Source organism: Halorientalis sp. LT38 (genome assembly GCF_037031225.1).
Classification (GTDB): Archaea; Halobacteriota; Halobacteria; order Halobacteriales; family Haloarculaceae; genus Halorientalis; species Halorientalis halophila.
Genome location: NZ_JAYEZN010000001.1, coordinates 493904 through 604624, shown reverse-complemented (window position 1 = coordinate 604624; position 110721 = coordinate 493904). Strand labels below are relative to the sequence as shown.

General features: G+C 66.7%; 115 protein-coding genes, 1 tRNA gene and 1 pseudogene (2 of these 117 only partly in view). 52 read left to right on the top strand and 65 right to left on the bottom strand.

The features are described from left to right. On the top strand, positions 1 to 457 hold the end of the coding sequence (locus U5918_RS03215; RefSeq protein WP_335999402.1) for a DHH family phosphoesterase. Its footprint begins 1448 nt before the window's first position; the window shows 457 of its 1905 coding nt (coding positions 1449–1905); the start codon falls outside the window, past its left edge; its stop codon occupies positions 455 to 457. 162 nt (positions 458 to 619) lie between these two features. Further along, complete coding sequence (locus tag U5918_RS03210; RefSeq protein WP_335999401.1) at positions 620 to 1690, top strand: hypothetical protein; 1071 nt, start codon at positions 620 to 622, stop codon at positions 1688 to 1690. A 47-nt stretch (positions 1691 to 1737) separates the two neighbouring features. Here the strand turns inward: U5918_RS03210 and U5918_RS03205 are convergent, their stop codons facing one another. From U5918_RS03205 to U5918_RS03195, 3 genes are all read right to left on the bottom strand, one after another. Next, positions 1738 to 3405 (bottom strand): phospholipase D-like domain-containing protein, encoded by a 1668-nt coding sequence (locus U5918_RS03205; RefSeq protein ID WP_335999400.1) that lies wholly within the window; start codon positions 3403 to 3405, stop codon positions 1738 to 1740. A 120-nt stretch (positions 3406 to 3525) separates the two neighbouring features. After that, positions 3526 to 3867: a hypothetical protein gene (locus U5918_RS03200; protein ID WP_335999398.1), complete on the bottom strand. Its 342-nt coding sequence runs from the start codon at positions 3865 to 3867 to the stop codon at positions 3526 to 3528. 60 nt (positions 3868 to 3927) lie between these two features. Beyond that, entirely contained in the window at positions 3928 to 4446 is a 519-nt protein-coding gene (locus U5918_RS03195; RefSeq protein WP_335999397.1) for a DUF21 domain-containing protein, read from the bottom strand. Positions 4447 to 4554: 108 nt separating this feature from the next. Between U5918_RS03195 and U5918_RS03190 the strand changes: the two genes are divergently transcribed. Then, positions 4555 to 6108 (top strand): YegP family protein, encoded by a 1554-nt coding sequence (locus U5918_RS03190; RefSeq protein WP_335999396.1) that lies wholly within the window; start codon positions 4555 to 4557, stop codon positions 6106 to 6108. A 98-nt stretch (positions 6109 to 6206) separates the two neighbouring features. On the opposite strand, the gene U5918_RS03185 is transcribed toward U5918_RS03190, so the two are convergent. From U5918_RS03185 to U5918_RS03175, 3 genes are read right to left on the bottom strand one after another with little or no spacing between them, the layout of a single operon-like run. Beyond that, positions 6207 to 6815 (bottom strand): DUF2238 domain-containing protein, encoded by a 609-nt coding sequence (locus U5918_RS03185; RefSeq protein ID WP_336003283.1) that lies wholly within the window; start codon positions 6813 to 6815, stop codon positions 6207 to 6209. Positions 6816 to 6835: 20 nt separating this feature from the next. Next, positions 6836 to 7474 (bottom strand): hypothetical protein, encoded by a 639-nt coding sequence (locus tag U5918_RS03180; RefSeq protein WP_335999395.1) that lies wholly within the window; start codon positions 7472 to 7474, stop codon positions 6836 to 6838. 53 nt (positions 7475 to 7527) lie between these two features. Then, positions 7528 to 7764 (bottom strand): hypothetical protein, encoded by a 237-nt coding sequence (locus U5918_RS03175; RefSeq protein WP_335999394.1) that lies wholly within the window; start codon positions 7762 to 7764, stop codon positions 7528 to 7530. Between the two features lie 173 nt (positions 7765 to 7937). Here U5918_RS03175 and U5918_RS03170 point away from each other — a divergent pair, with 173 nt between their 5' ends. Continuing rightward, on the top strand, positions 7938 to 8900 hold the full coding sequence (locus U5918_RS03170; protein ID WP_335999393.1) for a patatin-like phospholipase family protein: 963 nt from the start codon (positions 7938 to 7940) through the stop codon (positions 8898 to 8900). Between the two features lie 6 nt (positions 8901 to 8906). Here U5918_RS03170 and U5918_RS03165 read toward each other — a convergent pair whose 3' ends face one another. From U5918_RS03165 to U5918_RS03145, 5 genes are read right to left on the bottom strand one after another with little or no spacing between them, the layout of a single operon-like run. Beyond that, positions 8907 to 10334, bottom strand: a complete 1428-nt coding sequence (locus tag U5918_RS03165) for a TIGR00366 family protein (protein ID WP_335999392.1) — start codon at positions 10332 to 10334, stop codon at positions 8907 to 8909. A gap of 52 nt (positions 10335 to 10386) precedes the next feature. Next, positions 10387 to 13440 (bottom strand): FAD-binding and (Fe-S)-binding domain-containing protein, encoded by a 3054-nt coding sequence (locus U5918_RS03160; protein ID WP_335999391.1) that lies wholly within the window; start codon positions 13438 to 13440, stop codon positions 10387 to 10389. Between the two features lie 37 nt (positions 13441 to 13477). Continuing rightward, a complete protein-coding gene (locus U5918_RS03155; protein ID WP_335999389.1) occupies positions 13478 to 14815 on the bottom strand; it encodes a HEAT repeat domain-containing protein in 1338 nt (445 codons plus the stop codon). A gap of 35 nt (positions 14816 to 14850) precedes the next feature. After that, positions 14851 to 15606: a protein sorting system archaetidylserine synthase gene (locus U5918_RS03150; protein ID WP_335999388.1), complete on the bottom strand. Its 756-nt coding sequence runs from the start codon at positions 15604 to 15606 to the stop codon at positions 14851 to 14853. 48 nt (positions 15607 to 15654) lie between these two features. Continuing rightward, positions 15655 to 15924, bottom strand: coding sequence for a hypothetical protein (locus tag U5918_RS03145; protein ID WP_335999387.1), 270 nt, complete (start codon positions 15922 to 15924; stop codon positions 15655 to 15657). 113 nt (positions 15925 to 16037) lie between these two features. Here U5918_RS03145 and U5918_RS03140 point away from each other — a divergent pair. Continuing rightward, positions 16038 to 16457: pseudogene (locus U5918_RS03140) on the top strand (plastocyanin/azurin family copper-binding protein); the annotation flags it as partial. 179 nt (positions 16458 to 16636) lie between these two features. Here U5918_RS03140 and U5918_RS03135 read toward each other — a convergent pair. Genes U5918_RS03135 through U5918_RS03120 form a run of 4 tightly spaced genes read right to left on the bottom strand, consistent with a single transcriptional unit; the run spans position 16637 to position 19109 of the window. Then, positions 16637 to 17287, bottom strand: coding sequence for a 30S ribosomal protein S3ae (locus U5918_RS03135; protein ID WP_335999386.1), 651 nt, complete (start codon positions 17285 to 17287; stop codon positions 16637 to 16639). Then, entirely contained in the window at positions 17284 to 17505 is a 222-nt protein-coding gene (locus tag U5918_RS03130) for a KEOPS complex subunit Pcc1 (RefSeq protein WP_335999385.1), read from the bottom strand. Before U5918_RS03130 ends, U5918_RS03135 begins: the two co-directional genes overlap by 4 nt. Then, positions 17502 to 18644 carry a hypothetical protein gene (locus U5918_RS03125; protein WP_335999383.1) on the bottom strand — a complete coding sequence of 381 codons (1143 nt, stop codon included), beginning with the start codon at positions 18642 to 18644 and terminating at the stop codon, positions 17502 to 17504. The genes U5918_RS03130 and U5918_RS03125 overlap by 4 nt, the downstream gene beginning before the upstream one ends. Continuing rightward, complete coding sequence (locus tag U5918_RS03120; protein ID WP_335999382.1) at positions 18645 to 19109, bottom strand: 30S ribosomal protein S15; 465 nt, start codon at positions 19107 to 19109, stop codon at positions 18645 to 18647. It abuts the gene before it with no gap. Between the two features lie 323 nt (positions 19110 to 19432). On the opposite strand from U5918_RS03120, the gene U5918_RS03115 reads away from it, so the two are divergent. Next, complete coding sequence (locus U5918_RS03115) at positions 19433 to 21010, top strand: DUF7289 family protein (protein ID WP_335999381.1); 1578 nt, start codon at positions 19433 to 19435, stop codon at positions 21008 to 21010. Positions 21011 to 21043: 33 nt separating this feature from the next. Here U5918_RS03115 and U5918_RS03110 read toward each other — a convergent pair whose 3' ends face one another. From U5918_RS03110 to U5918_RS03090, 5 genes are read right to left on the bottom strand one after another with little or no spacing between them, the layout of a single operon-like run. After that, positions 21044 to 21796, bottom strand: coding sequence for a DUF7289 family protein (locus U5918_RS03110; RefSeq protein WP_335999380.1), 753 nt, complete (start codon positions 21794 to 21796; stop codon positions 21044 to 21046). Further along, positions 21796 to 22242, bottom strand: coding sequence for a DUF7266 family protein (locus U5918_RS03105; protein ID WP_335999379.1), 447 nt, complete (start codon positions 22240 to 22242; stop codon positions 21796 to 21798). The genes U5918_RS03110 and U5918_RS03105 overlap by 1 nt, the downstream gene beginning before the upstream one ends. Continuing rightward, entirely contained in the window at positions 22235 to 23191 is a 957-nt protein-coding gene (locus U5918_RS03100; protein ID WP_335999377.1) for a DUF7261 family protein, read from the bottom strand. Before U5918_RS03100 ends, U5918_RS03105 begins: the two co-directional genes overlap by 8 nt. Continuing rightward, the gene (locus U5918_RS03095) at positions 23179 to 23760 is read right to left on the bottom strand and encodes a DUF7288 family protein (RefSeq protein ID WP_335999376.1); all 582 of its coding nucleotides are present in this window, start codon (positions 23758 to 23760) and stop codon (positions 23179 to 23181) included. The genes U5918_RS03100 and U5918_RS03095 overlap by 13 nt, the downstream gene beginning before the upstream one ends. Beyond that, the gene (locus U5918_RS03090; protein WP_335999375.1) at positions 23754 to 24431 is read right to left on the bottom strand and encodes a DUF7287 family protein; all 678 of its coding nucleotides are present in this window, start codon (positions 24429 to 24431) and stop codon (positions 23754 to 23756) included. Before U5918_RS03090 ends, U5918_RS03095 begins: the two co-directional genes overlap by 7 nt. Before the next feature lie 284 nt (positions 24432 to 24715). On the opposite strand from U5918_RS03090, the gene U5918_RS03085 reads away from it, so the two are divergent. The 7 genes from U5918_RS03085 (at position 24716) to U5918_RS03055 (ending at position 29382) form a co-directional block, all read left to right on the top strand. Continuing rightward, positions 24716 to 24787, top strand: a tRNA-Ala gene (locus U5918_RS03085). A 398-nt stretch (positions 24788 to 25185) separates the two neighbouring features. Further along, on the top strand, positions 25186 to 25350 hold the full coding sequence (locus U5918_RS03080) for a hypothetical protein (RefSeq protein ID WP_335999374.1): 165 nt from the start codon (positions 25186 to 25188) through the stop codon (positions 25348 to 25350). Then, on the top strand, positions 25347 to 26045 hold the full coding sequence (locus U5918_RS03075; RefSeq protein ID WP_335999373.1) for a DNA cytosine methyltransferase: 699 nt from the start codon (positions 25347 to 25349) through the stop codon (positions 26043 to 26045). The genes U5918_RS03080 and U5918_RS03075 overlap by 4 nt, the downstream gene beginning before the upstream one ends. Further along, positions 26042 to 26275: an RNA polymerase sigma factor gene (locus U5918_RS03070; RefSeq protein ID WP_335999372.1), complete on the top strand. Its 234-nt coding sequence runs from the start codon at positions 26042 to 26044 to the stop codon at positions 26273 to 26275. The genes U5918_RS03075 and U5918_RS03070 overlap by 4 nt, the downstream gene beginning before the upstream one ends. A gap of 112 nt (positions 26276 to 26387) precedes the next feature. Continuing rightward, the gene (locus U5918_RS03065) at positions 26388 to 28037 is read left to right on the top strand and encodes a DUF7845 domain-containing protein (protein WP_335999371.1); all 1650 of its coding nucleotides are present in this window, start codon (positions 26388 to 26390) and stop codon (positions 28035 to 28037) included. Between the two features lie 292 nt (positions 28038 to 28329). Further along, a complete protein-coding gene (locus tag U5918_RS03060) occupies positions 28330 to 28527 on the top strand; it encodes a hypothetical protein (protein WP_335999370.1) in 198 nt (65 codons plus the stop codon). A gap of 6 nt (positions 28528 to 28533) precedes the next feature. Then, positions 28534 to 29382: a hypothetical protein gene (locus tag U5918_RS03055; RefSeq protein WP_335999369.1), complete on the top strand. Its 849-nt coding sequence runs from the start codon at positions 28534 to 28536 to the stop codon at positions 29380 to 29382. A gap of 103 nt (positions 29383 to 29485) precedes the next feature. On the opposite strand, the gene U5918_RS03050 is transcribed toward U5918_RS03055, so the two are convergent. The 7 genes from U5918_RS03050 to U5918_RS03020 form a co-directional block, all read right to left on the bottom strand. Beyond that, a complete protein-coding gene (locus U5918_RS03050; RefSeq protein ID WP_335999368.1) occupies positions 29486 to 30577 on the bottom strand; it encodes a hypothetical protein in 1092 nt (363 codons plus the stop codon). Next, positions 30570 to 31355, bottom strand: coding sequence for a DUF8125 domain-containing protein (locus tag U5918_RS03045; protein WP_335999367.1), 786 nt, complete (start codon positions 31353 to 31355; stop codon positions 30570 to 30572). The genes U5918_RS03050 and U5918_RS03045 overlap by 8 nt, the downstream gene beginning before the upstream one ends. Beyond that, positions 31352 to 31939 carry a DUF8063 family protein gene (locus U5918_RS03040; RefSeq protein ID WP_335999366.1) on the bottom strand — a complete coding sequence of 196 codons (588 nt, stop codon included), beginning with the start codon at positions 31937 to 31939 and terminating at the stop codon, positions 31352 to 31354. Before U5918_RS03040 ends, U5918_RS03045 begins: the two co-directional genes overlap by 4 nt. A 20-nt stretch (positions 31940 to 31959) precedes the next feature. Next, positions 31960 to 33534, bottom strand: a complete 1575-nt coding sequence (locus tag U5918_RS03035; RefSeq protein ID WP_335999365.1) for an Env/VP5 family phage fusion protein — start codon at positions 33532 to 33534, stop codon at positions 31960 to 31962. Continuing rightward, positions 33531 to 34088, bottom strand: coding sequence for a hypothetical protein (locus U5918_RS03030; protein WP_335999364.1), 558 nt, complete (start codon positions 34086 to 34088; stop codon positions 33531 to 33533). Before U5918_RS03030 ends, U5918_RS03035 begins: the two co-directional genes overlap by 4 nt. 2 nt (positions 34089 to 34090) lie before the next feature. Continuing rightward, a complete protein-coding gene (locus U5918_RS03025; RefSeq protein ID WP_335999363.1) occupies positions 34091 to 34480 on the bottom strand; it encodes a DUF8023 family protein in 390 nt (129 codons plus the stop codon). Positions 34481 to 34586: 106 nt separating this feature from the next. Beyond that, the gene (locus tag U5918_RS03020) at positions 34587 to 36038 is read right to left on the bottom strand and encodes an ApeA N-terminal domain 1-containing protein (protein ID WP_335999362.1); all 1452 of its coding nucleotides are present in this window, start codon (positions 36036 to 36038) and stop codon (positions 34587 to 34589) included. A 289-nt stretch (positions 36039 to 36327) separates the two neighbouring features. On the opposite strand from U5918_RS03020, the gene U5918_RS03015 reads away from it, so the two are divergent. After that, positions 36328 to 36582, top strand: coding sequence for a DUF7692 domain-containing protein (locus tag U5918_RS03015; RefSeq protein ID WP_335999361.1), 255 nt, complete (start codon positions 36328 to 36330; stop codon positions 36580 to 36582). A 12-nt stretch (positions 36583 to 36594) separates the two neighbouring features. On the opposite strand, the gene U5918_RS03010 is transcribed toward U5918_RS03015, so the two are convergent. From U5918_RS03010 to U5918_RS02995, 4 genes are all read right to left on the bottom strand, one after another. Beyond that, entirely contained in the window at positions 36595 to 36759 is a 165-nt protein-coding gene (locus tag U5918_RS03010) for a hypothetical protein (protein ID WP_335999360.1), read from the bottom strand. Continuing rightward, complete coding sequence (locus U5918_RS03005; RefSeq protein WP_335999359.1) at positions 36756 to 37175, bottom strand: hypothetical protein; 420 nt, start codon at positions 37173 to 37175, stop codon at positions 36756 to 36758. Before U5918_RS03005 ends, U5918_RS03010 begins: the two co-directional genes overlap by 4 nt. 6 nt (positions 37176 to 37181) lie before the next feature. Next, positions 37182 to 38015: a DUF4747 family protein gene (locus U5918_RS03000; protein ID WP_335999358.1), complete on the bottom strand. Its 834-nt coding sequence runs from the start codon at positions 38013 to 38015 to the stop codon at positions 37182 to 37184. Positions 38016 to 38099: 84 nt separating this feature from the next. Then, entirely contained in the window at positions 38100 to 38360 is a 261-nt protein-coding gene (locus tag U5918_RS02995) for an ArsR family transcriptional regulator (protein WP_335999357.1), read from the bottom strand. 581 nt (positions 38361 to 38941) lie between these two features. On the opposite strand from U5918_RS02995, the gene U5918_RS02990 reads away from it, so the two are divergent. From U5918_RS02990 to U5918_RS02965, 6 genes are all read left to right on the top strand, one after another. Then, positions 38942 to 39214 carry a hypothetical protein gene (locus tag U5918_RS02990; protein WP_335999356.1) on the top strand — a complete coding sequence of 91 codons (273 nt, stop codon included), beginning with the start codon at positions 38942 to 38944 and terminating at the stop codon, positions 39212 to 39214. Beyond that, positions 39207 to 40214: a tyrosine-type recombinase/integrase gene (locus U5918_RS02985; RefSeq protein ID WP_335999355.1), complete on the top strand. Its 1008-nt coding sequence runs from the start codon at positions 39207 to 39209 to the stop codon at positions 40212 to 40214. Before U5918_RS02990 ends, U5918_RS02985 begins: the two co-directional genes overlap by 8 nt. Positions 40215 to 40724: 510 nt before the next feature. Then, positions 40725 to 41318: a helix-turn-helix transcriptional regulator gene (locus U5918_RS02980; protein ID WP_335999354.1), complete on the top strand. Its 594-nt coding sequence runs from the start codon at positions 40725 to 40727 to the stop codon at positions 41316 to 41318. Between the two features lie 240 nt (positions 41319 to 41558). After that, on the top strand, positions 41559 to 41855 hold the full coding sequence (locus tag U5918_RS02975; RefSeq protein ID WP_335999353.1) for a hypothetical protein: 297 nt from the start codon (positions 41559 to 41561) through the stop codon (positions 41853 to 41855). Positions 41856 to 41910: 55 nt separating this feature from the next. Beyond that, the gene (locus tag U5918_RS02970) at positions 41911 to 42264 is read left to right on the top strand and encodes an SHOCT domain-containing protein (RefSeq protein WP_335999352.1); all 354 of its coding nucleotides are present in this window, start codon (positions 41911 to 41913) and stop codon (positions 42262 to 42264) included. 95 nt (positions 42265 to 42359) lie between these two features. Then, positions 42360 to 42776 (top strand): DUF302 domain-containing protein, encoded by a 417-nt coding sequence (locus U5918_RS02965; RefSeq protein ID WP_335999351.1) that lies wholly within the window; start codon positions 42360 to 42362, stop codon positions 42774 to 42776. A gap of 466 nt (positions 42777 to 43242) precedes the next feature. Here the strand turns inward: U5918_RS02965 and menE are convergent, their stop codons facing one another. The 4 genes from menE to U5918_RS02945 all read right to left on the bottom strand — a co-directional run bounded on the left by menE (position 43243) and on the right by U5918_RS02945 (position 47351). Continuing rightward, positions 43243 to 44733 carry an o-succinylbenzoate--CoA ligase gene (gene menE, locus U5918_RS02960; protein ID WP_335999350.1) on the bottom strand — a complete coding sequence of 497 codons (1491 nt, stop codon included), beginning with the start codon at positions 44731 to 44733 and terminating at the stop codon, positions 43243 to 43245. Further along, positions 44733 to 45764, bottom strand: coding sequence for an o-succinylbenzoate synthase (menC, locus tag U5918_RS02955; protein ID WP_336003281.1), 1032 nt, complete (start codon positions 45762 to 45764; stop codon positions 44733 to 44735). Before menC ends, menE begins: the two co-directional genes overlap by 1 nt. Beyond that, positions 45764 to 46714, bottom strand: coding sequence for a 1,4-dihydroxy-2-naphthoate polyprenyltransferase (locus U5918_RS02950; protein WP_335999349.1), 951 nt, complete (start codon positions 46712 to 46714; stop codon positions 45764 to 45766). Before U5918_RS02950 ends, menC begins: the two co-directional genes overlap by 1 nt. A gap of 103 nt (positions 46715 to 46817) precedes the next feature. Then, complete coding sequence (locus tag U5918_RS02945; protein WP_335999348.1) at positions 46818 to 47351, bottom strand: hypothetical protein; 534 nt, start codon at positions 47349 to 47351, stop codon at positions 46818 to 46820. Between the two features lie 173 nt (positions 47352 to 47524). Here U5918_RS02945 and U5918_RS02940 point away from each other — a divergent pair, with 173 nt between their 5' ends. Continuing rightward, positions 47525 to 48943: a cation:proton antiporter gene (locus U5918_RS02940; RefSeq protein WP_335999347.1), complete on the top strand. Its 1419-nt coding sequence runs from the start codon at positions 47525 to 47527 to the stop codon at positions 48941 to 48943. Positions 48944 to 48951: 8 nt separating this feature from the next. Here the strand turns inward: U5918_RS02940 and U5918_RS02935 are convergent, their stop codons facing one another. Both U5918_RS02935 and U5918_RS02930 read right to left on the bottom strand, forming a co-directional pair. Continuing rightward, entirely contained in the window at positions 48952 to 50430 is a 1479-nt protein-coding gene (locus U5918_RS02935) for an MATE family efflux transporter (protein ID WP_335999346.1), read from the bottom strand. A gap of 60 nt (positions 50431 to 50490) precedes the next feature. Further along, positions 50491 to 51366: a 1,4-dihydroxy-2-naphthoyl-CoA synthase gene (locus tag U5918_RS02930; RefSeq protein WP_335999345.1), complete on the bottom strand. Its 876-nt coding sequence runs from the start codon at positions 51364 to 51366 to the stop codon at positions 50491 to 50493. A gap of 162 nt (positions 51367 to 51528) precedes the next feature. On the opposite strand from U5918_RS02930, the gene U5918_RS02925 reads away from it, so the two are divergent. Continuing rightward, on the top strand, positions 51529 to 52380 hold the full coding sequence (locus U5918_RS02925; RefSeq protein WP_335999344.1) for a J domain-containing protein: 852 nt from the start codon (positions 51529 to 51531) through the stop codon (positions 52378 to 52380). A 46-nt stretch (positions 52381 to 52426) separates the two neighbouring features. On the opposite strand, the gene U5918_RS02920 is transcribed toward U5918_RS02925, so the two are convergent. The 4 genes from U5918_RS02920 to U5918_RS02905 all read right to left on the bottom strand — a co-directional run bounded on the left by U5918_RS02920 (position 52427) and on the right by U5918_RS02905 (position 56876). Next, positions 52427 to 52831: a carboxymuconolactone decarboxylase family protein gene (locus U5918_RS02920; protein ID WP_335999343.1), complete on the bottom strand. Its 405-nt coding sequence runs from the start codon at positions 52829 to 52831 to the stop codon at positions 52427 to 52429. A gap of 227 nt (positions 52832 to 53058) precedes the next feature. Next, entirely contained in the window at positions 53059 to 54834 is a 1776-nt protein-coding gene (gene menD, locus U5918_RS02915; protein ID WP_335999342.1) for a 2-succinyl-5-enolpyruvyl-6-hydroxy-3-cyclohexene-1-carboxylic-acid synthase, read from the bottom strand. A gap of 1 nt (position 54835) precedes the next feature. After that, complete coding sequence (locus U5918_RS02910; RefSeq protein ID WP_335999341.1) at positions 54836 to 56176, bottom strand: isochorismate synthase; 1341 nt, start codon at positions 56174 to 56176, stop codon at positions 54836 to 54838. Between the two features lie 103 nt (positions 56177 to 56279). Next, entirely contained in the window at positions 56280 to 56876 is a 597-nt protein-coding gene (locus U5918_RS02905; protein WP_335999340.1) for a sulfite oxidase-like oxidoreductase, read from the bottom strand. A 220-nt stretch (positions 56877 to 57096) separates the two neighbouring features. Here U5918_RS02905 and U5918_RS02900 point away from each other — a divergent pair, with 220 nt between their 5' ends. The 6 genes from U5918_RS02900 (at position 57097) to U5918_RS02875 (ending at position 61720) form a co-directional block, all read left to right on the top strand. Beyond that, a complete protein-coding gene (locus U5918_RS02900; RefSeq protein ID WP_092659232.1) occupies positions 57097 to 57312 on the top strand; it encodes a ribbon-helix-helix domain-containing protein in 216 nt (71 codons plus the stop codon). A gap of 183 nt (positions 57313 to 57495) precedes the next feature. Beyond that, on the top strand, positions 57496 to 57774 hold the full coding sequence (locus tag U5918_RS02895) for a UPF0058 family protein (RefSeq protein ID WP_335999338.1): 279 nt from the start codon (positions 57496 to 57498) through the stop codon (positions 57772 to 57774). Positions 57775 to 57901: 127 nt separating this feature from the next. Further along, entirely contained in the window at positions 57902 to 58627 is a 726-nt protein-coding gene (locus tag U5918_RS02890) for a hypothetical protein (RefSeq protein ID WP_335999336.1), read from the top strand. Positions 58628 to 58835: 208 nt separating this feature from the next. Continuing rightward, positions 58836 to 60794 (top strand): 3-hydroxyacyl-CoA dehydrogenase/enoyl-CoA hydratase family protein, encoded by a 1959-nt coding sequence (locus U5918_RS02885; protein WP_335999335.1) that lies wholly within the window; start codon positions 58836 to 58838, stop codon positions 60792 to 60794. Then, entirely contained in the window at positions 60795 to 61277 is a 483-nt protein-coding gene (locus U5918_RS02880; RefSeq protein WP_335999334.1) for a PaaI family thioesterase, read from the top strand. Next, a complete protein-coding gene (locus U5918_RS02875; protein ID WP_335999332.1) occupies positions 61274 to 61720 on the top strand; it encodes a MaoC family dehydratase in 447 nt (148 codons plus the stop codon). Before U5918_RS02880 ends, U5918_RS02875 begins: the two co-directional genes overlap by 4 nt. A 34-nt stretch (positions 61721 to 61754) precedes the next feature. Here the strand turns inward: U5918_RS02875 and U5918_RS02870 are convergent, their stop codons facing one another. Genes U5918_RS02870 through U5918_RS02860 form a run of 3 tightly spaced genes read right to left on the bottom strand, consistent with a single transcriptional unit; the run spans position 61755 to position 64339 of the window. Then, a complete protein-coding gene (locus tag U5918_RS02870; protein WP_335999330.1) occupies positions 61755 to 62276 on the bottom strand; it encodes an Lrp/AsnC family transcriptional regulator in 522 nt (173 codons plus the stop codon). 51 nt (positions 62277 to 62327) lie between these two features. Beyond that, entirely contained in the window at positions 62328 to 63203 is an 876-nt protein-coding gene (locus U5918_RS02865; protein WP_335999329.1) for an alpha/beta fold hydrolase, read from the bottom strand. A 2-nt stretch (positions 63204 to 63205) separates the two neighbouring features. Further along, positions 63206 to 64339 (bottom strand): acyl-CoA dehydrogenase family protein, encoded by a 1134-nt coding sequence (locus U5918_RS02860; RefSeq protein WP_335999327.1) that lies wholly within the window; start codon positions 64337 to 64339, stop codon positions 63206 to 63208. Between the two features lie 175 nt (positions 64340 to 64514). On the opposite strand from U5918_RS02860, the gene U5918_RS02855 reads away from it, so the two are divergent. The 8 genes from U5918_RS02855 (at position 64515) to U5918_RS02820 (ending at position 71147) form a co-directional block, all read left to right on the top strand. After that, positions 64515 to 65495 carry an MBL fold metallo-hydrolase gene (locus tag U5918_RS02855; protein ID WP_335999326.1) on the top strand — a complete coding sequence of 327 codons (981 nt, stop codon included), beginning with the start codon at positions 64515 to 64517 and terminating at the stop codon, positions 65493 to 65495. 168 nt (positions 65496 to 65663) lie between these two features. Next, positions 65664 to 66338, top strand: a complete 675-nt coding sequence (fer, locus tag U5918_RS02850) for a ferredoxin Fer (RefSeq protein ID WP_335999325.1) — start codon at positions 65664 to 65666, stop codon at positions 66336 to 66338. Positions 66339 to 66384: 46 nt separating this feature from the next. Continuing rightward, positions 66385 to 67125, top strand: a complete 741-nt coding sequence (locus U5918_RS02845; protein ID WP_335999324.1) for an NRDE family protein — start codon at positions 66385 to 66387, stop codon at positions 67123 to 67125. Positions 67126 to 67150: 25 nt separating this feature from the next. Continuing rightward, positions 67151 to 67495 (top strand): helix-turn-helix transcriptional regulator, encoded by a 345-nt coding sequence (locus U5918_RS02840; RefSeq protein WP_335999322.1) that lies wholly within the window; start codon positions 67151 to 67153, stop codon positions 67493 to 67495. A gap of 40 nt (positions 67496 to 67535) precedes the next feature. After that, positions 67536 to 68219: a DUF8127 domain-containing protein gene (locus U5918_RS02835; RefSeq protein ID WP_335999321.1), complete on the top strand. Its 684-nt coding sequence runs from the start codon at positions 67536 to 67538 to the stop codon at positions 68217 to 68219. Between the two features lie 95 nt (positions 68220 to 68314). Then, positions 68315 to 69268 carry an MBL fold metallo-hydrolase gene (locus U5918_RS02830; RefSeq protein ID WP_335999320.1) on the top strand — a complete coding sequence of 318 codons (954 nt, stop codon included), beginning with the start codon at positions 68315 to 68317 and terminating at the stop codon, positions 69266 to 69268. A gap of 151 nt (positions 69269 to 69419) precedes the next feature. After that, entirely contained in the window at positions 69420 to 69665 is a 246-nt protein-coding gene (locus U5918_RS02825; RefSeq protein ID WP_335999319.1) for a hypothetical protein, read from the top strand. Positions 69666 to 69848: 183 nt separating this feature from the next. Beyond that, the gene (locus U5918_RS02820; protein ID WP_335999317.1) at positions 69849 to 71147 is read left to right on the top strand and encodes a cation:proton antiporter; all 1299 of its coding nucleotides are present in this window, start codon (positions 69849 to 69851) and stop codon (positions 71145 to 71147) included. A gap of 17 nt (positions 71148 to 71164) precedes the next feature. Here U5918_RS02820 and U5918_RS02815 read toward each other — a convergent pair whose 3' ends face one another. The 3 genes from U5918_RS02815 to gatC form a co-directional block, all read right to left on the bottom strand. After that, positions 71165 to 71683: a hypothetical protein gene (locus U5918_RS02815; protein WP_335999315.1), complete on the bottom strand. Its 519-nt coding sequence runs from the start codon at positions 71681 to 71683 to the stop codon at positions 71165 to 71167. Between the two features lie 298 nt (positions 71684 to 71981). Then, entirely contained in the window at positions 71982 to 73262 is a 1281-nt protein-coding gene (gene gatA, locus U5918_RS02810; protein WP_418771145.1) for an Asp-tRNA(Asn)/Glu-tRNA(Gln) amidotransferase subunit GatA, read from the bottom strand. Beyond that, positions 73262 to 73540 carry an Asp-tRNA(Asn)/Glu-tRNA(Gln) amidotransferase subunit GatC gene (gene gatC / locus U5918_RS02805; protein ID WP_336003277.1) on the bottom strand — a complete coding sequence of 93 codons (279 nt, stop codon included), beginning with the start codon at positions 73538 to 73540 and terminating at the stop codon, positions 73262 to 73264. The genes gatA and gatC overlap by 1 nt, the downstream gene beginning before the upstream one ends. A 224-nt stretch (positions 73541 to 73764) precedes the next feature. Here gatC and U5918_RS02800 point away from each other — a divergent pair, with 224 nt between their 5' ends. Further along, positions 73765 to 74760: a transcription initiation factor IIB gene (locus tag U5918_RS02800; RefSeq protein ID WP_335999313.1), complete on the top strand. Its 996-nt coding sequence runs from the start codon at positions 73765 to 73767 to the stop codon at positions 74758 to 74760. 43 nt (positions 74761 to 74803) lie between these two features. Here the strand turns inward: U5918_RS02800 and U5918_RS02795 are convergent, their stop codons facing one another. Further along, a complete protein-coding gene (locus tag U5918_RS02795) occupies positions 74804 to 75922 on the bottom strand; it encodes an asparagine synthase C-terminal domain-containing protein (RefSeq protein ID WP_418771358.1) in 1119 nt (372 codons plus the stop codon). Then, positions 75922 to 76605 (bottom strand): PHP domain-containing protein, encoded by a 684-nt coding sequence (locus U5918_RS02790; RefSeq protein WP_335999310.1) that lies wholly within the window; start codon positions 76603 to 76605, stop codon positions 75922 to 75924. The genes U5918_RS02795 and U5918_RS02790 overlap by 1 nt, the downstream gene beginning before the upstream one ends. A 224-nt stretch (positions 76606 to 76829) precedes the next feature. Between U5918_RS02790 and U5918_RS02785 the strand changes: the two genes are divergently transcribed. Continuing rightward, positions 76830 to 77207 (top strand): helix-turn-helix domain-containing protein, encoded by a 378-nt coding sequence (locus U5918_RS02785; RefSeq protein WP_335999309.1) that lies wholly within the window; start codon positions 76830 to 76832, stop codon positions 77205 to 77207. After that, positions 77204 to 77497 carry a DUF7521 family protein gene (locus tag U5918_RS02780; RefSeq protein ID WP_335999308.1) on the top strand — a complete coding sequence of 98 codons (294 nt, stop codon included), beginning with the start codon at positions 77204 to 77206 and terminating at the stop codon, positions 77495 to 77497. The genes U5918_RS02785 and U5918_RS02780 overlap by 4 nt, the downstream gene beginning before the upstream one ends. Positions 77498 to 77515: 18 nt before the next feature. On the opposite strand, the gene U5918_RS02775 is transcribed toward U5918_RS02780, so the two are convergent. Further along, on the bottom strand, positions 77516 to 78316 hold the full coding sequence (locus tag U5918_RS02775) for an SCO family protein (protein WP_335999306.1): 801 nt from the start codon (positions 78314 to 78316) through the stop codon (positions 77516 to 77518). Positions 78317 to 78433: 117 nt separating this feature from the next. Here U5918_RS02775 and U5918_RS02770 point away from each other — a divergent pair, with 117 nt between their 5' ends. From U5918_RS02770 to U5918_RS02755, 4 genes are all read left to right on the top strand, one after another. Beyond that, positions 78434 to 78871 carry a universal stress protein gene (locus U5918_RS02770; protein ID WP_335999305.1) on the top strand — a complete coding sequence of 146 codons (438 nt, stop codon included), beginning with the start codon at positions 78434 to 78436 and terminating at the stop codon, positions 78869 to 78871. Positions 78872 to 78969: 98 nt separating this feature from the next. Beyond that, entirely contained in the window at positions 78970 to 79659 is a 690-nt protein-coding gene (locus U5918_RS02765; RefSeq protein WP_335999304.1) for a halocyanin domain-containing protein, read from the top strand. A gap of 55 nt (positions 79660 to 79714) precedes the next feature. Next, entirely contained in the window at positions 79715 to 82063 is a 2349-nt protein-coding gene (locus U5918_RS02760) for a DEAD/DEAH box helicase (protein WP_335999303.1), read from the top strand. Positions 82064 to 82125: 62 nt separating this feature from the next. Then, positions 82126 to 83157 carry an NAD(P)/FAD-dependent oxidoreductase gene (locus tag U5918_RS02755; protein ID WP_335999302.1) on the top strand — a complete coding sequence of 344 codons (1032 nt, stop codon included), beginning with the start codon at positions 82126 to 82128 and terminating at the stop codon, positions 83155 to 83157. Positions 83158 to 83160: 3 nt separating this feature from the next. On the opposite strand, the gene U5918_RS02750 is transcribed toward U5918_RS02755, so the two are convergent. Beyond that, a complete protein-coding gene (locus U5918_RS02750; RefSeq protein ID WP_336003275.1) occupies positions 83161 to 84381 on the bottom strand; it encodes a TIGR04347 family pseudo-SAM/SPASM protein in 1221 nt (406 codons plus the stop codon). 155 nt (positions 84382 to 84536) lie between these two features. On the opposite strand from U5918_RS02750, the gene U5918_RS02745 reads away from it, so the two are divergent. Both U5918_RS02745 and U5918_RS02740 read left to right on the top strand, forming a co-directional pair. Next, positions 84537 to 85019 (top strand): halocyanin domain-containing protein, encoded by a 483-nt coding sequence (locus U5918_RS02745; RefSeq protein WP_335999300.1) that lies wholly within the window; start codon positions 84537 to 84539, stop codon positions 85017 to 85019. A gap of 193 nt (positions 85020 to 85212) precedes the next feature. Then, entirely contained in the window at positions 85213 to 85485 is a 273-nt protein-coding gene (locus U5918_RS02740) for a DUF7520 family protein (protein ID WP_335999299.1), read from the top strand. A 28-nt stretch (positions 85486 to 85513) separates the two neighbouring features. Here the strand turns inward: U5918_RS02740 and U5918_RS02735 are convergent, their stop codons facing one another. The 8 genes from U5918_RS02735 to U5918_RS02700 all read right to left on the bottom strand — a co-directional run bounded on the left by U5918_RS02735 (position 85514) and on the right by U5918_RS02700 (position 97423). Beyond that, positions 85514 to 87133 (bottom strand): long-chain-fatty-acid--CoA ligase, encoded by a 1620-nt coding sequence (locus U5918_RS02735; RefSeq protein ID WP_335999297.1) that lies wholly within the window; start codon positions 87131 to 87133, stop codon positions 85514 to 85516. A gap of 71 nt (positions 87134 to 87204) precedes the next feature. Further along, on the bottom strand, positions 87205 to 89577 hold the full coding sequence (locus U5918_RS02730; protein ID WP_335999295.1) for an ATP-binding protein: 2373 nt from the start codon (positions 89575 to 89577) through the stop codon (positions 87205 to 87207). A gap of 155 nt (positions 89578 to 89732) precedes the next feature. Further along, positions 89733 to 91433 carry an acyl-CoA mutase large subunit family protein gene (locus tag U5918_RS02725; RefSeq protein WP_335999293.1) on the bottom strand — a complete coding sequence of 567 codons (1701 nt, stop codon included), beginning with the start codon at positions 91431 to 91433 and terminating at the stop codon, positions 89733 to 89735. Positions 91434 to 91481: 48 nt separating this feature from the next. Continuing rightward, complete coding sequence (locus tag U5918_RS02720; protein WP_335999291.1) at positions 91482 to 92288, bottom strand: CBS pair associated ParBc domain-containing protein; 807 nt, start codon at positions 92286 to 92288, stop codon at positions 91482 to 91484. Positions 92289 to 92352: 64 nt separating this feature from the next. Further along, complete coding sequence (locus U5918_RS02715) at positions 92353 to 93951, bottom strand: DHH family phosphoesterase (protein ID WP_335999289.1); 1599 nt, start codon at positions 93949 to 93951, stop codon at positions 92353 to 92355. Between the two features lie 69 nt (positions 93952 to 94020). Then, positions 94021 to 94449, bottom strand: coding sequence for an HTH-type transcriptional regulator LrpA1 (gene lrpA1 / locus U5918_RS02710; RefSeq protein WP_335999287.1), 429 nt, complete (start codon positions 94447 to 94449; stop codon positions 94021 to 94023). A gap of 130 nt (positions 94450 to 94579) precedes the next feature. Continuing rightward, positions 94580 to 95515: a thiamine pyrophosphate-dependent enzyme gene (locus U5918_RS02705; protein ID WP_335999286.1), complete on the bottom strand. Its 936-nt coding sequence runs from the start codon at positions 95513 to 95515 to the stop codon at positions 94580 to 94582. 3 nt (positions 95516 to 95518) lie between these two features. Further along, positions 95519 to 97423, bottom strand: a complete 1905-nt coding sequence (locus U5918_RS02700; protein ID WP_335999284.1) for a 2-oxoacid:acceptor oxidoreductase subunit alpha — start codon at positions 97421 to 97423, stop codon at positions 95519 to 95521. A gap of 214 nt (positions 97424 to 97637) precedes the next feature. Between U5918_RS02700 and U5918_RS02695 the strand changes: the two genes are divergently transcribed. The 4 genes from U5918_RS02695 (at position 97638) to U5918_RS02680 (ending at position 100880) form a co-directional block, all read left to right on the top strand. Further along, complete coding sequence (locus U5918_RS02695; RefSeq protein ID WP_335999282.1) at positions 97638 to 98399, top strand: DICT sensory domain-containing protein; 762 nt, start codon at positions 97638 to 97640, stop codon at positions 98397 to 98399. 152 nt (positions 98400 to 98551) lie between these two features. Then, the gene (locus U5918_RS02690) at positions 98552 to 99487 is read left to right on the top strand and encodes an ABC transporter ATP-binding protein (RefSeq protein WP_335999280.1); all 936 of its coding nucleotides are present in this window, start codon (positions 98552 to 98554) and stop codon (positions 99485 to 99487) included. Further along, positions 99484 to 100332 carry an ABC transporter permease subunit gene (locus U5918_RS02685; protein WP_335999279.1) on the top strand — a complete coding sequence of 283 codons (849 nt, stop codon included), beginning with the start codon at positions 99484 to 99486 and terminating at the stop codon, positions 100330 to 100332. Before U5918_RS02690 ends, U5918_RS02685 begins: the two co-directional genes overlap by 4 nt. After that, on the top strand, positions 100329 to 100880 hold the full coding sequence (locus tag U5918_RS02680; protein WP_335999278.1) for a hypothetical protein: 552 nt from the start codon (positions 100329 to 100331) through the stop codon (positions 100878 to 100880). Before U5918_RS02685 ends, U5918_RS02680 begins: the two co-directional genes overlap by 4 nt. Positions 100881 to 100884: 4 nt before the next feature. Here the strand turns inward: U5918_RS02680 and U5918_RS02675 are convergent, their stop codons facing one another. Next, on the bottom strand, positions 100885 to 102033 hold the full coding sequence (locus tag U5918_RS02675; protein WP_335999277.1) for an acyl-CoA dehydrogenase family protein: 1149 nt from the start codon (positions 102031 to 102033) through the stop codon (positions 100885 to 100887). Between the two features lie 161 nt (positions 102034 to 102194). Here U5918_RS02675 and U5918_RS02670 point away from each other — a divergent pair, with 161 nt between their 5' ends. Further along, positions 102195 to 103058 carry an SDR family oxidoreductase gene (locus U5918_RS02670; protein WP_335999276.1) on the top strand — a complete coding sequence of 288 codons (864 nt, stop codon included), beginning with the start codon at positions 102195 to 102197 and terminating at the stop codon, positions 103056 to 103058. Positions 103059 to 103091: 33 nt separating this feature from the next. Here the strand turns inward: U5918_RS02670 and U5918_RS02665 are convergent, their stop codons facing one another. Further along, entirely contained in the window at positions 103092 to 104105 is a 1014-nt protein-coding gene (locus U5918_RS02665) for an alcohol dehydrogenase catalytic domain-containing protein (protein WP_335999275.1), read from the bottom strand. Between the two features lie 226 nt (positions 104106 to 104331). On the opposite strand from U5918_RS02665, the gene U5918_RS02660 reads away from it, so the two are divergent. Next, complete coding sequence (locus U5918_RS02660; RefSeq protein WP_335999274.1) at positions 104332 to 106083, top strand: PAS domain-containing protein; 1752 nt, start codon at positions 104332 to 104334, stop codon at positions 106081 to 106083. A 39-nt stretch (positions 106084 to 106122) separates the two neighbouring features. Beyond that, the gene (locus U5918_RS02655; RefSeq protein ID WP_335999273.1) at positions 106123 to 107151 is read left to right on the top strand and encodes a PAS domain-containing sensor histidine kinase; all 1029 of its coding nucleotides are present in this window, start codon (positions 106123 to 106125) and stop codon (positions 107149 to 107151) included. A gap of 135 nt (positions 107152 to 107286) precedes the next feature. On the opposite strand, the gene U5918_RS02650 is transcribed toward U5918_RS02655, so the two are convergent. The 4 genes from U5918_RS02650 to U5918_RS02635 form a co-directional block, all read right to left on the bottom strand. After that, positions 107287 to 108945, bottom strand: a complete 1659-nt coding sequence (locus U5918_RS02650) for a long-chain fatty acid--CoA ligase (RefSeq protein WP_335999271.1) — start codon at positions 108943 to 108945, stop codon at positions 107287 to 107289. A gap of 67 nt (positions 108946 to 109012) precedes the next feature. After that, complete coding sequence (locus U5918_RS02645; RefSeq protein ID WP_336003273.1) at positions 109013 to 109606, bottom strand: chemotaxis protein CheC; 594 nt, start codon at positions 109604 to 109606, stop codon at positions 109013 to 109015. An 89-nt stretch (positions 109607 to 109695) separates the two neighbouring features. Beyond that, positions 109696 to 110367: an O-methyltransferase gene (locus U5918_RS02640; protein ID WP_335999270.1), complete on the bottom strand. Its 672-nt coding sequence runs from the start codon at positions 110365 to 110367 to the stop codon at positions 109696 to 109698. A gap of 66 nt (positions 110368 to 110433) precedes the next feature. Then, a protein-coding gene (locus U5918_RS02635) for a mechanosensitive ion channel family protein (RefSeq protein WP_335999269.1) crosses the window boundary here: on the bottom strand, positions 110434 to 110721 show its 3' end. The gene runs 660 nt beyond the window's last position; only the last 288 of its 948 coding nucleotides appear in the window; its start codon lies off the right edge, out of view; the stop codon is at positions 110434 to 110436.

Here is a 110721-nt window from a genome sequence, read left to right as displayed (position 1 = left end):
CGACTTCCTGGCCTCCCGGGCCGAACGCGACGTAGACAAACAGCTCGACGCAGCGATGTCCCACGTCGAACACGAGCGCCTGGAAAACGACGCGCACCTCTACCGCATCGACGTCGAGAACCACGCGCACCGCTTCACCTACCCCGCGCCGGGGAAGACGACCGGCGAGATCCACGACCGCAAGGTCGAGGAGACGGGCGATCCGGTCATCACGATCGGCTACGGGCCGGACTTCGCCGTCCTCCGCTCCGACGGCGTCCGCCTGGACATCCCGGAGATGGTCGAAGAGCTCGTCGACGAGATCGACGGCGGCGGCGTCTCCGGCGGCGGGCACCTCGTCGTCGGCTCGATCAAGTTCGTCGAGGGGATGCGCGAGGAAGTCATCGAGGCGCTGGTCGAGAAGATGGCCGACGCCGAACTCGACGCGGACCTCGCCGCGACGTTGCCCGACGAGTAATCCCGGCACCCTCGAAGACTCCTTCTCGGCGACCGATTGGGCCCGGCTTACTCCGACCCGTCACTGTTCGATCCGAATGAGCCCGGCGTTACTTCGCGTTCAGATCGGCTTATGCGGGCTACGCGATTCATAACGAAAGCCCGGCGGCCGGAACTGCTCCGCATGAGCGATCGCGAGGAGTCCGACCTGGAGGCGGACCTATCGAAGAAAGAGCGGCTGATCAACGCGTGGATCGCCGTCGGTCCGGAGGGGAAGACCACCGACGTGAGTGACCTCACCGGATCCTCGCGAGGGTACGCCTCCGACATCCGGCGCGCGATCGGTGGCGAACACGACGACGAGGAGGACGACCTCCCGTTCGAGGACGTCCTCGACGCCTACGAACCGACGCTGGTCGAGACCTACCGCTCGGAACTGGACGAGGAGGCCATCGACGGCGAGTGGCCCTTCACCGAGCGGCTCCCGGCAGGCGAGTCCGGGGAGTCCGACGCCGAGCAACTGGGACCGCCGGGCCCGGCCAGCGGCGAACCGGTCCCCCGATCTCGCGCGGGCGCCAGCGAACCCGGCGCGACCGAGCAGGAAGCGCAGCCGGGACGTCCCTCGCCACCCGAGAGACAGGGTCGGGAGCGCCAGCCCCAGCCCCCGGGGCGAGAACCCTCCCAACCGCCCGGCGGGGCACAGCCCCAGCCGTCACAGCCACAGGGAACAGCGCAGCAGCCGTCACAGCCCCAGGGACCGCCCCCGGGTGCGTCCGCGAGTCAACAGCCCGGTGCCGCAGAGCGGCCCAGCGGCTGGGAGCCATACTCGGGGTCGCAGGCACCGGGCGGTCCGTCACAGCAGCCGGGCGGGCAGCCCCAGTCCGGCCAGCCGCCCCAACAGACGGGCGGCCGAACCCGGCAGCCAGGCGGCGGGGGCCAGCCCCAGCAACCGGGACAGGGCGGGCAGCCCCAGTCTCAGGCAGGTGGGGCGGCCCAACGCCAGCCCCAGCAGGCTCGGTCACAGGCCCAGCCCCAGTCACAGTCCCCACAGCAGGCGCCGGCCGGTGGCGGGTTCCGCGAGCGCCTCGCCGACCTGGACAACCACCTCGAGGCCCACCAGCAGCAGGCCAACGCAGAGTTGTCCTCGGTACCCCAACAGTCCCAGGCGTACGCCATCGCCGTCTCGAAGTACAACCTCGTCGTCGAGGTCCGCCAGTCCCTGCGCGACCTCGCCCAGTTCGCGCCCGGTCCCTGATTTGCTATACCGGTTACCGGTTTATGGGCGGTCTGCAGCGAACCACTTCAGCCTTCGAACTCGAACCGGCGAGCGACGACGAGAGCCCCCAGCGCTCCCAGAACCACGGCGACGAGCACGCTGACCGGCAGCCGCCAGTCGCCGCCGCGCCAGTCGGCCCGGAATACTTCGCCGAAGTACTCGCCCACTCCCTCCCCTTCGAGCAGCAGGGCGACTTCCCGGTTCTCGCGGGCGGAGTGGTTGTTCCAGTTCATCGAGCCGAGCAGGACCTGCTCGCCGTCGACGATCACGCCTTTCGCGTGGATCTTCTTGAAGCGGCCGTTCGGGTCGGCGATCCGGGCCTCGAGGGGGACGTCTTCGCGCGTGGCGAGTTCGTCGAGCCAGTCGATCAACTCACGGTTCTCCTCGCGTGCGTACCAGGCCCCGCTGAGCAGAATCTTCACCTCGACGCCCCGGCGAGCCGCGTCGATGGCCGCTCGAAGGAACGGCTGGTTTCGACTCCCGATCGAGACCTGCTCGATCCTGATCGAATCGTCGGCGTTCCGGAGCAGCGTCAAGAGTCGCCCTTCGGCGTTGTCCGGGGCCCGGAGTAACTCGACGCGCTCCGGGCTGAACCGTTCCGGGTTGACGCGCTTCGGAAAGCTCCCGTTCGCGGGTGGCGTCTCGGCCGGGTCGAACTCCTCGCCCGACCGGAACCGGCGCCAGGGTTGGGCGTCGAGGCCCCGGGTGTCGGCCCGGAAGGTCGCGGCCAGCGCCGAGACGATCCGGTCGGACTCGACGACGGCGCCCCAGCCACGGCTGGACCGACCGCCCGTTCCGGCGGCCTTCCAGTTCTCCGTCGTGACCAGAGCGCGGTCGTCGACGACGGCGTACTTGGCGTGGTGGAACTCGTAGCGACCCGGGTCGCCCGACAGCGTCGTGACGTTCACGCCGCTCGCGACGAGGGCGTCGAGCGTCTCGGCCGACCGCCGGGTCAGACCGCCGACTGGACTGCCGTCCACGAGGACCTGGACTGTGACCCCGCGACGATTGGCGGCGAGCAACTCCTCTCGGACTCGCTCCGAGGTGAGCGTGTATCCCGCCAGCAGGATCCGCTCGTCCGCGCTCGCGAGCGTCTCGACCGGGACCGATCGGTCGTCGGGGAGGACGAACGCTTCGACCCCCCTATTCGAGGCGTTCACGACCGGGAACGACGTGGCACCGACCGGACGCCAGGTGACGCCGTCGCTCGACGGGGTCGCGACTTCACCCTCGGGTGCGTCTGCGTACGCCACCGTCTCCACGGGGTCCCCCTCGCGAAGGAGCGTGACCCGATCGCCGCCGTTGGCGAGCGCGAGCCCCCGGTTCAGGCGGAGAATCCGGGCGTCCGTTCGGTTCCGCGTCAGGTTGGGGGCCGTCGCGAGTGCGACTCGTCCGTCGACGGTGTGGTTCGGAAGCTCGATCACGTCTTCTCCGTCCGTGATGGAGTAGTTCCCGAGAGCAGTCGGACTCGCGGCCTCGAGGACGACGAACTCCCCGGCGTCGCCCTCGGGGACTGGATTCGGATAGATCGACGCCACCCGAACCGGTGCGGAGTCGTTCGCTAATCCTTCGCTCGTTCCGTCAGCGGAAATCGTCGCGGTGGTCGCGGTAGCCGCCGCTGCGAACGCCGGAGTGCCGGCCAAGAGGGCCACGAGGGTCACGAGCGCGACCGTCGCGGCGTTGTCTGGGGACACGGGAGCCTGTGGTCCCGGTATCGGGCATAAACCTTCGCTCGCGATATCGAATACGGGCTGGGCCAGCGAAGATGGCTGGCGCTCGGTGGGTAGAACCGCTTCCGTCGACGCTGGTCCGGGTTAGTCCAGCTGCGCGCCACACCGGGGGCAGAACCGCGCCGACGACAGGACCGGGTGGAGGAACTTGATCTCGAACGTCCGGCCGCAGCCGGGGCAGGTTCGGGCGGGCGGTTCGCGGATCCATATCGTTCGATCCGGCTCCGGCGTCTTCTTCCGGATCTGTTCTTCGTCCGCCAGCGCGTCGAGCAGCTGACGAACCAGTCGCCGCGGGGCGTCCAGCACACGGGCGAGTTCGCCCGTCGTGTACGGTTCGAGCGGGGCCATGGCGTCCTGCACCTCGTCCCGAGTGGGATCGGCTGCAGGGCTCGCATCGTCGCTCGGCTCGTCGGGTCGATCGGTCACCGTTCGTTCCGTCGGGTCCGGAGGATTGTAACTGTACGCGCTTCGACCGGGACTCGCCTGTCAGTCGTCCAGATACGGTTTCTCGATGTCCGTCTCGCCGCCGATGGCGGCGTTCATGCGGCGAGTGATCACGTCGAAGACCAGCACGAGCGGGTAGAGAACCTTGCCGACGACGGCGATCGGTCGCGCGACCCGCAGGCCCCACTCCTCGGCGTGCCCGAGGCCGTAGGACTTGGGAACGATCTCGCCGAACACGAGGACGACGAAGCTGGTGACGACCGTCGCCACGGTGACGGCGCTCCCGGCGGGCAGGAACTCGATCATGACGACGGTGGTGATGCTCGCGATGGCGACGTTGACGACGTTGTTCCCCACGAGGATCGTCACGAGGAGACGGTGTGGATCGTCCCGGAGTCCCTGGAGGACCGTCCATCGCGCGTCGCCGTCGGTGGTTCGCTCCGCGAGCCACTCGTCGGACAGCGTGAAGATGGCGATCTCGCTGCTCGAGAAGAAGGCGCTCAACAGGACGAGAACCGCGACCAGACCGATCGACAGACCGACCGGCAGGGGTGATGCCATACGGGACCCGCGGGCGCCCGGGGGAAAGGCGCACCGACTCGAACCTGTAAGAAAACGGAAGTGTAGTCAAACTATTTATATTGCCTGCGTGAGAGAAGACAGTGAATCATGGCAATGGAATCCGGCAGCGGCGTCCTGTACGGCATCTACCGCGACAGGATCGGCGAACCGACGACGCACGACGAGGTCCGTGGATACTGGGTGTTCCTGATCGGGCTTGTTCTCGGGACCCTCGGGGTGTTGCTGTTCCTCCCCAGTACGTCCGCAGTGGGAAGCTCCGGGCTCACGCTCCGTGAACTGAGCATCTTCGTGGCCGCGGTCGGACTCGCGATGCTCGTCGCAGGGCCGGTCATCAGACTCCCGGTCCAGTCCTGGGCGAATTACGCGGCCTATAGCGGCCAGGCCGTCTGCTTCGCCGCGGCGGTCTGGTTCCTGCTCGTGTTCCCGGCCAACTGGAACGTCCAGACCGGGAGCCAGCCGGTCATCGTCCTCTACGGGATCGGACTGGTGATCATCACGTTCGGCGGACTCATCGCCCCCCTGATCGCGGGGGTCACCGAGGAGGACCTGGCGGCAAGCGAGGGGCGAGCCGCGGAACTGGAGTCGGAACTCGCGGCCGTGCGCGAGGAGCGCGACCAGCTCGAGGAGAGTCTCGACCAGTCGCGCGACGAGTCCACGGCGAGCGCGGCGTCGGCCGCTGACCTGCAGGCGCAACTCGACGCGGCACACGCCAGCCAGGCCCGCTTCGAGCTGTACGAGGACAAAGGCGACGAATGGCGCTGGCGGCTCCGCCACCGGAACGGGAACCTGATCGCTAACGGCGGCGAGGGCTACACCCGCAAACACAACGCCCAGAAGGGGATGGCGAGCGTCCGCCGGAACGCGCTGGGCGCGACCACCCTCCTCATCGAGCGCGAGGAGGACCTGCCGGAAGAGACCGCCGAGTTCGAACCGGTCGAGGAAGTCGAGAGCCAGGCCACCTTCGAGGTGTACGTGGACAACGCCGGCGAACACCGCTTCCGACTCCGACACGACAACGGGAACGTCCTCGGTGACGGCGGCGAGGGCTACGCCTCGAAGAGCAACGCGAAGCGAGCGATCGACCGCGTGCGCGACTACGTCGGCCCGGCCGATTACCTCTGGTTCGATCCGACCGGCTTCGAGGTCTACCTCGACGCCGGCGGCGAGTGGCGCTGGCGGCTCGTCCACCGCAACGGCGAGATCCTGGCCGACGGCGGCGAGGGCTACTCGCGCCGCAACGACGCCAACCGCGCCGTCGACCGGATCCGAGAGCGCGTCGACCAGCTCGACTTCGAGATCTACGAGGATTCGGCCGGCGAGTACCGCTGGCGAATGCGCGGCGGGAACGACGAGATCCTCGGTGACAGCGGCGAGGGCTACGGCTCCCGCGACGGTGCCGAGGACGCCGTGGAGTCGGTCCGCGAGTACGCGCCCGACGCCGACGTGCTCGACATCGGGCGCGCGGCGTTCGAGATCTACGAGGACAGGGGCGGCGACCACCGCTGGCGGCTGCGCCACCGCAACGGGAACATCCTGCTGGACAGCGGCGAGGGGTACGCCGACCGGAGCGGCGCCCACGACGGTATCGAGAGCGTCAAGCGAAACGGTGCGACGGCCGAACTCGAGGAGACCGAGTCCTAGCTGGCGTCGGAAGGTCGGCCGACGGATGTCATTTTTTCGCGGGCGGGCGGTGCGAGTAATCCTACCGGAGAATCGGGTTCACGACCGGCCGGGCCGGTTCAGGACTCCGCGGAGAAGAGTCGGTCCCGGACGTCCTCGGCGACGCCGGCCAGGTGGACCTGGCCGAAGACGGCGACGATGAGCGCGCCGACGGAGTTGAACATCGTGTCCTTGACGGTGTCGTCGAGGCCGTGCTGGGCCAGCGGCATCGTCAGGCCGGTCTCCGTGGCGATGATGTCGAGGCCGAACTCGAACAGTTCCCAGATGACGCCGAAGGAGAGCACGATGACGAAGATGTAGACGAACACGAGTCGCTGGGGGACGTGGATCTCGTCGCTGTGCAGTTCGATCGCCCGCGCGACGGTGTAGCCCGCCGCCGCGACGAGCGAGGCCGACATGGCGTGGGTGATGTTGTCCCAGAAGAAGATGAGGGTGTAGAGGCCGGCCGAGCCCAGCGTGTGGAGGAACACGGCGGTCGTGATCCAGAGGGCGAGCCAGGGGTCGAGCGGCAGGTCGTAGTTGCGTTCGAGTATCGCGGGGATGAAGGTGATCAGCAGGGCGATGCCGCCGTTGGTGATCGCCTTCGGCTGGCCGAAGACGAAGCCGGCGGCTACCAGCGAGAGCAAGACGAGTTGCATCCCGCGGGTGAGCCGCCGCTGGTTGCGCATTGAGGGCCGGGGGAGCAGCGTCATCGTCGGACCACCTTCCGGATCGCCCGCCAGAGGCGGCGGTCGCGTCGCCGGAAGTAGCCGTCGAAGAGGATTCCCGCGGCGAAGCCGGCGAGGGTGACGTACAACCACTCGATCATCAGCGCCTCGTTGTCGACGAGGTAGGAGGTGCCGAGAAAGCGGTCCGCGTTCCACCGGAAGACGGTCCACGCGCCGACGGCGGCCATCGTGGTCATGACGACGATGGCGACGGCGAACCAGTGGGTGACGTCCAGGGTGGTGAACATGTGGAGCTCGACGACGACGAGCAGGGCCAGCGCCGCGAGCGAGAAGTACGTCGCGAAGGTGCCGACCGACCCACCCATCAGCCCGCGGACGAGCAGGGGAAAGAGCGCGAGCACGAGCAGTTCCCAGGGGAGCATCGCTCGCCAGTCGCGGTAGACGACCGGCGGGAGCGAGACGACGAAGCCGACGAAGCCGACGAACAGGATCCACTGGAGGTCGAGGTCGAGGAGGCTCTCGACGAACACCGACGCGAGCACGCCGACCAGCAACCACGCGAGCACTGCGTTCGTCCGACCGTCGCGGAACAGTCGTTCGAGTACGTCTTCGACCTCGACCAGCGGAGACTCACCCGGGTCACCGACGCTGTCGCTCATATCCTGTACGGAATACGCTGACGAGGCATAAGCCCGGCGACGTGTTCGTGCCGTTACTCCTGCGGGTTTGCCAGTCCCGTCATCGGGGACGCGCCCGCGACGATGGCGCCCGTCGCCAGGATCGCCGCCGACAGGACGACGAAGTCGCTGCCCGGCGAGATACCCGCCAGTCCAGCCCCCATCTGGACGATGAACACGGTGACGAAGAAACTCAGGATCGCGAAGACCAGCATGACGATCGCTGCGATGATGCTACTGACGAGCGCGCCGAACGAATCGAGTACTCCCATTGGTGTGTCCTCGTACCGTAAACTGTCGCCCGACGGATAAATACTGGCACTGAAAATGGCGGCATCGGTGCTCCCGACGCAGCGAGTCGGGACGATTCGCGTCCGAGCGGCCGCATCGGACGCGGGGAGCCCGAGGCGGAGTACTTAACCACGCCCCGTGACCAGTCGCGTTCATGACCGAAGACGGGACGGACGTCGCAATCGCCTGTCAGGGCGGCGGCAGTCACACCGCCTTCACGGCCGGCGTCCTCCGCGAGTTGCTCGGGGACCTGCCTCCCGACGTCAACCTGATCGGTTTCAGTGGGACCTCGGGTGGGGCCGCCTGCGCGACGCTCGCCTGGTACGGCCACGTCCATCCCGAGGAGGACCCGGGCGAACTGCTGACGGGCTTCTGGACCGACCTCGCGGCGTCGTCGCCGCTCCATCGCGCCGCGAACGGGCTGCTTCGGTGGGGGATTCAACTCCAGCGGATGGGCGTGCCGCTCCCAGCGATCAGTCCGGCCGACTCGCCGGGCGCGAAGTGGGGCGAAGACGAGTTCCGCGAGCTGCTCGAATCGTACGTCGACTTCGCGGCGATTCCGGACCTGCTCGACGGGAGCGAACCCGGCCTCTTCCTCAGCGCCATCGAGGTCTGCGACGGGACCTTCGAGATCTTCCGCGAGGACGACCTCTCGAGCGGCGCCGTCCTCGCCTCGGCCGCGGAACCCCACATCTTCGAGGCGATCGAGCTGAACGGCAAGCACTACTGGGACGGCCTGTTCTCGAAGAACCCGCCGCTGAACGACTTCATGGACGCGAGCGACGTCCCCGACCCCGACGAGATCTGGCTCGTCAAGATCAACCCCCAGGAGCGGCCGGAGCCGCCGACCACGATGGAGGGGATTCACAACCGCCGGAACGAACTGTCTGGAAACCTCTCGATGAACGCCGAGATCCGGTTCATCGAGCGCGTCAACGACTGGATCGAGAAGGGCTATCTCCCCGAGCGCTACACGCACACGGACGTGGCGCGCATCCGGTTCCCGAAGAGCCGCAACCTCGACTGGCGGACGAAACTGGATCGGGACCCCGACTTTCTCGAGGGGCTCGTCCGCGACGGCGAGAAGCAGGCCAGAGCATTCCTCGACGCCAGATAGGGCGACTCAGAGGACGACCAGGAAGAGGGTGAGCCAGCCACAGACCACGACGAGGCCGACGAGCATCGCGACCGTCGTGTAGCCGATGATGTCACGGGCGCGCAGGTTCGCGATGGCCAGCAGGGGGATGGCCCAGAACGGCTGGATCATGTTCGACAGCTGATCGCCGAGCATCTCGATCAGGACGGCGTCGCGCGCGCTCATCCCCATCTGCTGGGTGAGTTCGAGCATGATCGGCCCCATCGCCACCCACTGGCCCCCGCCGGAGGGAATGAAGACGTTCACGAAGGCGGCGACGAGGACGCCGACGACGGGCCAGGTCGTCGGCGTCGCGAACCCGCCGACGAACTCGACGATCAACGTCGCCAGCCCCGTCCCCGTGAGGATCCCGGCGATCCCGGCGTAGAACGGGAACTGGAAGATGACACCGGAGATGTTGCTCACGCTCTGTTTCATCTGGTCGACCAGGGCCATGGGCCGCACCCACAGCAGGACGGCGACGGTGACGAACAGCGCGTTGATACTGTTGAGCGTCAGGTTCGAGATGCCGCCGGGGGTCAGCACCCACGCGTTCAGCACGAAGTACGCCGGGAAGAGCGCGATGGACAGCCCGATCAGCCGGGAGTCGTTCAGCCGGTCGGCCACCCGTACCCGGCCGCCGTCGGTCGTGGCCTCCGGGTCCGGCCCCGCACCCGGAGCAGTCGGCGATTCGCTCGCGGAGGCCGCGACGATGGCGTCGATCTCCCGGTAGTCGGGTCGGGGCAACTCGCTGATACCCTCTTTCGGGTGGAGCAGGGCCATGAGGACGGGGATCACTGCGAGGAGCGTGCCGGTCGTGACGATATTCGGTAGCGAACCGACGGTCTCCGAGAGGGGGATCGTCGCCCGGTACTGGGCCGCCCACGACGCCGGAATGAGCGACGCGTCGGCCATCATCAGCCCGACCGAGGAGGTGAGCCCGCCGTGGTAGATCATCAGACTGGTGTACCCCGCCGCGGCCAGCAGCGGGTAGTGGACGGCGATCCCCTTCTCCCGGCACTCGTAGGCGACGCGTTTGGCCATGATCGCGCCGACGATGAGGCCGATGGCCCAGGAGACGAGCGCGGCGGCCATCGCCGCGAACCCGACGAACCAGACGGCCGTGAACTGCGAGTTCGGTACTCGCGCCAGTTTCTCCAGTTGCGCGGTGAACTTCGGCGATTTCGCGATGGCGTCGCCGGCCATCAGGAGGACGGCGATGGAGGCCATGAAGGGCAGCAGCGTCCAGACGCCGCCGTTCCACGCGCCCATGATCTCTCTCGGCCCGGCGCCCGTGGCGATCGCGGCGGCCGCGGCGACGAACGTCAGGAGGATGGCGATGACGTACGGGTCCGGGATGTACTCCTCGGAGAGGTCCGAACACCGTTCCCCGAGCCGACGGAGGATCGCGAGCATGTGGGCGGACCCACAGCCCCCGGCCCAAAATACTGTCTGAAGTCCGACGGGCTCAGTCGGCCAGCGCGTCGGCGACCTTCTCGATCGGGTGTGGCGGTTCGTCGTCGGCGCCGGGGCGGTCGCCCAGTTGCGTCCGGCAGGAGGCGCCGGGGGCGACGACTTGCTCGCCGCCGCTCTCTTCGACCTGGTCGAAGAGGACCTCGCCGATGGCGCGGCTCATCGAGTAGTGTTCGGCCTCGTAGCCGAAGGAGCCGGCCATGCCGCAACAGCCCGAATCGAGGGGGTCGACGCGGTAGCCGGCCCGGCGGAGGACGCCGACGGCGTGGTGGTCCTTGGCCGTGGCCTTCTGGTGGCAGTGACCGTGGTAGGTCAGGTCCTCGTCGGGGATCTCGAAGTCGACGGCGTCGTCCAGCCCGTGGGCGTCGAGGTACTCGAGGACGCCGTACGCGCTGCTCGCGACGGTCTCGGCGGCCGCCGCGTCCTCGCTGTCCCCCAGCAGGTCGAGGTAGTCCGACTGGTACATCACGGCATCGGACGGCTCGATCACGACCACGTCCCAGTCGTCGTCGACGCGGGGAGCCAGTTCGGTCACGTTCTTCCGCGCGGTCTCGCGGGCCTGGTCGAGAAAGCCCTTCGAGAAGGCCGCCCGGCCGCTGTCGGTCAGCTCGCCCGGTACCTCGACGTGGATCCCGGCCGCTTCGAGCACGCGGACGGCGGCCTTCCCCGCCTCCGGCCGACTGTAGTTGGTGTAGGTGTCCGGGAGGAGGACCACGCGCCGGTCGGCGCCCGCGACGGGCACGCCGGGACCGCGTTTCCGGAACCACTTCACGAAGGTCCCCCGCTCGAACGTCGGGAGGGTGCGCTCACGGGCGATGCCGAGCGCCTTCTCGGTCACGATTCGGGAACCGGGCACCTTGGTGGCGAGGTTCGAGAGTGGCGCCAGCGCGCTGCCGATCGCCGAGAGCCGGTCGACGTTCGCGAACAGCCGGTCGCGCAGGCTCGCTCCCTCGCGCTTGTGGTGTTCGTGGGTCACCTCGGCCTTCAGCTTCGCCATGTCGACCTCGCTCGGGCAGTCCTTCTTGCAGCCCTTGCAGCCGATACAGAGGTCCATCACCTCGGCCAGGAACTCCTCGGAGTCCCCCTCGACGTCGGGCAGGTCGCCGGACATGGTCTGCCGGAGGGCGTTGGCCCGGCCGCGCGTGGACAGCGACTCCTCCTCCGCGGCGCGGTAGGTCGGACACATCACGCCGCCGGTCGTGTCCTGGTGGCCGCGACAGCCGCCGCAGCCGTGACAGAGTTCGGCCATCCCCTGGAAGCCGTTCTCGTTGTCCCACTCGAGGGTCGGCTCGAACCCGGCGTCGAACTCGTACTCGGGGTCGAACCGGAGGTTCTCGGTCAAGTCGGTCGGGTCGTCGGCCCGGAAGACGACCTGGCCCGGATTCAGGAGCCAGTCGGGGTCGAACGCGGTCTTGAGGTCCTGGAAGGTCTCCCAGATCTCGTCGCCGTACAGCTTCTTGTTCCACTGGGTCCGGGCGCGGCCGTCGCCGTGCTCGCCGGAGACGGAGCCGCCGTACTCGACGACGAAGTCGGTCACCTCGTCGGCGATGGACTCCATCTTGGCGACGCCCTCGCCGGTCTTGGTGTTCACCAGGGGCCGGACGTGCAGGACGCCCGGACCGGCGTGGGCGTAGAAACTCGCGTACGTGTCGTGGTCGTCCAGCACCGCCTGGAAGTCGGCCACGAACTCCGGGAGGTTCTCCGGCGGGACGGCGGTGTCCTCGACGAAGGCGACGTGCTTCGCGTCGCTCGTCCGGCCCAGCAGGATCGGCAGCCCGGACTTCCGAAGCTTCCAGAACTGCTCACGTTCTGCGTCGTCGTGGGCCTCGGCGGCCGAGTCGGCCCGGACCGGCGCGTCGGTCTCGACGCCGTCGCCGGTGGGGTCCGCGAGCGTCTCGCTCACGGGCGCGCGGTCGGCCAGCAGGTCGGCGACCCGTTCACGGCCCTCGGCGTCGCTGTCGGCGTAGAACTCCACGAGCAGGACGGCGCCCGTGCCGGCGGGCACCATCTCGTCGACGAGCGCGCCGAACTCGGCGGTGTCCCGGGCCAGGTCGAGCAGCACGTCGTCGAGCACCTCGAGGGCGGCCGGATCGTGTTCGAGGATGGGCTCGACGTCCTCCATGGCGTCGAGGAGGTCGTCGTACCGGAGCAGGGCCAGCCCCTTCGTCTCCGGGACCGGTTCCAGCGAAACCTCGGCCTCGGTCACCACGGCGAGGGTTCCCTCGCTGCCCGCGAGCAGTCCGGGCAGGTCGGCGACGCCGTCCTCGCGAGCGCGGTCGATCACGTAGTCGAGGTTGTACCCGGAGACGTTGCGCTTGAGGTCGGGGTAGGCGTCGGCGATCGTCTCGTCGTCCAGCACGTCTCGGACGGCGGCGTAGATCCGGCCCTCGAGGTCGCCGTTTGGGTCGGCCAGGTCGTCCAGGTCCTCGACCGGGACCGGTTCGAAGGTCGTCACGGTGCCGTCGGCGAGGACGACCTCGCAGGACTCGACGTAGGCGTCGGTCTTGCCGTACTGTAGCGAGTGTGCGCCGGTGGAGTTGTTGCCGATGGCCCCGCCCAGCACCGATTTGTCGCCCCACGCCGGGTCGGGGGCGAACTTCAGCCCGGCGTCGGCGAGTTCGGCGTTCAGATGGCCGAGCGTGATTCCCGGTTGGGCCCGAGCGCGGCGCTCGTCGGCGTCGAACTCGACGAAGTCGTCCATGTAGCGCGAGAGGTCGAGGACGACCGCCCGATTGACGGTCTGGCCGGCGAGGCTCGTCCCCCCGCCGCGGGGGAGGACGGGGATGCCCCGCTCGGCGCAGTACTCGACGACGGCAGACACGTCTTCGGTGTCCGTCGGGAAGACGACGCCGACGGGCGTCACGTCGTAGATGCTCGCGTCCGTGGCGTACAGTTCGCGCGTGAACTCGTCGAAGCGGACGTCGCCGTCGACCAGCGTCCGGAGGTCCGAGACCAGTCCCGGCCGCTGCACCTCGCCGCCGGCGTAATCGTAGTTCGCCCGGTCGTCGCCGCTGGGGTCTGGACCTTCGACCCCGGACTCGGCAGTCATGCCGCGATATAGCGACCGGAGAAAGAAACGCTTGGCGTTACGCCGAGGATTGTTCCGCCTTCTCGGCCTCGACCTGCACGATGTAGGAGCGGTCGTCGGCGTAGTCGGCGGCGGCCTCGCGCGCCCCCTCGGTCCCGATCCGGTTGAGCGCCCACGCGGCGCTTGCCCGGACCTCGTCCGCGTCGTCGTCTTCGAGCACGTCCGCGAGCGGGTCGATCGCACGGGTGTCGCCGATCAGGCCCAGCGCTCGGGCGGCCGTCGAGCGGACCTCGGGGTTGTCGTCGACGAGCTGGTCGGCCACCAGTTGCGTCGAGCGCTCGGCCCCGATGGCGCCGATAGCGCGCAGCGTCGTCTTCCGCAGCGCCACGTCGCCGCCGTCGACGAACTCCTCGATGGTGTCGAGGGCCTCCTCGGTCCCGATCCGGCCGAGGATGCGGATGGCCTGCTGGTCACGCTTCTCCGCCAGCGCCACGAGGTCGTCGGTGGCCTCCGGCGGGGCGATCCGTTCGAGCGAGTCGAGGACGTTCTCCTCCATGAAGTCGGACTCGAACTTCTCCAGCCCGAGGAGGACCATCTCGACGGCCTCGTCGTCGCCGTCCTTGTAGGCCTTCTCGTGGAGCTTGATCGCGTTCCACTCCGCGGGGAAGTCCTTGCGGTTCTCGGGGTCGAGCGGGTCGTAGAAGCCCTGCGCGGCGAGCTGTTCGCGCACCAGCAGGTCGTCCCACTCCTCGGCGTCCTCGAGGTCGTCCTGCAGGTCCTCCACGGCCGCGAGCAGCGTCTCGATGGTGTCTTCGTCCTCGTCGGGATCGAGATCGGTGTCCGCGAGGACCTCGCTCACGCGCCGTAGTTCCGCGGCCAGGTCCTCGGGGTCGTCGCTGTCGGGCTCGAAGGTCTCGACCAGCTGACTGCCGGCGGTGTCGAGGAACTCCTCGACGGCCGGGATGACGTCCAGTTCGCCGTCCTCGGTCCACTCGGCGGACTCGACGGTCTCGGCCGCGGCCTCGATTCTCTCGGTGACGTCCTCGGCGTAGGGGCCGCGCCGGTCCGCGAGTTCCTCCCGGAGCGATTCGAGTTGGTCGCGCAGGTCCGCGACCTCGTCGCTCTCTTCTGCTTCCTCGTCCTCCTCGTCGCCCGCGTCGTCCGGGGCGAGCCCGTCGATCGCCGTCTCGATCCCGTCGAGGTCAGACTCGACGGCGTCGAGGTCGGCCTCGGTCTCGGCCGCCTCGAGCGACTCCGCGACCGAATCCAGCCGATCCGCGACCGCGTCCGGGTCGGCCGCGGGTACGTCGGCTCCCGCGTCGCCGTTCTCGGGTGACGCGTCGGGCGTCTCGGCCTCGGCCTCGTCCGCGCCGTCCTCGCCGTCGCCGTTGCTCATACAGACTGCGTGGACTGTCCGCACAAAAGGCGTTTCTATTCGGTGTCCAGGGTGTCCGCCTGCTCGGGCGCGGGATCGGTCCCCTCGACCGACCCGTCCACCAGGTAGCGCCGGTAGAACCACGGGCCGATCAGGTAGAGGACTGCACCCACGAGCAACGCCCGCGGAAACACGCGACCGTAGGCCGTCGGCGCGACGATCGCGCCCGCCTGGACCACGCCCATCCCCAGCGCGTGCGAGGCGCGCAACTCGGGGTAGGTGATCGTCGTGACCATCAGGTAGGTGAACAGGACCGTGAGGACGAGCATGGGGGCCGCGCCCTGGACGCCGGCGAGGTAGACCACCGCGAGGATGGTCGCCGCCAGCGTCGTCTGGACGCCCTCGGTCGCCTCGGTCCCGATGTCGTAGGCCGTGTACATCCCGAGGCGGACGACGCCCGAGCCGACGAACAGCGCTGGGACGACGAGGGCGGCGGCCAACAGTTCCGGCGGGTCCGCGCCGGTGAGGGTCAGTCCCCACTCGGCGCTGACGACGGCGAAGACGAAGACCGCGGGGGCGACGCAGAAGGAGGCCACGTCGGCCAGCGAGTCGATGAACTCCCCGACGGGCGTGCTGCCGACTGCCCGGGCGAGGACGCCGTCGAGTCCGTCGGCGACGGCCGCCAACAGGATCAGTCGCGCGCCCAGCGCGGGGTCGACGGTGGCGGCCACGGCCGCGCCGAAGCCCAGGCCTGCGTTGGCCACCGTCACGAGGTCTGCGAGTCCCAGCCGGCCGACGAACCGCGGCTGCATACCACCGCTTCCGAGCAGCGCCGCCTTAGTCCGTTCGGTACCGACCGCTCACTCGATCGCGTGCATCAGTCCGGTGACGAGCAGGCCGAAGGCCGCGACCGACCCGAACACGACCAGGACGCCGACCAGCCGGTTCTCTCCCTCGGGGTCGAACCCGTAGCCGAGCACGCTCGCCAGCCCGAGCAGCGCCACGACCGCGCCCGCGCCGACGCCGACACCCGTCAGCCGCGGGATCTTCGTGCCGAACTCGAAGAGGGCGACCGCGACCGTCGCGAGGCCGACCGCGAGCAGGCCGGATCCGAACGTCGTTCTCTCCATACCCGCCCCTGGGATGGCGGGGGCAAAAAGGCCGCTACTCGCGCCGTCGGCCCTCCCCGCCGCGCTCGTCTCGAACCGCGCGACATATCACGCTCCGGTCCCGAGACTCGGATATGCGCAGACGGGCCTACCTCGCGACGCTCGGGGCCGGCACCGCCGCCCTCGCCGGCTGTCTCGGTTCCGGCGGAGCCGAGAGTTCAGAAGACGAGTACGACATCGGGATGTCCACCTCCGCCTTCCGCCCCGTGGAGTTCGCGGTCGCACCTGGCACGACCGTCGTCTGGAAGAACACGAGCAAGAGCACCCACACCGTCACCGCCTACGAGAGCGCGATCCCCGACGAGGCCGAGTTCTTCGCCTCCGGCGGGTTCGAGAGCACGCAGGCCGCGCGCGACGGCTGGTTCGAGAACAGCGGCGGCGGCTTCAGCAGCGGCGAGACCTACGAACACACCTTCACCGTCCCCGGAACGTACGAGTACTTCTGCATCCCCCACGAGAAGACGGGCATGGTGGGCACCATCGAGGTGACCGAGGACGCGACCCGGACGCCGGAAGGCGGGCGCGTCACGGCGACCGACTCCGGGACGAGCACGGGCACCGACGAGTCAGGGACCGACGCGACGACCGAGTGAGCCGACGGCGCTACTGATCGCGGACGAGTTTTCTGGCGCCGCCGCTCCGTGGTCGGTGAAAAATCGAAAATGGTCGTCGCTCAGTCGTCGCTTTCCTCGACGTCGACGTCCTCCTCGTCGACGTCGACGCTGGTCTCCTCTTCGGCGGCGACCTCGGCGGGTCGGGCCTCGAGGGTCGCCTTCTGGATCTCGACCCGGCGCACCGGGTAGATCAGCTTCGCCTCGTTGTAGATGGCCGAGGAGAGCCGGCCCTCGACGACGCTGTCGACCAGGTCGGTGTAGGTGCGGTCGCTCGCGGCGTCCTCGACGAGGTCGATCATCTTTCGGCGGATGGCCTTCTCCTGGCTGTGGTCCGCGGACTTCGTCGTGTAGGCGACGGGCTGGATCTGCAGCCGGTAGTCGTCAGTCGTCAGCACCGTGACGAAGGCCTCGATCTTCGAGGAGCCACGGCGGACGAGGCTGCGCTTGTAGTCCCGGGTCAGCTCGAAGGTGTCGAACTCGGTGTAGGCCGAGTCGCCGGCCACCTCGTCGACCTGGAAGGTGAGTTTCTTGTTGTTCTCGCTGGCGTCGCTTTTCAGGTCGCCCAGCGTCGTTTCGATGGTCCGTCCGAGGACCTGGTCCGATTCCACTGCGGGCGTCTCACCGAGTTCCTCGCGCTCGAACTGCTCGGGCGAGAACACGGTGTACCACTGCTTGCCCTGCTTCTGTCGTGAGACCGATCGTTCACTCATGATTGTGTCTTGGTTAGTCTGTCCGCAACTGCGCAGTTGACCACGTAGTCGTCGACGGTGGCGTGCAGGCCGCCCGTCGACTCGCGGTCGATCTCCGTCCGTACCGTCCGTCCGTCAACCGTCGTCGCCATCTCCTCGGTGTTGTCCGGGACGAGCGCGGCCGCGACCTGCGCGGCCCGCTCGGGATCGCCGTGGGTCGTCTCGATAACGGCTCTCATAGCGCACCTCTGAACGCTTCGATGAACGCTGCGGTGTCCGTCTCGAACGACGCCTGCGCGCGCCGGCCCGTTCCGGCCGCGCGGCCACCGGTCGAGGCGACCGCCGCTTCCATCGACGCGGCGAGGTCGCGGTCCTCGACGGCCGCCGCGGCCGCGAGCCCGTCCGTGACGAACAGCGCGACCGGCTCCGGCGACCGGAAGTCCCGGAGCAGGCGCGCGACCGTCCCGACCGGGACGTCGCCCTGTGACTCCCCGCGTGCCACGAACAGGCCGTCGTACCGGCCGGTCGTCGCAGACGTGATCGCCTCGTGAGCGCGTTCGCCGTGGGTCTGCCAGGCCGAGAGCGCCGCGTCGCGGGAGTCGTGACCCAGCGCCAGCGCGACGCCGGTGCCGGGCGCCTCCCGGGCGGCCGCGTCGAGCACGTCGCCGTACCCTTCGACCGTGCCGAAGGGGCCGCCGGCGTGGGGTCGCAACGCGTCCTCGACGGACTCGGCTGCGCGCTCGGTGGCGTCCGCGTCGCCGACGGTGCGGAGCGCGACCATCGACGCCAGTCGGCGCCGGTCGTCGTCGTCCATCGCGTCGGCGTCCTCGGCCGCCAGCATGAGGTTGCAGTCGGCCAGTGCGGCCCGCACGGTCTCGGGATCGCCCGAGAACGGCGCGTGCAGCCGCGTGCCGAATGCAAGCCCTTCCGACAGGTTCGACGTCGGCGTCGCGACGCCCGGTCGGCGCTCGACGCCCGCCGCTTCGCGAAGCGTGGCGCTCGGCGTCGTCGGGGCGACGGACGCCCCGGCGAGCGCGAGCACGGCGTCGGCGTGGCCGAGTTCCTCGGCGGCCCGGAAGGCCACCTCGCTGACTGGGTCCGGAGCGCTCGGGATCGACGCGTCGGCGGCCGCATCGGCACGGCCGAGCGTGATCGTCGCGTCGGCCTCGGTGGCCCGCTCGGGATCGGCGGTCGGGGCGACGACGCTGGCCTGGAACGGCCGGTCGGTCGCCGCGAGCGCCCGGGCGAGGACGCCCGTGGCCGCGAGCGAATCACCGTCGGCTGCGGCGACGAGCCGGACGAACCCGGCGTCGCGGCAGACGGCGGCGACGTCGCTGGCCGCGGAGGCTTTCTCCCTGGGACGGTCGGCGGTGGACATCTACTCGAGGAGTTCCGCTGCTTCGTCGTAGGAGTACGTGAAGGTCGCGTCGAGTTCGTCGCCGCGGTAGTAATCGACCAGGCGGCGGATCTTCGATTCGGTGTTCTGGAGCGCGCGCTTGTTCTGATGGTCGTTGGGGTTTTCCTCCATGTGCTCGCGCAGGCCGACGGCCCGCTCCATCAGGTTGCGCAGGTCCTCGGGCAGGTCGGGCGCGGCGTCGTTCTCGTCGAGGATCTCGGTGACCTTCTTGTCCGTCACGAGGCTGACGTCGGGGACCGGCGTCCCCTGGACGCCCTCGTCACGGAGCTTCAGCCCGATCTCGCTGGGACTGTGCCCCTGTTCTGCCAGTTCGACGACGCGTTCTTCGACGGCGTCCGCGTCGACGTCGCTCCACTCCGGCGGTTCGTCTGCCACCGGCTTGTCCGAGTCGGACGAGCCACGGCGGCGTGTGTGCATTCGTGCCATTGGTAGCTGGTTGGAACCGCTACGACCGCTGTCCGGCGTGTCGGGGGCGGGGCTGGCCTGTGGAGCCAGCCCTGCCGGCCGACGGGTCGCCGAAACACTACCGCAATCCCAAGCCGCGCAAGTGAATATCTGCGGCGGAGTCGGATTTGCGGTCGTGCTGTTCCCACCGGACAGTTCCCGTTCGCACACTTTACGGTTTCTACTCGCGACCGCCCGTCGCGGCCGATACCCGCGGACCGACCCCCCTACTCGACGCTCCAGTTATCAAATTTCGATACGACGGCCGGAGTGCTTTTGCTACTCGGTCCGAAACCCCCGAGAACATGGACGCAGGGACGGGTGGTTCGGGCGAGCGCGCGCAATCGGGACCGATCGGCTACGTGCTCGTGTTCGCCGTCGTCATGGCCGGGATGGCGATCGTCGTCCTCATCGGGGCCGGCGGGCTCTCCAGTACGCAGACCCATTCGGAACTCCAGCGCGCCGAACACTCGATGACGCTGTTCGACTCGCGCGCGGCGATGGTCGCGCTCGGCGATTCGGACGGCCAGAGCATCTCCTTCGGCCAGGACAGCGGCACCTTCGCCGTCGACGAGGACTCGGGGTGGATGCGGATCGTCCACAACAACTACACGGCCAACGCCGGCCTCCAGCGGGAGGTGGTCTACAACGAGTCGATGGGCCAACTGGTCTACGAGAACGGCGACCAGTCGCTGGCCTACCAGGGCGGCGGCGTCTGGCAGCGCGGCCGCGACGGGGACGCGCAGATGATCTCCCCGCCGGAGTTTCACTACCGCGGCGCGACGCTGACGCTGCCGATCGTCCGGACGCTCGGCGGCGGGAACGCCGCCGGAAGCACCCAGGTCACCGTCCGGCCACGGACGCAGGCGAAGCTGATCTTCCCGAACCGGACCGCGCCCGACGATAGGGTCGACGAGGTGGGCGCGCCGTACAACGACACCGAGCGAGACTACACGAACCCCGTGCGGAACGGGACGGTCAACGTCACCGTCCGCAGCGACTACTTCGAGGGCTGGGCGACCTACTTCCGCGAGCGGACGACCGGCGAGGTCACCGTCTGGGAGTCGAACGAGACCGTCCGGCTCCAGCTGAAGAGCCTCGGCGGGCCGCCGGGGCAGTTCACGATCCCCGAAGAGGGCGAGAGCGTCCCCGCGGGCGGCATCGACGAGGGACACCCGCTCACGGATTTCGACCTGAACATCGTCTACACCAACGGCAACAACGACCACTTCTCGCTGTACGACGAGCAGAACAACCGGGAGTACGAGTTACACGTCGTCCCGACGGGCAGTAACTACCACAACGCCTGTCCCTCGACCCCCACCTCGCCCGTGTACGTCGCCCTGTACTACTACGAGGGCGACGGCTCCGGGGAGTACGAGTACTGGGAGCAGGAGATCGACCCGACCGCCCATCCCTCGAGCGACATCGAGTGGACCTGCACCAGCGACGGGCCGAAACTGTCCCTCAACCTGCTCACCTCGTACGACGGGATGAACTACGTGCAGAACGCCCCCGGCATCAACTGCGGCGGCGGGCCGGGCGGCGGCAACAAGTGGCGCTTCGGCGAGCACATCAAGTGCGACTACACCCACGGCGACGCCGTCCTCGACCAGCACGCGGCGAACGTCTCCTGGGAACCGACCGGGACGTACTCGCCCGGCGACACCTCGACGGGTCGGTCGCTGGACGACATCGTCAACCACTACACGTCGCTGATGGGCCCCGACGTCGACTTCACGTCCCAGATGGGGCCCGGCAACAGCCGCGCCATCCAGCAGGACGTCTCCGAGGGGACGCTCACCTACCGGACCCGGAGCGGCGCCCAGTTCATCACCTACCTCCACGTCACCGAAAACGAGATCGACGTGGACTTCGACTGAGAAACTCTCTCCGCGCTCCCCGTTCTCCCCTCGCTACGTCTCGAACTCGTAGTTGATGAGCGACCGGGTCACCGACAGTTGCGTGGGATCGTCGATCGAACACTCGACGGTCTCCGGCCGGGTCACTTCGCAGTCGGCGTCGGCGTCCCGTTCGAGGTAGCGCTGCCAGAGGTCGTATCGCGGCGACGTGACGTTGATGATCACCGCGTCGTAGTCGGTCTGGCGCTGGAGGAAGTCCCGGATGGGCGACCGGACCGCGCCCTCGCCCCGGATACGCACCGTCCCGCCGCTGACACTCGTCGCGTTCCCCTTGTTCTGGGTCTGGATGATCGGGACGACGATCCGTCCGTCGTCGAACCGGAACGGCGGGTCCTCGACCACGACGCCCCCGTCGGGCGAGTCGCGGAAGACCGCGCCGCCCTCGTAGACGATCGACGTCCCGCTGTTGCCCGCGTACATGATCGGTTCGGAGTAGTAGGAGACGTTGGGGTTGTCCCCGCCGGGATCGACGCCCGTGACGTTGATCTCGACGGGCTCGCGCACCTCCAGGCGCGCGCCGTCGAGTTTGATCTCCGTGGAGCGACTCGGGGCTCCCTCCTGGTGGATGTCGGCCATGTTGTCCGCGAGGACGTCGAACGCTCGTTCGGCGTTGTTCACCTGCTCGTCGTCGCGCGCGTCCTGGAGGATCCCGAGCCCGGTCACGGAGACGATGGCGACCGTCGTCGCGACCAGCGAGAACACGATCACGAACCCCAGGACGTCGCTCACGGCACGCTCGTCGTCCATCAGCGGCTCCCCTCCAGTTTCAGTTCACCGGCGGCGGTGTAGTTGACGACGACGCTCCCGCCCGAGGCGGTCGACCGCGCCACGGGGACGGTCGTCCGTACCGGCACCGTGACGTTGATCTTCGGATCGATCGTCCGGACGACGATGCGGGGATCCGAGCCGCCTTCGATCCTGACCTGATAGGTGTTCCCGGCCACTCGCGGCGGGAGTTCGCGACCGACCCTGACCGTCTCGTTGTCCGTCGTGGTCTGGGCCAGCCGGTCGGCCGTCTGGACGTCGCTGCTGACCTGCTCGCCGACCACCGCGAGTTCCGTGCGGATGCTCTCGTCGCGCTGGGTCTCGACGAACGTCCCGCCCGCGATGAGGAGCCCCGTGATCAACACGAGCGCGATCGCCAGGCCGAGCACGTAGTTGAGCGTCGTCGCGACGCCGCGTGTCTCAGTCATCGCTCTCACCCGGTTGCACCCGACCGTCGGTCTCGTAGGCGAGCGCCGAGGTCTGATACTCGACGTGGATCGTCCCCGCGTACACCGCCGGCGTCAGGAAGGGCGTCCCCGGCGCGTCCGCGTAGTTGTCGTATTCGAGGTCCGTCCCGTCTATCGTTTCGTTCACGACGAACGAATAGGTCCCCTCGAACTCCTGGCCGTTCCGGACCGAGAGGGTGTACGCCGGCGAGACACCCTCGCCGAACTTCAGCGCCGAGCACCGGTCGCCGTCGAAGGTGCCCGCCGTCAGCCCGAGGGTCGGATCCGAACCGCCGGAACAGATCTGGGTGGGGCCCGAAGGCGGGTCGACCTCGATCGCCGTGTCGGTCCCGGCACTGTCGTTCTTGAACAGCCGCAGTCGCCAGGTCGAGCCGTCACTGACCCGGAGCGTGAGGGGGCTGCCGCCCTCGTAGGCCAGCGTCGACGAGTCGGTCACGTTCAGCCGCGCCGATCGCGTCTCCTCGACGCCGGTGGCCATCGTCCAGTCACCGGAGACGGGGCCGGTGGTCCGTGCCGTCGAGTTGGTGAAGTCGCCCGTCGTGTCGTTCTGTGTGATTCGCGTGCCCCAGTCGACGGCGACGAGCGTCCCGTTGACGCCCGTCCCCTGCAACACCTGGTGTAAGGAGCTCCGGCGAGTCAGCGACTCGACGCTGCGGGTGAGGTCCGTGCGGATCTTCGACCGGGTCGTGCCGTTGCGGTTCGCCGCCTCGACCAGCGGTTCGGCGCCCTCGAGGACGTCGTTCCGGAAACTGATCGCGTCACCGCCGCGGGCGTCCTGCCCCCGGGTCGCCAGGTTCTCGGTGTAGATGACCGCGTTCAACACCAGCGTCAGTGCGACGAACGACGCCGCGAGGACGAACCCGGCGACCAGAAGGACCTGCGCCCGGTCGTCGTCCATCAGATCCGCCATACGACCACCTCCACGCGGAGCACGTCGAAGAGGGCGCCGTCGCCGTTCTCGTCGGCGTAGAAGTTCGAGTCGTTGATCCGGGGCCCCCGACTCATGTCGGCCTCGTAGAGGCGCGACTCGTTGGTCAGGACGACCATCTTGCTCGACGCCACCGCGTTGTCGCTCGGGACCCCGCGGTAGAGGATCGGTGTCCGCTGGAGCCGCCCGGACTTGTAGTAGGTGACGTAGACGTTGTACGCGATGCCCCGGTCGCCGAACGTCCGTTCGAGCGCCCGCCCGAAGTCCGTCGGTAACCGGCGCGTATAGAAACCGCTGGCCGACGCCCCGTGGAACCGGCCCTCCGTGCTGTTCCAGTAGAGCACCGTCCGTTCGAGCGAGTCGTTCCGCGCCGCCATCGCCAGCACGCCCGCCGCGCTCTCCTGTTGCTGGTTCTCGATGTGCTGGCTCGACGTACTCGCAGACAGCGGCGTCACCGCCGTCATCTGGAGCGCGAAGACGATGCTCGACGTCAGCAAGAGCCCGGCCACGATGGCCTCGAGGGTGTGTACCTGGCCGCGATCACCTACCATAGTTTCACCACCACCGAGACGTCCCGTCCGTGCAGCGACACCGCCCGCCGCGCCGTCACCGAGGACCCCGTCGCCGTCGCCGCGTTGTTCCCCGTCGTCAGCGGCGTTGGACCGCTCGACCCGCAGTTCGCGTTCGATTGCGCGACCAGTTCCCCCGCCGAGTCGTCCCAGCAGAGCAGTTCGTTCGGCGATCCCGACCCGCTCACGTTCCCGCGGACCGATACGTTGACGAAGGCCGTCTGGCCGATGCCCAATTGCTCGACCAGCGGCTCGTCGTCGAACCGACAGTCCGAGGGAGGTGTCCCGCCCTCGAAGAACTCGACCGTACACGTCCGATTCAGCGCGTAGGGTTCGTTCGGGTGGCCGAGCGAGTCCTGCACCAGTCCGTCGGCGACCCTGTTGACCGCGACGATGTCCTCCTGGTCGCCCTGCGTGAACGGCTGGACCGTCCCCGAGACGAACGTGAAGATGGCGATCAGGACGAACACGAACAGGACGACGCCGGTCGTGAAATCCATCGTCGTCTGCCCGCGCGCGCTCGCGACCATGGATCGGATCGGGGTCGTCGACCGACGGCTCTCGGCCGCGGTGCTCTCGCCCGGGCCTCGGTTCGGCCCCGGCCCGGAACCACCCGCGGCTTCGGTCCCGTCGGACGCATTTCCCTTCTCCATGCGAATCACTCGTCCGTCCGGTCCGGACGCCTCCCTGTCGGAATCCACCAGTCGTCCCGCTGCCTCCCGGTTGTCACACGCAACTACCCCTACTGGCAGAACTGCGCGTAAAGCCGTTACGGCCGGCTATACTTTTTGATAACTGAATGGCTGAAGCCAACTCGTTGAAAGTTTTCGCTCCCGTCGCCGTCCGATTCGTCGAGGTGATCGGGACCGACTTCCGGGACGGGACCGGATTCGCTTCGATGGGTTTAAGAAAACACGTCGGTTAGCGACAATCGCGCGGGCTCGTAGATCAGCGGTAGATCATCCCCCTGGCACGGGGAAGGCCCGGGGTTCAAATCCCCGCGAGTCCACTTCCTTTCCTTCGCTGTGGTCACTTCACACGAAGTTACTTCTCTGGCGGCTGTTCTGCTCCGAATCGGCAGAATCGACCTTCCGGAAAGTTCCATCTTCGGGGAGAGTTCACCGGGGATCCTGTAACGCGCCCCTGCCGTCTGGCGGGGTCGAGAGGGTACAGGGGTGTTCTGCGTGAGCAAAGCCGCCGCGTCCGAGCCGGAGGTGCCGGAGCAAACGGTCCGAAATCGGTCCCAGTACGCTGATACGTTACATCGAATCGACCCCGATAGTGACGACTCGCATCCGGCCTGCTGGGAACAGAACCGAGACGGCGAGTTCACCACTGTACCGACGGCTGCGTACCGGCCCCACTACGCGCTCTGTGGAAACCCGGAGTGTTTCGGGGGTGAGCGCCATGTCTGACCGGCCGAAAGCGCTCATCGAGGCCCAGAACCGGGCGCTCAGGAAGGAGAACGAACGGCTCCAGCGCTACGCCGAGCGGTACTTCGAACTGCTTCTTCGGTATCCAGAGGTCGTTCGAGAGGCCCAAGGCGTCGGTGAGGACGGTGGTGAGGCATGAGCCGGCCGCTGGTGATCGACCTGTACAGCGGGCCGGGCGGTGTCGGGCTGGCCTTGGACGGGCTCGACGTCGAGCACGTCGGGGTCGATATCCAGGATTACAGCGACACCTACCCAGGGGAGTTCGTCCAGGCCGACGCCTCGTACGTCGCGTTCATGGCCTGCTTCCCGTCGCCCGACCTGTTGTGGCTCTCGCCGCGGTGCCAGGCGTATTCGCGGCTATCCTACGCGAACGCTGGTCGCTACGACTGGGACCAGACCCCGAAAGAGCGCTACCCGACGTTCGCAGATCTGAACGTGCGTGCTGTCATCGACGCCATAGACCCCGAGCACTACATCATCGAGAACGTCGCGACCTGTGACGACCTACGGGAACCATGCCGACTGAATGGGCTGGCGTTCGGACTCCCGATCAACAACCAGCGCCACTTCGAGACGAGCTTCCCGGTCCCCGACGCTTGCGAACCTGGGTCGGGTGAAATCACGCTCGGGAAGGGCTACATCCGGCACGAACTCGCTGCGGCGAAAGGCGTTCCTGCCGAGTGGTCCGAAGCGGAGATCAACTCCGCGATTCCGCGTGAGTTCGTCGAATATCTGCTACACTACTGTTCGAGCACCCCCGACGTTCCGCTTCCCGACGAACTGAGACAGCGGCCGCTCGCCGAGTTCTCGGTGCAGGACGGTGGTCAAGCATGACCGGGCGGCAGCCGACGCTCTTCGAGTTCGAGCGTCCGGAACCTGGCCTCCAGCGGTGGGACGAGGACCTGGATACACTCACCGACGCCGAGCGCGAAGTCTTCCAGGCGGTCGAACTTGGGGCCTACGGCGCGCGAGAATACGCCCGGCACACCGACCGCTCTCCGGGGACGGTGAGCAACCTGCTACGCCGAGCCCGCGGCCGGCTTGAGGACGGTGGTCAGACGTGAGTCCCGACGACGTGCCCTGGCCGGTGGAGTTCGTCCGGGCGTCGGAACTCCGCGACGGCGCGACAGACGCCGAGGTACGGCACGCAGTCGTGACCGCCGAGGACGACTGAGGATGCGCGCGGTCGACCCGGCTCCCCACGAGTTCGCGGCGAATTTCCTCTTCGCGGAGGACGGGCTGGCCCCGTTCTTCGCTGCTGACTCACAAGTGAAGGCTGGCGGCGGGAGTCAGCGCGGGACGTTCGTCGACGACGGGGAAGAGTGGGTCGCGAAGCTCTACTACCAAGACAGCGGTATCGTTCACCCTGGATCGAAGACACCGACTGGGACCGACTGGCGTCTCGACGAGATGCGCGAGTTCCGGCTTTCTGTACAGCGGCACCCACGCGAAGACTCGGTGGGTGAGCAAGATTTCAACGCGCACTTGGCCCCGCGCTGGCAGGGGATGGAGGTGGAGAAGAACGGCGGGGACACCTTCGAGTTGGACGTACCGGAAGGCATCGAGGAGGCGGTGAACGTCCGGATCAACGGCAGCAACATCGAGTTCACCCGCTACCGACGACTCTTGAAGAAAGCGGCCCTCTCGGTGGGAATCAACGGCCGGTATTTCGACGAGGCGCACGAGTACAGCAACGTGCAGGACGCCGAGATGTACGTCCGGGTCCACAAAGACGCGAGTGGCCCAGTACACGCCCGCGACGGCCCGATAGCCTCGATGGGTCACCTGCTGGAGAACGACCGTCGAGGCTACCGGAAGGTGGTCCAGAACGACGACAACGACCACGGCCAGAACCTACCGGGCTACTACCATACGGCGACCCTGGATCGGCGGCGGATTCGAGAAGCGTTCCCCGACCACCGGCTTCCAAAGGAAATCAAGCACTACTACGCCCGAGAAGCCCTTTCGTTCCCCGAGGACCACCCGCTCCGGCATCCGAAAGTCGGGGCCAGCTATCAGGCGAGTTTGATGCCCGACGGGGAGCACATTCCGGTCGACGAGGAGAGTCTGGAGGAGCTGACCGACGAGTTGAACCAGACCGTTCATAGCGTACTGGTTGACGCCGGCCTGGACGTTGCGCCGGAACACGGCGACGGGCCCTTCGTTTCGGATGCGTACTTCGAGGTAGAGACCAGCGACGAGCATCGCGACGCGGTCGGCCTGGATCTCGCGCACATCAGGCACGAACAGGAATCGGTCGTCGTGAAGCACCTGGCGGACGGCCTGAGCCCGGTGCAGTGGGAATCGTTGGACACACTGGTTTCAGACGGTGGTCAGGTCTCGCCGGCCGATATCGCGGGCGAGCACGGCCGGCACGTCGACAGCGTGCGGCGGGCCCTTCGAGAGATCGAGGACTTGGTAGAGCGCGAGTATGGGTCCGTGTCGCTCCGGAGTACGTACGTCGCGGAGTTGGTTCACGACGCCGTGCAGGAAGCGCGTGACACCGTGCAGAAGGCCGCCGAGGCGGGTGCGCGTGCCCTGGAGGCCGCCGAGCGCGGCCTGGACGAACGCACGAGCGCGTTCTTGGCTTGGGCCTCGAAATACGGGGTCGACGTTGACGACTGTCGCGATGCCCGCATGAAGCTCCGGCTGGGTGACCTGGATCCAGACGCCGACCCGAGTCCCGAGTACTTGGTCGGGCAGGCGTTCAAGCGGTGGCGTGCCATGAACCGGGACGAAGAGCAGTTCCGGACCGGCGTGGTCGAGGTCAACGGCGGACGCTACGACGCCTGGCGACTGATTCCGGAGAAGACCGGTTCAGTGTGAGGACCGCCGTGAGTGGCAACACTCCCGGCCACCCCTGATTTTCCAACCGAAGTTGGGCTGGACAGCTGATAGAGCGCAATGTAGGTTGTAGTGATCGGTGAGATCGAGACCGGCAAGCGGTCGCGCTGGCCGGGCTGGCCCGACCACCGACGGGGAATCGCGACCGCGAGGGTCGCGTTCCCCGTTAGGGGTGTGGCTAAGGCCACTTCATCAAAATACACCGCACTCCTGCAAGACAATTCTGGGGGCAATCCCCCCAAATCGACTTTTACTTCGAGGATAACGTCTTCACATGACCTACCCAGCACAGGCCGTTACTGGGCTATTTTCCTTAGTAGTAGCTATTTTAGTTCTAATATTGACTATTGGAACACTGTGGGACTGGAATGTGAATTATATTGCCCAAGTTGCATCCCAATTTGCGGTGCCCTTCGTCTTGGCGCTTGTTTCACTGTACCTTTTTCTGGAGATCCGGGAGATGGCAGATTGATAAAGTATGAGTGAAGATAATCATCTACAAATAATCGCCGCTGATGATGGGGAAGCACGGCATATCCTATCCTGGCAACAATCGAAATACCAGCACATACAATCCCTCTCTCAAGGGATTCTAACCGCTCAGATAACGATCCTGGCAGTAGCCGCTACGATTCTGGCAGCTACCTATCAACTGATTCCATCCATCCCACTTGATTCAAGCCAATATGTTTCCTCAGCCAGTTCATCGATTCTTCCAATAGGTGGTAGTGCTGCCCTTTTGATCGTATTGGTCAACTGGATATTATTCTACGTACTGGTGTTCATGTCCATAATATTCCTTCTTCTATCTTTATACAAATTATTTGATGTTGCGACCAGCCAGCGACTACCCCCGAGATTGCCCCATAACAGTGTTCTTCTTCAATCAGATATTTCGGAGAAGTTTGAATCAGAAGGCTGGTCTATGGAAGTCCGTAGGGCAATTATGGATAATAATAGAATAATTAAGGATTCATATATTGACTACGTTTCGGGTTCCCTCAGGATACCGGCCTCCTTATCAGTAATATTCGTTGCTATATATTTATATTATATCTGCACTGAAATACGGGTGATAACCATTCTCTCCATGGATCTCACACTGCTCATATCTGCACCACTCGTAAATATGGTCTCGGAGAAATTTGTTCAGCATGAATCCTCGAACGATACTCAGAACTCTTTAGCGGAGGAAATGATCCTGCTCGGTGAAGGCTCTAGATGGGAATTAGTTGAATTGACTATGCCAGAAAAGATTCTGACCTACCTTGTCTCATTGATATCTCTTATTGCCCTGTTGGCTGCGATAGTCTCAATGATCTTCTGAATAATCCACTATATACTATAGAAATATACCCGCCTGCTGACGTTGACAAAGATGGACGCGTTCGCCCTCTCCCGGTTTTCAATGCCGCGTTGTCAGGTGGTCGTCAGCCCTCATTCCTTTCAGTGTTATCGGATACCCATGTCCGACTCATCTCGACTACTTCCGCGATTTCGCGAGTTGTATGGCCATTATCTCTAAGCCGTTGGGCCTGACGCTTCTTTTCGTCTTTCCTAGCGTCTTCGGGATTCTCTTTTTCGTCGGCGTTAAGCGCACCGCTCATGTCGAAGGACGGGCCCTCCGTCGTGTCGAATTGGAAGCGAGTCGGTGGGACACCGACAATCGTCCGTTCTGGTTTGGCGTCGGAAAGTTCTGAGCCAATGAGATCATCCCCATAGACTTCGACGCGTTTCTTCGATGGCTTGTGGAAGAACCGACCGGTCTGGGCGACGAGCCGACGGAGGTCGCGTGATGCATCCCGGACGGTCTGCCCAATGAGAACGATCACGCGCTTGGTGCCCGCGGGCGCGTCGCCCTTACGTACAAGCTTGAGCGTTTTCGCAAGAGCACGGGCCTGCTGGGCGTCCGAACCGTACCCGGAAAGGCCCTGCCCTGTCTCGTCGAGAATCATCATCACGTCATCGCGGGTTTCTCCGAAGAACGCTTCGAGGGCATCGTAGCTGTTGATGTAGGAGAGGGGCCGGTTCTGTTCGGCGGCACTCTCGATGTTGGTGGCGAGTTGGCCGCGAGTCGCCATGTGGAACTCGTCGGCGAGTTCGAGTGCCCAGTCGGATTTTCCCGCGCCCATGCCGCCGGTGACGAAGAACACGCCGGCTTCGGTGGCTAACTGCCGTCGAAGCCACGTCCGCGTACTCTCGTCTTGAGCCTCTTTGTCGTGATTGACCATGCCGACAGCATACTGCATCTGACTGACGTTCCCGGCTTCCACTGCATCGGTGAGTGCGTCGGTAGCTTCGTTCCGGAGAATCGTCTGATACAACTCGGAGTCTTCCACCGAATCGAGTCCTGGATGCGCGGCCGGGTCGAACGCGGTGGCGAGTGTGTTCAGTAGTTCGCGCGGTTCCGCGTCCGGGGCCATGCCGGCGTGCGGATGCGATTCATCGACAGTGCCCTCAGTCACGCGCTTGCGGAGTTGTGCGGCCGAGTAGGTGACCTGTTCGGAGGCTTCTTTACTCATCTACGTCACCTCCGACGGTGGCTGCCGGTTGTTGGCCCGCGTTTGGCGACTCGCCGGGTTTCGGGTCGGGGCCGAACTCGTCTCCGTCTTGGTGTTCCGTCCGGCGTTGCTCGTCACGTTCGCGTTCTTCGAGGTCCTGGATATCGTGGTCGGTGAGCGCGTCTTGGACGGCTTCCTCGATGCGTTCGCCCTTGTGGACGGCAGTCCCCTCGTACTGTCCAACGAGGTCGTTCACGATACCGCGGACGGCCGTGCGCACGATACTCCCCATCCGCGTCCGGATGGAGAGCCCTTCCTGAGCCTGCTGTTCGAGGGTGGTCCGGATCTCGTCGATGCGCTCGCGTTCCTCCAGCAGTTCGAGGTCCGACGCCGACCCGCGCCAGGTGCCGAGCGCCACGTCGTAGTCGGGCCAGTACTGCCGGCAGGCGTAGGCGTCGGCGCTGGTCTTGAGCCGGTAGAGTTCCCCCTTCTCGATCTCCAGGCGTTCCCACTTCTCCGGGCTCAGCCGGTAGAGGGCGAACCCGTTATCCCGGGCGTCGATATCGACGAGATAGGTCCCATCGGGGGAGTAGAGGTAGTCGACGATCTTCATGGCCGGCGCGTAACCGATTGCAACGGCCGCGAGTGCGCCCACGGCGAACAGTCGGGGCTCGCGCGGGATGCTCGGCAGGTCCGGCAGGCCGAACCAGACGGCCAGACCCACGGCAACGACGGACGCCGAACCGATCCACCAGCGATATGCTTTCAGCAGTTCGACGGCGGCTTCACGTCGGTTCATAGGACGCGCTCCACCTCTCCTTTGTCCGAAGTGACCCGACGCCAGGCCACGGCGGTAATCACCAAGAGCCCGCCGAGGAAGCCGGAAAGGCCGGCGATTTGGGTGTCCTGCCACGTTGGTCGCCCGGTGAACAGCGTACTGTCCGGTTCGACTTGGTGGGGAACCGAGTAGCGGGTGCCGCCGGAGACGACGGTCACCCCGACGTACTCGCTCCCCTCCGGGCGGGTGACCGGCATTTCGACGGTAACGGTCCCTTCTATCACCTGCGTCCGGCTCGGCAGCTGGCCGCCGGTCATGAACGCGCCTGCGTCGTAGAGGGTGACCGCCTGGGGGCCGTCCGCGCGGAAGGTGAGCGAGAGGGTCCCGTTCCCGCGCTCGTCGGCTTCGTAGCTCTTGGAGACGAGGGTCAGGCTGTCAGTAATCACCTCCCCGCCGGTCTGGTTACTCTGGTCGGTCGTCGGTGCCTCTGTCGTCGTCGTTTGCCCGGCTGCCGCCGCCGAGGCCGTCAGCAGGATCAATCCAGACCCGCCGAGAACCGTCAGCGAGAGCAACAGCGCGAGCGTCAGGTGGCGTTTTACAGTCATGGTACTGAAAAAGGGTAGACTCAGGACCGCGGAACAAGCAGGAGCGCGATGAACGCGACGAGGGCGACCGCGACGCCCCAGCCGCCGAATGGGAGGTCGTCGGCGTTGAACAGGCCGCCAGCGCCACTCGTGGCGTTGGCCTCAATGGCCTGCTCGCGGGCTTCGAGGTCGGCGCGGATCTGCATGATCTGCTCGCTCATGTTCTTGTATGCCGCGAGGTCGGCGGTCTGGTAGTCCGGGCGGTCGTACCGGATCACCTCGCCAGACCCGTAGGCGTCGCCGTCGATCCGGTCCGCCGACTCAATCGTAAACTCGCCTTCGAGCTTGTGCGGGCCGTCGTTCGTCGCGACGAAAACGTGGCCCGAAATGTTGCGGGCGTCGTAGGTTTTCCCGATCGCGTAGCCGTCCGCGCCTGGTGGGTCGGCCTGCGCCATCAACGTCCCTTCGACGGTGACGCCCTTATCAGCGTCAGCAATCTCCATCCGGTCGAGGTTAGAGACGTTCTGCGGGGGAGTGACGCCCATTGCGGTGAGCGTCCGCATCTGCCAGGTCGCTCCCGTTTCGTTCGGGTCGTACTCTCGCGCGCCGAGGTACGGGTCAACGAGGTCTTCGGTGGTGATTGCGCCGGCTTCCCACTCCGAATACGTCGAGTTAGCGAAGTTCTCGACGTTATTCGCCTGCGCGACGCCCTCGGTGTCGATCTCCGTCCACGTGCCCATGAAGTGGTCCCCTTTGAGCATCGGGACGGGTTCCGCACCGCCGTCCGCCTCGGCGTCGGGAGCATGGACGGTCATGTTGTCGTAGGTCGGACTTCCTGACCAGCCGCCGGGAAGGACATTCGACCGGGACGCGGACGGTTCGAGGCCGTCAATCTCGTAATCGCCGGTCGTACCCTTATCGAGGACACCGTTCAGCGCGAGCGTGTCGACGGTCGTTCCGTTCACCAGTTCGACGGTTACGTTTGCCGTTGACACCGAGTGCATGGGGCTACTGCGACCTACTCCGGTATCGCGGGTGTAGTTCACAGCCAGCACGTCGCCAATGGAGAGGTTCGCCTCGCTATCGGCGGAACTGGCGATGCGCTCCACCGACCGGACTTTCCCTTCCCACGACTGGAGAAGGGTTTTCTGCCGACCCGCGTAGTAGTCGAGCGTTTCCGTACGAGACTCAGCGACAGCCTGAGACTCTGAGGAACCGTTTTCGAGGGATCTGATGAAGGCGTTTTTACCCTCCATCTTCCCGATGGTCGCCGCGTCGGTCAGGTAGTTCGAATACGTCGCGTTCAGCGTCTCGGACTGTTCTGCTTGACCGAGAGCCTGCGAGTAAAGCTCGCTCTGTACCTGTTGGGCCTCTTCATAATCCGCAGGATCAACGTCGTCTGCGGAGCCGCCCCACAGGCAGGAAGCGCCTTCTTTGATGACCGCGTAGTAATTCGGCATCGGGCCGAAGTTACTGTCAACGCCCGCCTCAAGCGCGTCTTGTGCGCAATTCGAGCCGTCTGCGGCCGCCGCCGTCCCGACCGGGGAAACCCCGGCCGACGAGACGAGCGCGACGGCCAACAGCGCCGCCACGACTCGCCTAAAGCCGTCTCTCATGCGTCCATCTGCCTCCATCCGAGGACGGCCGCCCCGACGACCAGGAGCAACCCGCCGACGTAGATCGGCAGGTCACCGCTCCCGGCCCCGCCGGGGAGCAGCCCCCCGCCGCTCATGGCCTGGAGCTTTTCGATCTCGACCGTCTCGGCGCCCGCCCCCTGCGTCTCGGCGGAGACGTTCACGCGATACTGCACGTCCGTCTCCGAGTCGGGAATCTGGTAGGCGAAGATGTCCGAGTCGCCCGATACGGCCGACGTGTTGAGCGTTCCCGACGAAACGAGGGTTTCCGTCCCGTTCTCGTCGACGGTGTAGACCGAGACGTTCAACGTCCCGCTCGTGTTGATAGCGACGGCGCGGACGCTCTCGGTGTCGTTATCCACAGAAAACGTCTCTTCCTGTGGAATCTCGGCGCTCTCGTCATCGGTCGGTTCCTCCGTCGTCGTCGAGTCCGTCGTCGTTGTTTGTGCCGCTGCGATACCTCCGAACGATCCGGCCAGGACGACCGTCAAGACGGTCAACAGGGCCAGCAGCAGCGATTTGAGTTTGTGATTCATTGTTATCCGGTGTAGCTGAGGGAGTAGAACCCGCCGGCCTGGATCACGACCGCGACGAGTCCGGCGAGCTTGTTCGTGAGCAATCCATCGAGAACGGGCATGAACGGCGGCGCGATGACCAGGCCGATGGTGGCGAACAAAATCCACCGCTCGACGTTGGTCATCTGCGAGAGATCCTTCCGATTGCTAGCGTAGGCGGCCAGCAGCGCCAGCACCGAGATGATGCTGGCGTAGGAAATCGTAGTCTTGTAGCCGTCACTCGTGAACTGCAGCGCGGTACTGGCGAAGTCGAAGCCCAGCAGCGTGAAGCTGATGAGTCCCGTCGCGATTGCGGAGGACAGCACGAACAGCGGGCTGACCACCACGTCGTCTAAGTCGAATTTTCCTTGCATCGTGCGACTGCCGCCGCAAAGCGGCTACGTCGCCCGACTAGCCGATTCGGTAAAAGACAGGGTTGAAGTCATCTAATGGTATAGATTCGTAGCCTAGCAAACAAAATCAGGAACTAACCCACCGATTCTTATACTTAGTTTGCAATCTCTGTTGAATCAGATCTAATGGTATTCCAATCTCTACTAATAGGCACGTCTCAATTAATTGTTGTAGCCCCCATATTAGTGTCTGAGTTTCAGACCTTGAGGCTGCTTTTTTCGCCAGCTCATCTGTATAGTGGGAATAATAGTTTCGAGTGTCAACCACTAATCCAATTTTCCCGGTGATAGAGTAGGGTAGGTCTTGTAGAACCGGCCTATAAAAATCGACAATTTCATCCAATCTTCGTCTAAGAGACTTTTCATTTGCATATTTCAGTGTGCCGTACTTCATTGAAGAGATTAATGCGTCTGGTATGTCGTGCTTCTGCCGTATATTGTCTGTACCTTTGGGTAAATCGGAGAACACGTCTTCTGGATTCCCGAGTATGACCGAGATCATGTCCTGATAAAAATCATCATAGTCCGAATCAAGCATATAGTTGTTTTCAAGCCTCATACGATGATACGATTCTAACCCATGGCACAAGCTCAGGAATTGGTTTTGAGTATACATTTTCTCCTGAAAGAGGGTACCAAAGTACAACTCAAAAATATCTGATAGTTCATCAGATCTCTCATACCAACTTTGCATGATGCCAGTAAAGTCCGATCTTATGTCGGTTCCATTAAATAGCATTTTATAAGGGTGCTGTTGAGGGTCTCGGTTAATTTCTCCCTGTATGGGGTAATATATACTTGTGTCAGAGTACGTATTATCAGGATGACGTACTGTTCCTGTGACCCTGTTAGGATGGACTGGCTCACCGATTCCAAAAGCTACAAAATTATTTAATTTATTTATGTGGTTTAGATACTCCTCAAAGGGAACCTGGGTTCTTCGAGGATCTATCTTAAATTCATGCCTTACTTCAAGTTCACCTGCTTGAAACTTTTCTATATTCATCCTTGGGCGGATTCTCAGCGAGATCTCGTACTCATAATCTTTCACCCAAGCTGAGTCCGGCTTTGGAACGTTGATTTCTAATGGGAACCTCTCCTGATTATAGATATCTTTGAACGCGTCATCATCCACCTGCGGCGTGGGTGATGATTTCATTGCCCAATTGTCCATTCCATAAAAACTAACCGACATACTATGAAATGAGGGACGTTGACGTTCAAATCTGTGGCCGTTGATATAATAACTAGATATATATTCAGACGTTATCGGTCCTGATCCGCCCCGATTCTGCTTGTCACGTCGGCATTTGAGGAGTGTTACGTCATCACCTCCTGCGCTTACTCCTAGTATCTTACTATAATATGTGTTATCACCCGAAGAAATATACGAACTTGAAAAATCGCCTAAGAGGTATAATCTAACAAAATCATTTGGTGAGTATATCAACTTTCCAGGTATCTTCTCATCCGGCTCTTTTTCCAACCACCAATAGCCTCGGATTTCATCTTCCTCCATATGACATTCTGGAATAGTTGTTTTATATACTTGTGGATAAAATCAGATTAGTCAATATGTACGAATTCTTTTTCTCTCCTCCCCCCAGGGGTCGCACGTCGAGATCTTACCGATCCGCGATATGCACACGAGCCGGCGCTGGGTGTGTGCATACTCGACCGGATTTGACCGACTGTCTGCGGAGATCGAGACGGTTGGCCCGGGGAATCGGCTGGGGTTTATGAATGAGAGGAGTTTCAGTAACCCGCTCTGACCGTGTTTTACGGCGTCGTGTTCACGAGCGGTGGGTATGCGAATCCGCGAAGATGGGAAACACGCGCACCGAACCGAGACTATTGAGCAGGCCACCGAGTTTTGGGGCTGTAACAAAACTACAGCGCTGATGAAGTCGGCGGAATTTTCATGCCGGATATATGAGAGAATAGAGGAAGTGCTGGAACGGGAAGACCTATCGATTCAACAAAAGAAGGAAATTTCTGAGACACTCTCTAATGCTCCCCACCTTGATATAGATGTGTCATGCGAAATTGAGTTTGAGAGTTGAAACATTTGTGCTTCATTTATCCTCTCTATCCCCATCATTTGTACTTTCACTATCATCACCTTCCTCATCCATCTCGGGGTGCTTTTCTGTAACTTTCTCGGTCAGGTCTTCAGGGAGATCTCCAACCAAAGCTAATTGAGCTATTTTGTCACCATAGGTGATTAAACGGGATATCACTGTAGCTGCTGCAAGTACTGTATAGGAAAAAAGAACAAGAAAATGTAAAATCTAGCCGGTCCTATACCAATTGTTTGTAATACTATTCCTACAATCGAGGTGAGAATAGCCAATATTGCCGTAAATTCGAAGGTGAATAAGAATTTTTCATATAATAGGTCTTCTTTGAGCTTCCTGATTGCTGCAGTATTGGATAATGATACCAGAATTGAAACGCTGGTTATGGTTATTATAATTAAAGTAGTGGCCAACGGCATTCCTTGGCGGACAAATATCAACATCTCTTCAGATGAGATCTGGTTTCTTGAGATCGGGTATATGATAACAACAATGAGGAGGGAAATCAACAAATCCAGTCCATAGAGGACTCTATCAAAGGAGGAAGTGAGTCTATTTATGAACCCCTCCTCAAACATACTATATCACAGGAAGGTGGATGCAAAGTCCACCAAGTCTCTTGAAATCTCTCGCAGCCCCCCGATTCCTTCTGGTTCTTCACGTCGTCTGATTATTGGCTCCCCTTCACCCGAAGTAATCTTTTTGACATACCCATCCTCATCATAGTATACTTCAAACTCTCCGTACTCACTCTGCGACATAGACGTTACCTCTGCAAGAAATTCATCGTCAAAATTCAGTCCTGACCCTTCCATTGCTTCAACATCAACACCCAGTTTCTCAGCCAACATTTCCTGAATGTGTTCGTCAAGGGACTCCCATTCCGGTTCAGAGCTAGGGTTTGAGGGTTCTAATTCAAAGTTCGCATTTCTAACCCTACGTTCAGATATTACTGTTTCGAGATCAGCAGTATTCTTCATGAACTCTGTTGTCATCGTTCCACTATTCCTCTCATTATAACCGTCTGCGAAGTTTCTCCTAAATTGCTGATATCCGACTCTGTTCCTTGTATTATAGATCAACAACCGTTTTGGAAAATTCAGCGCAAACATAGAGTACGATGCGTCTATTCCCTCTCCTGCCTCATCAATAAAGTCCCCCCGAGACTCGTCGTAAGCTGCTGACTCGTCAGTATATTCCTTGCCAAATTTACCGTAAAGCATATCACCGCGATCATCTATCGCGCCAAAATACCACTTACCTGTCGCAGATTCGGTTACTGCTTCATTTGATCGAACATACTCAAGAATTGTATCCCTCACAAGATCATCTCGAGAGGCACTGGGGTCAAAATCCGTAACGTCCGTGGTGATGCCGTCTATCTGGAATCTCGTAAACCAAAACGTCGTTTCAGCCATACCTGACAACCTAGTTACGACATGGGTTCTTATATTTGATGCAGACCTTCTGTGTTGAATCAGAAGTAAGGCTACGCAGACTGCTCAAGAACTATCTTCTATCTCAAGTTCCTCTGAGTCAATTGTTCCGTGCAAGTACTTTTTCCCATTCTCTGATATTTGGTATATTCCCCGATCTTCATTGTAATACTCGACCAAACCTGCTTTATCGAGCTTTCTAAGGCGGCTTCTGACGTGCGAAATCTGATAGCTGATGTTCGCCTGGATAACCGCTGGGGTTGCATTCAGGGGCTCATTCCCTTCGTTTTGCAAAAATTCAAGAATAGCGTCGTCTGCTCTTGTCATCCAGTCCACCCGGGGCCGTCGCATCTTATTCTTTGGTCACTCATCACAGTGAAAGGTGAATTGGTACTGGCTTAATATTGGTTTGAACAATACACTATAGCGTATTGTTCCATGCACTAAAACTAAGTACTCCGGATATACACTGAGTGTATGGAACGATACACTCGGATGGCCGACCTGACGACTTCGGAAAAGGAGTCTGTCGGGCCGGCTTCGGCCCGAGGGTGTCGTTCTGAGGTGACGACATGATAGATGCGCACCCCTCACGGCAAAAGACAGGTCCCCAGCGGGGACTTCTGGAAAGTTTTCCGGAAATCGAAAATCGAGCGCGAGCAAGTCGCTCACGGCAGAATAGCAAGACAGTGGGGTTTTCTGGAAATTCCGGAAACACCCCTGCACGGCCTAAGTGCCAGACGGCCCTCGGATCGGGTATGTGGTGCTTGCAAACGGCAAGTGACGACCCAGAGGTGAGTAGTTGAGATGCCACAGCGCTGCCCTGACTGTGGGAATCCCGAGATCGTCCCCGAAGGCGGCTGCCCCTTCTGCCACCGGTGCGGCTGGAGCAAGTGCGGAGGTGGCCGATGACGGAGAACCTGCCGAAGCCCCACCCGCGCCCGGACTTCGACGTGTTCGGGCTGCCCCGCGAGGAGCAGTTGGGCTTGTGCGGCGCGCGAGCGACGGGCCGGGTCATCAGCTACGGGGAGACGCCCCGCGAAGCCGCCCGGAACGTCGCGCCGCTCGGTGCCGACGAGGCGTTCATCGAGGAGGTCGCGGAGTCGACGCACCCGGTCGTGGTGCAGACGCTCCGAGGCATGGCGAAGGAACTCGCCGCGTGGAGGGCCGTCGATGAGTGATCTTGAGCCGATCTCGCCCGGCGAGGCGGTTCGGATGTACCTGAACCACCGCGAGCCGGAGCTATCGGAGAAGAGCCACCAGAACCACCGCTACCGGCTGGATTCGTTCGTCGAGTTCTGCGCTGAGGAGCAGATCGACAACCTGAACGACCTAACCGGGCGCGACCTGCACCGGTTCCGAGTCTGGCGGCTCGACGATGGGGTCAGCAAGGTGACGCTCCGCGGGCAGTTGGCGACGCTCCGTGTCTTCCTGGAGTTCGCGGCAGCTATCGATGCCGTCGAGCCGGGGATGCGCGAGCGCGTCATGATGCCGGACCTTGAGAACGCCGAGGAAGCGCGCGACGAACAGCTCGACGAGTCGCGCGCCGAGGCGATTCTGGAGTACCTGGACCGATTCGAGTACGCCAGCCGGAACCACGTCATCATGGGAATCCTCTGGCACACGGGTATTCGCCTGGGAAGCCTCCGTGCGTTCGACGTGGACGACTTCGACACCGACGCTCGGTGTCTCGATCTCCGGCACCGGCCGGATACCGGGACGCCGTTGAAGAACGGCGAGGCCGCCGAGCGCTCGATTGCTATCGGCGATTACTACATGGAGGTGATTCAGGATTACATTCGGCATCACCGCCGCGACGTGACGGACAACTACGGCCGCGACCCGCTCATCACGAGCCGGGAGGGCCGATACAGTGACACGAGCGTTCGGGAGTCGGTCTATCGACTCACGCGCCCGTGTATGATTACGGAGTGCCCCCACGACCGCGACCCGGAGACGTGCGAGGCGATGAGCTACAAGAAGGCCAGCGAGTGCCCGAGTAGCCGTTCTCCACACGCGCTCCGCCGCGGGAGTATCACGAAGCACCTGCGCGGGGGCATCCCGGAGGAGATCGTCAGCGACCGGATGAACGTGTCGGGTGACGTACTCGACAAGCACTACGACCAGCGAACCGACCGCGAGAAGATGCAGATTCGCCGTGAGTTCTTGGAGGAAGCATGATTCGAACCATGAAACCGACAGAGGGCACCGGGATTCGTCAGAATCCCACCGTCATCGAGAACAGTATTCCGAGCAAATCGCAGGACAGCGACGGGACGAGTCGTTCGTACCCCCGCGAGTCCACTCACTCCTTCCGTCGCTTCGCTCGGTCAGTCGTTCGTTCCCTCGCGAGGTCTCACTCGCTTCGCTCGCGAGACCCCCGCGAGTCCACTCGTTTTCCGACGCACTACCCGGCGAGCACCGCGTCGCGTGAGCTCGCCACCTGTGCGTCGGAACCAGTGTCTGTTCGAGTTGGGATTCGAACCCTGGTAGTCGCAGGGTCGTCCGGAGGGAGACGACGTCGCCGGCAACACCGTCAAGAGCCGTGAGCATCGCTGAACGCCGCATCGCGAAATCGAGTTTCGTGGCCAGGCAGCCCAGTGTATTGCGCCTGCCAATCAAAACTGCTACAGCGACGTGTCGCAAACGCTGCTGCATGAGCGAGTATCTCGGCGGATCGGGGTGGAGGAGATGAATCGACGGCGAGCCGATACCGTCGTCGGTGGCCTGGTCGCGACCATCGTCGTCGTCGGCGGAGCGCTCAGCTGGGACGCGTACCAGCAACAGCAGGCCTTCGAGCGGATGGGCTCGATGATGGGCACGTCGATGGGGTCCGTCCACGGGCCGAATCCGCTCTGGTACGTTCTCGGGACCGTCCTCGCCTCGGCCGTCATCGGTGGGGGATATCTCGTGGTCCGGGACGAGGTCACGAGCACGGAGGGACGCGACCGCTCACGGAACGAAGCGGCGAATCCGCCCGATCCTGAGAGTGCCGAATCGACGGCGGAAGCCACACAATCGGCGGGGGATATCGATCCAGAGGCTCAGCCACGGGCTCGCGTATTGGACCTCTTGCCGGACGACGAGCGCCGGATTCTCGAACCGGTCCTCTCCTCGCCCGGCATCACACAGATCGAACTCAGGGATCGGTCGGACTTCTCGAAGAGCAAGGTGAGTCAGACGGTAACCGCGCTCGAAAAGCGCGGGCTCCTGTATCGCGAGCGCCAGGGCCGGACGTATCGCATCTATCCGAGCGACGACTTACAGCAGAACCAGTCGAACTAGCGGACCGGTCGCACGATCCAGATCCGTCGAAAACTGCACCATCACGGCCACTTCTTCCATATCGGTCCCGTCCCAGGTGAAGGGTGCGTGCCACCCCGGCGAATTCGGGCCGGATGAACGGTCTGATTCCTGAAAGACGATTAGATCGTCCGATACACGTTCTCGAACGTTCTCCGATTTGCGTTCACACCCATCGAGATAACCCTCGAGCGGTCCTACGAGTAACCGAGGGGAAAGACAGTGACCAACTTCAAACTCGGCCGCTGGCTGCTCGTGGCGCTCGCGATCGTCGCACTCGCGTTCGCCGTCCCCGTGGCCAGCGCACACGGCACCGACACGACCGCGGACGACGCGCACCCGTCCGACGGGACCGCCGACGAATGGGCGGCCTGGATGGAGGCACAGATGACCGAGCACATGGGCCCCGGGAGCGTCGAGTGGATGGAGTCGCACATGGGTGTGACCGTCGACGAGATGGCCCAGGACATGGCTGACGACGACCACGACGGCCGGACGTACGCGCAGGGCCACTGCTGACGGCCCTGCTCGTTTCGATCGCTTCGATAGAACACCAGTTCACCAACCCAAGACTATGACCCAACCCACACCTCACATCGGACGCAGTGCTCGGCGACTCGCGATCCTCGCCGTCCCGCTGCTGGTCGCGACGACTGGAACGGCTGCTGCTCACGGTGGCGGGAGCTACGGCGGTGGAATGATGGGCGGCGGCTGGGGCCTCTTCGGCGGAGCGATGGGGCTCTGGGGACTCCTCTGGATGGGGCTCCTCGTCGCCGTCCCGCTCTACCTCGTCTATGCGCTCTTCAACCGGGGATCTGACGGGAACGAAGAACAGCCGCTGTCGGTTCTCCGCGAGCGCTATGCCCGCGGTGAACTGTCGGACGACGAATTCGATCGACGACGGGAACAGCTCGAACGGTCCGGATGACCGGACGAGTTGCCGTTCCAGCCGATCCGTCACACCACCGACGCCCACCCTTGCGGCACCCAACGGTTAACCCCGTGGACGGGGTATACTATTTCGTGGAATACACAATACAGACATCTGTCACTGGTGAGTTCGACGACGTCGTCGACGTGACGACTGCTGCTCTCGAAGACGAGGGATTCGGCGTCCTCTGTGACATCGACATTCAGGCGACGCTCGAGGAGAAACTCGACGAAGAATTCCGCCAGTACCGAATCCTCGGAGCCTGCAATCCGCCGCTGGCACACGAGGGACTGACCGAGGAGATCGAACTCGGCGCACTCCTCCCGTGTAACGTCGTCGTCTACGAATCCGATGACAGCGATATCGTCGTGAGTGCCGTCGATCCGGGGCAGTTGGTCGGCATCGCAGACAACGACGCGCTCGATTCCATCGCGACCGAGGTCACCGACCGGTTCGAGCGCGTTCTCTCGGCCGTCTCCGACGAACTGGGATCCAAGTCGGCGGCCTGAGCACGACGTTTTCACCAATTAGGTTCGACAGCACGTCGAGCACCTGAACTTGGGGGGATCGACGTCGTCCCCGTATACGACGGACACCCATCGGCGTCCTCGGAGCCCGTAGCACTGTTGCCGTACGAGATGGTTGCGCTCCACGAGAAACCCGGAAATCGAGAGCCGGCTGCGAGAGAGCCACTCTCGATACGTCGGGCCAGATAGCGACAGAACCGGAATTTCCGGAAACGCCCCTCCTAGACCTTACTATCGGCGGGCCATCGCGTGGGGTATGTGGTGCTCGCAACCCACGACTGACGGCGGAGAGGTGAGCGATTGAGATGCCCGAGTGTTGTCCCGACTGCGGGAATCCGGACGTCGTCCCCGAAGGCGGGTGTCCCTTCTGCCATCACTGTGGCTGGAGCAAGTGCGGCGGCCGTTGATCGCGACGAGCCGGTCCGCACCGCTACCGACGACGGAGCCGTCACGCCTCGCGCAACAGCGCCCGGACTGCCTCTCGATCGACGGTCCCGGACGCCGTCCGGGGTAGTTCCTCGGCGAAGGTCACGGTCCTGGGGAGTTTGAACCCGGCCAGTCGCTCCCGGCAGTGGGATTCGATCGCCTCGACGGTCGGCGCCGCTCCCTCGCTCGGCACGACCAGCGCGGCCACGCGCTCGCCCCACTCTGGATCGTCGAGGCCGACCACTGCCGCATCCCGAACGGCGTCGTGGTCCCGCAGCACGGCTACCACCTCGCCGGGGTCGACGTTCTCGCCCCCGGTGACGATCCGGTCGTCTTTGCGGTTGTGGACCCAGAGCCGGCCGTCGGCGTCGCGCGTTCCCACGTCGCCGGTGTGCAGGCCGTACTCGCCGACGGCCGCCTCGGTCACCTCCGGGTCCAGATAGCCCGCGGTCACCGTCGGTCCGTCGACGACGATCTCGCCGGACTCGCCCGGACCGACCGGTTCGCCGTCCTCGTCGACGACCGTTACCGTCGTGTTGACGAGCGGCTGGCCGACCGTGCCCTCATGGGCAGCGGTCTGGGCGGGCGTCGCCGTGGCGATCTGGGAGGCCGTCTCGGTCATCCCGTAGGTCGGGTAGGCGGGGACGTCGAACTCGCGACAGCGGTCGAGCAACGCGTCAGTCGCGGGCGCACCGCCCAGCAGGACGAACCGGAGGTGCTCGGGCGGGGTCCAGCCCGCGTCGAGCATCCGTGAGAGCATCGTCGGAACGAGCGAGATTCCGGTGACATCCCGCGCCGCGACCACGTTCGCGGTCGCCTCGGGATCGAACGTCCGCTGGATCACGACCGTCGAGCCGTAGAGCGCCGACCGAAGGATGGGTGCGAGCCCGCCCATGTGGTAGGCAGGGAGACAGCAGCACCACCGATCGTCGGGCGAGACGCCCAGCCGGTACGCCGACGCGGTGGCGCTGGCCACCAGGTTCCCGACGGTCAACCGGACGCCCTTCGGCCGGCCGGTCGTTCCGGAGGTAAAGAGAATCAGCTGCTCGGTCTCGGGAGAGAGCGTCGCCGGCTCGACGAACTCCCGGTCCATTTCGGCGAGCTCTCTGACCCCCGCTCGCTCGCTCTCGTCGACAGAGGCGACCGGGCCGTCGAAGACCTCGGTGGCCGTCGCTTCGGTCTCGGACTCGCAGACGAGCGCGTCCGGGTCGGTCCGCTCGACCTGCGCTGTCAGTTCCGACGCCGTGAGCCGGACGTTCAGCGGGACGACGGTCGTGCCGAGTCGCATCGCGGCGAAGAACAGCTCTGCGAACGCGGGGCGCGTGTCGAGCAGGAGGGCGATCCGGTCGGGCGTCCCGTCGGCCAGGGCGGCGAGTTCGCCGGCCCGGTCGCCGACGGCGGCGTCGTACTCGCGATAGGCCACTTTCTCACCGGTATCGGCGTCGAATATGCCTGTGCGGTCGGGCGTCGCGGCGGCGCGGGCGGCGACGAGGTCGCGGGTCGGCCAGTCCATCACTCGTCACCGAGGTCGACGCCCAGCCCCTTGGATTGGGGGACTTCGATCTGTCCGTCCGCGACCGGCGCGGGGTCGGGCCCCAGGTCCTCGGCGAGCCAGTCGGCCGTGGCCAGCCCGCAGGCCGGTATCTCGGGGATGGCCGCGGCGACGTGGACGGCGGCGGTCCGGGCGACGACCCCGTCGATCGTGGTCGAGATCACGGGCGTCACGCCCGCCTGTCTGGCCTGCCGGGCGATCCCTCGCGCCCGGTCGGGGCCGCCCAGCGCCATCGGCTTCAGGACGAGGTAGTCGGCGGCCTCGGCGGCCAGCAGGTCCGCGACGGGGCGACTGGCGAGCGACTCGTCGAGTGCGATAGGGACCTCGTTGCCGCCGTTCCGGAGGCCGGCGTGGGCGGCCACTTCGTCCGCGTCCATCGGCTGTTCGAGGTACTCGAGGTCCAGGGGGTCGAATGCGTCCATGGCCTGTTCGGCTTCGTCCCGGTCCCAGGCCGCGTTCGCGTCGGCCCTGAGGACGACGTCGTCGCCGACCACTTCCCTGACCCGACGCAGGCGGGCGGCGTCCTCGTCGACGCTCCGTGCGCCGACCTTGACCTTCACGCAGTCGAACCCCTGGTCCACGGCCTCGGCGACTCGTCGGGCGGTCTCCTGCGGCGGGCCGTCGCCGACGGTGGCGTTGACCGGCACCCGGCGGACGAGGCGCTCGTTGCCGAGGTAGCGGTAGAGCGGCGTGTTGTCGGACTTCGCCCGCGCGTCGGAGAGCGCGAGCGACAGGGCGTGTCGCGCCGCCGGCGCGGAGGTTTCGCCGAGTGCGACGCCCCAGTCCTCGTCGGTGGCGAGGTCCGGTGCCCACTCCAGGGCCTCCCGGCAGGCGTCGAGGGACTCGGTCCAGCCGGGTAGCGGCGCGGCCTCGCCCAGCCCCGACCGATCGGCGTACCGGATCCTGACGAGGAAGCCCTCGCGCTCGGCGATAGTGCCGCGGGCGGTCTCCAGCGGGCGTGCCAGATCCAGGTGGTACGGTCGGATGTCGATCATGTGAGTGCCAGGCCGATCGCGAACAGCGCCGAGTGGATCGCCAGTAGCTGTCCCGTCCGCTCTAGCGCCGGGTTCAGTGCCTCCCCGTCGGTCCGGGAGAACACGATCATGGTCAGGACGAGGGCGAGCGGGAGCGTCACCAGCGGCAGCAGCGCCGACAGCCCGAACGCCGGGTCCAGGGCGAACAGGACTGGGACGACGTATGCCATCCCGACCATCGCCAGCCACTCGACGCGGCTGAACCCGTAGCCGAACATAACGGCGAGCGTTCGCTTGCCCGCCGCCGCGTCCTCCTCGCGGTCCCGCACGTTGTTCACGATCAAGATTGCGGTCGAGAGGCCGGCGACGGGCAGACTGGCGGTCAGCGCCGCCGCGGTCACCGTCCCCTCGGGGATCCCGAGGGCGAGCGGGTCGACCGACGCGAGCGCCGAGGCCGCCTGGACGTAGTAGGTCCCGACGACGGCGATCACGCCGAAGTAGAGGAAGACGAACAGGTCGCCCAGCCCGCGGTAGCCGTAGGGGTAGGGGCCGCCCGTGTAGGCGATGCCGGCCGCGATGCTCGAGAGGCCGACGACGAGGATCGGGAGCCCGCCGACGTAGACGAGGTACAGTCCCACGACGACCGCGAGCGCGTAGGTGGCGGCCATCGCCTGCTTGACGCGCGCCGGCTCGATCAGCCCGCCGGCGGTGACGCGGGTGAACCCCTCCCGGTCGGCCGAGTCGGTCCCCTTGACCGCGTCGTAGTAGTCGTTCGCGAAGTTGGTGCCGACCTGCAGGAGGAGCGCGCCCAGCAGCGCCGCTACCGCGGCCGCGGGTGCGAACACCCCGTCGTGGAGGGCCAGCCCGGTCCCGACGACGACCGGCGCGGCCCCCGCGGGCAGGGTCTGGGGGCGTGCGGCCATCAGCCACGCCCTCGTGCGCGATACCTCCGCGTCTGCCGTTGCCATCGTGGGACTGTTGGATGCCCAGCCGTGTGAAGGTTAGCCCTCGGGACGAGACGGCGTGCCACGTCCGTCGGACGGGAGTCTGACGCACGACGGCACCCGGTCCTCAGAGTGGCAGGTGGATCCGTCGGGCGTCCGGGTCGCGCAGCCGCTGGACGGCGTGGCTGACCTTCCGGCGAACCAGCGATTCTTGCTCGATCTCGAGGTCGGCAGTGGCGAGGTGCCGGCGCATCTCCGAGGCGCCCCGCTCGTGATCGATGTCGGTCTGGCGTGCGTGTGCGATGGGATGGCGGTACCAGTTCGGCTCGTCGTGGGCGTACAGGTCGACGCGGTCTCGCCGCTGGGCGAACAGCACGACGTGGAGCTGTCGGTCGGCAAATGGCGACTCCCGGTAGACCCAGCTCCCGTCGGCGGGCGTTCCGATCGGCGTGAAGTGATAGAGCGCCACCGGGTCCCATGCGAACCCCATCTCGGCGAGTTCGTGTTCGAGGTCTGGGACGGGACAGCGGGCCGTCCCGGCGTATCCGGCGGCCCGGACGCGCGTCACTGGCTCGCCGACGGTCTGTGCGGCCCGGTCGATCCACGGTCCGACGGCGCTCCGGAACCGGTAGCCGAGCCGGCGCTGGATCTTGGTGGACATCGGACTCGACGATACGACGGACAGACGGAAATCGGTCACCCCTGGGTCGCAAACTGGAGGACGCCTATCCGTGCGGATCGAATGCGAGTCCGTGCCGACTCCATCCACGATACGACCGGAGTGGCGAGCCGCGTCCGAGCAATTACCCGGTCACGCGGTGACGGTGGGGACGGATGGTCGAGACATACTTCGTCGGGCTCGTGATCGTCGGACTGGCGATTTTCGCGGCCGTCCTGCTGCCGCGGCTCCTGATGGAGAAGCCACTCTCCCTGCCGATCATCTACGTGGCCGCCGGATTCGTCCTCTTCTCGCTGCCCCACGGGGTCGGCCCGCCCGACCTGGTGAACAACCCCGCGGTCGTCGAGCACCTGACGGAACTGGTGGTCATCATCTCGCTGATCGGCGCCGGGCTGAAGATAGACCGCCCGTTCTCCTGGGGCGGTTGGTCGACGACCTGGCGACTGCTAGGGGTCACGATGGTGCTCTCCATCGGCGCCGTGGTGCTCATCGGCTGGGGCGTCCTGGGACTCCACATCGCCACCGCCGTGCTCCTCGGGGCGGTCCTCGCCCCGACCGACCCCGTGCTGGCCTCGGACGTCGACGCGGGGGAACCCCTCACGCACGTCGAAGAGGAGGATATTCTGACCGAGTCCGACGACGAGGAGCGGCCGGCGGGGTTAGACCCGTCCGGCGACGAGGGGGTCGACTTCGACCCGACCCGCGTCGACCACGAAGAGGCTGCGGAGCCGGCCGCGGAGGACCCCCAGGAGCGCTCCGTCCGCTTCGCGCTCACCTCGGAGGCCGGACTCAACGACGGGCTCGCCTTCCCCTTTACGAACATGGCGATCCTGCTCGCGGCGGCGTCCGCGCCGGCCTCCCTCTCCTGGCTGGGCGAGTGGCTGGGTTACTACGTCGCCTACGAGATCGCTGTCGGCGTCGTCGTGGGATACGTGCTGGGGTACGCCAGCGGGCTCGTCGTGTTCCGGCTCCCCGCCTCCTCCCACGTCGCGGACGCGATGGCGGGGGCGGAGGCGCTCGCGGCCACCCTCGTCGTCTACGGCGTCACGGAGGTCCTCGGCGGCTACGGGTTCATCGCGGTGTTCGTCGCCGCGCTCGTCCTCCGGCACTTCGAGTGGGAGTCGGACTACCACCGGACGCTGAACGACTTCGCCGTCATGGTCGAACGGCTGCTGATGGCGGTCGTCCTCGTCCTCTTCGGCGGCGCCGTCGCCGGCGGCCTGCTGGCCCCGATCACGCCGGTCGAGATCGGGATCGGGCTGGTGATCCTGTTCGTCGTCCGCCCCGCCGCGGGCCTGATCGGACTCCTGGGTTCGGGACTCGACTGGCCGTCGCGGGGCGTCGTCGCCGGCTACGGCATCCGCGGCATCGGCTCCTTCTACTACCTCTCCTACGCCCTGAACGAGGCTTCCTTCGACGAACTGGAACTCGTCGTCGCCGCCGACCGGCTCTGGGCGCTGGTCGGGTTCGTCGTCCTCGTCTCGATCGTCCTCCACGGGATCACGGCCAGCCCGGTGATGGCAGCGTTCGACCGGTGGGAGGATCGCACCCCGACCGAATCGGAACACGATTAGATCGCGTATCAGTCGTCACACGAGGTCTCGGGGCGGTAGGCGCGACTGATCACCTTCCAGGAGCCGGTGTCGAAGCGGTAGTAGGTCACGGCCGCGGGGACGAGCGTCTCGAGGACGAGCGCGGCGTACAGGGCCTCGATCCCCAGGGGCGTCAGGTCGGAAAGCGGCCCGAGCGGGAGCGCGACGGCGCCGGCGAAGGCGATCGGCAATGTGACCGCGTAGAGCCCGAGTAACTGCCCGTAGAACGGCCACCGCGTGTCGCCGCTGGCCCGGAGCGGCCCGGTCGTGCCGGCGTTGATGCCCCGGAAGACGACGCTGATCGCCGCCACCACGACGAACGGTGTCACCAGCGGGATCATCGCCGGATCGTCGACGAACAGCCCCGCGACCTGTTTGGCGAGGACCAGCACGAGGGCCGCTCCGACGGCGTACACGGCAGTCCCGAAGACGAGCACTTCACGGGCGTACGTGTCCGCGCGCTGTTCGTCCCCGGTCCCGAGGACCTGGCCGACGAGGCTGCTCGACGCCAGCGAGAACCCCCAGCCGGGCGTGTCGAGGAGGTCGCGGACGCGTCGCGCGACGACGTACGCGGCGGCCACGTCCGCACCGAAGAGGGCCACGACGGCGAGCATCGGGATCTGCGCGCCCCGGCGCGCGAGGTTCGTGAACACGAGCGGTGCGCCGATGGTCACGACGTCCCGGAGCTCCGAGAGCGTCACCGGCGGGGCCGACCGATCGAGCGTCACCGGGAAGGATCCGATCACGGGGAGCCGCAGGCCCGCGAACCCGGCGACGAAGCAGGCGAGTACGACCACGTTCGCGACGACCGTCCCGATCGCGGCCCCGACGACGCCCATCCCGAGCGCGAAGATGAGCACGGCGTTGATCGCGACGTTGACGACGGCGCCGCCGGCGCGCAGCGTCATCGGCGTCCAGGCGTCGTCGGCGCCGACGAGCGCGCGGCTCCCGACGAGGTTCAGCCCGGCGAACGGGACGCCGAGAGCCACGACGTGGAGGTAGTCGGTGCCGTAGGCGAGCACCGGCCCCTCCCCCGCGATGAGGCCGACGAACAGTTCAGGAACGAGCCAGAAGGCGGCGGCCAGCGGGACCGTGACGACGAGAACCACGGCCGAACTCGTCGTCACGGCCAGCGACGCCGCGTCCACGGCGTCGGCCCCGTAGCGCTGGGAGACGAGGGCGATCGTGGCACCGGCGACGCCGCCGCCGACGGCGAACGCGAACGCCCAGAACGGCGTCGCGAACCCGACGCCTGCGATCGCAGCCGAGCCGAGCGCGGTGCCGACCATCGCCACGTCCGCCGCCGACTTCGACATCCGCGCCAGCCCGGTGACGATGCGCGGCCACGCCAGGTCCGTCGTCTCCTCGGTCCGGCGCCGGTCGACGAGGCCGACCCACGAGAGCAGCGCGCCGACGGCGAGCAGGAGCGAACGGATCGGATTCGGGACGCCTCGGCGACGAGAATCCACGATCGGAATCTGCGGCCGGTCGAACAAGTCTCTTTTTCTCTGGCGTCGCCCCCGCGACGGTCAGTAGTGCCAGGGGAACTCGGAGAAGTCCGGCTCCCGGTTCTCGTTGAACGCGTCCCGGCCCTCCTGGGCCTCGGCGGTGCCGTAGCCCAGTCGCGTGGCCTCGCCGGCGAAAATCTGCTGGCCCACCAGCCCGTCGTCTGCGAGGTTGAAGGCGTACTTCAGCATCCGGATGGCAGTGGGGGACTTGGTGTTGATCGCCTCCGCCCACGCGAGCGCGACTTCCTCTAGTTCCTCGTGAGGCACCACTTCGTTGACCATCCCCATCTCCTCGGCCTCGTCGGCGTCGTAGGTCTTCCCGAGGAAGAACACCTCGCGGGCCTTCTTCTGGCCGATCTGTCTGGCGAGATACGCCGAGCCGAAGCCCGCGTCGAAGGAGGCCACGTCCGGGTCCGTCTGGAGGAACTTCGCCTCTTCCTCGCTGGCCAGCGTCATGTCGCAGACGACGTGCAACGAGTGGCCGCCGCCGACGGCCCACCCCGGGACGACGCAGATGACGGGCTTGGGCATGAACCGGATCAGCCGCTGAACCTCCAGAATGTGGAGGCGGCCGGTCTTCCCTTCGTCGTCGTACTGATACCCGTCCGGCCCCCGCACGGTCTGGTCGCCGCCCGAGCAGAACGCCCAGCCGCCGTCCTCGGGCGAGGGGCCGTTCCCGGTCAGCAGGACGCAGCCCACGTCGGTCTGGCGCTTGGCGTGGTCGAGCGCGACGTACAGTTCGTCGACCGTCGGCGGGCGGAAGGCGTTGCGCAGCGCCGGCCGGTCGAAGGCGATGCGGACCGCGCCCGTGTCGCGGGCGCGGTGGTAGGTGATATCCTCGAAATCGAACGCGTCGACCGCCTCCCAGCGGTCGCCGTCGAAGAGCTCCGAGACCATACGCCGCCTGCGGCCGGTGTCGTCAAATAGGTTCCCGGTCGGCGCCGCTTTCGGCGCCGAGAACCCGGGCGTGGATTTATGGCCGCGCTGGCGCAACGACATGTGAACCGGTCGTCACGAATATCCCTCCCCGCTTCCACCCCCTGACCCCAAGACTCGCCGATGCCCTCCCACCCCGACTTCTACGACGTGCTCGACGTCTCGCCCGACGCCGACGCGGAGACGATCCGCGCGGCCTACCGCGAGCAGGCCAAAGAGACCCATCCCGACGTGAGCGACCACCCCGAGGCCGAGGCGCGGTTCAAACGCGTCACCCGGGCCAAAGCGGTGCTGACGGACCCCGAGGAGCGGGCCCGCTACGACCGGCTGGGGCACGCCCGATACGTCGAGACCGCGGACGGGTTCGCGGTCGATTCCGGCGCGGAAGACGATGCCGACGCGGCAGACGAGGCCGCGGCCACCGATTCCGATTCCGGTGGTGGCGAAACGGCGACCGACGAACGCGCGTCAGCGGGCGGGGAGACGACGACTGGCGATACGGCAGACACCGCAAACGCAGCCGAGTCCGCGTCCGGTGGGTCGGCCGCGTGGGACCAGTCCGGGACCCGACCCGGCGGCGCCAGCGCGACAACGGCCGGCGGCTACGCGACCCGCACGGAGTACACAGAGCAGTCTTTCGACCGCATCCGGGTGCCGCTGACGCCCGGCTCGATCATCCAGATCGGGACGATGGTCTTCCTCTACCCCGTGTTCCTGTTCGCCTCGCTCGCCCCCGCGTTCCCGCTGACGGTCAACCTCGTCGTCGGTCTCTGTACGATCCTGGTGGTCGGCTACCTCCTCTCGATCCCCGAGGTCGGGATGGTCGTCTTCGGCGGCTGGGGCGTCCTCGCGCCGGCCGTGCTGGTGGCCCTCGACGGCGTCGGCGTCGTCTCGCTGCTCGGCGTGATCGCCCTGACCGCCTGCTGGATCCCGTTCGGCCTCTCGGTCCTCACCAGGATGGCGCTCAGGACCTAGGGCATCGGGCCCACCCCGCAAAGAAAGAGGGCGGGGCCGCGGGGGATCAGTCGTCTCCCGCCGCCGCGGCCCGCTGGTCTTCGATGTGTGCCACGATCTCGGACGTCTCTCGCTCGAACTCGTCCACGTCGACCTCCGCACCGTGGAGGACCGCCGAGAAGTACTCGACGCCGGCGGCGACGTTCACGGCTTCGTCGAGCCCCTCCTCGCTGACCCCTTCGAGGCGCGATTCGGCCCTGTGGAAGTGGATGCAGTAGGGACAGCCGATCGCCGCGGCCGCTCCCAGGCCAATGAGCGCCTTCTCCCGGTTCGGCAGCTCGGTTTCGGCCAGTTCCAGGTCGCGCATCATCGCCCAGCTGTGATCCGCCGCCGGCTCTGCGAGCGCTTCTATGAAGCTCGGCACCTGGCCGAGATATTCCTCTATCTCTCCGCTGGTTTCGCTCGATACCATGGTGATCCCGGACTCCGCGCGGTTCGTCCCGACCCCTCGACGAGACGCGACTCGGCCGCCACCCGGTGACGCCGCTCGAAATCCGTTTCGAACCATGCGAAGGACTCCCATTACGCTATTCCGCAGACGCGTATCCGCTGCGGTCCACTTCCGTCACCGTCCGTGGCGGATGGTGGTGGCTTGCTCGACCTTGCGACCGACTCGCTGGGTGAGCGGTCGCCGTCGGATCACTCGCCGTGGATCGTCCCGTCGACCCGTTCGTGGATCGCTTCCCGGGTCCGGTGGCTCGCCTCGCTGTCGAAGACCACCTCGATCACCTGCGCGCCGTCACGGTCTCGTGAAGCGCCGAAGGTCTCGGCGAACTCCTCTGGCGGGACGCGCTGGAACTCGAGGCCGTAGAGTTCGGTCGTCGGTTCGAAGTCCAGCCCGTGTGGCGTCACGAACTGCTCGGTGAACGGCGGGTCGAACTCCTCGATGGGCAGCAGGTGGAAGATGCCGCCGCCGTCGTTGTTGACGAGGACGATCGTCGCGTCGACCCCGCACCGACCGACCGAGAGCAGGCCGTTCGAGTCGTGGAAGTAGGCGAGATCGCCGGTCACGAGCACGAGCGGGTCGTCGGTCGTACTCCCGGCCCCCAGCGCCGTGCTCGTGACGCCGTCGATGCCGCTGGCCCCGCGGTTGCCCAGCACGCGCAGGTCTGCGGCCCGCGGCCGGCCGAACCGGTCGAGGTCCCGGACGGGCATGCTGTTGGAGACGAACACCGTCGCCGGGTCCGGCGCGCTCTCGGCGACCGTCGCCAGCACCTGTCCCTCGAAGGTCTCGTCGTCCCGGGCGTCGTCGACCAGCTCCCAGTAGTCGCGCTCGGCGGCGGCGAACCGCTCGCGGTAGTCGTCGCCGTCTCCGTTCTCGCCGTCCTCCTCGATCAGATCCGCGACCGCTCCGGCCAGTCGCGAGGGATCGGCGACGAGCAGGTCGGTGGCCGTGAACTCCGCCTCGCGCCACTGGCCGGCCGGGTCGACGACGAACTGCCGGTCGGCGCGGTCGCGGAGGTAGTGACGCAGCACCTTCGAGGTCGGCGAGGCCCCCAGTCGGATCACGACCTCGGGGTCGGGCCACGCGCCCGCGCCGTCGAGGTAGGAGTCGTAGCCGCCGCAGACGGTCACGGCGGACCGAGCGACGTGCTCGCCGAAGCGCAGGCCAGAGAGCGGATCGGCCAGGATCGGGAACCCCGTCGCCGCCGCGAGGTCGGCGACGGCCGCCGCGTCGAGTCCCGGCACGTCGGCCGGGCCGGCCACGAGCAGCCCTCGATCCGCTCCGGCCACGGCGTCGGCGACGCGTTCGATCTCGGGGACCGACAGCTGCGGGCGGCCCTCGGTCCGTTCCACGAAGGGGCCGTCGCGTCCCTCGACGGCGAGGGGTGCGCGCTCGGCGAGATCCGCGGGGACGTCGCCCTCGACTTCTACGGGTTCCAGGGGTTTCCGGAACGGGACGTTGAGGTGGACCGGTCCTGCCGGCGTGCCGGTCGTGGCCCCCACGGCCCGATCGACCGAGGTCCGGAGCGACCGGAGTTTGCGGGCCGTCGGCTCCGGTTCGGGGAGCGTTCGGCCCCACCGCAGCGCGTCGCCGTACAGGTCTTCCTGGTCGACCGTCTGGTTCGCGCCGCTGTCTGCCAGTTCCGGCGGTCGATCGGCGGTCAGCAGGAGCAGCGGGACGCGGGACTGGTTGGCCTCGATCACTGCCGGGTGGAAGTTCGCCGCCGCGGTGCCCGAGGTACAGATCACGGCCGTCGGCTCGCCGGTGCGGCGCGCGCGGCCGAGGGCGAAGAAGGCCGCCGACCGCTCGTCGAGGACGGAGAACGTCTCGAGCTCCGCGTGGTCGGCGACGGCCAGCGTCAGCGGCGTCGAGCGACTGCCGGGCGCGATCACGGCGGCGGTGACGCCCGCCTTCGCGAGTTCGTCGGCGATCACGCGACCCCACAAACTGTTTCGGTTCGGAGCGACCATGTCAGCGTTCGAGTTCGTCGAGGATCGGCCGGTACTTGTGTTTGACCTCCTCCCACTCCTCGTCGGGGTCCGAATCGGCGACGATGCCGTTGCCGGCGAACAGCGTCGCCTGCCGGCCGCCGACCACGCCGGACCGGATGCCGACGGCGAACTCGCCGTCGCCCGCGGCGTCGAACCAGCCGACGGGGGCCGCGTACCAGCCACGCTCGAAGGTCTCCGTCTCCCGGATGACCTCCCAGGCCCGGTCCGGCGGGAGCCCGCCGACCGCGGGGGTCGGGTGGAGCGCCTCCACGATGGTGAGGACGTGTTCGTCCCCGGAGAGCGTCGCCGTGATCGGCGTCTCCAGGTGCTGGATGTTCGTGAGTTTCCTGACGCCTTGCTCGCCCTCCTCGACCTCGCCGAGGGGTGTGAGCTGGGCCATGATGGCGTCCACGACGAGGCGCTGTTCGTGCTGTAACTTCTCGCTTTCGAGCATCGACTGGGCGAGTTCGGCGTCCGCCTCGGGCGTCTCGCCGCGCGGGACGGAGCCGGCCAGCGCCTCCGTCCGCACCTCCGTCCCGGACATCTCGACGAGCCGTTCCGGGGGCGGACCGAAGAAGGCCGCCGCGTCGGTCGGCTGGACGAGGAAGCGATAGCAGTTCGGGTAGGTCCGGCGCAGTCGTTCGAGCACTTCCGGGACCACGACGGCGTCGGCGAGGTCGACCGACAGCGCCGTCGCGAGGACGACTTTCCTGAGGTCGCCGTCGCGGATCCGCGCGATCGCCCCCTCGACCTGTTCGGTCCACTCGGCTTTCGTGGGGGTGACCGACGTGCGCTCGACGCCCGGCGGGCCGCCGCTCGGGCACATCGACGGGAGCGTCTCGAGTTCGGCCCGGATCGAATCGAGTCGGGCGGCGACCGCCTCGGGCGTCGCGTCTGTGCTGTACTCCCGCACGGTCAGCCATGTCGTCCCGTCCGCCCGGGTCAACTGGATCTCGGGGAGGACGAACGCCGCGGCGGGAAAGCCCGTCCACGGCGGTTGGGGATCGTGGTTCTCGTTGAACGCCAGGCCGCCGAGAAACCGCGGTCGCGTCTCGGTCGGCTCGGATCGGTCGATTTCCCGGAAGACCGTCTCGGCGTCCTCCCGGAGCGTCTCGAACCGATTCTCGCCGCGAGCGGTCAGTGTCACCGCGGCGCCGCTGCCGACGACCTCGAGGCCGTCGGGTGCGGCCCAGTGCAATCGGGGGGCCTGCTCGCTGGCGAGAAACGCGCGATAGGAGACGTCCGGAATCTCGCAGGTGCGGCTCACCAGCACCGCGTCGGCGCGTGGACCCCCACTCCCCTCCCGTCGGGCCGGTTCCATTCACCCGAATCTCAGGGTTGGTCCCCCTTGAGAGTGTCCTTCCCTCGCGGACGAAAACGGCCGGTTCGTCCCGCCGGACGCGGCCGTTCCGTCCCCGGGTCGGTCAGCTGTAACGGTCTTCCGCCCAGGGGTCGGCCGTGACCGAGTAGCCGCGGCGCTCCCAGAACCCGCGTTCGGGTTCGGTCAGGAACTCGACGCCGCAGACCCACTTCGCGCCCTTGTAGGCGTACCGGTGGGGCGTCACGACGCGCAACGGGCCGCCGTGGTCGTCGGGCAGGGGTTCGCCGTCGAACTCCGAGGCGAACAGTACTTCCTCGCGCATGCACGCGTCCAGGGGCAGGTCGGTGGTGTAGTCGTCGAGCGCGGCGAACATGACGTGACAGGCGTCGTCGTGGACGCCCGCGAGCTCGGCGAGTTCCGGGAACGGGACGCCCGTGAACTCGCAGTCGAACCGGCTCCACCCGGTCACGCAGTGGAAGTCCTGCCGCTGGGTCACCGTGGGGAGGGCCTGGAACTCCTCCCACGAGAGGGTCAACTCCTCGTCGACGGCGCCGCTCACCCGGAACTCCCACGACTCGCGGTCCCACTTCGGGGTCGTCCCCTTCGAGAGGACCGGGAAGTCGCTCGTCTCGTGCTGTCCGGGCGGGAGGCGCTCGTCGCCGAACTCCCGGTAGAGGTCCGTGACGTCGTCGACTGGCACGGTTCGAGAGAGACCGTCCAGCACCGTAGGCGTGCCGACTCCGGTCGGGGTCGCGACCGACGGACCCGGCTTGCAGTTTCGGGAATGCCAGTGCGTTCGACGGGAACCGAACGACCGATTCGCACAAGGAAAGTTCGCACAAGGGGACGAAAAGTTTGACGCGACCCGAAGAACCCCCGTCAGAGTTAAATACCCCTCAGTCGAAAACCCCACTGTCCAAATGCCGAAGGCAGAGATTACGGTCCCCGAGCACCTCGAGATGCAGATCGCCCAGCTGGTCGAGAAGGGGGAGTTCCTGAACCGCGAAGAGGCCATCGAAGACCTCCTCTCGACCGGAATCAAGGCGTACAAGACGAGCGGTCCGGTCGACGACGACGAGGAGGCGGGGCTCGAAGACGACGGGATGATGGGTCACGACGACGAGTACGTCTTCTGAACGGTTCCGGGTGCGGGCGGTGGCGGTGCGGATCCGGAATCGTTACGCAGCGGCCCGACCACCAGCGACGGCTCCACCCCAGCAGCGCCGACCCGTCGGCCCGCCAGACCTTCACGCGTCGATATCCGTGCCAGAGGTTGTCGAAAACCCTTAACCGATCCGTTTGCGTATGTCACTGTAGAGATGCACAAGGACGAACTGCTCGAACTGCACGAACACATGGTCCAGATCAAGGACTACTTCGCGGATCTGGAGGACGTCGACGCCGGTCTGTTCGATCCCTACGAGGAACTGGACGTCACGCCGAACGACGTGCACAAATCAAAGAGCGAACACAAACACGCCGTCTTCGTCCTCGGGAACGCCCTGGCCACCGCGATGAGCGAAGACGAGTTCTCCGACGCCGGCCGGATCGGCAAGCGCATGAAGGAACTCGCCGAGGACGCAGAGAGCAAACTGTAATCGTCGAACCCGGCCAGGAGACGCCGGCGGCGGCCACACGCGAGTCAACCGTTCGAACGTTCATTCTCGTTTGAACTGTCCGCACATCGACAGGTTCATACCTGATCGGGCGGTTCTCCCGAACGAAATGGCGTCCCTCCACCACGCGACTCTCTCAGCGGTGCTGACGTTCCTCGTCGTCGTCAGCAGCGGCGCCGGCCTCATCCCCGGGTCCGGTGCCTCCACGGTCGGCGAGCAGGAAGTAACGGCCCAGTCGGACGCGATCGAGGCGCTGCAGTCGGTCGACAGCTACCGGACGTACACGAACGTGGACGTGGCGGTCGGCAGCGACCGGGCGTTCTCCAACGTGACGGCCGCGGTCAACCGGTCGATGGGAGCGGCGGCGGTATCGACCGCCGACGGAAACGAGACGACCTACGTCGTCGACGGGCAGGTCTATCGCCCCGACGGCGAGGACTGGCAGACCGAACCCGTCCGCGACGAGACGACGTGGTTCCCCGCCCGCCAGCAGATCGAACTGCTCAACGAGTCCCGGGTCGCCGACGTCTCCGAGCGTCGAGACGGCACCCGGACGCTCTCGCAGGTCTCGCTCGTCCCCGAGAACCGCACGCTCGCGGCGATGCTGGTCGCCCAGCCGAACAACGGGATCGACAGCGCCGAGTCGGTGACGATCACCCGTCGGTCGTACGACCTGCTCGTGAACGCGTCGACCGACCGCCTCCTGAAGGTCGAGATGACGCTCGACTTCCGCCACGACGGTGATCGCGGCTGGGCGACGATGGTGACGTGGTTCAGCGGCTACAACCGGACCACGCCCACTGTCCCCGCCGATCTCCAGGCCGACGCCGAGTAACCGCTCTTTCCGCGTTTTCACCGCCCGCTCGCTCGCTACCGGTCAGGTTCTCCGGCTGTCGCAATCGGCCCCGGCGCCTCGTATCGGAGTTAACGTCCAGTCGGTGTTTCTGCCCCTCACTTTACGACGAACGAATTAGGTGCGACATCCGCTTACGCTGGTGGCCTCCTTCGGTGAAGTTATACTGGTGGCCGTACACCTACCCCGCATGTCACTGGACGACATCGATCGAGTCGCGGTGCTCGGCGCCGGAAACATGGGCCACGGCATCACGGAGGTCGTGGCGATGGCCGGCTACGACGTGGTGATGCGGGACATCGAACAGGAGATCGTCGACGAGGGCTACCAGGACATCGAGTGGAGCCTCGAGAAGCTCGGCGAGAAGGGACTCATCGACGAGGATCCCGGAGACGTCATGGCCCGGATCGAGACCGAAGTCGATCTGGAGACGGCCGTCTCGGACGTGGATCTCGTGATCGAGGCCGCCCCCGAGCAGATGGACCTCAAGAAGGAGATCTACGGCGACCTCGACGAGTTCACACCCGCCGAGACCATTCTCGCGTCGAACACCTCCTCGCTGTCGATCACGGAGATCGCGACGGCCACGGACAAGCCCGACACGGTCGTCGGGATGCACTTTTTCAACCCGCCCGTGAAGATGGACCTCGTCGAGGTCATCTACGGCGCGGAGACGAGCGACGAGACCGCGGAGACGGTCTACGAGTTCGTCGAGGCCATCGACAAGACGCCGATCTACGTCCGCAAGGACGTCAACGGCTTCGTCGTCAACTCCGTGCTCGGCCCGTTCGGCGACGAGGCCGGCTGGATGGTCTCGGCCGACGAGGCGACCGTCCGCGAGGCCGACGCGACGATGGTCCACGAGCGCGGCTACCCGATGGGTCCCTTCGAGCTGGGCGACCTCACCGGCATCGACATCGGCTACCACGTCCGCAAGGAGGCGGGCAAGCCCGTCCCACCGATCGTCGAGGAGAAGGTCGAGGCCGACGAACTCGGGCAGAAGACCGGCAAGGGCTACTACGACTACGAAGACGGTGACGGCGCCGACTACGGCCACGACGACGTGACCGAGGACTTCGACTGGCTCCGAATCGAGGCCAGGATGATCAACGAGGCGGCGAAGCTCATCGGCGACGACGTCGCCACGCCCGACGCCATCGACACCGGGATGCGCCTGGGCGCGGGCTTCCCCGAGGGCCCCTGCCGGCGCGCGGACAAACTCGGCCTCGACCGCGTCCTCGACAAACTCCAGACGCTGTACGAACAGACACAGGCCGACCGGTACGAACCCGCCGATTACCTGGTCGAACTCGTGAACCAGGGCCACACCGGCGAGGACGCCGGCCAGGGCTTCTACGAGTACGGCGGCTCCGACGGCGACCGGGAGTACCGCACGCTGAACGTCCTGGAAGACGGGGAGGTCCTCGCGATCGAGCTCGATCGGCCCGAGCGCATGAACGCGCTCAACGAGGACCTGATGGACGAGATCGAACACGTCCTGAACAGCGCGGATCTCGACACGGTCCGCGTGGTCACCTTCGAGGGCGCGGGCGACCGGGCCTTCTGTGCCGGCGCCGACATCGGCGGCTTCGCGGGCGCGAAACCGTGGGAGCGCGGGACGATCACCTCGATGTTCGAGACGGTCAACGACTTCCCGCGACCCACCATCGCGAAGGTCGACGGCTACTGTCTCGGCGGCGGCCACGAACTCGCGCTGGCCTGTGACATGCGGGTCGCGACCACCGACTCCGAGTTCGGCTTCCCCGAGATCAATCTGGGCCTGCTGCCCGGCGGCGGCGGCACCCAGCGCACCATGCGGATGATCGGCGAGGCCCGGGCCAAGGAACTGGTCTTCCGCGGCGAGCGCATCTCCGCCGAGAAGGCCGAGGACTGGGGCCTCATCAACCGCGCCGTCGACCCCGACGAGTTCGACGACGTCTGCGCCGAGTTCGTCGACGACATCGTCGAGGGGCCGCCGGTCGCGCTCGACTACGCGAAGAAGGTGATGAACCGCGGCGAGGACGCGAGCCTCGAAGCGGCCCTCACGATGGAGAGTCAGGGCTTCGGCCTCCTGCTCAGCACGGAGGACGTCCTCGAGGGCACCTCGGCGTTCGCGGAAGACCGCGACCCCGAGTTCGAGGGCAAATAGATGGGCGACGACGGCGAGGATTCGAACGACCCGCTCGACATCGACCCGGACGCGCCCAGCGCCGAGGTCGCGGAGGTCGTCCTGAGCGAACACGGCTACCTCTCGTGGCTGAACCTCTCGGTCGCGGAACTGAGCGAGGGGCGGACGGTCATGGAGCTCCCCTACCAGGAGAAACTCGCGAACTGGGTGACCGGGACGATCCACGGCGGTGTCACGGCGACGGTGATCGACACCGCGAGCGCCTTCGCGCTCCGGACGACGATGGACGACCCGATGGAGACGACGCTGGCGACGACCGACCTGGACGTGAAGTACGTCCGGCCCGCGACCTCGGACATCAGGGTCGAGGCGGAGGTCATCCGGTCGGGGACATCCACCGGCGTCACGCGGGTGACGGTCACCGGCGAGACCGACGCGGGCGAGCGAAAGATCGTCGCGATCGGCGCGACGACCTACCGGTTGTTCACGGACAGCGAACTATGACGGAGAGCTACTTCGAGACGGTCGAGGTCGGGGAACAGCGCGAGACCAAAGGACGGACGATCACCGAGGCGGACGTGGTCAACTTCGCCGGCGTCAGCGGCGACTTCAACCACCTCCACACCGACGCGGAGGCGATGGCCGACTCGTCCTTCGGCGAGCGGATCGCCCACGGCATGCTCGTGTTCTCGGTGGCGACGGGCCTGCTCTGGCAGTCCCGCTCCGAGGAAGAGCAGGACGCCGTCGTCGCCTTCTACGGCATCGACCGCGTGCGGTTCGTCGGCCCGACGTTCGTCGGCGACACGATCCACGTCGAGATCGAGGTGCTTGAGACAGAGGAACGCGACCACCCGGTCGCCGCGGGCGTCGTCCGCTACGACGTCGACGTGGTGAACCAGCACGGCGACACCGTGCTTTCCTGCGAGATGCTGTCGCTGCTGGCCTGAGCGGACCGGACGGGGAGAGACCCCGCCGCGCCCATCACTCGTCGTCGTGGAGCGTCTCGAGGATCTCCGGGTCGGTCCGGAACTTGAGGACGTTGTGGACGACGGAGTTGCGGATGTTGTGGACCACTTCGCCGTGTTCCTTGTAGAAGTCGTGGATCCACTTCGACTCGGTTTGCCGGTCGGGGAACATCATCACGGACTTCCACTGGTACTCGCCGTCCGAGAGGAAGTACATGAGCGTGTTCGGCGAGTCCCGGATGTACTCCATGGCGTCGCGCCACCCCTCCTCGAACTGCTCGGGGTTGATCTTGAACTCGAACATCCCGAAGATGAAGTACTCCTCGTTGGGGATGATCGCCTCCCGGAAGACGCCCTCCTCGCGCATCCCGCGGATGGACTCGCTGACGGTGACGTGTGACACCTCGATGTCGTGGTCGTTCTCGAGGATCCGCGCCAGATCCCGCGAGGACAGCTGTGGGTCCCGCGACAGCTCGCGCAGTATCAACACGTCCCGTTCCTTGAACTCCCAGTCCGGCGGTGTTCGATCCGCGGTCATCCGTCTCCCTCCATCGTTCGAGTGGTGGTGTGTATGTTCATTTTTACTTTTTCACTTCGAGATAAACGTCACGACTTCGTCGGCGAACCGCTCCGGACGGTCCTCGACGACCCAGTGGTAGGCGTCGAGTTCGACGACCTCGCCGCCGACTTCGTCGGCCAGTCGCTCCCCGTATTCGAGGGGCTGCATCACGTCGTCGGCGCCCCAGAGACAGAGCAGGTCCGCCTCGATGGCCCCGTAGTCGATCTCTATCGTGTGGTTGGTGTTGGTCGCGACCGCGTTCCGGCACAGCGATAGTTGCCCGGTCTCGTCCGTCCAGGGCGCCTTGATGCCCTCGACGAACGTCTCGTCGGCGTCGTCCCCGTAGAGCCCCTGTCTGAACGCTCCTTCGAGCATCCCCTGGAACTCCGCGGGGTCCTGGTCGGCGGTGTCGGGCAGGCCGAGGTTCGAGATGAACTCGACCGGCCAGGAGTCGTAGCAGACCGCGTTGGCCATCACCAGGTCGGTCACCTCGCCGGGCCGATGGGCGGCGTACCGGACCGCCGCGCCGCCGCCGATGTCGTGGGCGACCAGCGCGAACTCGTCGACGCCGCGGTCGTCGAGTAGCTCCTCGAGCATCAGCTCCTGGGCCCGCACCGACCGGTCGAAGCCGTCGCGCATCGAGGAGTTGCCGTACCCGAGCAGGTCGGGCACGAGCACCCGGCGGTCGGTCGCCTCGGCGACTGCCGGCGCAACCTCACGCCAGAGGTACGACCAGGTCGGGATCCCGTGGAGGAACACCACTGGCGGATCCTGGTTCGCGGTGTCTGCCTCGCCGTCGTCGGCCGAGTCCCAGACGGCGACGGTCAGGTCGTGCCCGTCGACGGACACGTCGGTCTCGCCTTGCTCGCTCTCCCATTCGTGGTGCGTATAGCCTGTCTCTGCCATGGTTAGAGGTGATCGGCGATGATCGACTTCTGGATCTCGCTGGTCCCGTCGTAGATCTTCGTGACCCGCGCGTCGCGGTAGTAGCGCTCGACGGGGTGGTCGGTGACGTAGCCAGCGCCCCCGTGGACCTGGAGCGCCTCGTCGGTCACGTCGACGGCGTGCTCGGAGGCGAACAGTTTCGCCATGCTGGCGAGCTTCGTCGCCAGCGCGGAATCGCCCGACTCGATGGCCGCGCCGGCCCGGTAGGCCAAAGAGCGCGCGGCCTCGACGTCCGTCGCCATCTCGGCGAGCTTGTGCTGGATGGCCTGGAACTCGCCGATCGGCTGGCCGAACTGTTCGCGTTCGCCGGCGTAGTCGAGCGCGGCGTCTAGCGCCGCCTGCGCGACGCCGGTGGCCTGGGCGGCCACGTCTGCGCGGGCGGGCGCGAAGAACTCCATCAACTGGTAGAAGCCCTCGTCGACCTCGCCGACGACGTTCGCCTCGGGGATCCGCAGGTCGTCCAGCACGATCTCGGCGGTGTCCTGCGCGCGGATGCCCAGTTTGCCGTCGATCCGCGTGGCGTCGTAGCCCTCGACGTCCGTCGGCGTCAGCAGCGCGGAGATGCCGCCGTGGCCCGCTTCTCCTGTTCGGGCCATGATGATCGCCACGTCGGCGACGGTGCCGTTCGTGATCCACATCTTCTGGCCGTTCACGACCCACTCGTCGCCGTCGCGTTCGGCGCGGGTTTCCATCCCGGCCACGTTCGATCCGTGGGCTGGCTCGGAGATGCCGGTACAGATCGGCGTCTCCCCCGCCGTGATCTTCGGGAGCCACTCCTCTTTCATCCACTCGTCGCCGTACTCGAGCAGCATCTCCGTGCCGAAGCGGGCGGCCGCGATCGAGCCGCCGACGCCGGGGTCGGCGCGCCACAGTTCCTCCGTGACGAGGAGTTCGCTCACGGCGTCCATCCCGGCCCCGCCGTACGCCTCGGGGACGCCGGGGGCGACCAAGTCCAGCTCCGCGGCCGCCGCCAGGAGGTCCTGTGGGTAGCGCTCGGCGGCCTCGTACTCGCGCGCGATGGGCCGGATTTCGCTCTCGCCGAACTCGCGGACCGCATCCCGGACGGCCCGTTGTTCGGCCGTCAGCCGGAACGACATGGGCGGGCCTTCGCTACCATTGGAAAAATAAGTTCCGGGTATCGGAAACTACGTTAACCCGTCTCGGCCGGTGCATCGACGGTGCGCGCGCGGCCCTCGTCGTAGAGCGGCGGCGCCCAGCCGCGGATTTCCGTCCGGGGCCGATTTAAGGCACTCGGGCCTGAACGGGGACTCCATGCACCGGATCACGCTCGGAAACACGTACTTCGAGGGCGAGAACGACGCCTACCTGTTCACCGGCGCGGAGACGGTCCTCGTCGACACGGGGATCGCGACCACCGACACCCGCGAGGAACTGGCCGACGGCCTCGCGGACCACGGCGTCGAATTCGCCGATCTCGACGCGATCTTTCTCACCCACTACCACGCCGACCACGCCGGTCTCGCCGCCGGGATCCAGGAGGAGAGCGGCGCGACGGTCTACGCCCACCCCGACGACGCGGCCCTGGTCGCGGGCGACGACGACGCGAGGGACGATCTCAGGCAAAAGCAGCGCGCGGCCTTCGAGGACTGGGGCATGCCGGAAGACCGACGCGAGACGCTGCTCGAGTACATGACGGCAGGCGTCGACCACCACGAGGCCGGAGCTGAGGTCACCGAGTTCGCCGACGGCGATCGGTTCGACGTGGGCGAGACGACGCTCGAAGTGCTGCACGCGCCCGGCCACACGGCCGGCCTCTCCACCTTCGTCATGACCGACCGGAACGAGGTACTCACCGGCGACGCGATCCTGCCGGTCTACACCCCCAACGTCGGCGGGGCGGACGTCCGGGTCGACCGGCCGCTGGAGCGCTACCTCGACACGCTCGACCGCATCGCCGACGCCGACTTCGACCGCGCCTGGCCCGGCCACCGCGACCCCATCGACGACCCGACGGCCCGCGCTGAGGAGATCTCCCACCACCACGGGGAACGAGCCTACAGGGTCCTCCGCGCGCTGGACGACCTCGGCCCGTCGACCGCCTGGGAGGTCAGCGCCGAACTGTTCGGCGACCTCGAGAACATCCACGTCCTCCACGGCCCGGGCGAGGCCGGCGCCCACCTCGACCATCTGGCCCGCACCGGCGAGGTCGAACGGGAGGGTAACCGCTACAGTCTCCCCGACGACACCCGCGAGCGGTTCCAGGCCCGCGACGACGAGTTCTGGCCGCTCTGAACGTCGCGTTCCCGCTTTTCGGGCACCTCGTTCGGGATCGGCGATCAGGTCACCAGCGCCCGACAGCCGGACGGCCGGTCGGCGCCCCGTGTGTCGTGTGCCCAGCCCCCATCCAGCAGATGTTGTGGTGGGACGAGGGGATTTATACGCGCGACGGCTAGACCGGACGTGGCTTCCCCATACGACGTGCTCGGTCTCGAGCCGGACGCGGACGACGCGGCCGTCCGCGACGCCTACCGGCAGCGGGTGAAAGAGGCACACCCCGACCACGGCGGCTCCGCCGGCGAGTTCCGGCGCGTCAAACGGGCCTACGAACGGATCAAGAACGGGTGGGAGCCCGACGGCGAGGGTCGCGAACTGGGTTCCGAAAACGGCGGTCCGACGGACGACGGACGCGAGGAGCCCGACCCAGAACCGGCGGGCAACCGCGTCGAGTACCTCGACTACGAGGTCCTGACCGATCACGGCTGGGAACTGACCGACGACGACCTCTTCGAGAAGGCCGCCCGGGCCGGCCTCGACGAGGAGGCCTTCGGCGAGTTGCGCGTCGAGTCCAACCAGTCGCTGCTCGAGGCGGCCGAGGACGACGGCCACGCCTGGCCGTTCGCCTGCCGCGGCGGGGCCTGCACCAACTGCGCGGTCGCGGTCCTCGACGGCGAGGTCCCGCCGCCGACCAGCCACGTCCTCCCCCAGGAGATGGTCGACCGCGGCATCCGCCTCTCATGCATCAGCGCCCCCGTCACGGCGGACACGCAGGTCGTCTTCAACGTCAAGTACCTCCCCGGCGTCAACGAACTCCTCCTGCCGGCCAGCCGGTTCGAGGGCGCGTCGACGACCGACTGACCCTCGCCACCGACGATTTAACCGCCTGGGGGGCCTACGCCCTCGCGTGTGCACGCTCGTTCTCGCCTGGCAGGTGTTCGCCGACACGCCCGTCGCCGTCGCGGCCAACCGCGACGAGCAGGTCGACCGGCCCTCCGAACCCCCGCAGCTAATCGACGACGAACCGGCCGTCGTCGCGCCGCTGGACGCCGAGGCCGGCGGAACCTGGATCGGGCACAACGAACACGGCCTCTTCGCGGGGATCACCAATCGCTGGACCGACGCTGACCTGGCTGGCGACCGCTCTCGCGGCCTGCTCGTCCGGGACGTCCTCCGGCAGGAGAGCGCAGAAGACGCCGCCCGATTCGTCGAGAGCGAAGTCCGGGACCACGAGTTCGACGGGTTCAACCTCGTCGTCGCGGACGCGAACGCGGCGGTGTACCTGGAGTGGGACGGCCAGTTCGCGGTCCGGAACTTCCAGCCCGGCGTCCACGTCGTCGTCAACGTCGGCGCCGACGGCGACGTCCGGATCCCCGAGGAGCGGGCCGAGGCCGGCCGGCAGCAGGCGGAGAACGCCGGGGCGGTCCGGACCGCCCTCCAGCCCGAACCCGGCGAGCGAGCCGGCGAGTGGATGGAGCGGGCGGCAGACGTCATCTCGGACCACGAGTACGGCGTCTGCGTCCACGAGGACCACTTCGGCACCCGGTCGTCGTCGCTGGTGACGATCGGTCCCGAGGGGAGCCGCCACCGGTTCGCGGACGGCCCGCCCTGCGAGACCGAGTATCGTCGCGTCGAAAGCCAACTTTAAACCCCAGACCGTCCCAGAAACGGGTATGGTTACGCCCGAGACGGAGCTCACCGAGGACGAGCGGAGCGGCCTGGAACTCGTCAGGGAGACCGGCGGCATCCACCAGAGCGAGTTCTGGAAGGACCTCGACGTCTCCTCGCGGAAGGGCAGTCGCATCGTCGAGTCCCTCTTCGACAAGGGCCTCATCCAGCGCGAGGAGACCGTCTACGAGGGACACAACACCTACCACCTCACGCCCGCGCCGCGAGACCTCGACTTCTCGCTCCTGATGGCCGGCGACATGCTCTCGCCCTTCATCGGCGACGAGGAGGTCGACCCGCACTCCGACGCCTTCTCCCAGTGGGTCATGAACCTCGCTTACGAGGAGTAACTGTCAACGCTTAAGAGTTAGCGGGGACGACCGTGACCCGATGGTCGCCCGCGGGTGGTCCCCCTCCGAACGGACGCGCATCGGCTTCTACCTGGCCGTCGGTCTTCTGCTGGTCCTGAACCCCTTCCTCGTGCAGGCTTACGATCTCGGCGAGAGTCGGTACGAGTACCAGGCCTACGACGTGAAACTGACGGAGAACGACTTCCATTTCGAGGACCGGTCCCGCGTATTCCTGCTCAGCGGCGTCAGCGGCGTCGACTGCGACTACTGGTCCGAACCCTGGCACTGTTACCTCGAAGAACGCGTCGCACCAGGCGACGTCACGGTCGACTCCATCCAGTACCACCAGTCACCGCCGTCGAAGTACGTCCACTTCGACGACGGGTTCTACCGGCGCCACGTCGAGCGGGACGACGAGTCGACGACCATCTCGTACGATCCCGTCACCGCCGAAGCTGTCGCGGCGAACGTAAGCCTCGACGTGGAATCCGCCCCCGAACCACTGGCCGAGGCGGTCCGTCAGGGGTCCGCCACGTCCCTTCGCAGGATCGAGATGGGCTATCTCGTTCGGGACGGCGACCGCTACTACTACGCCGGACGGTCGGGCTCCACGGACGGGTTCACCGGCCGGTGGGCGCTCTCGTTCATCGGGACGTTGCTCGGACTGGCCATGCTGGCCGAGGCCGGACAGCTGTCGTTCGAGCGTCAGTCCCGGGACGAGTGACCTGACAATAGAGTAACTTAAACGCCGGTTTCGCCCCGGTTCAGCGGTTGCTGCCTTCATTACATTGAATATGCAGGGCGAATTTACTGGACGGCATGGGGATTGGTGACACGAGCCGAGTGGAGACGGGGGGTTGTACCGATCTGTACTACGTCGACCCAGGGGTGTACGAGGTCCCGGGTCACACCTCGGTGTACGTGCTGGACGCCGAGCGGCCGGCTATCGTCGAAACCGGGATCGGCAAGCACACCGATCGCGTCCTCTCGGCGATCGACGACCTGGGGATCGGTCGCGAGGAGATCGAGGTGATCGCGCTCACCCACGTCCACCTCGATCACGCCGGCGGGGCCGGAACCCTCGCCGAAGCGTGCCCGAACGCCGAGGTGGTCGTCCACGACCGGGGCGCACCGCACCTGGCCGATCCGTCGACGCTCGTCGCCGGGACGAAGCAGGTGGTCGGCGAGAGCGGGTGGCAGTTCTACGCCGAGCCGGATCCGGTGCCCGAAGACCGGATCCGGACGGTGACCGACGGCGACGCGGTCGATCTGGGCGACCACCGCTTGGCGGTCCACCACGCGCCCGGACACGCGACCCACCAGACGGTGCTCCACGACCCCGCCAACGACGCGGTGTTCACCGCCGACGTGCTGGGCTGTTTCTACGACCCGCTCGACGCCGCCCGGGTGGCGACGCCGCCGCCGACGTTCGATCTGGACCAGTGTCTGGCGGACGTCGACCTGCTCCGCGAGATCGGCGCCGAGACGCTGCTGTACAGCCACTTCGGCCCGCGCCAGGCAGACGGCGCGCTCGACGCCTACGCCGACGTGCTGAAGGCGTGGGTGGCGCGGGTCGCCCAGGCCCGACGCCGACACGAGGACGACCGCGCGGCCTTCAAGTTCCTGCTGGAGCAAAACGACGTGCCCGGCGGCTGGAGCGACGACCTGGAGTACGGCGAACTCCGGATGAACTTCTCGGGCGCGGTGACGTACCTCGATCGGCAGGACGCGACGGCGGCCGCGGACGGACGAGAGCGCCCGCCCGCCGAGTGATCGCGCCTTACGGTCGCGCGCTCGGCCGACCTCCGGTCCCCGCGGACTGAATCCGTGCCCGCCGCCCGGGCGAACGCAACCTGACACCGTGGGGGACGTAACGGGACGGATCCGTTTTCTGCACCGGGAGAAAACTCGGGGTCGGAAGACCATGACGTCTCGTACAACAGAGCCGGAGCGGGTTCGGCAGCTGGAGGCCGATCTCGATCGAGTCCAGGACCGCATCGACGACGCGGAACGAGAGCTCCGCCTCCTGAAAACCACGGTGAACGCCATCGCGCCGAAGTCGGCCAAGGTTTCGATGGGCAACCCGTGTCCGCGGTGCGACCGGAGCTACCTGCTGTTCGATCACGGGCTGCTTTACTGCCCGGTGTGTCCCTACCGCCTGGTCCTCTGAGCGGCCGCGAAACTCGCTGTCGGCCCGACGAGCGCCCAGACGATGGCCGACGGAGACTCGCCGATCGTCGCATGACCGGGGCGGGGGATCGGCATCTCTCCGGCCGGAGTCAGACGGGGGCCGAACGGAGCCGGCAGGTGCAAACCCGTCGCTTTCGGTCACCAAACGCCGAGAGGGAGGCGGATGGGAGCCTACGAGACCGGACTGATCATCGTCGGGATCGCACTCCTTGGGACCGTGGTCTTGCCGCGACTGCTCGAACATCGGCCGCTCTCATTCCCGATCATCTACGTCGGTGTTGGCTATCTCCTGTTCGCCGTCGTTCCCGGGACGCCCGTGCTCGATCCGATCCAGAACTCCGCCCTGGTCGAACGACTCACCGAGTTCGTCGTGATAATCTCGCTGATGGGCGCCGGGCTGAAGATCGACCGGCCGTTCTCGACCCGGACGTGGGCCGCCACCTGGCGCCTGCTCGGGATCGCCCTGCCGCTCACCGCGGGACTCATGGCGCTGCTCGCGTGGCAGTTCCTCGGTCTGCTCCCCGCGACCGCGATCCTGCTCGGGGCCGTCGTCGCGCCGACCGACCCGGTGCTCGCCTCCGGGGTCGAAGCCGGGGCGCCCCTGACGGAACTCGAAGAGGAACAGGACCCCCGCTACGAGTGGGGGTCGGTTCGCTTCGCGCTCACCTCGGAGGCCGGCTTCAACGACGGCCTCGCCTTTCCGCTCACGAACCTCGCGATCGCCGCCGCCGGAGCGTCGCTCGCGGCGGGTGCGTCCCGGGCCTGGCTGGCTGAGTGGGTGCTCGTCGATGTCCTCTTCAAGATCGGGGTCGGCACCGTCCTCGGGTATCTGATCGGGGAACTCGTCGCCCGCGTTCTGTTCCGGTTGCCCGCAACCGGGGGCGTCGTCGACATCATCGGCGGTGAGGAGGAGGTGATGGCGGGGGTCGAAGCGCTCGCCGCGACGCTGATCGCCTACGGCGTGACCGAGGTCCTCGGCGGGTACGGCTTCATCGCCGTCTTCGTCGCCGCGCTCACGCTGCGGCGCTTCGAGTGGGAACACGACTACTACCTGGAGCTGCACGACTTCGCGGTCGTCGTCGAACGGATCACGATGGCGACGGTCCTCGTGCTATTCGGGGGGACGATCGCCGGCGGCCTCCTGTGGCCGCTGACCCCGATCGAGGCGCTCGTCGGACTGGCACTGCTGCTCGTCGTCCGCCCGGTGACGGGCGTCCTCAGCTTCGTCGGCACCTCGGCGTCGTGGCCCGAGCGGGCCGTGATCGGATTCTTCGGGATCCGCGGCATCGGTTCCTTTTACTACCTCTCGCACGCCCTGGCGGAGTCCTCGTTCCGGGAGATCGAACTCATCGTCGCGGCCGAGGAGCTCTGGGCGTTCGTCGGGTTCGTCGTCCTCGCGTCGATCCTCCTGCACGGCGTCAGCGCGAGCCCCGTCATGGACAGGCTCGACCGCTGGCAGTGACCGGGTCCGGGCGGCGACTACGACTCGTCGTCGAGGCGGACTTCCGCGACCTGTGCGAGCTCGGTCCAGTCCTCGGCACCCCGCTCGAACTTCCGGACGATGATCGGGCGCCAGCGGTCCTCGTCCCGGGAGCTCCGGAGTTCGTACCGGATTCGCGTCTCGTGGGTCGGCGTCAACTCGACGTGGAGCCGTTCGTCGGGCTCGTAATCGATGGGCCCGGCGTGGCCCTCGATCCGCGAGCCGTCGAGCAGCGTGACCCAAAGGTACTCGTCGACGGACGCCTCCCCGAGGGTCTCGACGGCCCTCGTGATCGCCTCGGGTTCGATCTCGCGCGGGCGCGCCGTCCGCTTGAAGAAGTCCGCGTCGGTGACGGGTTCGAGGCCCTCGGCCGCCAGCCGGACGTTCTCCTGTTCGAGTCGGATGCTCTGTAACCGTTGCATCTCGCGGAGCCGAAAGGCGATCGTCCGGAGCTCGTTCCGGATCCCCGCGTTCCGGTCGCGATCCTCGGCGCTCGGGGCTGACGGGTCCCTCCCCATGCCCTCTGGTATCGATTCGCACGCCGATAAACCTGACCGTGGCACCTCCCGGTCCGCCAGTCGTCGACGGTCGGGAGCGGAACCACCGACCGTTCGGACCGGGACGAACAGCGAAGGCCCTCGGTGTGGAATCCCCACTCGAAGGCGCATGCCGAGATATCACTGCCACGACTGCGGGACCCGATTCTCCGCGCCGGGGGCAGACGAGTTCGGGACGTACGCGTTTCGGCGGTGTCCGGAGTGCGGAAGTGCGAAGACTACGCTCGCGTAGACGTCCGGCGGACGCTTCCGCCTGCGGTTACGCCAGCGCGCTGCCGGCGCGGATAATATCGACTTCCCCGAACGCGGGCCCGACGAACTGCAGTCCCACGGGGAGTCCGTCGTCGGTCTCGCCCGCGGGGACGGAGATGGCGGGCAGGTTCGCCAGGTTGACCGGGGTCGTGTTGGCGTCGGCCAGGTACATCGTCAGCGGATCGTCCAGGCTCTCGCCCATCTCCATCGGCGGGACGGGCATCGTCGGCGAGGCCAGCACGTCCGCCTCGGTGAGCGCGTCGTCGAAGTCCTGTTTCACCCACGCGCGGGCGTCCTGGGCCTTCTTGTAGTACTTGTCGTGGTACCCGGCGGAGAGGGCGTAGGTACCCAGCAAGATTCGGCGTTTGACCTCCTCGCCGAAGCCCTCCTCGCGGACGCCGGCGAACTCCTCGTTCCAGTTGCCCTCGTACTCCGGTTCGGGACCGTAGCGGACGCCGTCGAACCGCGCCAGGTTCGAGGACGCCTCGGACATCGCGATGACGTAGTAGGCCTCGACGGCGTGCTCGACGGAGGGCAGGTCCACCTCGTGGTAGCTGGCTCCCTGCGCCTCCAGTTCGTCGATGGCGTCCCAGAACGTCTCGACTACCTCGTCGTCGGCGCCGTCGACCAGTTCCGTCGGAATCCCGATCTCCATACCCTCCACGTCGCCGTCCGCGGCACCCGCGTAGTCGGTGTCGGCGCCCTCCACCGCGGGATCGCGGGTCGTCGCGTCGTGGTCGTCCGGGCCGGCGATCACTTCCAGCAACTCGGCGGCTTCCTCGACGGACGGGGCGATCGGGCCGATCTGTTCGAGCGAGTTGGCGTAGGCGATCAGGCCGTACCGGGAGACCAGCCCGTAGGTGGGCTTGATGCCGACGACGCCGCAGAACGCGGCGGGACAGCGGACGGAGCCCCCAGTGTCGGTCCCCAGTGCGAGGTCGGCTTCGCCGGCCGCGACCGCTGCCGCGGAGCCGCCGGAGGAGCCGCCGGGGACGTGCCCCGGTGCGGCGGGGTTCTCGGTCGGGCCGAACGCCGAGGTCTCGGTCGTCGTCCCCATCCCGAACTCGTCCATGTTGGTCTTGCCGCTGATCGTCGCCCCGGCGGCGGTCAGGCGGTCGACGACCGTCGCGTCGTAGGGCGGCACGTAGTCGGAGAGCAAGTCCGACCCGCAGGTGGTCCGGACGCCAGCGGTGGAGATGTTGTCCTTGACGGCGACGGTCCGCCCGTCGAGTGGGCCGTCGTCGCTCCCCTCGATGCGCTCGTCGGTGATGTAGGCGTTGTGCGCCATCAGGAGACCTTCGGCCCCTTGAAGAAGCCGTCCTCGCTGTCGGGGGCGTTGCGCAGGGCCTCGTCCTGGGTCAGCGAGTCGCGGACCTCGTCCGCCCGCATCACGTTCGCGAGGTCCGTCTCGGAGTCGACCTCGGGGACCTCGTCCAGCGTCTCGAAGTAGTCGAGGATGTCCGCGAACTGCTCGACGAACCGGTCGACCTCCTCGTCGTCGAGGTCGACGCGGGCCAGCGAGGCGACGTGGCGGACGTCCTCGGGTTCGACGGCCGAATCGCTCATGTTCGCGGCGATGCCCGGACCGGCGGTAAGGGTTTCGATACGCGCGCTTTTCCACGGTCCGACGCCGTCGATGGCGCCACCATCGCGCTCGCAGGCGGCAAGCATAATCCGCCGAAATCAGGCGGTAGAAACTCTCAGGCAGCCGGAAGCTTTAAGTCGGCGGGGCCGCAACATAATTATGGATTAGAGAGTTTTCCGGGCGTCCGCGCCCGCCGATCCAACCAATGACCGATTCCACCATCAGAGAGTACACGGGCGAGCGCGAGCGGTCGCACGAACGCCCGACGGACGAGAACGAGGAGGCCGAATCGGAGCGCGAAGAGCCGGTGGTCTGTCCGGAGTGTGGCGGGTCGCTGGTGAGCGATTCCGAACGGGGCGAGACGGTCTGTGAGGACTGCGGGCTCGTGGTCTCAGAGGACGAGGTCGACCCCGGCCCGGAGTGGCGCGCCTTCGACGCCGCGGAGAAAGACGAGAAGTCGCGGGTCGGCGCGCCCACGACGAACATGATGCACGACAAGGGCCTCTCGACCAACATCGGCTGGCAGGACAAGGACGCCTACGGCAATTCCCTGTCCTCGCGCCAGCGCGAGAAGATGCAGCGACTGCGAACCTGGAACGAGCGATTCCGGACGCGTGATTCGAAGGAGCGCAACCTCAAGCAGGCCCTCGGTGAGATCGATCGGATGGCCTCCGCGCTCGGCCTGCCCGAGAGCGTTCGCGAGACGGCCAGCGTCATCTACCGCCGCGCGCTCGACGAGGACCTCCTCCCCGGCCGCTCCATCGAGGGCGTGGCCACGTCCTCGCTGTACGCCGCGGCGCGGCAGGCGGGCACCCCGCGGAGCCTCGACGAGATCGAGGCCGTCTCCCGGGTCGACAAAGACGAGATCGCACGCACGTACCGCTACGTCGTGCGCGAACTCAGCCTGGAGATCCAGCCCGCCGACCCCGAGAGCTACGTTCCCCGCTTCGCCTCGGATCTCGACCTCTCCGAGGAGGTCGAACGCCGGGCCCGGGAACTGCTGAGCTCGGCGAAAGAGCAGGGCGTCCACTCCGGCAAGTCGCCGGTGGGACTCGCCGCGGCGGCCGTCTACGCCGCCTCGCTGCTGGCCAACGAGAAGGTGACCCAGTCGGCGGTCTCCGAGGTCGCGAACATCTCCGAGGTCACTATCCGAAACCGTTACCACGAGCTGCTGGAAGCCGAGGACACCACCCCGCAGTAGCTCTTTCGCGTCGCTGCACCGATTTTCGCCCGGCCGAGCACCGTCACTCGACCAGCGATGCGACGTACTTCGTGACGTGGTCGTCCATCCGCCGCTTGAACCCGGCCTGCCGGGCCAGTCGGTCGAGTTCGCGGGCGACCAGACTCCCGTACTGGACCGCTTTCTTGTCCCGCCTCGCGATCTCGTCGGGGAGCCACGCGCTCGCGGCCCGGCGGAGTGCGACCTTCCGTTCGCTCTCGCCTCGTGACTCGCCCTGTCCGGGTTCGGCCACCAGCATGTGTCCGGGCAGCGGCAGCGCCGACTCCACCACCCGATCGTGCAAGAGCGGCGCGACGGGTTCGACGCCCGCCGCGCGCAGTGCGAGGACGTCGCGTTCCAGCTGGTCGGGCAGCGTCGCTACGACCTCGCGGCGAGCGCCGCGGACCGTCTCGGCGTCGAGGCGGGGATCGTCGGGTGCCTTCGCCACCTTCGCGTAGCCGCCGAACAGTTCGTCGGCCCCCTGACCGACGGCCAGCCGGTCGTACCCGTCGGCGGCGACGGCCTGGGCGACGAGATAGAGCGGGAGCGCGATCTGGACGTCCATGGCGTTGGTCCGGCCGGTCGCGCGGACGATCTCCGGGACGGCCCGTTCCAGATCGTCGTGGGTCAACTCCACGACGGTCAGGTCGCGGTCCAGCAGGGCGGCGGCCGAACGGGCGGCCGCGACGTCCTGGCTGTCCGGGAAGCCGACCACGTACAGCGGCGCGTCCAGCCGGGCCGCGAGGATCGCCGAGTCGACGCCGCCAGAGAAGGCGACAGCGAGGCCCTCGGCGTCGACGGCTGCGGTCCGCTCGGCGATGGCGTCCCGAACCGCGTCGACGGCGGCGGCGTCGTCGGTCGCCGCCGGCGGATCGGGCAGCGTCCAGACGCGCTCGTCACCGTCGGCGGTGCGGACGTGGCCCGCCGGAACCGGTTCGGGATCGGACAGGTCGGTCGGGTCGAAACTCCACGCGCCGGGGTCGTCGGATTCGGAGAAACAGGGATACCGGCCGAGGACGTCGCGGACGAGGGCGGATCGCCCCGAACCGGGGTCCGTGAGTTGGCCCGCGAAGCCCCCAGTGCCGGGGAGTGGGTCGCCGGACTCGCGGGCCGCGCGGACGCTGGCCCGGTCGACCCCGTCGATCATCGGAGTTCGTCGAGTCGGCGCTGGACGCGGCGCTTGACGCCGCCGGCTGCCTGGCGGAAGCTGATCCGCCAGGGCGTTCGCTTGCCCTCGACCGCGGTCCGACCCTCGCGGACCGCGTCGAGGATGGCCTCGACGCTCCGATCGGCGGCGTCGATCCGGGTGACGGCCTGGCCGACCATCTCGCTGATGTGGGCGTCGCTGCCGGCGGTCATCGGCAGCCCGTTACGTCGGGCGTAGCGTTCGGCCTGGCGGTTCGCCCGTCCGGTGAGCAGCCGGGAGTTGTACACCTCGATGGCGTCGGCAGCGGTCAGCGTCTCCTGGGAGATGTTCGCGAGGACGCCGCTGCGGGACTCCTGAAAGGGATGCGGGACGACGGCGATGCCGCCGAGCGAGCGGATCCGATCGAGCGTCTCGCCGAAGGACAGGCCGGGCGGAATCGCCTCCCGGACGCCCAGCGCGAGGACGTGGCCGGCGGCCGTCGAGACCTCCATGCCGGGGATGCCGACGAGCCCGTACTCCTCGGCCTTCTCGACGGCGTCGAGGCTGGCCTCGATCTCGTCGTGATCGGTGACGGCCAGCGCGTCCAGCCCGACGGCCTCGGCCTGTCCCAGGAGCAGTTCGACGGGGTCTCGGCCGTCGTGGGACGCAGACGAGTGACAGTGCAACTCGGCGGCGAGCACGACAGGGCGTTTGCGCGGCCCTGTCAAAAGCGAACCGGTCCGGAGCGGCCCGCGCGGGCGGAACGCACCGGCCTCCGAGCACGGGGGGTCGCCGACGCTGGCCTCGGACCGATCCGATACGCGAACATGTTACCCGAATCGGTGGGAGAACCCGGGTGCGTCGCCGCTGCGAGCGTTCGCGTGTCGGAGCGATTATAAGCGTGCCGCGTCGAGAGGTGTGGTACATGGTCCGAGACCCGTTTGCGGACGAGGACCAACCCGATCTCCAGGAGGTGCTCGACGCCCTCGACGACCCGAAGTGTCGAGTCATCGTCCGGAACCTCGACGAACCCATGACAGCCGAACAGATCTCGGAGGCGTGCGACGTGCCGCTCTCGACCACCTACCGGAAACTCGATCTGCTGACCGAGGCGTCGCTGCTCCGCGAGGGGATGGAGATCCGTCCCGACGGGCAACACGCCAGCCGGTACGAGGTGGACTTCGAGGAGGTCGTCGTCCAGCTGGCCGAGAACCGAACCTTCGAGGTCGGCATCAGCCGCGTGCCGCGGACCGCGGACGAACGACTGCGGGACCTATGGTCGGAGGTGCGCAAGGAAACGTGATCGAAAACTATCCCCTCATCCACCTGCCGACGGTGATCGCCGCGCTCAAGACGGTGACGCTGCTGCTGGGTGCGATGATCACGTTCTTCTCGTACAAGGCCTACCGGCGGACCGGCGCGCGACCGCTCGGCCTGCTCGCGCTCGGCTTCGCGATCGTGACCCTCGGGGGCCTGATCGCCGGCGTGTTCGACCTCGGGCTGTCGCTGCAACGCGAGTACGCCATCATCGCCGAGACCGGCCTGATGGCGCTCGGCTTCGGCGTCATCGTCTACTCGCTGTACGCCAGATAAGGGCCGGGAATCCGCGTTTCAGGCCGTTCTGAGCCGATCCATCGCGTCCGGGAGTTCCGCGGCTGCCGCCTCGATCCCACCGCTGCCGCGCCACGTCCGCTCGACGTAGCCGTCGCCGTTCACGAGCAGGATCAGGGAGAGGTGTCTGAACATGTACCCCGCAGAATCTTCGTCCACGGTCCCGTCGGTTTCGGTGCCGGACGCCTCGGTGGTCTCCGACGCCGTTTCCGTGGCAGTCGCCGTCCCGGAACCGTCCGGCGTCGCGGTCGAGTCCCCGCCCGACATTTCTCCCGGCGGGATTTTCTCGTAGAACACGCCGAACTCGTCCTGGACCACCGTCTTCGCCCGGGCTTCGGACTCGGGGCGGAGGAAGGTCCAGTTACCGGCGTCGAGGTCGACGCTGCGTTCGTCGGCGTACTCGGCCAGCCGTTCGGGCGTGTCCCGGGCCGGATCGAAGGTGATCTCGGCGAACTCGACGGCGTCGCTCCACCCGCCGTCGGCCGCCTCGCGCTGGGCCGCGACGAGCGCCCGGGTCAGGATCGGACACGCCGTCTGGCAGTTGCTGAAGACGAAGGTCAGCGCGAGCGGTTTCTCGTAGTCGGTCGTCGTCACCGTCCCGCCGCCCAGGGCGTCTGGGACCGTCACGGACGGGATCTGCTGGCCCCAGGCGGGGAAGGGGTAGTCCTCCGGATCGGTCTGCAGGTCGGGCTTCGACAGTTTCACGTTCGGGTTCTCGTCGCCCGAGCCCAGACAGCCCGCGAGCGCGAGCGTGCCGGCCGCACCGCCCACCGCGGTCCGGAGGTACTGGCGTCTCTCCATTGCCCGGGCATTGCGACCGGACGGGCTTTAGTGGTGCGTTCTCCCCGCGGCGCGCCGGGCTCTCGACGTGTGAGAATCCCGGCGGGTATTAATCCCACCGGGCCGCTAGGGTCGACCATGACCGACCACGTGCTGGTCCCGACGGACGCGTCGCCGCTGTCAGAGCGAGCGCTCACCTTCGCGCTCGAAGAGTACGCCGAGGAGGCCGAGATCACGCTCCTGCACGTCTTCGACTTCGTCGATGCCGGCTACGGCGCGCCGATGGAGGCCTCCCTCCCGGGCTACTGGGAGGACTGGTACGAGACCCAGGAGGAGCAGGCCGAGGAACTGTTCGCCGACGCCCAGGAGACCGCCGACGAGTACGGCGTGACGCTCCGGACGGAGACGGCGGTCGGCCGGCCGGCGCGAAGCATCGTCGAGTTCGCCGAGACCGAGACCGTCGACCACGTCGTCATGGGGAGTCACGGCCGATCGGGCGTCTCCCGGATGCTTCTCGGGAGCGTCGCCGAGACGGTGCTCCGCCGGGCCCCCTGTCCGGTCACCGTCGTGCGATGAGCCGGCGCGTCCCGGACCGCTCGACGATCTGTGGAAACCGTTCCCAAACCCCGGACCGTATAGGCGGGCTTATACAGGATGCCGAAAAACCGACGCGTATGGAGATGGACTCGAACGCTTCGGACGGGTCGGCGACCAGTCGACGCGGCTTTCTGCGGACGGCGGCGGCGGGGACGGCGGCCGCCGGCGTCGCGGTCGGCGCGAGCGGGACGGCGACGGCACAGGAGGGATCCGACTTCGACGGATGGATGAGCAACGCGATGAACTACGACGGCGAGGTCGTCGACGAGACCGGGCAGGACTCGGTGACGATCACCGTCGGCGCGGGCAACGGCGTCTCGTTCGGTCCGGCGGCGGTACAGGTCGATCCCGGAACCACGATCACCTGGGAGTGGAGCGGGAGCGGCGGCGCACACAACGTGGTCGAACAGGACGGCGCGTTCCGCAGCGGCGACACCGTCAGCGAGCAGGGGACCACGTTCGAGCAGACCTTCGAGGAAGAGGGCGTCGTGAAGTACTACTGCGAACCGCACGACCCCGGCATGCGCGGCGTCGTCGTCGTCGGCGACGCGGCGACCGGTGGCGGCGGGGGCGGTGAGGGCGGCGAACACGGCGGCGGCCAACTGGTCCTGACCGACGGCCTGCTCGCGATGGGCGTCGCACTCGTGCTGGGCGTGCTCTCGCCGATCCTGTTCGCGATCCACCTGGCGATCAACCGGGACAAGGTGGGCGCCCCGGAAAACTCCGGCAGCGGGAAGCTCGAGCGCATCGACTCGCAGGACGACTGAGTCCTCGGAACGCGTTCGACGAAAGCGTTAGCACCGTCGCACCAGTACTCCCGGCGTGGACGAGACGATCAGTTGGCTCCGGGACCGCCCGTACTACGAGGGACAGGTCACTCACCACGAGACGGTTCCCGGCCGAGCGGCGACGTTCGCGGACCTCGACCTCTCCGATCGGCTGGCGTCGGCACTCGAAAAACGGGGGATCGAGCGGCTGTACGACCACCAGGCGACGGCCGTCGAGCGCGTCCGCGACGGTGACGACGTGGTCCTCGCTACCGACACCGCCAGCGGCAAGAGCCTCGCCTATACCGTCCCCGCGTTCGAGCGCGCGCTGGACCACACTGGCTGTACCCTCTATATCGCGCCGCAGGTCGCGCTCATCAACGACCAGACCGAGACGCTGCAGGACCTCGCCCACGGACTGGGCTTCGGCAGCCGCGTCACGGTCGCCCAGTACACCGGCCGGCAGTCCAAATCCGAGAAGGCCGAGATCCGCGAGCGCCAGCCCACGGTTCTACTGACGACGCCGGACATGCTCCACTACGGGATCCTCCCCCACGGGCACCGGCTCTGGGACTGGTTCTTCGAGCGTCTCGAGACCGTCGTCGTCGACGAGGTCCACGAGTACCGCGGCGTGTTCGGGAGCCAGGTCGGCCTCGTTCTCCGCCGGCTGAACCGCGTCTGCGAGCGGTTCGACGCCGATCCGCAGTACGTCTGCTGTTCGGCGACGATCGGCAATCCCGTCGAGCACGCGGCGACGGTCACCGGACGCCCGGAAACGAACTACGCGGCGATCACCGAAGACCAGAGCGCGACGGGACCGACCCACTGGCTGTTCTGGAACCCGCCGGAGTACGAGGACGGCGACGGCTGGGGGAGCGGCCGGCGGAAGTCGAGCCACGTCGAGACGAAGCGGCTGTTCGTCGACCTCCTGACCAGGGGCTACCAGACCGTGGCGTTCACGCGGTCGCGCCAGACCGCCGAACGCTACGCGACCGAGAGCGCCGACGAGTTGCGCCGCCGGGGCGAACACGACGTCGCCGAGGGCGTCACGGCCTACCAGGCCGCACTGACCGGCGACCGCCGGCGGACGGTCGAGGAGGGGCTCTCGTCGGGCGAGATCCGCGGGGTCTGGAGCACGAAGGCCCTCGAACTCGGCGTCGACGTCGGCGGACTCGACGCCGTGTTGCTGGACGGTTATCCGGGCACCCGGATGGGCGCGTTCCAGCAGGCCGGCCGAGCCGGTCGCGGGACGGACCCGAGCCTCGTGATCGTGGTCGGCGGCGAGGATCAGCTCGACCAGTACTTCATGCGAAACCCCGACGAGTTCTTCGACGGCGAGCCGGAACGAGCCATCTCCAACCCCCAGAACCGGACGCTGCTGCCCGATCACGTCCTCTCGGCCGCGCGGGAGACCTGGCTCACACCCACGGACGACGACCACTTCGGCGACCCCTTTCCCGACGTGGTCGCCGCCCTCACCGAATCCGGCGAACTCTCTCGCCGGGAGACCGACGCCGGCATCCGCTGGCTCTACGACGGCGACGGGAGCCCCCAGCACGAGATGAATCTCCGGACGGTCGACGACCGGCAGGTCCAGCTCAGGGACCGCGCCAGCGGCGAGACGGTGGCGGAACTCCCCTTCGGCGACGCGCTACGTGACGCCCACCCGGGCGCGATCTACCACCACCAGGGCCGGCGCTACGAGGTGGTCGATCTGGATCTGGACCTCGGCGTCGCCGAACTCTCACAGACGCACGCGGACTACTACACGCAGGTGCTCCACGACAAGACGATCACCGTCGAGCGCGATCACGCGGAGACGCGGATGCCCGGTCACCAGGACAGCACGCTGCGGCTGGCCGACGTCACGATGCGCAAGCAGATCACGGGCTACGAACGTCGCGACGGCAAGACCGGCGAACCCGTCGGCCAGTTCGCGCTGGACCTGCCCGAGACGACGCTTTCGACCCGGGCCTTCTACTACACCGTCCCCGAACCGGTCGAGCGCCGGATGCGCGAACAGGCGGCGGACCGGGACGCGCTCGCGGACGAAGACGAGGCGTTCGGGGGCGGCATCCACGCTGCCGAGCACGCGATGATCGCGATGATGCCTGCCGAGTTGCTCTGCGACCGCCGGGACGTCGGCGGGCTCTCGACGCCCTTGCACCCACACACCGGCAAATCGACCATCTTCATCTACGACGGCTATCCGGGCGGCGTCGGGCTGACCGAGCGGGCCTACGCCGACGTCGGGTCGCTGCTGTCGACCACCCGGAAGATGGTCGCCTCCTGCGACTGCGCCGACGGCTGCCCGGCCTGCGTCCAGTCGCCTCACTGCGGGAACGCCAACGACCCGCTGGACAAGGCGCTCGCGCTGACCCTGCTCGAGGCGCTCGAGGACTGACGGCACCCGGTCGGCGTCGAGCGGCACCCGGAGTTATCAGGGATGCCGCACAACCCCCTCGCATGGCAAGCGTCGGCATCGTCGGCGGGGGGATCGCGGGGGCCGCGGCCGCGTTCGCGCTGCGGGACGACCCGGTGGCAGTGACGCTGTTCGAGGCGAGCGACCGGCTCGGCGGCCGGATGGTCACGCGCGAACGCGACGGCTGCACCTACGACTACGGGGCCAACTTCGTGAAGGCCGACGAGGCGCGGATCGCGACGATTCTCCGCGCGGCCGCGGGCGACGACCTCGTGACCGTCGACGGCGAGACGCGGGTGTTCGACGCCGACGGGACGATCTCGGCGGGCCGGGCGGACCAGGCGCCCAAGTACACGACCCGGCGAGGCGTCCGGGGCATCGTCGAGGCGTTCGCCCGCGAGAGCGGCGCGACCGTGGCGACGGACACCCGGGTCGGGCACCTCGACCGCCGCGGCGACGGCTGGCGGCTCGCGACCACAGGCGGGCGGGAAGAACGCGTCGACGGCCTGGTGCTGGCCCTCCCGGCGGGCGAGACGGCGAGCCAGCTCGCCGACGCCGAGTGGGGCCACCCGCTGAAAGACGACCTGCTGGTCGCGGCGGAGGGCGTCCCCCACCGCCCCGTCGACAGCGTCGTCTGTCACTACCCGGAGCGGATCGAGAAGCCGTACTACGCCCTCGTGGCCAGCGAAGGGGGCCACGACGTGGGCTGGTGCTCCCGCGAGGAGTGCAAACCCGGACACGTTCCGGACGGCGAGAGCCTGCTGGTGGTCCAGTTGAATCCCCAGTGGACCGCGACGCACCCCGACGCGCACAGTGATGAAATCGCCGAGGTCGCCCGGTCCGGCGCGCACGACCTGCTCGGCGACGATCGCGTTTTGAACGCCGACTGGATCGATCACGCCCGGTTCACCGCGGCCGTCCCGGAGTACGGCGCCGACCCGGATCTGATCGCTCGCACGCGCTACCACGACCTGGCGGTCGCGGGCGACTGGGTCGCCGGCGCTGGCCGGACGTACGCCGCCCTCCGGACCGGACTGGCGGCGGCCGAGACGATCAGGGAGCGCGTCGTCGCGTAGCGCTCAGTCGGCCGGCTCCGGTCCGGTGTCGAAGACCGGGTTCGAGCCGCCGATCTCGTCGTCGCGGAGGTAACACTGCGGATCGGGCGCGAACGGATCGTCGTGGACCGACAGGGCGCGGAGTCGCGACCCGCCGCGACAGATCGACTGGTAGGCGCAGTCGGCACACTTCCCCGTGAGGTGATCCTCGCGGTTCCGGAGGCGTTCGAGGAGGGGATTGGACTCGTCCTCCCAGATGGCGCCGAACGGGCGGTCGCGGACGTTGCCCAGCGAGTAGCCCTGCCAGAACTGCGTGAGGTGGACGTTGCCCTGGTAGTCCACGTCCGCGACGCGTTCGCCGGTCGGATCGCCGCCGTTGACCTCCAGGTAGCGGTAGATCCGCTCTGCGGCCGCCTCACTCAGGTGCTCGCTGGCGTACTCGACGAGGTAGCCGGCGTCGGCGTAGTTCCCCACGAGCAGCGTCTCGATCTCGTCGCCGCGAGCGTGGTACTCCCGGGTCATGTCGCAGACGGTGCGGACGGCCTCGCGGCGCTTTTCGGGGGTGAGGTCCACGTCGCGGATCTCGTTCCCCCGGCCGCCGTAGTCGAGGTGGTAGAAGCAGAACCGGTCGAGGCCGGCCTCGTGGAGCAGCGCGACCACGTCCTCGAGGTCGTCGGCGTTGTGCTTCGTGATGGTGTAGCGCAGCCCGGTCTTGAGCCCGGCGGCCTGACAGGCCTCGATGCCGCGGAGCGCGGCGTCGAAGGCACCCTCCTTCCCGCGGAAGGCGTCGTTGCGCTGGGGGAGGCCGTCGACCGAGACGCCGGCGTACTGCAGGCCCGCGGATTGCAGGTCGCGGGCGCGCTCCTCGGTGATCAGCGTCCCGTTGGTCGAGAGGACTGGTCGGATCCCCCGGTCGGCCGCGTAGGCGACCAGTTCCTCGAGGTCGTCGCGGACGAGGGGTTCGCCGCCGGAGAAGAGAACGACGGGGACGCCGTACTCGGCGAGGTCGTCGAGCAAGCGTTTGCCTTCGACTGTAGAGAGCTCCCCCGGGGCGCACTCGGTGTCGGCGGCGGCGTAGCAGTGGTCGCAGTAGAGGTTGCACTGTTTGGTCGTGTTCCAGACGACGACGGGCCGGCGCTGTTTGGCCTCGCGGATCTGCTCGCGGTCGGACTCGTCGGCGGCGTCGTAGCGCAGGCCGTCGCCTTCCGCGTCCAGATCACAGAGGAGTTTGCTGACCGAGATCATGCCTACCAGCACGAAGGGAACACGTTCACAAACGGCTAGGGAGCGTTCCCACCTCGTGAGAACGCGTCCGGTAGCTTATCCCGGTCTATCCCCGACCCAAAAACGAGGTGACCAGAGAGATGGAGCGACGGACGTTCGTGCGTGGTATCGGAGCGGTGACAGTCGCCGGCGCAGTGGCCGGCTGTTCGGGCGGTGGCAACGGCGACGGCGATAACGGCGGAACCGACGGCGGTGGCGACGATGGCGACAGCGGGAGTGGCGTGAGCGTCCCGGACGAAGTCGACACCTACCTCTCGGACAACAACGCGCGGCTCTACGAGGGGGAGGCCGTCGACGAGACCGGCAGCGACAACGTCAATATCGCCGTCGGTGCCGGCAGCACCAACTTCGCGTTCGACCCGCCGGCGGTAGTCGTGACGCCGGGGACGACCATCACCTGGCGGTGGACCGGCAACGGCGGTGCCCACAACGTGGAATCGGCCGATGCGTCCGACGCGGAGTTCCGCAGCGGCGACGCGGTCGACAGCGGCAGCGAGACCTTCGAGCAGACCTTCGACGAACCGGGCAACTACCTGTACTACTGCTTCCCGCACCAGGGATCGGGCATGCACGGTGCCGTCATCGTCCAGGAAGAGTAGCTCACAGCGCGGCGGTTTTTGCGTCGATTCGACGGGGTTCGGCGGGGGCGTCTCAGCTCACGACCAGCACGAACCCGGTGACGAACATCAACAGTGCGATCCCGGCGAGGACGAGGAAGAGGAGGTCTTTTTCGCTCATCGGTCACGGGTAGGAATTGAAACGGCTAATTACCTTCGTCTCGAACCGCGACCGATGACAGACACCGCGACCCGCTCGGCCGACGGTCGCCCGGGGAACCGCGTCGTCCTGTTTATCTACGCCGCGATCGTCGTCATCGCGGGCGTGATGGGGTTCATCCTGGGATCGGCGCGACCGGAAGACCTCGATCCCGAACTGTTCGGCGTCATCCAGCTCCCCCCGACGCCACTCGGGACCGCCCTCTACGGCATGCTCACCGTCGCCGTCGGTCTCGGCGTGTTCCTCTGGCTCGTGACCGTCGTCTCGGATCGGTATCCGGACGCCTGAAGGCGGATAGACCGACGCCGGTGGCGGGTCATCCCTGCCCGACCATCCCCTCTTCGTCCTCCCACTCCTCCTCCCTGAGCTCGTACTTCTGGATCTTTCCGGTCGCCGTCGTGGGCAGCTCGTCGACGAACTCGAACCGGTGGACGACCTTGTAGCCGGCCAACCGGGACTCACAGAAGGCCGTCAGGTCCTCGGTCGAGACCGGCGGGTTCTCGGGGTCGCCGTTCGACGGGACGACGAAGGCTTTCGGCGTCTCGCCCCACTCCTCGCTGGGCGCGGGGATGACCGCGACCTGGCTGACCGCGTCGTGCTCGTAGAGGGTGTCCTCCAGTTCGATGCTGGAGATGTTCTCCCCGCCCGAGATGATGATGTCTTTCTTCCGGTCCTGGATGGCCAACATCCCGTGCTCGTCGACGGTCGCCAGGTCGCCCGTGTGGTAGTAGCCCTCGCGCCGGTCTGTGAAGGCCTCCTCGGTCGCCTCGGGCTTGTTCCAGTAGCGGTCCATCACCTGGTTGCCGCGGACGACCACTTCGCCGATGGTCTCGTCGTCGCGGGGGACGTCCGCGCCGTCCTCGTCGACGACGCGGACGTCGGTCCCGAGGTAGCCCAGGCCCTGTCGCTTCTTGACCGAAAACCGGGCGTCGTCGTCCGCGTCGAACAGGCGCCGGGCGTCGGAGGTGGTGATCAGCGGCCCGGTCTCAGTCGCGCCGTAGACGTGTTTGAGGTACCAGCCGAACTCGTCCTCGACCGTCCGGATGGTCGCCTCCGGCGGGGCGCTCCCGGCGGTGGCGATACGGACGGGAGCGTCACCGGTCGTCGTCAGGTCCCCGTCCTCGCTCCCGTAGTACTCGGAGAGCAGGTTCAACACGGTCGGCGCGCCACAGAGGTACGAGACGTCCTCCGCGGCGACGGTCTCGAATATCTCCGCGGCGTCGATCCCGCGGGTGCAGACGTGGGTCGCGCCCATCCCGGTCACGGCGTAGAGGTGGCCCCAGCCGTTGACGTGAAACATCGGGAGCGTCCAGAGGTAGACGTCGTCGTCCCGGAGTTCCTGGTGGAGCGCGATCAGGTAGGCGTGGAGCGTCTCGGTCCTGTGGGTCCGGACCACGCCCTTCGGGTCGCCTGTCGTACCCGACGTGTAGTTGATCGTGACGTCGTCGCCCTCGCTCATCTCCGGGCGGTCGTAGTCCGCGCCCGCGTCCGCGACCACTGCGTCGAAATCCTCCCACTCGCCGTCTACTCCGTCGGCGTCGTTCGTGACGAACGTCGTCGTGGGCACGTCGTCGCGGACGCCCTCGATCTTCTCGGCGTACTCGTAGTCCGCGTAGACGGCGTCGACCTCGGCGTCAGTCAGGATGTACTCGAAGTCGTCCGGGGTCAGCCGGTAGTTCAGCGGCGTGTGGATCGCGCCGGTCTGGAAGCTCCCGTAGGCCGCCTCGAGGTGGTAGTGGGTGTTCGGGTCGAGCACGGCGACGCGGTCGCCCTTCTCGATCCCGCGGTCCTGCAGGGCGGCGGCGAACCGGTCCGCACGGTCACCCAGTTCGTCGTAGCTGTACCGCTCCCCGGTCGTCGCGACGACCGCCTCCCGGTCGCCGTAGTGCCGACGCGCCCGGTCCAGGAAGTCCGTGACCAGCAGTGGTTTCTCCATCGCAATTTCGACCACGGTCGAAAACCTAATAGTAGTTGTCTACGCTCCCAATCGGCGGGACGGAGCCCGGATCACGGTTCGGCGGCGCCGGTGGCGGCCGGGAGCGACAGCTCGATCGTCGTGCCCTCGGGTCCCGCGTCGACCACGGCGATAGACCCGCCGGCCGCGGTGACGACCCAGTTGGCAAGCCACAGCCCCAGCCCGCTCCCGTGATTCAGCGGCGTCTCGTAGCCCCCTTCCAGCACGGCACGATCCTGCTCCGGGAGCCCGGGGCCTTCGTCGGCGACGCGGACCGACACACCGTCTTCGTCACGGGCGACCGTCACCGTGACCGCTGGGTCGTCGGTGGTCGCGTGCTTGATCGCGTTCTCCAGCAGCTCGCGCATGGCCACGTCGATCGTTGGCGCGACCGCCGCCGTGGCGTCGTCCGCGCCCCGGATCGTGACGGTGGCGTCGGGGTACTCCCCGACCAGCGACTCCCGGACGCGTTCGAGTAACCCGCCCACTGCGACGCTGTCGGCCTCTGGCTCTCGGTCGTCCAGTCGCCTGAAGGTCCTGGCCTTCTCCCCCAGTTCCGTCAGCTTCCGCGCGGTCTCGACGATGTGGTCGAGGTGGGCCCGCTGATCGGCCCCATCGAGCGCCCCCCGGAGCATCGTGGCTCGCCCGATGACGACGTTCATGTCGTTGCGGATGTTGTGCCGGAGAACGCGGTTGAAGACGCTCAGCGCCTGCTCGCGGTGCAGGCGGTCCCGGATGTCGCGCACGCTCGCGAGGACGTAGTCGCGCCCGTCGAGTTCCACCGCCGCCGCCGACACCGCCACCGGGATGCGGCCGCCGCCCCGGTCGCGACAGACCAGCTCGTCCGCCCCCGCCCGTCCTTCCTCCCGCGCCCGGACGAGCAACCGTCTGAACGCCTCGATGTCGTCCCGGCAGATCGTCGAGGGCGCGACCGTTCGCAGTTCCGCCCGGTCGAAGCCGAGCAGCTCACAGAGGCGGTCGTTGCAGTCGGCGATCTCGTCGGCCGCAGGGTCGACGAGGAGGAGGCCGTCGCTGGCCGACTCGAAGATGCGCTGGAACCGTTCGCGGGCGTCCCTGACCTGATCGATCCAGTCGATCCGTTCCAGCGCCGCAACGACGTTCGAGCCGACCATGCCGGCCATCACGTCGTCGACGTCGTCGAACGCGTCTGCGGTCGGGGAGCCCGCGATCAGAACCCCGTCGGTCCCGAGCGGCGTGACGAGCGCGCTCCGCGTCCGCTCCGCGAACCCGGTGCCGTCCACGCCCTCGGGATCGTCGGACCGCCGGGTCGCGCCGTCGTCCAGCGCCTCCCAGAGCGCGTCGCCGCGGCCGTCGCCGCGCTCGATCGGGTCTGCATCGGCCTCGCAGGCGTGATCGGCCGCCGCGCGGAGTCGCGTCCCCGGGTCGTCGTCGACGAGCCAGACGCGGGTCCGCGGCGCGTCGAGCACCGCCGCGGCTACTTCCGTCGCCGTCTCGCAGACCGACCCCGTCGTCTTGGCGCGCAGGAGGCGAGCGGTCCCGTCGTGGAGCGCGTCGACCGCGGTCTCACGGCGCCGCCGTTCGAGTTCGTGACTGAGCCACCGCGCGACCAGGCTGACGAACGCCCGCTCGGCCTCGGTGAACGGGGGCCGCGGCGACCGGTCCATGAAGCAGACGGTGCCGTACAGCGACCCGCCGACGGTGACGCGCGCCCCGAGGTAACACTCGACGTCGTTTTCCTCGTAGGCCGGATCGCCGCGCCAGCCCCGCTCGGCGGCGTGATCGATCGCCAGCACGTCGTCCGACTGGATCGTCCGCTTGCAGAACGTCGTCGCCAGGTCGAGCTGGACGCCGGGTTCGATCGGGAGGTCGCCGACGCTCGCGACGACCTCGTAGCGCTCGGGCCGGCGATCGATCGACGAGAGGTGGGCGTTCTCCACGCCCAGCCGATCCAGCCCGATCTCGAGGATGCGCTCGGTCTTCGCCTCGAAGGACAGGGCGTCGTCGGTCGCCACGTCGTAGAGGTCCCGGAGGTAGCGGCCGTCGGCAGCCCGCTCCTCGGCCTCGCTCTCGAGGGCTCTCGGCCCCTGGCCCGTTGCGGACCGACGACCCTCCACCACTCCACGGACCCTGTGTGCGAGGGCCGCGAACCGGTCGTGGTCCGCGATAACCACGTCGGTCGCCCCCGCTTCGGTCGCCCGGTGACGGCTCTCCGAGTCTGCGGGGGAGGCGAGGACGACCAGCGGCGCGTCGCCTCGGTCGGCGAGTCGCTGCCACGCCGCGTCGGCGAGCGGGGCGACAGCCACGACGCAGTCGACCGTCGAGTCGTCACCTGTGTCACCGTCGGCGGGATCGACCCGCTCGTAGACGGTGGCCAGCGCGTCCAGGACGGACTCGGACGTCTCGGTCCCGTCGGCGACGACGCGCACCGCGAGGCTCCCGGCCATGGCTATCCCGGCGGCGCGGGCGAGGCGGCGCACGACTCCGGGGGCCGCCGCGTCACCATCCGGGACGTTCGTTCGCTCACGTCTTCCGGAAGGCGGACTGCGAGCATCAATGTACTGGATCCTTCAGTTCCTCGAGGACGTTGGCGAGGCCACGGTCAGGCCAGGCTGGCGGTCTCCTGGTAGGCGCCGTAGTGCTCCTCGAAGACGCCCATGATCTCGCCCATCGTGGCGTAGGCTTTCACCGCGGTCACGATCGGCGGCATCACGTTCCCGCCGGCCTCGACGGTCTCTCGCAGGTCGTCGAGGGCGTCGGCGACCGCCTCGTCGTCGCGCTCGTCCTTCACCGTCGCCAGGCGTTCACGCTGGCGTGACTGGGTGGTCTCGTCCACGCGCAACAGGTCGGGGGAGGTGTCTTCGGCGACGGTGTACTCGTTGACGCCGACGACGACCTCCTCGCCCGAATCGACCCGTTCCTGATACTCGTAGGCCGCGTCCCCGATCTCGCGGTGGAAGTAGCCGTCGGTGATGCCCGTCAGGACGCCGTCCCTGACCGAGCCGTCGCCCATCTCCTTGATCTCCTCGAGGTACGCCATCGTCTCCGCCTCCACCTCGTTCGTGAGCGCCTCGATGGCGAAGCTGCCGCCCATCGGATCGACGGTGTCGGCCGCGCCGGACTCCTCGGCGATGATCTGCTGGGTCCGCAGCGCCACCCGCACCGCCTCCTCGCTGGGCAGGGCCAGCGCCTCGTCGAAGCTGTTGGTGTGGAGGCTCTGGCTCCCCCCGAGCACGCCCGCGAGCGCCTGGATCGTCACCCGGACGACGTTTGTCAGCGGCTGCTGGGCCGTAAGCGACTGCCCCGCCGTCTGTGTGTGGAACTTCAGCCGTTTCGCGGCGTCGGTCTCGGCGCCGTACCACTCGTCCATCAGGGTGGCGTAGATCCGGCGGCCCGCGCGGAACTTCGCGACCTCCTCGAAGATGGAGTTGTGGGAGTTGAAGAAGAAGGACAACTGGGGGCCGAAGTCGTCGACGTCCAGCCCGCGGTCCAGACAGTCCTCGACGTAGGCGAACCCGTCGGCGAGGGTGAAGGCCAGTTCCTGGACGGCCGTCGACCCTGCTTCGCGGATGTGGTAGCCCGAGACGGAGACGGGTTTGAACTTCGGCGTCTGGTCGACGGCGAACTCGATCACGTCGGTGACGACCGAGAGGGACGGTTCCGGCGGGACGACCCACTCCTTCTGCGCGATGAACTCCTTGAGCATGTCGTTCTGGAGGGTGCCCCGGAGCTCTTCGCGGGGGACGCCCTGGCGGTCCGCGAGCGCGAGGTACATCGCGTAGACCACCGGCGCGCTCGGGTTGATCGTGAAGGAGGTCGAGACCTCGTCGAGGTCGATGCCGTCGAAGAGGATCTCCATGTCCCGCAGGGTGTCGACGGCGACGCCCTCGCGGCCGACCTCCCCGTCGGACATCGGGTCGTCGCTGTCCAGTCCCATCAGGCTCGGCATGTCGAAGGCCACCGACAGGCCGGTCTGGCCCTCGCCGATCAGGTAGTGAAAGCGCTCGTTGGTCTCCTCGGCGGTGCCGAAGCCGGCGAACTGGCGCATCGTCCAGGTCCGCCCGCGGTACATCGTCGGGTAGACGCCCCGTGTGTAGGGCTCCTCGCCGGGGAACCCCAGGTCCTCGTCGTAGTCGAGGTCGGCCACGTCGGCAGGGGTGTAGAGGCGGTCGATTTCGTGGTTCGAGACCGTCGCGAATCGGTCCCGGCGCTCGCCGTGGCGGTCCAGCACCGGGTCGAGCGTCTCGTCGGCCCACGACTCGCGCCCCTCACGGATAGCCGCGAGGTCCTCGTCGTCGTACATGCCAGTCACTTACACGCGGGGAGCGCTTAACGGTTCGGCCGGCGCCGGTCAGGCGCTCTCGTCTTGCAGGCGTTTGGTCGTCTCGACGAGCGGGTGGTGGGCGTACTCGACCTCCTCGATGTCGTCGATGGACTCGAGGTCCTCCTTTTCGGCGGTCTTGGCCATCCCGAGGTCGACGCGCTCGTCGATCACGATGACGTAGGCGTCCATCTCCTCGATCCCGAGGCTGTCGGCGGCCTTCACGCGGTGGTGGCCGTCGGCCAGCAGGAACTCCCCGTCGTTGTCGATGACGACGAGCGGTTCGGCCAGGCCCCGCTCCAGTTCGTAGCGCCGGCCCTCGAGTTCGTCCGCGTAGACGCGACTCTGGGTGGGCGTGAGCTTCTCCAGGGACACGTCGCGGCGGTCTTCGCTGGCCTCGATGCCGTGGATGCTCTCGAGGGTGCGCTGGAGTTTCTCGACCTTGCCGGGCGTCGCGCGCTCGATCTGGCTGCGGATCACGTCGGCGTTGCTGATGATCCCCACGAGGTTGCCGGCGTCGTCGACGACGGGGAGGCGCTGGATGCCCGACCGGAGGATCACGCGCCCGGCGTCGTTGAGCTTCATGTCGGGGTGGGCGACCAGCAGGTCCTGGGTCATGACCTTGAAGATGGGCTCGTGATCGCCGGCCAGGAGGAGGTCGCGGGCGCTGACGAACCCCTCGACGTGCCGGCCGTCGCAGACCGGGAATCCGCTGTGGGTGTCGTCGCTCTCGGCGATCCGGCGGGCGACGGCCTCGACGCGCTCGTCCGGCGAGACGGTCACCACGTCCCTCGTCATGTAGTCTCTGACGCGTGGCTTCGCGTCCTCGGAATCCATTACCCGTGACATCTCCCCCGGCGGTGAAAACCCCTTCGTCGAGCCCCGCGTCTCGCCCCCTCGCTCACCAGCCCGTCTCGCCCTCGGTGAACGACCCGCCCAGCCGCAGCCCCGACCGCTCGCCCGGCGGACGCTCGCGGATCGCCTCGAAGAACCGCTCGGCGACGAACTCCTCGATGTCGCGGTCGATCGCCGCCGCCGTCAGGTGGCCGTCCCCGTCGGAACCGGCGTCCTCTGCCTCGGTTTCGACCGCCTCGTCGTCCCGATACGTCTCCTCGCCCGCCGACTCGGCATCGCTCGCGGCGTCGCTCGACTCGACGGCGGTCTCGCTCGCCGGGTCGAGCGCGGTGTCGGTCACCGGGATCTGCGCGCCGGCCATGTCGGCGTGACCGCCGGCGCTGCCGATCTGGTCGAACGCCGAGCGGAGCGTCTCCCCCAGGTCGAGGTCGGTCCCGCGGGCGCGTCCGGAGACGTAGACCACGCCGTCCATCAGCCCGTAGACGACGGTCGCCTGGATTCCCTCGAGGTCGAGCAGGCGGTCGGCCGCCTGCGCCAGCGCGTCGCGATCCGTTAGCTCGCCGACGAAGCTGGTCAGGACCGGGCCGCGTCGGTCGCGGTTGCCGATGGCGCGGGCGATGGTCTCGAAGGTGTCCCCGCTGATCGACGGCGACTCGATGCGATCGAGCGCGCCCATGTCCGCCGCGGAGACGATCGCCGCCGCGGCCTCGAAGTCCGCCGTCGACACCTCGCGGCTGAAGTCGTTGGTGTCGACCCGGATGCCGAAGAGCAGTCCCGTCGCGACGGTCCCCTCGATCGGGATGCCGAAACTGTCGAGGTACTGCACGAGCAGCGTGCTCGTCGCACCGACGTTGCTCCGGAGGTCGACGAACCCCGCGTCGACCGGTGCGCGCGGCGGGTGGTGGTCGATCACGATGTCGACCGGCGTGTCTTCGGGGAGCTGGTCGTTGACCCCCGGTCGGGAGTGGTCGACCAGCGCGAACCCGCCGTACGCCGAGAGGTCCGCGTCCGGTTCCAGCTGGGTCAGGTCGAACTCGAGCAGGTTGACGAACGCGCGGTTCTCCTGGTGGGAGATCTGGCCGTAGTAACACACCTCGGCCTCGACGCCGAGCGTCGCGGCGACGTGCTTGAGCGCCACGGCGCTGGCGATGGCGTCCGGATCGGGGTTGTCGTGCGTGACGATGGCGAGCGGTTCCTCGACGTCCCAGAACGCCTGTCGGAGCTGGCGGACCTCGAGCCCGTCGTCGCCGATCCGTCGGTCGAGGAACTCGGCCGTCGCCGCGCCCGGCTCGACCAGCGTGTCGGCGAGCGCTCGCAGGGCGGCGAGGACCGCCTCGTCGGGGTCGAGCCCGGCGAACGCGAACAGCATCGCGTCGGGGACGGCCTCGGCGGCCACCTCGGCCCGGCGTCGGTTCTCGGCCGGCTGGTCGCCCGCGACGACGATCGTGTCCGCCTCGGCCCCGTGTTCGCTGAGCGCGGCGGCGTCGATCTCCGCGACGTGGGTCGCCGGGACGCCGGCCTCGCGCAGGCGCTCGACGCGGCGCTCGCTCTCCTCGAGGACTGTCAGCTCGCCCGGCCGATCAACGAGCGCGGCCACGAGGTCCTGGCCGACCGACCCACACCCCACGACCAGCCGGGTATCCATGTCACCCCCTCGCGGGCGAGCGGGTAAAAGCTCTTATTTCGCGAGCGATCCGGTCCACGGCGAGCGCGGTCACTTCAGCCGTTCCTGGAGGAAAGAGGGGTGTGCGGCCGCGACGCCGTCCCGCGAGACGATCTGTTCGTTGATGACGTCCCCGAGGGCGTCGCCGTCGGCGGCGTGGACCTCCGCCATCAGCATGTGGTCGCCGCTCGAGGTGTAGAGGGACTCGATCTCGGGGACCTGCTTGAGTTCGCGGGTGACCTCGACGTAGCGTTCGCTCTCGACGTCGATCCCCACCTGCGCGATGGACTTGGAGGCGAGTTTCTTCGGATCCACGTCGGCGGAGTAGCCCACGATGACACCCTCGTCTTCGAGTTTCTGGACGTACTTGCGAACCGTGGGCTTCGAGACGTCGGCCCGCTCGGCTATCTCGGCGTAGGAGGCCTGGGCGTCCTCTTCGAGGACGGACAGGATTCGCTCCTCCGTGGACTCAACTGCCATACCGGATAGTTTTGCGTCCGAGAAAAAATATCTTCCGAACCCGCAAACGGGACGAACGAGACGAAAGGTTCGTGTCACGAACCGAAAGCGCAACCAATCTGCAACCACCGCGACCGCGCTCCCGACGCGGTCAGCGGTGGTGGTGGAGCAGGTCGGCCGACCGCTCCCACTCGGCGTCCTCGTCGAGGTAGCGCTCCGCGAGCGGCTCCTCGGGCATCTCCTCGGTGGCGCGCTTCTCCTCGCCGTAGGACGGGCGCTCGCTGTCCACGTAGAACCGTCCTGTGAGGACCTCGCCCTCGTGGAGTCGGGACTCGGCCTCGTACATGGCGTCGGCGGCCTCACGGCGATCTGTCACGTCGAAGTCGAACTCGTCGTCGTCCTGGACGTCGGTGTAGGGGACGTACTGTTTGGCGTCCTTGTTCCAAGTCGGACACTGGGTCAGGAAGTCGACGTGGGCGAACCCGTCGTGTTCCATCGCCTCGACCAGGATCTCCTTCGCCTGGTTGGGGTTGACCGCCGCCGTGCGCGCGATGTACGACGACCCGGAGGCCAGCGACAGCGACATGGGCCGGACGGGGTCCTTGGCGCTGCCGTGGGGCTGGGTCTTGGATTTGTGCCCCTTCGGGCTGGTGGGGGAGGTCTGCCCCTTCGTGAGCCCGAAGATCTCGTTGTTGAACACTATGTAGGTCATGTCGTGGTTCTCCCGGGCGGTGTGCATGAAGTGGTTGCCGCCGATCCCGTAGCCGTCGCCGTCGCCACCGGCGGCGATGACCTCGAGGCCGGGGTTTGCCAGTTTGGCCGCGCGGGCGACCGGGAGCGACCGGCCGTGGATGGAGTGGAAGCCGTAGCTCTCGAAGTAGGAGGAGAGCTTGCCCGAACAGCCGATGCCGGTCACCAGCAGGGTCTCGTCGGGGGTGCGGCCGATCTCGGGCATGGCCTGCTTCAGCGCCTTCAGGACGCCGAAGTCGCCACAGCCCGGACACCACGTCGCCTGGGGTTCGATCCCGGGTGTGAACTCGTCGCGGTCGATCTCGCGGTCCTCGCCGATTGCTGAGAATACACTCATTGGTTAATCACCTGCCGCTGGGACGAATTTGGTGCCCTCCGGTACCGACGCCTCTTGAGAGACGATCCGCTCGAAGCCGTCGACGACCTCGTGGGGCTCGAACGACTCGCCGTTGTACTTCAGGAGGCTGTTGAGCTTCGGTCCGAACCGGCCCAGTTCCCGCTGGACCAGGCCCCGGAACTGCGCCGAGGCGTTCATCTCGACGACCATACAGGACTCCACCGACTCCAGGAAGGCCGCGACCTCGGACTCGGGGAACGGCATGAGGTCGGAGACGCCGAGGGCCTTCACGGACTCGCCGGCGTCGTTCAACTGGTCGACGGCCTCGAAGACGGTGTCCTGCTGGCTGCCCCACACGAGCAGGCCGTACTCCGCATCTTCGGGGCCGTACTGCGTCTGGTGGGAGCTCTCGGCGTCGTCCAGTTCGCCCCGGATGGCGTCGAGTTTGCGCATCCGGCGGTCCATCTGGGCGACGCGGTTGGTCGGGCTCTCGCTGATGTGGCCCTCGGGCGTGTGCTCGTTGCCGGAGGCCAGGAAGCGCCCGTCCTTCTGGCCGGGAATCGAGCGCGGGCTGACGCCGTTCTCGGCGCCGTGCTGGTAGCGCTTGAACTTCCCCGACTCGTGGTGAGCGGCCTCGCTGATCTCCGCCTCGGTGAGGACGCTCCCGGGGTCGGTGTTCGGCTCCCGGTCGAAGAATGACTCGTCGGCGTTGCGCATCTCGCCGGAGAGCTTCTGGTCGATGACCACGACGGCCGGGAGCTGGTAGTCGTAGGCCAGCCGGAAGGCCGCGCGGGTCTGCTCGTAACACTCCGTGACGTTCGCGGGGGCGAACACGACCCGACAGGAGTCGCCCTGACTCGTGTAGAGGACGTGTTCGAGGTCGCCCTGTTCGGGTTTGGTGGGCATCCCCGTCGAGGGGCCGGCCCGCATCGCCTCGAGCAGGACGATCGGCGTCTCGGTCATCTCGGCCAGTCCGAGCGGCTCGGACATCAGCGCGAACCCGCCGCCGGAAGAGCCTGACATCGACTTGACGCCGGCGTGGGACGCGCCGACCGCGAGCGCGGCGGCCGCGATCTCGTCTTCGACCTGTTCTGCGATGCCGCCGAACTTCGGCAGGTGCTGGGAGAGGATCGTGAACACGTCCGTCCACGGCGTCATCGGGTAGCCGGCGATGAACCGGCAGCCCTCGTCGATGGCCGCGTAGGCCACGGCGTTGCTCCCGGACATGAGCACCTGCTGTTCGTCGTGGTCGCCCGTCGGGACACGCAGGTCGTGGTCGAACTCGTAGTCCTCGCGCACGGTGTCGTATGCCCGTTCGAGGATCTCCAGGTTCGCCTCGAGCACGTCGCCGGTCATGGCGTCCTCCATCAGGGCCTCGATGTGTTCGAGGTCCATGTCGAGTAGCGCGGCGGTCGCGCCGACGCCGGCCGTGTTGCGCATGACCTCGCGCCCGTGCTCGCGGGCGAGGCCGCGCAGGTCGAGGGGGAAGACGTGCCAGTCGTTCTCCTCGGCGCGGGCCTCGAGGTCGATGTCCGCCCGTTCGAGCGTCTCCTCGTCCAGCAGTCCCTCGTCGTAGACGATGATCCCGCCCTCGTTGAGGTCGTCGAGGTTCTCGGAGAGGGGTTTGATCTCCTCGTTACCGTACACCGTGTTCGCGTCTGCCTGGGGGTTCCGGGCGAAGCTGTCGCCCAGCGCCAGCAGGAAGTTGAACCCGTCGCCGCGCGACCGGACCGGCTCCGAGTCGGCCCGTACCTCGACGTACGTGTGGCCACCCCTGATCCGTGAGGGGTAGTGTCGATGTGTGAATACGTCTAGTCCCGCGCGCATCAGTGCCTTGGCGAAGTTCTGGCTGGTGGAATCGATCCCGTCACCGGACCCGCCAGCGATGCGCCACATCAGGTCTGTCATGATAAATCGGTGGCCGAATCGGCCGCCCTAGCGGGAAAACGGCCCGCCTCGACAAAAGGGTTTGCGACCCGTTACCATATATTAATCATGACAGTGGATAGGATATACCACGGTCGTTCGTCGGGAACCGGATCGGGGTTTCCTCGGCCGCTGGCTTCGCCGTCGCTGGCGCACAAACGATTTACGCGGCGAGGCCCTGGCCAACACCGACCCAATGTCCCTCTCGGAACTCATCGCCGGGGTCGAGGACTACGAGAAGACGCTGACGGTCTTCAACGCGGACTCGGACGTGGTCGCGGCGTTTCGCGAGCGGTTCGCGGACCGGAACGTGACGGTCGAGCGGGAGTCGACGCCCAGCGGCAAGCCCGGCGAGTTCGTCACCCTCAGCGAGGACGGCGAGGTGGTGACGGCCACGAGCATCACCGACCTCGAACGGATGATGGCCGACGAACACGGCACGATCGGCCTCTCGGACAGCCCCTACCGGCCGATCCTGGACCATCTGGACGAGACCATGTTCACCTCCTGGAGCATCGACCAGATGGTCGCCGCCTCCCGGGAGATCGAGGACCGCGCCTGGCGCGTCGGCGATGGATCGCTCCACGCGGGCTTTCAGTACCTCTCGACGCTGCGCGGCGAGCTCTCGGTGTACGAGCGCCTGGCCTCGAAGAACCTCGACGTCCACGCCTACGCCACGCCGGACGAGGACCCGCCGGCCACCGGTGGCTTCACCTTGCACCTCGAACGGGCGCAGGAGATCGAACGCTGCTGGTTCGTCGTGTTCGACGGCGGCGCGTCCGCGACGACTGGGGGGATCGACGAGGCCGGCGACCGCGACGCCGACGACGCGAAGTGCGCGCTGGTCGCCGAGGAGCGCGAACCGCGCGAATTCTACGGGTTCTGGACCTACGACCCCGATACTGTGGACTGGATCGTCGACTACCTCGAGTCGACCTACGGCGTCCTCGAGCAGTGACCTGTGCCGTCGGGACGGACCGGAAACCATATCGGGGCCGCCGAACGTGTCGGTTCTATGGACGGTTCCCTGTCCAGCGACGCCCCTCCAGCCGACTCGACCGCGATTACGCCGCCCCGTCCCGAACCCGGTGACCGGGAGGTGGGCTGCCCGTGACGGTGATCGAGACGGACGGCCTGACCAAGCGCTTCGGCGACGTCGACGCCGTCGTCGACCTCGACCTCTCGGTCGGCGAGGGCGAGGTGTTCGGCTTCCTCGGCCCGAACGGCGCGGGGAAGTCGACGACGATCAACCTCCTGCTCGACTACATCCGGCCCACGAGCGGCCGCGTCGAGGTGTTCGGCATCGACGCCCAGGAACACCCGGCGCGGATCCGCGAACGCGTCGGCGTCCTCCCCGAGGGCTACGGGTTCAACGACCCGCTGACCGGCCGGGAGTATCTCGAATGGGCGATTCGGACGAAAGACGCCGCCGACGACCCCGACGAAAAACTCGACCTGGTGAGCCTGACCGACGACGCGGACCGGCTGGCCAAGAGCTACTCGAAGGGGATGCAACAGCGCCTGGCGTTCGCGATGGCGCTCGTCGGTGACCCGGACCTGTTGCTCCTCGACGAGCCCTCGACCGGCCTCGACCCCAACGGGGTCCAGGACATGCGCGAGATCGTCAGGGAGCAGGCCGCCGCCGGCACGACGGTCTTTTTCTCCAGTCACCACCTCGCCGAGGTCGAGGCGGTCTGTGACCGCGTCGGCGTGATGAACGAGGGCGAACTGGTCGCGCTCGACTCCATCGAGGGCCTCCGGCGGGACGCCGGCGGTCACGCCACGATCGACCTCGAGTGCGCCGAGCCGCCCACGGACCTCGGCGTCGAGACGCTCGACGGCGTCGTCGACGTGACCGTCGAGGACCACAGGCTTAGGGTCACCTGCGCGGATCCCGCGCGGAAGGTCGACGTGGTCACACACGTCGCGGACCGGGCCGAGGTCGTTGACGTGCTCTCCTCGACGGTGTCGCTCGAGACGCTGTTCAACGAGCTGACAAACGGCGGTCGCGGCGAGGACGAGGCCGCGGCGGAGGTGGTCCAGTGAGCCTCCAGAGCGTCGTCGGGAAGGACGTCACGAGCGTCCGGCGCTCTCGTGCCCTCTGGGGCGTCGCGACGGTCCTCGCGCTGCTCGCGGCGCTGGTGGTGTACTCGAAGGTCGGCTTCGGCGTCGCCCCTCAGCGCGAGGCACAGGACGCCTACGGGCTGCTAGTCGGCGTGATCGGCGTCCTGTTGCCAGCGGTCGCACTGGTCGCCAGCTACATGTCGATCGCCGGCGAGCGCGAGAGCGGCGGGATCAAGTTCCTCCTCGCCTTTCCGAACACCCGCCGGGACGTCTTCGTCGGGAAACTGCTTAGCCGTCTGGCCGTGGTCACGGTCGGCCTCGGGTTCATGTTCCTGGCCGCGACGAGTATCATCGCCGCCAAGTACGGCACCGTCCCGCTCGGCGTCGCGATCGGCGTGTTCGCCGTCTCGCTGCTCTACTGCTGGGTGTTCGTCGGGCTCGCGGTGGCCTTCTCCGCGTCGGTGGCGAGCCGGAGCCAGGCCGTCGCGGCGGCCGTCGGGTCCTACTTCATCTTGGTGATCCTCAACACAATCTTCGGGTTCTCCCGGGTGGTCAGCCTGGTCCACGATACGGTGCTGGGGATGGAGCCGAACCCGCACCTCTACGACGCCGTCGATTACCTCAGTCCCTACACCGCCTACCAGAAGGCGATCCATCTCGTGCTCCCCGAGGAGATCCAGCGACCGGTGTTCAGACGCAGCCTGGAGGCGTCGAGCGACCTGCCGACGTACCTCACCGACGAGTTCGCGCTCGTCGTCTTCGCCGCGTGGCTGGCGATTCCGCTTTTCCTGGGCTACGTCCGCTTCGAGCGGAGTGATCTGCAGTGATCGATCGCTCTATCGTCTCGACCGCGCTGCTCGTGCTCGCGGCCATACTGTTGCTCGCCCCCGCTATCGCGCCGGTCCAGCCCGTGCTCTATCACGACCTGCGGGGGACGACGCTCGCGAACGAGACCCAACTCGAAACCGAGGGGATCGAGGTGATCGCCTACGAGAACCTCTCGGATCGCGGACAGCGGTACTACGAGGCGACGTTGCGGAACGGCGGGCAATACGTCGTTTCGGGCGGGGCCGGTGCCGAGGAGTTCGACTATCCGGCCGAACTCGAGAGCGACGACGACGGCGTTCGCCGGCGGACGTCGCTGGGCGCCGTCGCGATCGAACGACCGACGGACTCGAATCTGCCGGAGAGCGAACAGCGGGGGCCGCGCGGCGGCGCCCGGGACGATCCGCAGATGCGGACCCAGTACGATCTAATGAGTACCCGGACCGACGAACCGCCGCTGGGTGATACCGGCAACCTGACCCGCCTGCTGTCGGTCCTGGCCGGCGTGCTCGCGCTGGGGACCGGCGGTTACCTGCGGTCGAAGCCCTGACCGGTCACCACTGGCCGTAGATCAGGTTCCGCTGGATCTCGTTCGCGCCCTCGTAGATCACCGGGATGCGGACGTCCCGATAGACCCGCGAGATGCGGTTCTCGGTCAGGACGGAGCGCCCGCCGTGGAGTTGCATCCCGCGTTCGGCGCACATCGTCGCCGTCTCCGTGGACTTCACCTTCGCCTGGGCCGCCCAGAAGCCGGCCCGGTCGTCCGATTCGACCTTCTCGGCGGCGCGCCAGTTGAGCGACCGGGCGGCCTCGAACTCCGTGCGCATGTCCGCGAGGACGTGCTGGACCTTCTGGAACTCGCTGACGTCCCGCCCGAAGGCCTGCCGGCCGTGGACGAAGTCGTAGGCTTCCTCGATCGCTGCCGCCGCGAGGCCGAGGCCGTGGCCGCCGACGACGACGCGCCCGTGGTTGAAGAAGTCCGCGAGCATGTAGAAGCCGGTCCCCTCGGTGCCGATGAGGTGGTCCTCGGGGATCCGGGCGTCGTTCAGTTCGACGTGGGCCTGCTTGGAGGCGCGAAAGCCCATCTTCTCGGGGATGTGCTCGGCCTCGTAGCCGTCGATATCGGTGGGGACGACGAACAGGGAGAAGTTGCCGTACCGATTGTCCTCGTCGTCGCCGGTGCGGGCGTACAGCGTCACCCAGTCGGCCTCGACGCCGTTGCCGATCCAGTACTTCTCGCCGTTCAGCACCCACTCGTCGCCCTCCTTCTCCGCGCGGGTCTGCATCCCCGCGAGGTCGCTGCCGGTCTCGGGTTCGGAGACGGCGAGTCCGGAGATCTGGTCGTTCTCGCCGACCGGCCGGAGGAACTCCTCTTTCTGGCCCTCCTCGCCGTACTCCTCGAGGATGGCCGCCCCGAAACTCGCAAGCTGGAGGGTCAGCGCGATCCCTGCGTCCGCGCGGTAGAACTCCTCTGCGATCGCCAGCACCTCTTCTAGCGAGAACCCGCGTCCACCATACTCCTCGCTCACGTCCTGGGCGACCAGGCCGGCGTCCATGCCGGCTTCGAGCACCTCCCAGGGGTAGTCGCCGGACTCGTAGTACTCCGCCGCGACCGGTTCGATGTGCTCGGCCGCGAACTCCCGCGCCTCCTGTTTCACGTCACGGGCACTCTCGGGGACCACGTCCTCCGTAAGCAGGTCCATGACCACGAGTTAACGAGGCTTCCAGTTCCAAAAGGGATGTGGAATATTGTAAATTCAAAACGGGGTTGTCGTTTATACTCGAAACGCTGATCTGTCGGGTCACGTGAACTGGCGGCTCGCTGCCGACAGCCATTTGATGGGTCCGGACGGTGACTCATGGGATGACGGGCAGTTCGGAACTCGAGGGGCGGATCTGTATCGTGACCGGTGGCGGCCGGGGACTGGGCGCTGCCACGGCGAAACACCTGGCGGACGAGGGTGCGTCGGTCGTCGTGAACGACCTCGGCACCGACCTCTCGGGGGAGGGCCAGAGCGCCGAACCCGCCGAGGAGACCGTCGAGGCCATCCGCGAGGCTGGCGGCACCGCGACGGCCCACTTCGGCGACGTGACCGATCTCGACTACACCGAGGAACTCGTCGCCGACACCGTCGCCGAGTACGGGCGCGTCGACGCCTGCGTCAACTTCGCGGGCGTCCTCCGGGACGCCTACCTCACCGAGATGACCGGCGAGGAGTGGGACACGGTTATCGACGTCCACCTGCGCGGGCACTTCGCACTCCTCAGGAACCTCGCGCGCCACTGGCAGGAGACCGCCGAGGACGCCGACGCCGAGCGATCCTTCGTCGGCGTCACGAGCCCCTCGGCGCTGGGTAACGCCGGCCAGGCGAACTATTCGGCCGCCAAGGCCGGCGTGCTGGGACTGGTCCGCACCGCGTCGGCGGAACTGCGCCGGTACGACGCCCGCGCCAACGCGTTGCTGCCGGTCGCCTACACCCGGATGATCGAGGACATCCCCGAGGAGAAACGCCCCTTCGGCGAGGACGAGCTCCCGCCGGAGAAGGTGGCACCCGTGGTCGGCTACCTCGTCGGCGAGGCCGCCGAGGGCGTCACCGGCCGGACGGTCCGGGCGCAGGGCGACATGGTGTCGCTCGTCTCGAACCCGACCGACGAGGCGTCGCTGGTCGACCCGGAGGGCTGGACGGTCGCCAAACTCGGCGAGCGGTTCCACGAACTGCTGGAGTGAGAACGGCGCCAGTTCCGACGAGGCGGGGCTGGACTAGGGCGTGACGACGAGCTTCCCGACGCTCTCGCGGTCCTGCATCGCCGCGAACGCCGCACCGGTCTCCGCGAGCGGGTAGGTCACGTCGATCTCCGGGGTGAACGCGCCGTCGGCGACGAACCCGACGATCCGTTCGAGGTCGGCCTGCGTCCCCATCGTGCTCCCGATGACGCGTTTGTGGCCCAGGAAGAGGTCGGGAATGTCGATCTCGGATGTCTGCCCCGCGGTCCGCCCACAGACCGCCATCCGGCCGTCGCGTCGCAGGACGTCGAGCCCCAGCTGGGTGTACTCGCCCCCGAGGTGGTTGAGCACGCCGTCGACCGGCCCGACGTCGGCGACCTGGGATCGTATCTCGTCCGGGTCGGTGCTCTCGATCGCGTGGTCGAGGCCCAGCGACTCGACGCGATCGAGTTTCGCGCGGGCGGACGACGTCCCCACGCTGTGGGCGCCGAGCGTGGTCGCGAGTTGCACGCCCGCGACGCCGACGCCGCCGGTCACGCCCGGGATACATACCACGTCGCCGGCTGCGGCGTCGATCCTGCGGAGCATGTGCCAGGCGGTCATGTAGGCCGTCGGCAGCGCAGCGGCCTCGACCGTCCCCACGTCCTCGGGGAGCGCGACGAGGCGGTCGGCCTGCACGCGGGCCTGGTCGGCGAGGCCGCCGTGGAACAGCGAGTAGTTCTCACACAGGTTCTCCGGGCCCTCCCGGCAGTATCGACAGGTTCCGCAGGTATCGTTCGGGCAGAGCACCACGCGGTCTCCCGGTTCGGCGCCGGTGACACCCTCGCCGACCGCCTCGACGGTCCCGGCGACGTCGAGGCCGCTGACGAAGGGCAGATCGTCCGTGTCGACCATCGCCGAATCGCCTTCGAGGATCCAGAGGTCGTGGCGGTTGATCGCGCACGCCTCGACGCCGACGACCGCCTCTCCGCGTGCGGGTTCGGGCGTCGGTCGGTCCACGATCGAGACTCCGTCCGGGCCGGTCAGTTCACTGAACGCAGCGACGCGCATGGAGTCGGTCAACGCCTCCCGGGGCTATGAAGAATGCGGACCCCCGGAGCCGGACTCCCTCCACATACAACCTCCCGGCGCCGTCGAAACTCACACACTGTGGCGACCGTTCTCGGATCGGAGGGGATTCGATATACCAGAGCGGGCTCCGACTCGACTCCGGACCGCCCGAACATATAACATCATATCCACAGCTTTATGGCTTTTTAAGAACTACCGCCGCCTAATGCGATCGGACGAGACGATGGATTCGATTGTCGTTCACGACGGCCTCGAAATCGTCTACGCGGACCCCGCCTTCTGTACACTGCTCGGGATCGAATCACAGGACGCGGTTCTGGGGCTGGCACTGACGGACCTCGTGACGCCCGAGTACAGCGGGGCGCTCTCTGATCAGATGGCGCGAATCGAAACCGGAGAGGCGCGCGCACTCGGCCTCGAAGTCGAACTCCAGATGGGTACCGGCCAGCCCCAGCGTGTGATCGTCACGAGTTCGCTGATCGAGTGGGACGGGGCCCAGCGAATCCAGACTTCGGTCCTCCCGATCGCCGAAGTGGACTCCACGACTGGTCGTTTGCTCCGCGAGAGAGCGATGGACGAAGCGCCGATCGGCATCACGATCGCGGACGCGACTCGAGCCGACGAACCGCTCGTCTACGTCAACGATGGATTTTGCGAACTCACCGGTTATTCTCGGGAGGGCGTCCTCGGCCGGAACTGTCGGTTTCTACAGGGCGAGTCGACGCGCGACGAGCCAGTGGCGCGAATGCGAGCCGCGATCGAGGCCGAGGAAGCCGTCACCGTCCAACTCCGTAACTATCGCAAAGACGGCTCGATGTTCTGGAATCGGGTCACGATCGTCCCGATCCGATCCGAGTCGGGTGCGGTCACCAACTACCTCGGGTACCAGCAGGACGTGACCGCCGAAAAGCGATTCGAGCAAGATCTCACCCTCTTCAAAGAACAGGCCGACGGTTCCGACAAGGCCATCTTCACGACCGATCCGGATGGGACGATCAGGTACGTCAATCCCGCCTTCGAGGAGTTGACCGGATACACCGCCGACGAGGCGATCGGACGGACGCCCCGCATCCTGAAATCCGGACAACAGGACGAGGAATTCTACGAACATCTGTGGGAGCAGATCACCGCCGGCGAGGTGTGGGAGGCCGAACTGACGAATCAGACCAAACACGGAGAGCTGTTCGAAGTCGCACAGAAGATCATCCCCGTCACGGACAGCCACGGGACCGTCACGCAGTTCGTGGCGATCGAACAGGACATCACCCAGAAGCTGCTCAAGACACAGACGCTCAACGTGCTCAATCGGGTGTTGCGACACAATTTACGAAACACGTTGAACGTGATCGACGGGCACGCGGAAGTGCTCGAGTCCGCGGAGCTGGAACCGGACGCACGGGAGGCCTCCGTCGAAGCGATCCGGGACGGCGCCAGAAAGATGCTGAAAATCGCCGAGAAGACGGCGGCCATCCGATCGATCTGGGACCCGACCGAAGACCACCAGACCTGGGAGCGGTTCGATATCGAGGCGCTCGTCGAGACGTATCAGGCCCGGTACCCGGACGCGGAGATTACCGCGCAGATCGACGACGACGGGACGATTCACGTTCGGAACGCGGATCTGCTCGAACTCGCCCTGGACGAGGCTGTCGATAACGCGATCGTCCACGTCCAGCAGCCCCATCCAGAAATCGCGATTTCGCTGCAACGGGACCCGGAAGAGAGCATGCTCTGCATCTCGGTCGCAGATACTGGGCCCGGGATTCCGGACTTCGAACGGCACGCGATCGAACGTGGGGAGGAGGCGCCCCTGAATCACAGTCTCGGCGTCGGATTCTGGCTGATGGAGTGGGTGATGACGACACTCGGTGGCGAGCTGCTGGTGTCCGACAACGACCCTCGGGGGAGTATCGTAACCCTCCAGCTACCGGGTGTGAGTCGCGACGTGAATCCGTAAACCACTGCTTCGTGGGGGCCCATAGAGTAATTCAGTGACATGACGCCGGATGACCTGTCGTATCGCCCGCACTTCGAGCGGGCACCGATCGGCATTTTCGAGCTGGACGATCAGTGTGAGTACGTGGATGCAAATCCGTTCGCCTGTGAACTGGTCGGCTACTCCCGGGAGGAACTCCACGGGATGTCGATTACCGACCTGGCCCCGGAAGGGGACGACTTCGGTGACCTCCCGTCGTTCACCGACGTCAGCGAAGCGGGAGCGATCCGAACCGACGGCGCGATTCGCCGGAAAGACGGTACCGTGATCGAGGTGCGAATCGAGGCTGCTACGCTCGACGACGACCGCTTCGTGGCCTACGTCCAGGATATCAGCGAACAGAAAGAGCACGAGCGGCGGCTCGAGAACCAGCTCGAGAACCTCGAAATCCTGAATCAGGTCCTTCGACACGACGTTCGGAACGACCTGCAACTGGTGACTGCCTACACCGATCTGCTCGCGGACAACTGCGATACTGCGCAGGAAGCGGAGTATCTCGAGAAGATCGCTACCAGTGCCGACCACGCCGTCGAACTCACGGACACGGCACGGGAGATCGCCGACGTGATGCGCTCGGTGACGCTGGACGAGCAACTGATCGACCTGCAGCGGCGTCTCGAGAAAGAAGTCTCCGAAATCCGGTCGTCGTACTCCGAGGCGGCTATCACCTGTGAGACGCCAATTCCCGCAGTCAGGGTGCAGGCAAACGAGATGATCGCCTCCGTGTTTCGGAACTTGCTGAAAAACGCCATTCAGCACAACGACAAGCCGATGGCAGAGGTAACCGTCTCGGTGACCGAGGACGACGAGACGGTGACAGTACGGATCGCCGACAACGGCCCCGGCGTCGCCGACGACCAGAAGGAGGCCATTTTCGGAAAGGGTGAACGGAACCTCAACAGCGCGGGAACCGGGATCGGTCTGTATCTCGTCGACTCGCTCGTCACGAGCTATTCCGGGTCGGTGTGGGTCGAAGACAACGAGCCCGAGGGATCGGTGTTCGTCGTGCAACTCCCGAAGGCGGAGTGAACAGCGCGGGAGAGTCTCACCCGTGTCAGTTCCAGTTCGCGCGATGGCCACACAAACCGCACCCGTCGTCGACACCCTGCAACCGGCTCCGAAAAATACCGATCGGTGAAAACCGTCGCGATGCGGGCGCCCGGTCTATTCGCTCTCGGGCGCGGCGTCCTCGGGCACCTGGCCCTCGACCAGGTTCTCGTCGGCGTACTCCTCGCGGAGGTCCTTCTTCGAGAACTTCCCGGTGGCGGTCTTTGGCACTTCGTCGATCTGGATGAAGTCGTCCGGGAGCCACCACTTGGGGTAGTCCGCGGAGATCATCTCGCGCAACTCGTCGGCGAGGACGTCCGGATCTGTGCCCTCCGTCGGGACGATGAAGGCGACGGGTCGCTCCTGCCAGCGCTCGTGGGGGACGCCGACCACGGCGGCCTCGGCCACGTCGTCGTGGGCCATGATGGCGTTCTCGAGTTCGACCGAGGAGATCCACTCCCCGCCCGACTTGATCACGTCCTTCGCGCGGTCGACGATCTGGAGGTAGCCGTCCTCGTCGACGGTGACCACGTCACCGGTCTTCAGCCAGTTGCCCTCGAAGTCGGTCTCGTTGGCCTCGGGTCTCTTGAAGTACTCCTGGGTGACCCAGGGGCCGCGGACGTACAGTTCGCCGAAGTCCTCGCCGTTCCAGGGGACCTCGTTCCCGTCGTCGTCGATGACCTTGAACTCGAGGCCGGGGACGATCAGGCCCTGCTTGGCGCGGCGGTCGAGTTGCTCGTCGTAGGAGAGGTCCTCGGCCAGCCCGGACTTGAGGTGGGCGACCGAGCCGATGGGCGACATCTCCGTCATGCCCCACGCGTGGGTGACCGAGACGTCGTACTGGTCGAACCACTCGATCATGGCCTTCGGGGCGGCGGAGCCGCCGATGATCACGGTCTCGAGTTCCGAGAGGTCGACCTCGTTGCCGGCCTGCATGTACTCCTGGAGGCCGAGCCACACGGTCGGGACGCCCGCGGTGATGGTGACGCCCTCCTCTTCGATCAACTGGGCGATGTCGGCGGGTTCGGGCGATGGGCCAGGGTAGACGTGTTTCGCGCCCGCGGCGGTCGTCGAGAACGGCATTCCCCAGGCGTTGACGTGGAACATCGGAACGACCGGCATCACCACGTCGTCGTCTTCGATGCCCAGGCCCTGGGGCGTCATGGTCGCCATCGTGTGGCTCCAGAGCATCTTCTGGGTGTACTCGACGCCCTTGGGCTTGCCCGTGGTGCCCGAGGTGTAACACATCCCGGCCGGCTGGTCCTCGCCGACGACCGGCCAGTCGTAGTCGGTCTCCTCCCCGTCGATGAACGACTCGTAGTCGACCGCGTCGTAGGGCAGGTCGGGGACGGCGTCGCCCATGATCACGAACTGGTCGACGCTCTCGAAGGAGTCGGGGTCGTACGCGCCGGCGAGTTTCTCCGCCAGCGACGGGTCGACGAAGATTACCTTATCGCTCGCGTTCTCGACGATGAACTGGATGTGTTCGTCGGGCAGCAGCGGGTTGATCGTGTGCAGTTGCGCGCCCACCGTCGGGACCGCGAAGTAGGTCTCGAAGTGGCGGTGGTGGTTCCAGCAGAACGTGGCGACCCGGTCGCCCTCGTCGATACCGGCGCCGGTGAGGGCGTGGGCGAGTTGGGCGGTTCGCTCACCGTACTCCTCGTAAGTGTAGCGTTCGATGCCGTCGTGAGTACGGGAGACGATCTCCGTGTCGGCGTACATGTTCTCCGCGCGCCACAGGAACGGTCGCAGGGTCTGGTCAGTACCGCCTGGCATACCCAATACCAACGGCGCACCTCATATGATAGTTCCCCTCGGATGTGACGTGCCGCGGTCAAGCAAGTTATACTTCGAGTCGCTGCATCAGTCCCACGAGCTCCTCGAGTTCGGGGAAGGTGTACACCGTGACGTCGATGTCCTCGTCCTGGGCGTGGACGTGGGAGTCGAACATGAGCGCCATGTCGGTGTCGCGGTCGCCGATGATCTCGTCGACGGTGCCGCTGCCGGGCCCGAAGGTGAAGTTGGGCGTCGACATGTCGATGGTCGTCTCGAGGACGTTCGCCCAGCCGTCGATGAACCCGCTGGTCATGATGTTGCCGATCTCCTGGATCGCGCTCTTCTCCATCTCGGTGAACCCATTCGCCTCGGGGTCGGTCCCGCCCATCTCGCCGAGCATCCCGGCGGCCAGGCGCTTGGCGCTGTCGGCGTTGAACAGAAAGAGGACGTGCCCGTGGGGCGGTTCCAGCATCTCGATGTAGATGCCGATCTGTTCGTCGTCCCCGACGTGTGTCATGATGTCCGGGATGTCGATGAAGTTGATCTTCGTGATCTCCATCTGCGTGTTCATCCCGGTCATCTGGCTCATGTGGTCCGCGACCGTGTTCCCACCCTCTTTGGCCATCTTGTTGAAAATACTCAGCTTCCGAATGTCGATCATCAACTCGCTCATGTAGGGCCCCGGAGTACCGGAACCTTCCGGTGGGCCGTATATAACTGATGCCCAGCCAGTATCAAATGCTGTAACGTTCACGCGACGCGGTGGCTCAGGGCGACCCCCTCCCCGAGCGGCAACAGCACGGTCTCGAAGTCCGGGTCGCTCCCCACGCGATCCAGATAGTCCGCGACCCCCGCGGTGTGTTCGTCCACCTCGCCGGGATCCTCCCCCTCGACGAGCGCCGAGAGCGCGTCGAAGTCCATCGGTCCCGCGGTCATCGCGTTGTCCGCGATCACGAGGCCGCCCTCGGGGACCTTCGACCGAACGGCCTCGAAGGCCTCACGGTAGCGAGCCTTCTCGTTGTCGATGAGGACGGCGTCGAAGGGGCCGTCGTACTCCGCCACCGTTTCGATCGCGTCGCCGAGTTCGTACCGCGCCAGGTCGTCGAAGCCACCCCGTTTCATGTACTCGCGCGCCAGATCGAGTTCGCCCTCGTCGACCTCCGTGAGGACGATCTCGCCGTCGTCGGGGAGCGCCCGCGCGAACCAGTACGCCGAGTAGCCAAAGCCCGACCCGAACTCGAAGACCCGGCGGGCCTCGATCGTCCGGGCGAGCCACTGGAGCCAGCCGCCGACGGCCGGCCCGACGGTCGGGAACCCATCGGTGTCGGCCCGCTCGTCCATCGCCTCGATCACGTCGTCGGGGTCCGGACCGATCGCGCTGGCGAACGCTGCGTTCGCGGCCGGGAGGATCTCTGCAGCCATCGGTGGCCGTACTCCCGGCGCGCGCAAAAAACGCCGGTCTTCCCCGTCGTGCCCGGGCGAGTGTGGCTACCGATTCCGGCTCACCGGGAAGGCGATCCGGTCGGGATGCTCGTTGAACTCGGCGAGGATCCGTTCGTAGAGCCGATTCTTCGTCCGCTGGCCCTTCCGGGGATCGACGAGGTAGCGCAGCCGTAACTCCACCCAGGACTCCTGCTGGACGAGGTTGACCGATGGTCGGTCCTGCACTTCCAGTTCCACGGGCGTCTCGTCGAGTCGCTCCCGGTACGTGTTGATCCGGGCGGCCATCTGGTCGCCGAGGAGGTCGTCGGCGACGCCGGCCATGGTCTCCCGGGC

Bases quoted from the DNA above. Each gene is read 5' to 3' on its own strand.
- U5918_RS03080 (WP_335999374.1), top strand. From the start codon at position 25,186: ATGTCTGACCGGCCGAAAGCGCTCATCGAGGCCCAGAACCGGGCGCTC.
- U5918_RS02750 (WP_336003275.1), bottom strand. From the start codon at position 84,381: ATGATCTCGGTCAGCAAACTCCTCTGTGATCTGGACGCGGAAGGCGAC.
- U5918_RS02990 (WP_335999356.1), top strand. From the start codon at position 38,942: ATGACGGAGAACCTGCCGAAGCCCCACCCGCGCCCGGACTTCGACGTG.
- U5918_RS03090 (WP_335999375.1), bottom strand. From the start codon at position 24,431: ATGGAGAAGGGAAATGCGTCCGACGGGACCGAAGCCGCGGGTGGTTCC.
- U5918_RS02945 (WP_335999348.1), bottom strand. From the start codon at position 47,351: ATGTCCACCAAGATCCAGCGCCGGCTCGGCTACCGGTTCCGGAGCGCC.
- U5918_RS02700 (WP_335999284.1), bottom strand. From the start codon at position 97,423: ATGACAGACCTGATGTGGCGCATCGCTGGCGGGTCCGGTGACGGGATC.
- U5918_RS02900 (WP_092659232.1), top strand. From the start codon at position 57,097: ATGCCGAAGGCAGAGATTACGGTCCCCGAGCACCTCGAGATGCAGATC.
- U5918_RS02985 (WP_335999355.1), top strand. From the start codon at position 39,207: ATGAGTGATCTTGAGCCGATCTCGCCCGGCGAGGCGGTTCGGATGTAC.
- U5918_RS02720 (WP_335999291.1), bottom strand. From the start codon at position 92,288: ATGGATTCCGAGGACGCGAAGCCACGCGTCAGAGACTACATGACGAGG.
- U5918_RS03135 (WP_335999386.1), bottom strand. From the start codon at position 17,287: ATGAGTGAACGATCGGTCTCACGACAGAAGCAGGGCAAGCAGTGGTAC.
- U5918_RS02640 (WP_335999270.1), bottom strand. From the start codon at position 110,367: ATGGCTGCAGAGATCCTCCCGGCCGCGAACGCAGCGTTCGCCAGCGCG.
- U5918_RS02675 (WP_335999277.1), bottom strand. From the start codon at position 102,033: ATGGACCTGCTTACGGAGGACGTGGTCCCCGAGAGTGCCCGTGACGTG.
- U5918_RS02925 (WP_335999344.1), top strand. From the start codon at position 51,529: ATGCCCTCCCACCCCGACTTCTACGACGTGCTCGACGTCTCGCCCGAC.
- U5918_RS02800 (WP_335999313.1), top strand. From the start codon at position 73,765: ATGACCGATTCCACCATCAGAGAGTACACGGGCGAGCGCGAGCGGTCG.
- U5918_RS03075 (WP_335999373.1), top strand. From the start codon at position 25,347: ATGAGCCGGCCGCTGGTGATCGACCTGTACAGCGGGCCGGGCGGTGTC.
- U5918_RS03100 (WP_335999377.1), bottom strand. From the start codon at position 23,191: ATGGCGGATCTGATGGACGACGACCGGGCGCAGGTCCTTCTGGTCGCC.
- U5918_RS02885 (WP_335999335.1), top strand. From the start codon at position 58,836: ATGTCACTGGACGACATCGATCGAGTCGCGGTGCTCGGCGCCGGAAAC.
- U5918_RS02920 (WP_335999343.1), bottom strand. From the start codon at position 52,831: ATGGTATCGAGCGAAACCAGCGGAGAGATAGAGGAATATCTCGGCCAG.
- U5918_RS03120 (WP_335999382.1), bottom strand. From the start codon at position 19,109: ATGGCACGAATGCACACACGCCGCCGTGGCTCGTCCGACTCGGACAAG.
- U5918_RS02995 (WP_335999357.1), bottom strand. From the start codon at position 38,360: ATGACAAGAGCAGACGACGCTATTCTTGAATTTTTGCAAAACGAAGGG.
- U5918_RS02815 (WP_335999315.1), bottom strand. From the start codon at position 71,683: ATGGGGAGGGACCCGTCAGCCCCGAGCGCCGAGGATCGCGACCGGAAC.
- U5918_RS03065 (WP_335999371.1), top strand. From the start codon at position 26,388: ATGCGCGCGGTCGACCCGGCTCCCCACGAGTTCGCGGCGAATTTCCTC.
- U5918_RS02825 (WP_335999319.1), top strand. From the start codon at position 69,420: ATGACGTCTCGTACAACAGAGCCGGAGCGGGTTCGGCAGCTGGAGGCC.
- U5918_RS02725 (WP_335999293.1), bottom strand. From the start codon at position 91,433: ATGTACGACGACGAGGACCTCGCGGCTATCCGTGAGGGGCGCGAGTCG.
- U5918_RS03005 (WP_335999359.1), bottom strand. From the start codon at position 37,175: ATGTTTGAGGAGGGGTTCATAAATAGACTCACTTCCTCCTTTGATAGA.
- U5918_RS02830 (WP_335999320.1), top strand. From the start codon at position 68,315: ATGGGGATTGGTGACACGAGCCGAGTGGAGACGGGGGGTTGTACCGAT.
- U5918_RS02970 (WP_335999352.1), top strand. From the start codon at position 41,911: ATGACCCAACCCACACCTCACATCGGACGCAGTGCTCGGCGACTCGCG.
- U5918_RS03055 (WP_335999369.1), top strand. From the start codon at position 28,534: ATGAGTGAAGATAATCATCTACAAATAATCGCCGCTGATGATGGGGAA.
- U5918_RS02820 (WP_335999317.1), top strand. From the start codon at position 69,849: ATGGGAGCCTACGAGACCGGACTGATCATCGTCGGGATCGCACTCCTT.
- U5918_RS03035 (WP_335999365.1), bottom strand. From the start codon at position 33,534: ATGAGAGACGGCTTTAGGCGAGTCGTGGCGGCGCTGTTGGCCGTCGCG.
- U5918_RS02980 (WP_335999354.1), top strand. From the start codon at position 40,725: ATGAATCGACGGCGAGCCGATACCGTCGTCGGTGGCCTGGTCGCGACC.
- U5918_RS02655 (WP_335999273.1), top strand. From the start codon at position 106,123: ATGACGCCGGATGACCTGTCGTATCGCCCGCACTTCGAGCGGGCACCG.
- U5918_RS02950 (WP_335999349.1), bottom strand. From the start codon at position 46,714: ATGGCAACGGCAGACGCGGAGGTATCGCGCACGAGGGCGTGGCTGATG.
- U5918_RS02875 (WP_335999332.1), top strand. From the start codon at position 61,274: ATGACGGAGAGCTACTTCGAGACGGTCGAGGTCGGGGAACAGCGCGAG.
- U5918_RS03110 (WP_335999380.1), bottom strand. From the start codon at position 21,796: ATGGACGACGAGCGTGCCGTGAGCGACGTCCTGGGGTTCGTGATCGTG.
- U5918_RS03160 (WP_335999391.1), bottom strand. From the start codon at position 13,440: ATGACTGCCGAGTCCGGGGTCGAAGGTCCAGACCCCAGCGGCGACGAC.
- U5918_RS02755 (WP_335999302.1), top strand. From the start codon at position 82,126: ATGGCAAGCGTCGGCATCGTCGGCGGGGGGATCGCGGGGGCCGCGGCC.
- U5918_RS02650 (WP_335999271.1), bottom strand. From the start codon at position 108,945: ATGCCAGGCGGTACTGACCAGACCCTGCGACCGTTCCTGTGGCGCGCG.
- U5918_RS02670 (WP_335999276.1), top strand. From the start codon at position 102,195: ATGACGGGCAGTTCGGAACTCGAGGGGCGGATCTGTATCGTGACCGGT.
- U5918_RS02880 (WP_335999334.1), top strand. From the start codon at position 60,795: ATGGGCGACGACGGCGAGGATTCGAACGACCCGCTCGACATCGACCCG.
- U5918_RS03105 (WP_335999379.1), bottom strand. From the start codon at position 22,242: ATGACTGAGACACGCGGCGTCGCGACGACGCTCAACTACGTGCTCGGC.
- U5918_RS02735 (WP_335999297.1), bottom strand. From the start codon at position 87,133: ATGGAGAAACCACTGCTGGTCACGGACTTCCTGGACCGGGCGCGTCGG.
- lrpA1 (WP_335999287.1), bottom strand. From the start codon at position 94,449: ATGGCAGTTGAGTCCACGGAGGAGCGAATCCTGTCCGTCCTCGAAGAG.
- U5918_RS02765 (WP_335999304.1), top strand. From the start codon at position 78,970: ATGGAGATGGACTCGAACGCTTCGGACGGGTCGGCGACCAGTCGACGC.
- U5918_RS02835 (WP_335999321.1), top strand. From the start codon at position 67,536: ATGGTCGCCCGCGGGTGGTCCCCCTCCGAACGGACGCGCATCGGCTTC.
- U5918_RS03000 (WP_335999358.1), bottom strand. From the start codon at position 38,015: ATGGCTGAAACGACGTTTTGGTTTACGAGATTCCAGATAGACGGCATC.
- U5918_RS03170 (WP_335999393.1), top strand. From the start codon at position 7,938: ATGACCGAAGACGGGACGGACGTCGCAATCGCCTGTCAGGGCGGCGGC.
- U5918_RS03155 (WP_335999389.1), bottom strand. From the start codon at position 14,815: ATGAGCAACGGCGACGGCGAGGACGGCGCGGACGAGGCCGAGGCCGAG.
- U5918_RS02865 (WP_335999329.1), bottom strand. From the start codon at position 63,203: ATGGCAGAGACAGGCTATACGCACCACGAATGGGAGAGCGAGCAAGGC.
- U5918_RS02930 (WP_335999345.1), bottom strand. From the start codon at position 51,366: ATGGTCTCGGAGCTCTTCGACGGCGACCGCTGGGAGGCGGTCGACGCG.
- U5918_RS02695 (WP_335999282.1), top strand. From the start codon at position 97,638: ATGTCCCTCTCGGAACTCATCGCCGGGGTCGAGGACTACGAGAAGACG.
- U5918_RS03145 (WP_335999387.1), bottom strand. From the start codon at position 15,924: ATGGAGAGAACGACGTTCGGATCCGGCCTGCTCGCGGTCGGCCTCGCG.
- U5918_RS03095 (WP_335999376.1), bottom strand. From the start codon at position 23,760: ATGGTAGGTGATCGCGGCCAGGTACACACCCTCGAGGCCATCGTGGCC.
- U5918_RS02840 (WP_335999322.1), top strand. From the start codon at position 67,151: ATGGTTACGCCCGAGACGGAGCTCACCGAGGACGAGCGGAGCGGCCTG.
- menE (WP_335999350.1), bottom strand. From the start codon at position 44,733: ATGGACTGGCCGACCCGCGACCTCGTCGCCGCCCGCGCCGCCGCGACG.
- U5918_RS03175 (WP_335999394.1), bottom strand. From the start codon at position 7,764: ATGGGAGTACTCGATTCGTTCGGCGCGCTCGTCAGTAGCATCATCGCA.
- U5918_RS02940 (WP_335999347.1), top strand. From the start codon at position 47,525: ATGGTCGAGACATACTTCGTCGGGCTCGTGATCGTCGGACTGGCGATT.
- U5918_RS02715 (WP_335999289.1), bottom strand. From the start codon at position 93,951: ATGGATACCCGGCTGGTCGTGGGGTGTGGGTCGGTCGGCCAGGACCTC.
- U5918_RS03185 (WP_336003283.1), bottom strand. From the start codon at position 6,815: ATGCGCAACCAGCGGCGGCTCACCCGCGGGATGCAACTCGTCTTGCTC.
- U5918_RS03195 (WP_335999397.1), bottom strand. From the start codon at position 4,446: ATGGCATCACCCCTGCCGGTCGGTCTGTCGATCGGTCTGGTCGCGGTT.
- U5918_RS03040 (WP_335999366.1), bottom strand. From the start codon at position 31,939: ATGACTGTAAAACGCCACCTGACGCTCGCGCTGTTGCTCTCGCTGACG.
- U5918_RS02705 (WP_335999286.1), bottom strand. From the start codon at position 95,515: ATGAGTGTATTCTCAGCAATCGGCGAGGACCGCGAGATCGACCGCGAC.
- U5918_RS02860 (WP_335999327.1), bottom strand. From the start codon at position 64,339: ATGTCGTTCCGGCTGACGGCCGAACAACGGGCCGTCCGGGATGCGGTC.
- U5918_RS02730 (WP_335999295.1), bottom strand. From the start codon at position 89,577: ATGGCCGGGAGCCTCGCGGTGCGCGTCGTCGCCGACGGGACCGAGACG.
- U5918_RS02890 (WP_335999336.1), top strand. From the start codon at position 57,902: ATGGCGTCCCTCCACCACGCGACTCTCTCAGCGGTGCTGACGTTCCTC.
- U5918_RS03125 (WP_335999383.1), bottom strand. From the start codon at position 18,644: ATGTCCACCGCCGACCGTCCCAGGGAGAAAGCCTCCGCGGCCAGCGAC.
- U5918_RS02895 (WP_335999338.1), top strand. From the start codon at position 57,496: ATGCACAAGGACGAACTGCTCGAACTGCACGAACACATGGTCCAGATC.
- U5918_RS02855 (WP_335999326.1), top strand. From the start codon at position 64,515: ATGCACCGGATCACGCTCGGAAACACGTACTTCGAGGGCGAGAACGAC.
- U5918_RS03190 (WP_335999396.1), top strand. From the start codon at position 4,555: ATGGCAATGGAATCCGGCAGCGGCGTCCTGTACGGCATCTACCGCGAC.
- U5918_RS02785 (WP_335999309.1), top strand. From the start codon at position 76,830: ATGGTCCGAGACCCGTTTGCGGACGAGGACCAACCCGATCTCCAGGAG.
- U5918_RS03025 (WP_335999363.1), bottom strand. From the start codon at position 34,480: ATGCAAGGAAAATTCGACTTAGACGACGTGGTGGTCAGCCCGCTGTTC.
- U5918_RS03045 (WP_335999367.1), bottom strand. From the start codon at position 31,355: ATGAACCGACGTGAAGCCGCCGTCGAACTGCTGAAAGCATATCGCTGG.
- menD (WP_335999342.1), bottom strand. From the start codon at position 54,834: ATGGTCGCTCCGAACCGAAACAGTTTGTGGGGTCGCGTGATCGCCGAC.
- U5918_RS02775 (WP_335999306.1), bottom strand. From the start codon at position 78,316: ATGGAGAGACGCCAGTACCTCCGGACCGCGGTGGGCGGTGCGGCCGGC.
- U5918_RS02645 (WP_336003273.1), bottom strand. From the start codon at position 109,606: ATGATCGACATTCGGAAGCTGAGTATTTTCAACAAGATGGCCAAAGAG.
- U5918_RS03060 (WP_335999370.1), top strand. From the start codon at position 28,330: ATGACCTACCCAGCACAGGCCGTTACTGGGCTATTTTCCTTAGTAGTA.
- U5918_RS03015 (WP_335999361.1), top strand. From the start codon at position 36,328: ATGCGAATCCGCGAAGATGGGAAACACGCGCACCGAACCGAGACTATT.
- U5918_RS02660 (WP_335999274.1), top strand. From the start codon at position 104,332: ATGCGATCGGACGAGACGATGGATTCGATTGTCGTTCACGACGGCCTC.
- U5918_RS03150 (WP_335999388.1), bottom strand. From the start codon at position 15,606: ATGCAGCCGCGGTTCGTCGGCCGGCTGGGACTCGCAGACCTCGTGACG.
- U5918_RS03050 (WP_335999368.1), bottom strand. From the start codon at position 30,577: ATGAGTAAAGAAGCCTCCGAACAGGTCACCTACTCGGCCGCACAACTC.
- U5918_RS02910 (WP_335999341.1), bottom strand. From the start codon at position 56,176: ATGGAACCGGCCCGACGGGAGGGGAGTGGGGGTCCACGCGCCGACGCG.
- gatC (WP_336003277.1), bottom strand. From the start codon at position 73,540: ATGAGCGATTCGGCCGTCGAACCCGAGGACGTCCGCCACGTCGCCTCG.
- U5918_RS03210 (WP_335999401.1), top strand. From the start codon at position 620: ATGAGCGATCGCGAGGAGTCCGACCTGGAGGCGGACCTATCGAAGAAA.
- U5918_RS03070 (WP_335999372.1), top strand. From the start codon at position 26,042: ATGACCGGGCGGCAGCCGACGCTCTTCGAGTTCGAGCGTCCGGAACCT.
- U5918_RS03180 (WP_335999395.1), bottom strand. From the start codon at position 7,474: ATGAGCGACAGCGTCGGTGACCCGGGTGAGTCTCCGCTGGTCGAGGTC.
- U5918_RS02740 (WP_335999299.1), top strand. From the start codon at position 85,213: ATGACAGACACCGCGACCCGCTCGGCCGACGGTCGCCCGGGGAACCGC.
- U5918_RS03030 (WP_335999364.1), bottom strand. From the start codon at position 34,088: ATGAATCACAAACTCAAATCGCTGCTGCTGGCCCTGTTGACCGTCTTG.
- U5918_RS03115 (WP_335999381.1), top strand. From the start codon at position 19,433: ATGGACGCAGGGACGGGTGGTTCGGGCGAGCGCGCGCAATCGGGACCG.
- U5918_RS03165 (WP_335999392.1), bottom strand. From the start codon at position 10,334: ATGCTCGCGATCCTCCGTCGGCTCGGGGAACGGTGTTCGGACCTCTCC.
- U5918_RS03130 (WP_335999385.1), bottom strand. From the start codon at position 17,505: ATGAGAGCCGTTATCGAGACGACCCACGGCGATCCCGAGCGGGCCGCG.
- U5918_RS02770 (WP_335999305.1), top strand. From the start codon at position 78,434: ATGACCGACCACGTGCTGGTCCCGACGGACGCGTCGCCGCTGTCAGAG.
- U5918_RS03020 (WP_335999362.1), bottom strand. From the start codon at position 36,038: ATGGAGGAAGATGAAATCCGAGGCTATTGGTGGTTGGAAAAAGAGCCG.
- U5918_RS02870 (WP_335999330.1), bottom strand. From the start codon at position 62,276: ATGACCGCGGATCGAACACCGCCGGACTGGGAGTTCAAGGAACGGGAC.
- U5918_RS02665 (WP_335999275.1), bottom strand. From the start codon at position 104,105: ATGCGCGTCGCTGCGTTCAGTGAACTGACCGGCCCGGACGGAGTCTCG.
- gatA (WP_418771145.1), bottom strand. From the start codon at position 73,262: ATGGCGCACAACGCCTACATCACCGACGAGCGCATCGAGGGGAGCGAC.